Consider the following 101113-nt stretch of genomic DNA (forward strand, 5'->3'; position numbering starts at 1 on the left):
CTAAGCCATTTTCTCTAAGCCTCGTAGACTAATATGGAGTTAATAGGAGTAGATATAGGCGGATCTCATATCTCCGCAGCCAAAATTTACCTGGGATCAAATTCAGCTGAATTTCAAGATTTTCATGAAGCAGATGTAGATACATTCGGCTCTAAGGAATCTATCATTTCAGCTTGGTCAGAAATAATAAAAAAAGCAGCTGGAAATGCCACTGATATTGAAATTGGTATAGCAATGCCTGGACCATATGATTATGGCAAAGGAATATCTTTAATTAAAGACCAAGGCAAGATGGCATCATTGTATCAGCTTTCAGTGAAAAATTTGCTAGCCGAGAGCCTAGGAATTATATCTTCTCGTATCTCATTCACCAATGATGCTGAAGCGTTTTTATTGGGAGAAAGCTTTGCCGGTGCAGGTAGAGATTTCGGTAATTCCATTGGCATTACATTGGGAACTGGGTTGGGTTCAGCAATCAAAACACAGGATATTGTAAAGGATGCAAAACTGTGGACTGCACCATTCAGGGAAGGAATATCAGAGGATTACTTGGGTACGGCTTGGTTTAAAAAGTATGTTGCACAAAATTATGGGCTTGAAATCTCTGGTGTAAAGGATCTTCTGAATAAGGAGTTTGATATTGAGATTTCCAGGAGGGTTTTTGAGACGTTTGGAAGTACACTTGGAGAATTCCTATTTCCCTATTTGGTCGAAAACAAGGCTGAAGGAGTTGTTCTTGGAGGCAAGATAAGCTTGGCTTGTGAATATTTCCTACCCGCTACTCAATCCTACTTAGAAAATATGGGCTATCCAGTACCGATTAATATCTCTGAGCTGGGAGAAAGGTCCGCCTTGATCGGGGCTAGTTTGTAGCTCCTGGGTGTATTTAAGGCTTATTTATTGACCTTTGTCCAAATCATATCACCAATCTTTTCCCCTTGGGCTAAGCCATTTTCTATGGCATCACGAAAATGAATTCCGCCGTAAAGTCTTGAAATGGCAGCTTCCTCGGAGGCATACAGGAAAGAAGGGAAAGGTCTTTCAGGAAGTCCAAAATACGTTTCAGAACTATCTATAAAATCAAAGTTGTCACCAAAGTATCCTGTTAGTATTACAGCGGATGCACGGCTGATTACCGAGTGTCCTGAAGTATACTCTGGAAACGGGGGTGTCTGCAGCAACGGTCTCCAGCGCTGATCTACCTTCTGATTGATGACAGTCTCAGGTCTGATTCTGTCGGTGTCATATTTAGCTTTCCAGCAGGATATAAATGCATCGTGAAGAGTCATGGCTACCAGCGCGTGAATGTATGAAGTTTCGGCAAATGAAAGTTTGGCTTTCTGAGTTGCTATTCCGGTGATTCCCATCCAATGTCCACCTGGTGAGATTTTTTTGACTCCTATAGCCATATGACCGGAAAACTTCACTTTGAATGGATTACAATCCCAAAAGTTAGCAATCAGTTTACGCTCATCATTTAGTTCATTTGTAGTGGTGTACACCTCCATCAGCTGATTATGGAAGGGACTTCCTTCAGTCATGTCAAATAGTGCCATAGGGGCAGGAGCATAAGCTTCAAGATCTTTAATAAAGAATGGTCGTATTGTTTGCCATTCTGGTTCTATCGCAGCTATGTACGCAGGTGGAGTAGGGTACCAAAATCCTTCACCTTTTTGCGGAGTATATCTTGTTAGTGCAGAGAGTTGGAGATACCCATCTTTTTTGGCTACAGCCATTACACTAGCGGCCACGGATTCTGCATAGGCCACATGCATTTGGATTTCCTTTTTAGAAAGAATTTTTCCTTTTATGGCGATATCAATCCATTCTTGTTGTCTTTCTTTCAGCAAATAGCCAGAAGGCATGATGGATTCACCCACTTTAAGCATGGCATAAATTGCTGCAAACTCTGATGAGCTGAGCTCTGAATCAGGGAGATCCCAATTGTAATCTGTCAAATAAGTCTGACCTAAAATATCACTGTTTTCAAATCCTTTTCCGGATTCTTTAGCTATCAAGTAGGCTGCAAGATTGGAATAGGCATATATTCTAGCAGCCACTGGAGGACTGGCTACATCGGTTACCATTACTTCTGTAATGTGAAAAAGCTGTTCGCTGTAATGTTTAGGCCAATTAACAGGTTTTGGCTTTGCTAAAGACACGTAAATGATTGAGCAAAAAAGAAGACATAAAATACAGATTGATTTAAAATATTGGCTCATCTCACAGTATAACTTTCCAGGGGTTTTTGATTGATTCCAAAAAGCAGTTGAATACCTGATTTAGTATAAAGTGGCAAAATGGATTTGATATCTCCTTTGATGGCCAAACCTGATTCTGAAGGACTGAGTGGAGAAAAATCACCTTTACCATCTCCTATTAGGACGAGACCTAACCCTGCATCCATTAGCCCTATTCTGATTCGTGTATGGGATTGATTTCCTCCCAGGATCAAATCCATATTTCCATCCTTATTAAGATCTATTGGTAAGATGCTATAGACAGGGAATGACTGAGCCAATCTAGGAAGAGATCTGACTTGAAAGCCATTTCCTGTATTTTCCAAAAGAATTGATTCCAGAGTATTCGCTTCTAATACCTGTGCATTTTCAAGTTCCTGTTCTGTAAAAAGGTTTGTCAACTGAGCCTTCGAGTAGGAAGCATAATCTGTAAATCGACTACGCATACTTGCCATCTGATCCAGTAATTCGTCTCTGCTAGGATATGGATACATTTTATCTCCTACGAAACATTCCAAAATTGGATCGATTGATCCATTTTGGTCAAAATCCGCTCCGTAAAGGCGAAGTTTTTTATTGTCGCTTGCTTCAAATTGGGAATTAAGACCAAAGTTTCCTGCGATCAAATCCATATCGCCATCATTGTCTATATCGACACTTTGAAGCACATTCCACCAGCCGGAAAGTGTGGAATTTAAATAAGCAGAAGTTTTATCTTCGAATGTAGAACCTGAATTTATTAGTATTGTGATAGGCATATATTCACCAGCCAGCACAATATCCATCTTGCCATCATTATTGATATCCATAGATGAAGAAGAGGTGACTAATCCAAGTTTACCTGAATCTGGAAGATAGTCTGATGTTTGATCGCTGAAATTTCCCTTACCATCATTAACTAACAATTTGCTTTCAGGGATGATAGGATATCGCCCAGGTATCAATCTGGCGCCTATAAATAGATCCAGGTTTCCATCTCCATTTACATCAATAGCGATGGCTGTTCCAGTGCTAAATTTGTAATCGGGAAAGTTTGTTTGTCTGGTTAGACGGCCTGTGCCATCATTTATGTAAAGCCTGTCTTGAAGCGCTTCATCAGACCCCAAATAATCGTGGTAACCACCACTTCCAATATATAGATCTTGATGCCCATCACCGTTGAAATCCTCGAAGATAGCCACTGCATCTGTAAACTCTGGAGATGACCTAAAACTAGGATAGTCCTTCCATCCTTCATCTGTATAACTCATGATTTTCCCCGCTTGACCTTGTGAACCACCAATAAATACCTCTGGATTTCCATCTCCATTTAAGTCAGCCTGAGATAAGATAGGACTGATATAGCTTGGCATGGTAAGCATTAGGGGCTGTCGCTTGAAGTCATTGAACTCATTTGCCTGCGATGAGTAATTCGGAGCAAAATCGCTTTTACCTAAAAGCGCTGAAGTTCTAGAAGAAATTACTGAGCCCGGGGAGCCATCTTTTTTCACAGTGATGTGCTGGTTGGCCGAGATGTTTTCAAGAATTTGCCGTGAGTTGTCAGGCCATGTGATTTTTATAGAATCGACGGTATCTATATTATCCAAGCCAAAATGAAGTCTGGGACTTACAGATGATTGGAAGCCTCTCACTGGTTGAACCTCCAGGATTTGATTTTCCTCGCCTGTGAAGACTTCTACTTTTGCTCCTAAAGCAAACGTGTTTTCCGAATTATCATGAAGGGATATTTGAAGCCAATTCTTTTTTGGACTTATGTTATGATAGAGAGAGGGCTGTTCATTTAGGTTATTGACTATTAAGTCCAAATCTCCGTCATTATCCAGATCTGCATATGCTGAGCCACTGCTAAAACCCTTTTCTTCAAAACCCCAGTCAAATGATCTGTCTTCAAAATTTAGATAACCTGTGTTTTCAAATATATAATTATGAATAGGGGTGGAGGTCATGCTGGTTACTAATTGAAGTGTATCAGCTTTCTCATTTACGATAGCCTGCTTGAAATAGTAGTCACCTTTGTACTTTAGGAAGTCGCGATTGGTGTAGTCGCGGTAATAACCATTTGTGATAAATAGGTCTTTCTTTCCATTATTTGTTGCATCAAAAAACAATGCTGACCAACTCCAGTCGCTATTGGAAATATTGGAAAGTTGACCTACTTCAGAGAAAATACCGTCGCCTTGATTTAGCTGGAGCATATTCCTCATACTTTGATGGTAGAATCCTTCCTGTATCATCAAGGCATACTGCTCGTAATTCTCTGGGCCATAAAGAAGCTTTTGTCTTTCATTATCCTCTGGAAGCATATCTAACGTGTAAATATCCAGCTTGCCATCGTTATTTATGTCGGATATGTCTGCCCCCATGGAAAAGTGTGAAATATGGCTAAAATATTCATTCATACGGTCTGTGAATGTGCCATCTCCATTGTTGATATACAGGTAATGAGGTTCTATGTAATCATTAGTTACCAAAATATCAGGCCATCCGTCCTGATTTACATCAGCTGATACAATCCCCAGTCCGAAGCCCAAAGCTGAGCCTTTTATCCCTGCCTGCTCACTGATATCTAAAAATTTCCCTTCATCATTTCTGTAAAGCTTATCACCGGCATAGGGATGACGGATATTTTTCACATCACTGAACTCCAGCTCATTGATGGCCTCTATATGATGATTTAATAAGTAGAGATCCAAGTCCCCATCCTTGTCAAAGTCAAAAAACAATCCTTGGGTACTGTTGGAAGGATCCGCTATACCATATTTTTTTGCTTCGTCCACAAAAGTGAAATTCCCTTGATTGATCCAGAGTTCGTTTTCTCTAAGTTCAGGATTTTCCTTGCCGGAGTAGCATACATAAATATCCAGTAATCCATCACCGTTTACGTCAGCCATACTTACCCCTGTGGTCCAGATATTCTTCCCAGCAACTCCGGCAGATTTTGTTTTATCCTCAAATTTCAAATCCCCAAGGTTTTTGTAAACTCTGTTGGAAACCATATTCCCCGTGAAAAAAATATCCTCCAGACCATCGTTATCCAAATCGCCTACAGCAACACCTCCTCCATTATAGAAATATTCATATCGAAGAATATTATTTTTCGAATCTTCTTTCAACTGATTTTTGAATGCAATCCCGGATTTTTTTAATGAGATTTTTTCAAAATTCGAAGAAGACTGAGCTAGTATGCCTTCCCCACTTAGTAAAATCAGAAGGATTATAACACTCAGATAAAGAGGAGACTTGGACTTGATGGGGAAATGCATGAATATTTACAATGCTGGCCATTTGTCAGACCAATTAGTTAATTACATCTTCGAACAATTTTTCATTTACCACTGCGACTCCACCTAATAATCCTACATCTTCCCCTAATTTGTAGAGGGCAATCGTCGACTTTTCACGTGATTTTGCCATACTGTAAATGTTCAATGCCTGCTGAATGGGGGTGATTAAGTATTGATTTGCTTCTGCAACCGAGCCACCGATAATGATTAATTCTGGATTTAACACTTGGATTAGCATAGATATCCCCCGCCCAAGATCCAAACCAGCTTCTGATAAGATAGTAATTGCCCTTTGGTCACCCGATAAGGCTGCATCTACTACAAGATTTGGCATAATATCGCCTTCATGGTTTCTGGCCATTCTGGACAATATGCTGTCTTTATCCAGTTTGATAGCTTCCTCAGCCATTTTTACTATTGCTGTACCTGAAGCTACTGCTTCTAAACATCCTTTTTTTCCACAAATGCATGTGACATCTCGGGATTCAAAGATGGGAGAGTGACTAAATTCTCCTGCAAAGCCGGATGCACCTTGGTATAATTTACCATCGATGATGATTCCTAATCCAATTCCCCATCCAATAAATAATCCAAGGACATTTTTATTGCTATGATCAGTAGCAAATTTATACTCAGCTAAGGTCATAGCCCGAGCATCATTTTCCAAGAATATTTTTTTTGAAAATCTGCTTTCTAAGTTTTCCAGAAGAGTTTTTTCACCAAACCTTAGATAGGTGTAATTCACACCCCCAATTGAATCTGTCAAACCAGGCATGGAAAATCCCATTGCGATTACTTTGTGTGACTCAATTCCAGTCTTTAATAGATATGATTCTATGAGTTCACAGATTTTTTCAAATGTCTCTTTTTCATTGTCAAGGCTGATTCTATGGCTTTCTTTTGGAGTGACAATTGTATGATTGCAGGAATATAGTGCAAGATTCATATTGTACTTAGAGAGATCTACTGAGAGTACATAAAACGCATCCGGAGCTAATCGATATAAGTCAGGTTTTCTGCCTCCTTGGGATTCTGCACGTCCTTGCTTGATCACTTCCCCACTTGAAATCAAATCCCCAAGTAGTGAATTAACAGTCGGTAGCGAAATTCCTACTTCAGTGCAAATCTCGCTGGCTGTATTAGCGCCTTTTATATATAAGTTCTTTATAATTTTAATTTTGTTGAGGTAGCTTTTAATTTCCACTACTCCATCCATTTTTTCAATTAACTCTTGAGGGTTTATTAGGTTCATAGGTTTAAGATTTGCCTGAATTACGGTAATATTTGATTTTCAAAAAAGTACTTTACTAAAAAAATAAGTTAACATCGGCTGGTAAATCACAATATCATAGAATTCTTTGGATGAGGATCGCTGTTTTTTGTAAAAGATTTTGAATGTGTGATTGTAGTTGAAAAATTCTTTTTTCCAATGAATTAAGTAATTTTGGAAAACATATTTTTAACGACAGATATGAATTTAATAGACATTACTGCTAATCTCAGCAAAGAGGAAGTGTTCCGTAAGGTGGAAGACTTTTTGATTGAAAAAGGATTTAGAATCTCCAAAGTGGATCAGACGAGACCGTGGGGAGGTTTTTTTGTGCTTGATGAAAGCCAAATCCGTGAATTTAGAGCTATGTTTTTCGAGGATGTAGATCTTTCTGAAGAGCAACTACAGCAAAAACTAAGCCCAAAATTTTTACTTGTAGCACCTAAAGCCAGACTTTCCTGGCAATATCATTTCCGTAGAGCGGAGCTTTGGAAGTTAATCAATGGAGAATCAGGGATTGTACGCAGTGCTACAGATGAGCTAAACGATTTGGAAACGATGGTTTTGGGGGAAACTGTTTCTTTGGAGCAAGGCGAACGACATAGACTAGTGGGTCTAGATAATTGGGGGATAGTTGCTGAAATATGGATGCATGTGGATCCGGAAAACCCTTCCAATGAAGAGGATATTGTGCGAGTAGAAGACGACTACTCTCGAAAATAAAAAAAGCCCGGGGGTTATATCCCGGGCTAAAAAGCTTAAAATATTCGTCCGTAGCTCAATCACCCTTAAATAAACTATTTAGTTAAAAAAAATCCTACAGGACAGTTAAAAGAGTGATTGAATTTAATTTCAAAAAATTGAAATTCAAAATTTTGGGTTTAAAAACCATTTATTAAAGTGAAAAAATCATAGTAAATCTATTTTTTTGGCTATTTCTTCAGCTTCTGAAGCAAGTTTGTCCGCTTCTTTTCTATTGATTTGAGAAACTTTATGTACTTCTTCAAGCTTTTTAGCATATGCTTCCTGAAGTTTTTCTTTCTCTGACTTCTTGTTGAATAGTCCCATTTTATTGATTTATAGATTATCCGTAATTAGGACAGATTCAATGGTCTTTTTGCCCTATAGAAGAACTAAGACGGCTGACCGAATTGTCCTAAAATTAGAGTTGAAACCATTTAGTATGCTCAGCTTACCTTACTGATTAAATTACGGATGTCGATTGATTTTAAATGAAACCTACATCTCGGTAAATGGTTTTTGATTAATTAAAATTAAGAAGGCTTGAAATAGATTCTTCTTCAATTTCATCATTTTTATAATTGATCAAATCTTCCAATCGCCCGGCAGGATTGTAATATCTCCATGGGCCTTCCTTTCGGCCATCCTTCATCTGGCCTTCTGAAGCTTTTCTGCCATTTTCATGGTAAAAAATCCAAGTTCCATCAGCCTTTCCTCCGGTGTAGTTCCCTTCAGATTCTTTTTTGCCATTTACATAATAAGTGATTCTTGTTCCATTGCCATCTTTAAGCGAGCCTTTATCCAAAGTTTCAATTCCGTCATAAGATTTATAATCACTCACATTTAGAAGACGGCCATTATCCCAGAATTCTTCCTGGGTAAGTTGCTTATTGTCATAGAAAAGTCCCCAAATTCCATCTTCAAATCCGATGTTATAGCTACCGACTGATTTTAATTGTCCGCCATCGTAATAGTAAACCCATTGACCATTTTCTAATCCAAGACTATATTCTCCTTCTGCGACAAGAATTCCGATTTTATTGAAATACTTCCAAAGTCCTGTTTTCAGATCATTCCTATATTCTCCGATTGAATAAATTTCTCCATCCGGGAAAAAGTTTTTCCAAATGCCTGTTTTCATTCCGTTTTGATACTGACCTGACACAGACACCTGCCCAGAACTGTGGTATTCAATATATTCACCTACTGGAACTCCAAGCTCATATGTTTTGCGTTTTGCAACAGATTTGTTGGGAAAATACTCTTCCCAAGTGCCTACGGCAATACCATTCTCATACTTTTCAATTCTAGCTAACCTTTGATTCTCATAGAAATATCTCCAAGTACCTACACGCTTGCCATTATCATCGTAGAATTCCTCAGATTCTTTGGATTTTGTACCTGGAAAATAGCGAGTCCATTCGCCGATTTTATTTCCGTCTTTATAATTACCTTCTTCGACAATTAGATTGGGATAAGTTAGCCTTTTGAATTCCCCATCAAGTTCTCCTCCTTTATAAAGAGCCTCTGTAATCAATACTCCTTCCTGGTCATATTCTAAAAAAGGCCCCTCTCTAAGTCCATTCACATAGAACTCCCTCAATGCCACTTCTCCGAATTCGTAATACTGAACCCATTGCCCAGATTTTTTACTGTTCTCATATTGCCCTTCCAACAATACTTGTTTTGGATCCACATAGTCGGGTACTCCAGTTCTTCCGAAATACTCAACATATTTACCAACCATCGTAGAATCCTGAAATATCATTTCACGTTTTAAAGCGCCGTCGGCATCATATACTTTAGACGTTCCAAACAGAATTCCTTCTCTATAATCAGCAACCATTTTTCTTTTTCCATCAGGATAAAAACTACTCCATGTGCCTTCCCTGATTCCATTTTTAAATGTTCCTTCAGTAAGTAGGGTATTTGTTTTGGGGTTGAAGTATTTCCATAATCCTTCTCTCACACCATTGGTAAGAATACCGGTAGCCATCAAGGTGGAATCAGAATTATACTGACGGACCATTGTGCTTTCTTGTGCGAAAAGTGGAGTGGTTAGAAGAATAAGGACGATAAGGATATATTTCATATAGTTGTTAATTCGAAATGATTCAAAGGGTATCTGAATCTGTCAAAAGAAGAATCTGAATAGTGTACGAATGAACTTGATTCCTGTTTAAAAATAAGTTAATTCCAGCTTTATCCCATTTTTTAGCTCAATAAGAACGTAAGAATTTTTAGTTCATCCCTAATCTTCGTTTCAACAGCGGTTATATCTCCTGAAATATGAATTGATTTATGCCACTGAAAATATTTAGCATCCTCGAATGTTTGGGTGCTTGGAGAATCTGTGAAAGAGTTATCTAAAAGTATGTCAGGATAGTCCCAGGGAGTGGAAGCTTGATCAAATACCCATTGATGTTTATTAAGTTGTTTAATGGGTGCTTTAGGGTGGTTTTTACCAATTAATACAAAAAGATAAATACCATGTCCAAACCAGTTTAACACCCGGATATTAAGGCCATCAGTGGGATTAAAGTCTCTCACAAGATCCAAAACTTGGTAGGGATATCCCAAAAGATCATTTCCTTTAGAAAGCTTTGTCCCTCGGCTTGCAGGGTGAATTTTAAGTAATAATTCTGGATCAATGCGATTACCTACTTCTCCAAGTATTTTCCAAAATTTAGCTTTTAGCTTATTCTGTCTCAGGACTATCTCCTGGTCAAGCCAAAGATCTAAATCTAAGTCTGGTTTTTCTTCCATTTACCACTGAAGTAAAGCAGATGCCCATGTAAAGCCAGCTCCGAATGCAGCCAGGCAAATCAAATCACCTTCCTTGATTTTGCCTTGTTCCCAGGCTTCGCTTAGTGCAATCGGGATGGTAGCAGCTGTGGTATTTCCCTTGGTCATGATATTGTTGAATACTTTTTCGTCAGGAAATCCTAGTTGTTTTTGGATGTATTGACTGATTCTGAGATTAGCTTGATGGGTAACCAATAGATCAATAGCAGATTGATCCAATTGATTTGCTTTCAACGCTTCTCCGATCACTTCCATAAATCTTACTACGGCATGCTTAAAGACTGCATTTCCATTCATTTTTAAGAAGAAACTTCCAGAATCAAATAATTCTTGCGAAATTCTTACCTCTCGACTACTTCCTGGATCTCTGCAAAACAGTTCTTCTGCATACTCCCCTTGAGAATGGAGATGTGTAGACAGAATGCCTGGCTGATCAGGATTTACAGCGCCGAGAATAAGTGCGCCAGCTCCATCAGCAAAAATTACTGAACTTGATCTTCCTTCATCACTTTTGTCTAAGGCAGAGGATTGAATTTCAGCACCTACAACGAGTATTTTTTTGTACATGCCAGTTTTAATAAACTGGTCGGCCACAGAAAGAGCATAAAGAAATCCAGAACAGGCATTCCGTACATCCAGTGCACCAATAGTCCCTATTCCCAATTCCCTTTGGAGCAAAACTCCATTTCCAGGCATGAAATAGTCAGGCGTAATTGTAGCAAAAACAATGAAATCAATTTCACCTGCCTCAATTCCCGCTCGCTCCAAAGCCATTTCAGAAGCTTTTTTTGACATGCTAGTCACTGTATCCACTCCTGGTGTGAACCAATGTCTGGACTGAATTCCGGTTCTTTCGACGATCCACTCGTTACTGGTATTCATCATCTGAGAAAGCTCCTGGTTGGTGACCATTCGCTCGGGCACATAATGTCCTACCCCTAAAATCCTGGATTTTTTCATGTCAATTTGGGTTATACTAAAATTGGATTCCAATATCGCTAGTTCAATTTAATCTAGCAAAAAACGATTTTGGGTAGCAGAATGAATTAGCCGAATAGCGTGTAATTACCATGCTGGTCCATAGGCGAAGTCTTGCGAATTACTGCTGGGCTATCATTTTGTACTGAATTCACCAGAGGTGAAACTGTAAAGCCTAGCATGGAATCAGCTGGGTAGGGTTTTAGTAAAGTCAAAAGTTCTTCCTCATTTGTGTAGTTGTCCAGCCATTTTTTTTCTGCATTCCTATCCAAGATCACAGGCATTCTGTCATGGACGTCCGATACTACTTCATTAGGAGTAGTGGTAATAATTAAAAAAGTATGTTGCGACTCACCGTTGACACTTTCGTATTCTTCCCATATTCCCGCAAAAGAAAACAACTCATCATCCCTTAAAGTGAATCTGTAGGGCACGGAAGTTTTCTTGCCCAGTCTTTTCCATTCGTAGAAGCCATCTGTTGGAATAATGCATCTACGCTGCCTGAAAGCTGTTTTAAAAGAAATTTTCTCATTCAATGTTTCTGCTCTGGCATTGATGAGCTTTTGAGCAACAGGTCTGTTTTTTCCAAATTCCGGAGTAATGCCCCAATAGAAATAAGAAAATCCTTTAGGACTCTGTGAGGTGATGACAGGTACAAGCTGCGTTGGAGCAATATTATATCTTGGTTTGAGGTCAGCCAGCATTTCTGCTTGAAAGCGTTTTTCAAGTTCTTCTTTACTTTTGCTAAGGGAATATCGTCCAGGCATAATTATTATAGCTGTAATTGGCAGGAAGTTAGATAACAGCGCTTATAAATTCAACTGCCCGTTGTTCTGAATAATAAGGTTTTTCGGAATTAGCAGGGCTAAAACCTACGTGACCTCCGTGTTTTGGAAATTCAAAATAGACTAGATCCAGCTTTTTTCCTAAGGCCGAAGGAAAGCATTTTTCACTGAGAAATGGGTCATTTTGTGCATTTAAGATCAATGTTGGCACTTTTATCTGGTCCAAAAAATAAAGCGAGGAATTGACCTCGTAATATTCTTCAGCATCTGCAAAGCCGTGAAGAGGTCCGGTAAAAAAATCATCAAAATCCGCCAAAGTTTTAATGTTTCTTAGAGTTTCCACTGGAATTTGACCCGGATGAGAAGCGGATTTATCGATGACTTTCTTTTTTAGGGTTCGCAAAAATCGTTTAGAGTATAAGGTGTTTTCGGTTTCAGAGATTTTTTTGGAAGAGCTCCCCAAGTGTAATGGAACTGAAATCGCTACTCCCCGATGAATCTTTGACAGATTATTTCCCTTTTCCCCTAGATATTTCAAAGTCAGATTTCCCCCCAAGCTAAAACCTACCAGATTTATTTCTTCATAAGAGTCATAGGCATGCATCACCACCAAGTCTAAATCATAGGTTGCGCCAGAGTGATAAAATATCACTTGCTTATTCATCTCAGAACTACAGCTTCTAAAGTTCCAAGTGAGTACATCGTATCCACTTTTTATAAAAGAGTTCGCCATCCCAAGCATGTAGGACCGACTGCTGTTTCCTTCCAGTCCATGACTGATGATAACCAATTTCGACTGTTTTTGCTTGTACCAGTCCAGATCTAGGAAATCTCCATCGATAGTAATTATCCTCTCATGGATTGGACTTGGAACGGTTACTTTCCGGAAAAGTGAGGGATAAATTGTTTCTAAGTGTCGGTTAAACAGCCACTTGGGTCTGATGTAGTGCGAGTCGTCTAATAATGGCATATCAGAGGGGGAAAGTTTGTTGGCTGAAATGCTTGGGGAAATTACTAGTTTTAAATTTGAATAAAGTCATTATAAAAACTATTTTTGAACACTTTAAAAAACGAATTAGCGCGCAATAACTCATGGCCGAAATAATAAGAATGCCTAAAATGAGCGACACCATGGAAGAAGGTGTGATCGCTGCATGGTTGAAAAAAGTTGGAGATTCTGTGAAACCGGGTGATATCCTGGCTGAAGTGGAGACTGACAAAGCAACTATGGAGCTTGAATCCTACGACGAGGGTGTGCTTTTATATATTGGAGTAAAAGAAAAAGATGCTGTACCAGTTAATGGCGTAATCGCGGTTATCGGAGAGGAAGGTGAGGATTATCAGCACCTACTTGACGGAGGTGATGCTCCTGCGGAAAAGAAAACCGAAGAAGCTCCTAAGGCTGAAGAGAAAAAGGGTGAAGAGAAAAAAGCTGAACCTGCTAAATCTGAGGCTCCGGCAGAGAAAATTGATGTTTCTAACATCAATGCGACTGTCATCACTATGCCAAAGATGTCTGATACCATGCAAGAGGGAACGATTGCATCTTGGTTGAAGAAGGTTGGCGACGATGTGAAGTCCGGTGAGATCATCGCTGAGGTAGAAACGGATAAAGCTACGATGGAACTGGAGTCCTATGACGACGGGACTTTGCTTTATATTGGGGTGGAAGCTGGAGACTCTGTTGCTGTTGATGGTGTAATTGCTGTTATAGGTGAAAAAGGAGCAGATTTTGAGACACTTTTGAAAGCTCAAAAATCTGAATCTTCTGAAGCACCGGAAGAAGCTAAGGCTGAACCGGCTGCTGAACCTAAAAAGGAAGATGCTCCGAAGGCTTCTGCCGCACCAGCTGCAAGCAGTGCTCCTTCTACAACTGCTGATGGTGATCGATTGAAAGCATCTCCCTTGGCGAAGAAAATGGCCGAGGATAAAGGAATTGATATACGGACCGTAAGTGGTTCTGGAGAAGGTGGAAGAGTAATCAAGAGAGACGTGGAGAACTTTGTTCCTGCTGCTGCTCCTCAGGGAGGCGAAGCGGTAGGCACTGCAGCTCCTGGACTTGGTGTAGAAAGCTTCAAGGAAGAGAAAGTTTCTCAGATGAGAAAAGTGATCGCTAAGAGACTTGCAGAAAGCAAGTTCGGCGCACCACACTTCTACGTGACCATGGAAATCAACATGGACAAAGCGATAGAAGCTAGAAAAAGCATGAATGAAATCGCTCCAGTGAAAATTTCCTTTAATGATATGGTGATCAAGGCAACTGCGGCTGCTTTGCGTCAGCATCCTAAAGTGAACTCTAGCTGGCTAGGAGATAAGATCAGATATAATGACCATATCCATATCGGAATGGCAGTAGCTGTGGAAGAAGGTCTTCTGGTTCCGGTGATCAGATTTGCTGATAGCCTTTCTCTTTCTCAGATTTCTACTCAGGCGAAAAGCCTTGGTGGAAAAGCTAAGAATAAAGAGCTCCAGCCTAAAGATTGGGAAGGAAATACCTTCACGATTTCAAACTTAGGAATGTTCGGAGTGGATGAATTCACTGCGATCATCAACCCGCCTGATGCTTGTATCCTAGCAGTTGGAGGCATCAAGGAAACGGTAGTAGTAAAAGACGGCCAGATGCAAGTGGGTAATGTAATGAAGGTAACTTTGTCCTGTGACCACAGAGTCGTAGATGGTTCTGTTGGAGCTGCATTCCTTATTACTTTGAAAAGCTTACTCGAAGATCCAGTCAGAATTCTGGTTTAAGAATAAATTAACTGCCAAAAAGTCCTGATTTCAGGACTTTTTGCTTTTTGTACGTTTATTGGTAAGTATAGCATCACACAATAACCAAGCACATGACAAAAATTAAATCAACGACCGTAGTTGCGATTAGGCACAATGGAGAAGTAGTGATAGGAGCGGATGGTCAGGCAACTTTAGGAAATACTGTAGCGAAAAGCAGCGTAAAGAAATTGAGAGTTTTGCAAGGCGGTAAGATTGTTACCGGTTTTGCAGGTTCTACTGCAGATGCTTTTACACTTTTGGAAAAATTTGAAGAGAAGCTTGGAGCGTTTGGCAATAACATGAAACGCTCAGCTGTGGAACTTGCTAAAGAATGGAGGACAGATCGCATGCTTTCTAAATTGGAAGCGATGATGATCGTAGCGGATAAGGAAGATATTTTGATTATTTCCGGAAATGGAGACGTGATCGAGCCAGATATGGAAATTGCTACCATTGGATCAGGAAGTATGTATGCACAGTCTGCAGCTAGGGCAATGAAACAGTTTGCACCATCAATGACCGCTGAGGAAATGGTGAGAGAAAGCCTGAATATTGCTGCTGATATCTGCATTTACACCAATCATAATTTGGTAATTGAAAGAGTAACAGGCTAATCAGGGCAATATATTTAATACGAACCGAAGCTGACAACTTCGGTTTTTTTATGAGATTTTTTTTAAATACCGAGGGAATAAAGGTTTCGCAGAGGAATAAAGTTTTTAGACTTGCATATATGGCCTGTAAGCACAAAATATCACTTATTAGGTTGGAAGGTGAGCTAAGAAAAATTGAATGGATAATTGAGAACTGGAAAAGCTCGTAAAAACTTTTCACCATTTAGAAATTCTCCAACCTCACAAATGTTTTTCCTTATTTTCTAAACCTGTTGTGTCTCTTGTCTGTTACTGAGTAGTATAAAAGAAATACTATGGAATCTACTACTGTTAAAAAAACAACCAAGAAGGATTATAGAAAGCAGATTTTGGAAAGTTTTAAAATCCATGTACTTGAGCATGGAGAATTACCCAAGTCGGTTTTCAAGTTTGCCAAGGATATGAAATTGAAAGAGGAAGAGTTCTATACTTACTTCACCTCATTTGAAGCGATAAAATCTACAATACTAGTTGATATTTTTGAAGAGACTTTAGCCGACATTGAAAAGCAGGGAGTCTTTGAAGAGTATTCTGCCCGGGAGAAATTTTTAAGTTTTCTTTTCACTTGGATAGAAGTACTTAAAAAGAATAGGTCCTATCTGCTTAGTCTTTACGAAAGCAAAACAAAATCATTTGTCACCTTGCCAAAGGAGTCAGCGGAATTCAAAGAGAAGTTTAAAGCTTTTGCAAATGAAATAATATTAGAGGGGAAAGAGACAGAAGAGATCGCATCAAGACCTGTAATCTCTGATCGATATGATGAAGCACTCTGGATTCAGGTTGGCTTTGTGTTCAGGTATTGGCTGGATGATAGATCACCTCGATTTGAAAAAACAGATGCAGCAATAGAGAAATCAGTGAATCTGGCTTTTGACCTGATGGGTAAAAGTGCGCTGGACTCATTTCTGGACTTTGCAAAATTCATGTATCAGTCTAAATAAGCAATGACAGATAACTTAAACGAGCAGCAGGCAATCCCTGTCTCAAAAGTGCAGCGGGCTGCCAAATTCATCTCTACAGGAGCAAAAGTAGGTGGGAATTATGTAAAGCATTACGCGAAAAAAATGGTGAATCCCGGAATGGACAGGGAAGAACTCCACAAGAATAACGCATCGGATATTTACTCCTCGCTCAGTCAGCTAAAAGGCTCTGCCCTGAAAGTAGCGCAGATGATGTCCATGGATAAGAATCTCTTGCCTAGAGCTTATCAGGATAAATTCACCATGGCGCAGTATTCTGCTCCACCCTTGTCATATCCACTTGTCGTCAAGACTTTTCAGAAATATTTCAGTAAATCACCAGATCAGATTTTTGACACATTCACCCGCTCTGCGGTTAATGCCGCATCGATTGGGCAAGTGCATAAAGCAACATTGGGAGATAAAAATCTCGCAGTGAAAATTCAATATCCTGGAATTGCTGATTCAGTAAGTTCGGATTTGAAATTGGTAAGACCGTTTGCTTTACGGATTTTGAATATGAATGAAAAAGAACTGGATCACTATATGGCCGAAGTGGAGGAGAAACTTTTGGAGGAAACTGATTATGTACTTGAAGTACAGCGTTCCCGAGAGATTTCAGGAGAATGTGGGCATATTCCTAATCTTAAATTTCCTGTTTATTACGATGATCTAAGTGCAGAAAGGATCATCACGATGGACTGGATTAAAGGGGCACACATGAAAGAATGGTTGGCAACAAACCCCAGTCAGGAATCAAGAAATCAGATCGGTCAGGCGCTATGGGAGTTTTATCACCATCAGGTGCACAATCTGAAGCAGGTTCATGCAGATCCTCATCCCGGAAATTTCATAATTCAGGAAAATGATCAATTGGGAATTATAGACTTTGGATGCGTGAAAGTAATTCCAGAGGACTTCTACCAAGGTTATTTTGCATTGATCAAAAAGGACTTACTCATCAAAAACAGTGAACTTGATCAAGTGTTTTTTGATCTGGAATTTATTTCCGACAAGGACAGTCCTGAGGAGCAGGAGTATTTCAAATCAGTATTTAAGGAGATGATTTCTTTATTAGGGAAGCCTTTCCATGTAGATAAATTTGACTTCTCTGATGATAGTTTCTTTGAGAAAATCTTTGCGTTGGGAGATCGTGTTTCAAATGATAAGCTATTCAAAAAGTCTAATCAGGCTCGTGGTTCCAGACATGGTTTGTATGTGAACAGAACTTATTTTGGGCTATATAATTTGCTAAACCAGCTGCAAGCTGAAGTGGTAACCACGAAGCCGGCGTGGTTGGAGAATTAGAAAAAGGTTATCAAATAAGTGCCCCCAATAAGTATCTAACTTTTGGGGGCACTTTAGGAATTGCTTCCCTTGTCTTACTAACTATTTGGCAGAGTAAGTGACTCTGTAAATCACTCCTGCCATATCGTCGGAAATAAGAAGGCTTCCATCTTTCATTTCTTGGACGTCTACTGGTCGGCCCCAAGCTTCTTGAGTCCCTTCGTCTAGCCAGCCTGTAGCAAAATCCTGTTCACCAGAAGCATTTGATCCATCTATATTCAAAGAGGTGATAACGTACCCTGATTTCTTACTTCTGTTCCAAGAACCATGTTTGGCAATAATTACTTTGCTTTTATATTCTGCAGGAAACATACTTCCTTCATAGAATCTCATTCCTAGAGGAGCAACATGAGCGCCCATTTTAGCAGCCGGAGCTACATAATCACTTGCAGGACCTCCTTTGTCACCAAACTCTGGGTCTTTTACAGTTCCTTCGTGCCAATAAGGGTAGCCAAAATGCTGACCTGCTTCTGAAATATGATTCAATTCACAATTTGGAACATCATCTCCAAGCATGTCACGACCATTGTCAGTAAACCACATGTCTCCTGTTTTTGGATCCCAGTCAAAACCTACGGAATTTCTTACTCCATGCGCCACGATTTCTGGAGTTGGATTTGGCGAGTTTACATCCAATCTGGTGATGGATGCAAAGATTTCATCTTCTGATTCACAGATATTACAGGGAGCTCCTACAGGCACATATAGCAATCCATCCGGGCCGAAGGCTATAAACTTCCACCCATGATGGGTTTCAGTTGGGTATTTGTCATAAACGACCTCATATTTCGGTGCATTCAGATTATTTAATATGTCTTTAAAGCGAATGATTCTACTCACCTCTGCTACATAGAGATCGCCATCTTTTAAGGCTACCCCATTTGGCATTTCTAGATCTTCGGCTAATATGAATTTTGTATCAGCTTTCCCATCGCCATTCTCATCAATGACAGCATAAACATTTCCTTCTTGTCTGCTTCCTACGAAAACAATCCCTTCTTCAGAGATTGCCATCTCACGCGCGTTCGGTATGTCCGCTGCCCACACATCTATTTTAAAATTTGAAGGTAACGTGATCTTGTCAAGCTTCACCTCTGCGGAAGCATTGCTGATGTTTCGCTTATTTGCACTGTTTGGCGTTGTAAAATTTTGAGCTTCAGCTTTTTGATTTTGCTCACATCCAAATGAAAATAGGGTAATTCCTATTCCGAGGACAGTTGAAAATTTAGATAGATAGTTCATAATTGGGTGTTTCTTTGATGTAGTAAGTTAATAAACATTCAGAATGTTTGGGAATGAAAAGGTTATGAACGGGTTAATGGTTAATTTTGCGCCATGTTATCGATTTCCAATCTCTCTTACTTCATCGGTGGTCGTCCATTGTATGAAAATGCGAACTTACACATCAAGCCTAAGGACAAGATTGGCCTAGTAGGTCAAAACGGAACAGGTAAATCCACCTTATTGAAAATTATCAATGGGGATTATCAGCCAAGTTCCGGAGAAGTTCAGAAAGCCAAGGACTGTACTATCGGATTTTTAAATCAAGACTTGCTTTCTTACCAGTCAGACGATAGTATTTTGAATGTGGCGTTGGCTGCTTTCAAGGAAACTTTGGCACTTCAGGATGAGATCGATGAAATCCTGAAGAAAATGGAAACTGACTATTCGGATGAAATGATCAATAGATTGGCATTTCTTCAGGAAAGATTCGAAGCGCACGAAGGGTACACGATCAAAGCGAAGGCTGAGGAAGTACTTGAAGGTATTGGTTTCAAGTCTGCGGACTTGGAAAAGCCTTTGCGGACGTTTTCCGGGGGGTGGAGAATGCGTGTGATGCTCGCCAAGCTTTTGCTGGAAAAGCCATCCTTACTTATGCTCGATGAGCCAACCAACCACCTGGATCTTCCTTCCATCGAATGGGTCGAGAACTATATGAAAAATTACGAGGGAGCGGTTATCGTCGTTTCCCATGATCAGACCTTTTTGGATAATTGCATCAGCAGTACGGTGGAGGTCGCAAACCACACCTTGACGCTGTATGCTGGAAATTATTCCTTTTATAAAGCCGAGAAAGTGGAGCGTATGGAAATTCAGCAGAATGCGTATGAGAATCAGCAACAAATGATCAAGCAGACTGAGAAATTTATCGAGCGCTTCCGTGCCAAGGCGACTAAATCAAACCAAGTTCAATCCAGAATAAAAGCCCTGGACCGTCTCGACCGCGTGCATGAGGTAGTGAGCGATGAGGTTTCTGTTAATTTCAAGTTTAAATTTTCCAAGCAGTCCGGGCGGGATGTGATTACTCTTGATAATATATCAAAGGCTTACGGAGATAATGTGATTCTCAAAAATACGACTGCCAGAATTGAAAGAGGAGATAAAATTGCTTTGATTGGGGCAAACGGAAAAGGTAAATCCACTTTGCTCAGAATCATTGATGGGTCTGAAAAAAATGTATCTGGAAGAAGCGAAGGGTATAATGTTATCAAATCATTCTTTGCGCAGCATCAGCTGGAAGCGCTGACACTGGATAATGAAATCCTACAGGAAATGGCTCAGGCCGGAAGTGCCAAGTCTGAGATGGAGCTCCGTGGAGTTCTAGGATGTTTTTTGTTCACCAACGAGGATGTTTTTAAAAAAATCAAAGTATTATCTGGCGGTGAAAAATCTAGAGTAGCGTTAGCCAAGACGTTGATTTCAGAATCAAACTTTTTGCTTCTCGATGAGCCGACTAACCACTTGGATTTCCAGTCTGTAAATATCCTGATTCAAGCGCTTCAGCAATACGAGGGAACATTTGTGACCGTGTCCCACGATAGACATTTCATCAGAGGTGTCGCCAATAAAATTTGGTACATAGAGAATCATGAGATCAAAGAATATTTGGGGACTTATGCAGAATATGAGGCATGGCGTGAAAAGCAAGCACCTGTAGCTCAAGAGCAAGCAGTGCAGAAAGTCGATAAAAAAGAACAACCAAAACCTAAGGCTCCTGTAAATAATCCAGAAGTGCAGCAGGCAAAAAAAGACCTTCGTAAGCTAGAAGAGGAACTGGAGCGAGTAGAGAAGGAAGTGGAAAAGTTGGAAGAGAAAAAGCTAGAGTTAGAGCGAAAAATGGCGGATCCAGAACTATATTCCCGAGAAGATGAGGCTCAGGAAATCCAGGAAAACTATCAAGGAATTCAAGCCAAGTTGAAAGCATCAAATGAGCAATGGGAAGTATTGGTAGATAAAATTTCCAATCTGCAAGAGGTTCTTTCCTAGTAAAAACAGATTTGGTCTTCATTTTGCCTATTTTTCAGGATGAAGACCAAATCCCTTTTTTTAAGTTTTTTGCTGAGTCTTTCAGCTATTTTCCAGCTATTTGCCCAGCAACTGGAGGACAAAGTATACAAAGAGCATATTCAATCCGTACGATTGTTTCCCGCTGGAGCAACCTTTGATGCGTCGATAGATGCGCCGGTGGTTCCTTTGAGATCTGGAAAGCCATTGGTTCTGCTGTTCGATGACTTGGCCTATGATCCTGAGTTGTACACTGCCAAATTGATTCATTGTGATGCAGATTGGCAGAAGTCTCAATTGAAAGACAATGATTTTTCCCTGGCATACAACGAATACAATATCCAGAACTATGACTATTCGGTCAATACCCGGATACCATATATCCATTACCGGTTTGAACTGCCTCAAGTAACAAAGTCAGGAAATTATATAGTGAAAGTTTACCGGCAACGCGATGAATCAGATGTAATTTTGACTAAGAGATTTATGGTTTATGAGGAGATTTTTAAGGTAGGGGCGGAGGTAGTTCCTGCTTCACAGACGGCTGAGAGAAGAACATCCCAGCAGATAAATGTTGTAGTAAATTACTCAGCTGGTGAAGTGACAAACCCAGAAGGACAGATAAAGATTTTTATGCGCCAAAATCAGAGATGGGATAACGCAAAGTATTTGGCCAAACCTACTTTTATGAATGAGAGCTCCAAAATCCTGCGGTACGAGTCATTTGATGGTGGGAATACATTTGATGCTGGAAATGAATTTCGATTTGTTGACTTGAGATTTATCAGAGCAAATGGAGTCAACATAGCGAATATGAGAGTGGAGCCAGATGTTATTTTCGCTGATGGAGTTATTGATAAGCCCAAACCGGAAACAGCTTATTCGCAATATTTAGACTTAAACGGTCAGTACCTAATTGAAACTAAGGACCGTCCTGGAGGAGATCCGGAAATAGAAAGTGAGTATATGTTAATGACCTTTAGGGTAGCTATTGAGCAAAGTACTAATCCTGTTTACCTTTTAGGATCATTGACAAATTCGGGAAAGGCGGCAGAATCTAAAATGGAATGGGATTCTAAAATGGGCGTGTACACAACCTCCATTTTAGCAAAGCAGGGCTGGTATGATTATCAATATGCCTATTTAATCAACGGTGAATTTAAACCTGAATCTTTTGAGGGGAGTTATTTCGAAACGGAGAACGAATATGAGGTCTTGGTTTACTTCCGGAATTTAGGCTCACGCTATGATCAGCTTGTAGGTTATGTTTACCTACATCCAAATCGAAGACGTCTTTAGATAAAGCGTCTTTAATCGACTAAAAGAAAAAATCCCTTCCATTTTTCGGAAGGGATTTTTTTATGATTCTTCAGAAGAAGGATCCGTTTCCTCATCAGCGGCTGGGGCGACGTTTTCACGTGTACGCTCATTGCTTGGCTTATAAGGAACAAATCCTTCTCTTTTAAATTTATATGTAGTAGTTCTTGGGCCAGTCGGGTGATTAGCCAAATCCAGCATACCAAACCCTTTGTGGGTGAAAGCACCCAATCCACACTTGAATACAAAGTCCTGTACTTCAGGCGCAGCATATAATGTGATGGGAAGTGTGTAGCCTCTCACTTCGTACTTGACATCCATGTCGTAAACGGCATAAATTCGGGCAAATTTCTTCTGAGCTTCTTTAAGCTTATTTACATAAACCATGTCAGGAACCACTTGAAACTTATAGAAAGTTTCCATTTGCTCCGCAGTATACCAACCTGATCGCTCCATTCGTGTGAGCGTAGATTCATAAAGCAAATCCGAAAATTCGTCGCTATCCGGGCTAATGAATCGTTTACCGGCTTCCTCGTTGAATGCAGGAGTTATTAATACTAAAGGTGAAATACAAACAAATTTGTTTGAAGTCTCCAACACTGGTTCTACTTCGATTTCAGTGTATTCAGGAACCATAATTAGGTTGCCAAGCTCGATTTTTGGGGTGGCAAAAACCTGCTCTAGCAGATAGTCCATGAAGTCTTCACTTTGTGAAGATAATACTAGGGTAACTAAACTGGAATAGTAATGCAATCCACTTCTACTCACTTTAGTCTGGCCTTTCAAACCAGAAAAATTGAAGTAGTTATAATTGTAAAACTCTTCTCTTCCACCTTTCACAATAAGTCCTTTAAGAAATTGTGCCAGTATATACTGGTGATGAAATGGTAAATAGGAACCCTTGTTTTTTAGGGAAAATATTAGTCTAACTCTCACGGTAAATTAAAAATAAAATGAGACAATAAATAAGATAAAATTGTAACGTTCGGGGTGAATAAGCAATTACAAAATTACCATTTTTTTTTAGAAACTGTTATACATTAAATCTAAAATGCATAATGTCACCGTCCTGAACTACGTATTCTTTGCCTTCGATAGCTATTTTTCCGTTCTCTCGGCAAGCGGCTTCAGTTTTGAATTTCTGATAGTCAGCGAGTTTGATTACTTCAGCTTTGATAAAGCCTCTTTCAAAATCAGTGTGAATAACTCCAGCTGCTGCCGGTGCTTTCCAACCTTTTTTGATCGTCCAAGCTCTAACTTCCTGGGGGCCTGCGGTGAAATAGGTAATCAGGTCTAGTAGTGAATACGCACCTCTGATTAATTTGTTTAATCCACTTTCTTCCAATCCATATTCACCAAGGAACATTTCTTTCTCTTCAGGGTCATCAAATTCAGCAATTTGCTCCTCTATAGCAGCACAAAGGACGATTACTTCAGCATTTTCATCTTTTACTTCCTCCTTTAACTTGTCTACATATTTATTGCCAGTTTGCAGACTGTTTTCATCCACATTGGCAACATAGATTACAGGCTTGATAGTTAATAGGTGAAGATCATATACTGCAAGTAATTCTTCTTTATCTACATCGACAGATCTTGCATTCTTACCACTGGTCAGTGCATCTTTGAATTGCAATAGGGTCTCCAGTTCCTTTTTGGCTTTTGCATCACCAGCTTTGGCGATTTTCTCCGTCTTCTGGATTTTTTTCTCTACCGATTCCAAATCCTTTAACTGAAGCTCTGTGTCGATAACTTCTTTATCGAAAATTGGGTCAACTCCACCTGCTACATGTACGATGTTTTCATCGTCAAAACATCGTATCACGTGAATAACAGCATCAACCTCTCGAATGTTTGCAAGAAATTTATTCCCCAAGCCTTCACCTTTGCTTGCGCCTTTTACTAAGCCGGCAATATCTACAAATTCAATTACTGTAGGTAGAACTCTATTTGGATTAGCAAGGTCTTGAAGTATCTGAAGTCTCTTGTCCGGTACGGTAACAACACCCACGTTAGGTTCAATAGTGCAAAAAGGGAAATTAGCTGCCTCAGCTTTCGCACTTGATAGGGCGTTAAACAGAGTGGATTTCCCTACGTTTGGAAGTCCTACAATGCCACATTGTAATGCCATTAATTTTTTATTTTATTTTAAATATTCTATAAGATTTATACCCTGTGTAGAACTCCAAAATGAATACTCTAAAAATGGTATAAACTGGTATAGCAAAAATCATCCCGACTACTCCGCCAATTTTTGCCCCGGCAAAGATAACAACAAAAATTTCAAGAGGATGCGCTTTCACAGATTTAGAGAAAATCAAAGGTTGCAAAAATAAATTATCGGTAATCTGGACAAGACCAAAGACTGAAAGAATCTTAACTATGAGGTAATTTAATTCGGAATTGGTTTCAAAAGTCCCTGAAGAAATCCCAACAATAATTCCGAAAGTAGCACCAAGAAGTGGACCTGCGTAGGGTATTAAATTTGCTACTGCAGCAAACAGGGCTATAGTCAAAGCATAATCCACTCCCATAATGGTGAGTCCAAAACTAGCTAAGGAAAATATAGCAAGCATCTGGAGCAAAAGCCCCGAAAGATAATTGGATAATAATTTTTCTACTTTGGTGAATGTAGCTACCGAAAGCTCAAAATAGGGATTGGGAATAAGGTTGAGCAGGTTTCTGCGGAGCAACCCATTTTCCAAAAGCAGGAAAAAGCTAATAAAAGCAATTGCCATAGTACCTATAAAAAGGCTGCTTGTGGTATTGATCACTCCACTGATAAAGGTGGTGAAATCAAACTCTTTGATCATCTCGATCATGCTATTTTTCAGGCTACCAAATAAATGTCCTGGTTTGCCTTCCAATAATTCATGTCTCAAGAGAAAACCTTCCACTCTACTCACAGGAAGTTGTACCTGTTCATATATTCCGTTTAGATCCAGCTCACTTAGGATGATTATTTGATTATTGATAAGTGGGAAAAAAAGGAAACTTAGTAATACAAGCAGCAGAATAATAGCGGAGAATGAAAGAAGTATTGCTAGCCATCGGGGAATATGCTGTCCTAAAAGGTGGAAATCATTGAGATGATTTGTAAGGGGACGCAGCAATGCTGCCAATATTAAAGAAATGACTAGGTAGAGTGTGATATTGGAGAAATACCAACCGAAAAGCAGAAATCCTGCAATAAATAAAATAAGGTAAATGAAAAAGCGCTGCATATTCTGAAATAATAAAAGGAGACATTTCTGCCTCCTCTAATATACTATTTCTCTATTTTGAAACTATAATTTCGATAAATCGAAGCGGATTATTCCCACTTTAGTTCATCGTTGTATTCTGTTTCTTCTTTTTCATATTGTTCAAAATCAACGTCAGGTAGAAGCTCATTTTTCACATGATCAACTGCCTCGTTCAATGCTTCAGAAAACTTGAAGAAATCCTCTTTGTAAAGGAAGATTTTATGCTTTTCGTAAGTGAAGTTCTCACCGTTAACTTTTCTCTTACTTTCAGTAATAGTCAGATAGTAGTCGTTTGAGCGAGTTGATTTGACATCAAAAAAATAAGTTCTCTTACCTGCTTTTACTTTTTTAGAGAAAATCTCTTCTCTGTCATAGCCTCTTTGATCGTCCACAATTCTATTTTTTTATAAGTATAAGGTTGGTTAAAATACGACCCAAGATAAAACAATTAGATTCTAGAATTCAAATCTGAATACTAATTATTTTACAAAATAGGTCTTTTTAGATACTTAAATACTCCGAATAAAGGATTAGTCCTAGCTTTTAGTAAGTAAAATAGCCTTATTCTCCGTGCATCATGGCTTTTTTAGCCAACAACTCTTCTTCAGTTTCCCTGTGATCAGGGTCATCTACACAGCAATCTACAGGACAAACAGCCGCACACTGCGGCTCCTCATGGAATCCATTACATTCTGTGCACTTATCCGTAACGATATAGTAGAATTCGTCTGATACTGGATCTTGTTTCTCATTTCCATCGACCACAGTACCGTCTTCTAAAGTAACTTCATTCAAACTAGTACCGCCACCCCAAGTCCACTCTACACCACCTTCATAGATGGCAGTGTTTGGGCATTCTGGTTCGCATGCACCACAATTGATGCATTCGTCGGTAATCATTATAGCCATAACTTCAATTATTTAAAGATCAAAAGTAACAACCTTAAAACTGTGAGGCAATAAAAAAGTTGTCATACTAACTAATTTAATTCAATTCTAAGGACGCTTCTTTTCAAAAAAGCTAAATTTGCGCCACTAATCCAAAATTATGAACCTATCCGAACGTATAGCTGCCTTTGTCGCTCTTGGAAGAGCAATCACAGATCTTAGCTTTGAGGAAAGAGAAGAATTACTGTGGAGAGCTGAGAACAATAACAATTGGTTTACCAAAGACTCAGTATCATCAGCACTTGCGGGAATTTCTTTTATGCTGTCACCTAAAAAGTTGGATGATTGGCTTTCAAGATACGATATAAAAGAAGTGAAAAGTTCAAGATCTGTAGGATTGATGCTGGCAGGAAATATCCCAGGAGTAGGTTTTCATGATTTGATGTGTGTGATACTGTCTGGACACCAAGCTGTAATCAAGCTTAGTTCTTCCGATGAGATTTTGATCAAGTGGATTATTAAAAAACTCTTGGAAATCGAGCCTAGATTGGAATCTCAGATTAGAATGAAGGAAATGCTCAAAGGTATGGATGCATACATCGCTACAGGAAGTGATAATTCATCCCGATATTTCAATTATTATTTTGGGAAATATCCACATGTAATCCGACAAAATAGAACTTCTGTGGCAGTATTGGATGGAAATGAAACAGCTGAAGATTACATTAATCTAGGTAAAGATATTTTTCAATATTATGGATTGGGATGTAGAAATGTCTCAAAGATCTTTGTGAAATCAGAAGATCAACTTCAAGAATTATTAGGCGCATTGGAGATCTATGCACCGATAGGGTCCCATCATAAGTATCGCAATAACTATGACTATAATAAATCCATTTATCTAGTGAATCTTGAGAAGCATCTGGATAATGGATTTTTGCTATTAAGGGAAAGTGAGAGTTTGGTATCGCCTATCTCTGTATTATTCTATGAAGTATATGATTCTGCAGAATCGTTAAATGAAAAATTAAATCATCAGGCTTCCAAAATACAGTGTATTGTAGGTAGAGGAGGGGATAGAGTGCCATTTGGGACAGCACAAAGTCCTGAGCCTTGGGAATATGCTGATGGAGTGGATACGATGGATTTTCTGCTTAAATTATCCTAGGTTTTTAATAGTCCCGCCTTTAATAAGTTTGACGCAAAATTTGCTTCCTTTTCCTTCTTGAGAGGTAATTTCCAGTTCTCCATTATTTTTCTGGATGTAGTCTTTGACTAACACAAGTCCAAGTCCTGTACCTGATTCATTATTCTGCCCTGAGGTAGTAAAGGAAATCCCACGCTGAATTTTACTCAGATTCTCCTCTGAAATTCCTTTGCCGAAGTCTTCAATGCAAATCTTTATGTATTTAGATTCTTCATGTATTGATATTTTGATTGGATGCTTCTTTTGGGAAAACTTAATAGCATTGTTAATCAGATTTCTTACCACTAGTTCGATCATGTTTTTGTCAGCCAAGACAAAGGTCTTGGGACAGTGATCTATCTGTATTTCAATTCTCTTTTCGTTAGCTATTCTTTCAAGTATGCCTTTCTGTTGAATTAGTATTTCATAAATATCAAATTCCTGCATGTTAATTGTTTCTCCACCTCTCAGCTGTGTACTAGACCAGGCTAAAAGATTTTCCAACAGAAGGGCTACTTGCTCCATGTTTTTAGAAACTGCAGGAAGCATCTCCATAAATTCATCCTTGGACACCAATCCGGTATAGGTAAGATAGATCAGTTCTTTGATTCCAAAAATTGGACCCTTTAGGTCATGGGAAATAATGCTGAAATACTTGTCTTTTAGATTGTTTAATTGCTGTAATTCAATCGCTTGTGTTTTTAGGGTCTCATTTTGAAGTTTTTGTTTTGTGATATCTTCAAATAATAAGATGAGCCCATTGTAGCTTGATTTTTTGTCTATCAGAGGGATTGTTTCAATTTGATAGACTTTTTCATATTCTTTATATGAAAAGTTACTTTCGATGACCTTAGCTTCCTTGCTTGCAATCAAATGAAGCATGTGTGGAAAATTATTAAATGTTTTTTCTGCCCGAGATCCTATTTTTAATTTTTTGGACGAAATATTAAAGTTCAGAAAAGCGGGATTGAAATCTACAATCTTCGATTGAGCATCAAGTACTAAGACTCCTCTTGTCATAGCTTCCATTACTTTATTTCTAGCAATTGGCTTGATGTTAAAGAGTTGGTACTTGAGGATAGCAAATCCCAAAATCAAGTATGTTAGCAGAAATGCAAAAGGAGTCAGATCAATTGATTCAAATGGCCTAAAAATATGGGTTTTATAAAAAAGGTTGAAAACCAAAGGAATTAAGCCTGCGGATAGCATGAGTCTGGTCTGAGTCATAAACAATTGGCCAGAAGAGCGAAATCTAATCCAGATGATCAAGTTGCCAAGTAAGAACACAAAATATGTGTATAGCAAGTTTACATAATACCATGGTCCTATTTCGATCTTCGCAGTTGGAAATGGACCTGAATTGGAGACATTGAATGATTTGTAAAACAAATGATGATAATCATTGGAAAGCACCAAAAGATAGGTAGTGAAAGGGATCACTAAAATACTGGTTAGTAGTAACCCATAATTTTTTGATTTGTGGCTAGTATATTTTAGGCTAAAAATCAACCAGAATGCCCCAATCAATGAAATACCAATGTATTCCAACTTGATGAAAAACATTATTGCCTCACTGGTGGATACACTAAGCTCCATTCCATAGAAAAATCCCCAAATGGCAGCGCAAAGCATGGTAAGTGCAATCCACCTAGTTGCTTCTTCGACTTTAAAAATGATGTTTATAGAAATTCCTCCTACGAGTAAGCCAGAGAATATAAGTATAATTGAAAATGGATTAAAGATGAATTCCATTTAAGAGAACTTCAGTAGGTGGGTAGAAACCGCAATTTAACTATTCCAGACTATAATTATAGATGACGATTCATGTCAACTATTATTTTGCCAAATAATTGAAAGATTTAGGGGCTGATTGTATAGCTCGGTTAGACTTTATTTCCAGCTATCCCAAATGTGGAATAAACAAAGGAAAGTAAAATGGTTTTAAATAAGGGAAAGCTTACTCCTCGTTGATGAAATGGTTACCTATTATTGGGCTAACTTCCTATATTTGCGGTCGATAAAACTCGAAACTTTTACCCAAAAAAAAAATCCCTATACAATGGCTTTTGATATTGAAATGATCAAAAAAGTGTATGCCAGATACCCAGAACGTATCGAAGCGGCCCGTAAGGCTGTAGGGCGTCCACTTACTTTGACTGAAAAGATTCTTTACGCACACTTAAGTGAAGGTGCTGCTTCACAGGCATATGGCAGAGGCGTTTCTTACGTAGATTTTCAACCAGACAGAGTTGCTATGCAAGATGCCACTGCACAAATGGCTTTGCTTCAATTTATGCAGGCTGGCAGAAGTCAAGTAGCAGTACCATCCACTGTTCACTGCGATCACTTGATTCAGGCTGAGGTAGGAGCGGACCAGGATTTGATTAAAGCAAAAGATAAAAACAGAGAAGTTTATGATTTCCTAGCTTCTGTTTCCAATAAATATGGACTTGGTTTTTGGAAGCCAGGTGCGGGTATTATTCACCAAGTAGTGCTTGAGAACTATGCGTTTCCAGGTGGAATGATGATCGGTACTGATTCCCATACGCCTAATGCAGGTGGGCTTGGAATGGTTGCCATTGGGGTAGGAGGAGCTGATGCATGTGATGTTATGGCTGGTCTACCATGGGAACTAAAATTTCCAAAGTTGATAGGTGTGAAGCTTACTGGAAAACTTTCTGGTTGGACTTCTGCTAAAGATGTAATTTTGAAAGTAGCTGGAATTCTGACCGTGAAAGGTGGAACTGGCGCTATAGTTGAATATTTCGGTGAAGGAGCAAAATCCCTTTCCGCTACAGGAAAAGGCACTATCTGTAACATGGGTGCTGAGATCGGAGCTACTACTTCAATCTTCGGATACGATGAGAAATCTGCTGCCTATTTGGCATCTACAGAGAGAGCTGATGTGGCCGAATTAGCTAACGGAATCGCTGAGCACCTGACTGGTGATGATGAGGTTTATGCAAGTCCAGCTACCTATTTCGATGAAGTAATCGAAATCAATCTCTCCAAATTGGAACCACATGTGAATGGACCTTTCACTCCTGATTTGGCTTGGCCAATATCTAAATTTGCCGCTGCAGTAAAAGAAAATGGCTGGCCGGCAAAATTAGAAGTTGGATTGATCGGATCTTGTACCAACTCTTCGTATGAAGACATTTCCCGAGCAGCTTCACTTGCTCAGCAAGCTGTAGATAAAAAGCTTGTTGCAAAATCTGAATATACTATCACTCCTGGATCTGAGCAGGTTAGGTTTACTGTTGACAGAGATGGCTTTTTGGATACCTTCGGCCAAATGGGCGGTGTAGTCCTAGCAAATGCTTGTGGACCTTGTATTGGTCAGTGGGCACGCCATGGAGCAGAAAAGCAGGAGAAAAACTCCATCATCACCTCATTCAACAGAAACTTTGCGAAGCGTGCCGATGGAAATCCAAACACGCACTCATTCGTGGCTTCGCCAGAGATCGTAACTGCATTGGCTATTGCAGGTGATTTGACATTCAATCCGATGACAGATAGCTTAATCAACGAAGATGGTGTTTCTGTGAAATTGGATGAACCAAATGGACTTGAGTTGCCTACCAAAGGATTTGCTGTTGAAGATGCCGGATATCAGAAGCCAGCAGAAGATGGCTCAAATGTTAGTGTGGCAGTGAGCCCAACTTCAGACCGTCTTCAATTATTGGATTCATTTAAGCCATGGGAAGGTACTGATCTTAAGGGTCTAAAGCTTTTAATCAAAGCGAAAGGTAAGTGTACAACTGATCACATCTCTATGGCTGGACCATGGTTGAGATTTAGAGGTCACTTGGACAACATTTCCAACAATATGCTAATCGGTGCAGTGAATGCTTATACTGATGCGACTAACTCTGTGAAAAATCAGTTGACTGGTGCATATGGAGAAGTGCCTGCTACCCAGCGAGATTACAAAGCAAACGGAATAGGTTCTATCGTCGTAGGAGATGAAAACTACGGAGAAGGATCTTCAAGAGAACATGCAGCCATGGAGCCTAGATTCCTTGGAGTACGAGCTATTTTGGTTAAGTCTTTTGCCAGAATTCATGAAACTAACCTGAAAAAACAAGGTATGCTTGGGTTGACTTTTGCTAACCCTGCTGATTACGATTTAGTGCAGGAAGATGACTCAATTGATATCGTTGGCTTGACTACATTTGCACCTGGCAAACAATTGCAAGTGGTATTAAATCATGCAGATGGATCAGTAGATACTATCCAAGTGAATCATACCTACAATGAGGGACAAATAGAATGGTTTAAAGCTGGATCAGCACTTAACTTGATCAAAGCGAAAGCCTAATAAGTCAAAACTTATGTTAAGCCGTAACGATTTCGTTACGGCTTTTTTTTTCGCAAATTTTTTAACAATAGAATGGCTAATCAGAATAGTTTTTAAACAGTTGAATTGACCTTTTTTGGGAACGTTGAAATTTTAGCAACATATTCAAAAGCGGATAGGTATTCACATATTCAGCAGGATAGTTTTGGTTTTTGTATCTTAACTTGATAACCAAATGGAAAAAAAATATTATTTATAAATCAAAATTATTGATGTAAAATACAAAATTTCGTATGTTTATGTTTTTTACAGGCAGTTGTTGAATTTTTAATTTCCTCAACATCCTAATCTAATTAACACTAACATTATTCTGATGCAGGATCAAGGAATCAACAGCATTTTTGAGAAGCTTATTAGCGAGTCGTCTGAGATGGTTTTCTTCGCTGAAAACACTTTTCCCTATCCTATTTTTTACTCAAACAAATCTTTTGAAGATCAGATAGGAGAGCATTTGATTGATCGAAGCTTAGTAGGTTTAGGGCTCGACATCAGTAGTTTTTTATTTAAAGAAGAATTGAGCTTTAGCAAAGAAGGAAACGAGTATCATTTTCATTTGGAACTTCCTGAAAATAACTCAAACAACTATTTTTTATTTTATAAGGGGAAAACAGTGCGGAATCAAAGTCATATTCCAACTAAACAAGAACTCCTTAAATTTTTCGAAGAGTCCACTGATGCTCAACTAATATTGAAGCCAAGTGGAGAAATTTTTCTCTGCACTAACGAAACTTTAAATCTTTTTGGATTTTCTGAAAATCAAAAGTTGGATAACATAATCCAATTAGAGCAATTTTTTAGTGACCCTCATGATTGTCAAAACTGGATTGATACTGCTAAATCTGTACCTATCACACACCAGTTTTCATCTAATCTTTTAAGAAATAACGGTCATCAAATTTCCCTTGAAATTTCATCCAAGCAGGTTGTAGTGAATGATATTCAGTATATTATGCTATCATTTAATGATATCTCTGATAAGATCACGCTGGAGAAGGACTTGGAAGACAGTAGCAAGTTCCTGATGAATCTGACAGATCAAATCCCAGGAGGATTATATCAACTTGTGTTGAACAATTACGGGGAATTGAGTTTTTCCTTTCTATCTAAAGGCATGGCTCAGGTGTTAGGCTTGAAGCCAGAGGAACTTGCGAATTTTACAGATATATCGATGGCTATTTCCCTTGTACATCCGATGGATTTACCGCAGGTGATCATGAGTTCAATTGCTTCTGCTAAAAAGATCGAGCCGTGGACTTGTCAGTTCCGCGTAAAGTCAGGCCAGAATTCCGAGGAATATCGTTGGGTTTTAGGAGCGGCCAGACCTGAATCACTTGATAACGGCAACATTGCATGGTACGGATATTTAACTGATATAAGCCAGCAAAAGGAATTTGAAATAACCCTGGACGAATCGAGGAAGGCAGCTGAGAAAGCTAATAAGATTAAGTCCGACTTTCTGTCGATGATTAGCCATGAGCTCCGCACACCGCTAAATGCAATTTCTGGATCTACCTATAGCTTAATGCACGATCATCCTCAGGCCCATCAGAAGCCTGAACTGGATACAATCAATTTCGCAGTGGATAATTTGATCATTATGATCAATGACTTACTTGATTTTCAGAAAATTGAAGCTGGTAAATTGACAATCGAAAATGAGCCTTTCCAGTTAAGTTCTTTTGTAAATCAAATTGTAAAAGGATTGTCATTCCATGCTCGAGATACTAAAAACAAGCTTGAATTAATACAATCTGAAGGATTGGATGTTACTGTATCAGGAGACAAAACTAGACTTTCTCAAGTCTTAAATAACCTTATCACTAATGCACTCAAATTTACTAATGAAGGGGAGGTAAAATTAAAGGTTGAGTTAGTAGAAAGTGCTAATGGTAAAGTCAAGGTTTATTTTGCAGTGTGTGATAATGGTATAGGTATCGCCAAACAGCATCAGGAGAAAATCTTCGGAGATTTCGATCAAGTAAGACCAACATTTAGTAAGAAATACGGAGGAACTGGTCTTGGGCTTTCCATTACTAAAAGGCTATTGAATCTAATGGGCGGGGAAATTAGACTGTACTCTAAGCTTAATGAAGGAAGTAAATTTTATTTTGAGCTGGAATTCGATACGGTAACACTGCCGTCGACAGAACCTGTTCCTATCCATAGATATTCCAATCATAATTCTTCCCTTCACCTTCTCCTGGCTGAAGATAATGATGTAAATGCCCTTGTCTTGGGAAAAATCATTAAGAAATGGGGTTTTACTTACGAACGTGTTTTTAATGGTTTGGAAGCTGTAAAAGCAGTGAAGAAAACCAATTTTGATTGCATCCTGATGGATATTCAGATGCCGGAAATGGATGGTTTTGATGCTACTTTAGCTATTAAAAAAATATGTGGATCACCAGTGATTGCACTTACGGCAGCAGCAAAACTAGAAATCAAAGAAAGGTTAATTGAATGTGACTTTGATGGTTTTGTGTCAAAACCAATTGACGCTTTTGAGTTGCAGAAAACTATCCAGAAACTCACCTACGAGAGAAATCAGAGTGCCTGAGCCTTTTCTAGATACTCTTGGACCAAATCCATGTCTGGATAATTTTGATTTAATTCTACCAAATATTGCAAAGCGGAAGTTTTATCTCCTTGCATTACGTAGTAAATTCCTTTATTTCTTAGCGCATAAGGGTTTTTAGAATCCATCTTGATACTTTGATTGATAAGATCAAGTCCCTCTTCCTGTCTATTTAGAAAAAGGAGGTACAATCCTTTGTTGTTATAAAAATATGCTTGGCTCTTATCTAGCGATATAGCTTTCTCTACAGCGTACAAAGCGTCGGAATAATTTTGCTCATCGAAATAAATCATTGAGCGGAGATTATGCAAGTTTGGCTCCATAGCGTTAATGCTAATTGCTTCGTCAAGAAGTTTTTTAGCACCTTCATAATCTTTCTGGTAGAAGAGTACGGTGGCTTGATTAACCAGCAGATCTGAGTTTTCCGGATTAAGATCCGATGCTTTTCCAAATGCTTCATAAGCTTTGGAGAAGTTCTTTAATTTCTCTTCAACCAGGCCGGTCAAAAAATAACTTTTCCAATTCTGATCATCCAGCTCTATAAGTTTCAATGCATCTTCTTTGGCATTATAAAACTCCCCATTATCCAAATAATTTAAACCTCTCTGGAAAATAGCATCATAGTAATCGGGCTTGTGTCTAATTGCAAGGCCAAGATCTTGAATGCTTTCTCCAAGCTGATTTAATTGTAAATGGGCAAGTGCTTTGTTATAGTAGGCATCTGAATAGGTTGAGTCCAATTCAAGCGCTTCGGTGTAAAATTGCATTGCACTTTTTGGATCATTTTCCTCCATTTTCTCATTCCCCTTTAGGAGAAATCTACCCTTTTTGTTCTCATCATTGTCGCAGCCAAAAGCTATGATCACAAAAAGTACTAACATCACATTACTTATTCTTTTCATCTTCTATCTCTTCTGCTTCTTCTTCTTTTGCAACTTCCTTTTCTTGCTCTTTTTCCTCACCGAGCAAGAGTGCATATGGTCTGGTAGAATCACTCAGATCAAATATCTCACGAAGAATAGCCATCATTGGTATAACGAGAATCATCCCAGCTACTCCCCAGATAGTGCCGCCTATTATCAACCCCAAAAACGTAATAAAAGCATTGAGATTTACATTGCCGCCTACTATTTTCGGGGTAAGAAAATTACCTTCAATCATCTGGATGATTTGATAACTTACTAAAACTCCTGCAGGATAGAATAAGCTGTCTTTGGTGAGGAAGGAATAAATCATCGGTAACATGGCGCCGAAAAAGGGGCCCACGTAAGGTATAATGTTCAGTATAGCCCCCAGAGTCCCGAAAAACACAGCATGTTTGATTCCCAATAAGGAGAATGCTGTGATATTGAGTACTGCTAAAATCCCCATCACCTTTACTACGCCCCCTATATAGTTGAGGATGACTTTTCTCAGACTTACGATCCGGATTTTTACCAGTTCAGGATCCTTCTCTTTGTAAATGTGAATAATCACATTGGTAAGGTGATTTCGATAGAGGAGAAAAAAGAACATAAATACTGGAATTAGTACAAGCCCTGTCATAGAGCCTACCGTTCTCAAGGCAAAGTCTCCTATGCTTGAACTGTTTTGGGTAAGCAGATTCTTCAGGTAATCGGTATTGGCCTTTTCAGCAATCGCCGCATCATATGAAAATTTCTCCATCACCCAATCATCTATATCCTCAGCATAGGATGTCAGCCTTCCGGAAACGTCGTCAAAATCCTTCGTAAAACTCGCTACGTTCCCGATAACAAAGGTTAAAAGACCGCCCACCAATGCGGTCATCAACAAAAGCGATATAATACAGGATAGAATTCTTGGGACTTTTTTGGACTCTAACCACATTGACAGTGGAGTAAATAAGATTGCAAAAAAACCTCCCATGAATAAGGGTACGAGTAGACTTTTCCCTATGATAAGAAAAAACACTAACACAATAATGAAGATCATTACTGAGAGAGCCCGCAGGTAAGCAGGAAGTTTGAAAGCTGGATTTTCCATCAAGGACGTTGGTTTATGTCTAAGCGTATCTGCCGCTTACACGCAGTAAAGAAAGCGAATTATTCTGAAACCAATCCAGCCCGCTTTAGCAAAGCCTCCTGCTTAGGCTCCCTGCCTCGAAATCTTTTATAAAGAATTTCAGGATGCTCACTTCCGCCAGCTGAGAGTATATTTTGCACAAAAGATTCCGCTGTGGATTTATCAAACACGCCTTTTTCCTGGAACAATTCAAATGCATCCGCATCCAATACTTCTGCCCACTTGTAGCTATAATATCCTGAGGAATATCCTCCTTGGAAAATATGGGAAAAGGATGTACTCATCAATGTTCCCGGCACTTTTGGCAGTAAATCAGTAGGGTGCATCACTTCTTCTTCAAATTCGAAAATGCTTGAAATCGCGCTTGGATCCTGACTGTGATAGGCCATATCCAAAAGACCAAAACTAATCTGCCTTACAGTCTGATAGCCTTGCTGGAAATTTGAGGCTTTTTTGATCTTGTCGATCAGCTCTTCCGGTATTTTTTCACCCGTTTCATAGTGCTTGGCAAAAAGATCCAGGCACTCCTTCTCGTAGCACCAGTTTTCAAAAATCTGTGAAGGTAATTCTACGAAATCCCAGAAAACACTAGTTCCTGAAAGAGATTCATAATTTCCTTTCGCCATCATTCCATGGAGAGCGTGACCAAATTCATGAAACAAAGTGGTGACCTCATTGAAAGTCAATAGGCTAGGCTTGGACTTCGTAGGTTTGGTGAAATTGCATACAATAGAAACATGTGGACGTATGTCCTGACCGTTATTGATACTTTGCCCTTTATAGCTGGTCATCCAGGCACCGTTTCTTTTACCAGGTCTTGGGAAAAAATCTGCATAAAATATGGATAGGTAGTTTCCATCCTGATCTTTGACTTCGTAAGCCGTTACATCTTTATGATAAACGGGGATGTCTGACTGAGGTACGAAGGTAATCCCAAAGAGTTTTTCGGCAGTTTGGAATACGCCATCAATTACTTTTTCTAATTGAAAATAAGGTCTCAACAATTCATCATCGAGCGCATATTTTTCTTTTTTGAGTAGTTCGGAATAATAGGCAAAATCCCACTTTTCCAGAGCTTTCAGTCCATCAATCTCGTTGGCAAAAGCTTCTAATTCTTTAATCTCTTCAAGTCCCTTCGGTTTGGCTTTTTGCAGCAATGAAGCCAGGAAGGATTGAACCTGGTCGGGGCTTTTTGCCATTCTCTCTTCGAGTACGAAGTCTGCATGGCTTTTATAGCCAAGAAGGACGGCACGATCATGTCGAAATTTAAGGATATCCTTGATGTTTTGCTGGTTGTCTAGCTCATCACCTTTGGCGCATTTGGTACCGTTAGCCAGAAAAAGAGTCTCTCGTAATTCTCTATTTTTTGAATAGGTCATCGCCGGAATATAACTAGGGTAGTCCAGAGTAAATGCCCACTTTCCAACTTCTCCCTTTTCTTCGGCGATTTGAGCGGCTGCTTCTTTTATTCCCTCAGGAAGTCCTTCCAGGTCGGATTCATTATCTATAAAGTGCACAAATTTATTTGTCTCAGCTAGTACATTTTCACCAAACTTTAGAGAGGTCTGGGCAAGTTGCTGATCTATTTTTCTAAGTACATCAGTTTTGTCTTCAGAGAGTTTGGCTCCATTTCGGACAAAGGATTTATAGGTTTTTTCAAGCAAAGTATTTTGCTCTGCGGTCAAATCCAGCTTATCTTTTTGCTCAAAGACCTGCGAAACCCGCTGAAAAAGTATCTGATCAAGTAAAATGTCATTTCCGTGTTCAGTCAAGAGTGGCGATATTTCTCTTGCTAAAGATTGGATTTCTTCATTAGTTTCTGCGGAGTTCAAATTGAAAAAAATTCCTGCAATGATGCCCAGCTTCTTTCCGGCTCCGTCGAGTGCTTCAATGGTATTTTCAAATGTAGGAAGAGTCTCTGCCTTAATGATAGATATATCTTCTTTGGCTTCAGCTATGGCCGCCTTGATGGCTGGTAGAAAATGGTCTGGAGTAATCTGATCAAATGGGGCTGTATCAAAAGGAGTGGCAAAATCTGCCAATAATGGGTTATTCATAAATATTAAAATCGTTTGGCTAACTAAACAGGGGCTTTCCAGGAAGGTTCCATCAAGTGACCTACTTCGGTCAATTCGGTTGCTAATTTATCAATTTGCTCAGTAAAGCTTTCCCACATCCATAGTGGATGAGGAATATTTTTAGCAAACTCCATGAATTTATTGAATTCCTCAAATTTTCCCAGTCCAAAATTGGCTTCAGCGCGGTTTACGGAGATCCAAAATTTTTGGGCATTGTAGTATTCCTGTAATTCCTGCCCGTCTTTTGTCCCGTCGCTTAACCTAGATACGTCATTTTTCTCTTTCTCTAAAACTATAGGCCAATCTCGATCACATAGATACAAAACCCTCTTCCAAGTTCTTTTTGCCATGACAAGATCAGCTATTCTATCCGCATCATTTGTGTCAAGTCCAGAATTTGCCTGATACACATAAGCTAATGCAAGGTTGATTCCGTTGTATCTATTATTTAGTGTGTAATAGCTTCTCAAGAAAAATAGGAGCGCTGCCTCCAAATGACTGTCACCCTCTCCACACTCATAAAGTTTTTTCTCTATAGCACCAGCCATTGATACTGTTTCCGGATCGTTTGTGTGGTCCAGATTAATTTTTTTAAGTAAACGCATGGATTCGTAAAGTGAATCGATGAGGGTAGGCTTAGCTGTTTTGTAGGTTGTGAAGGCTAATCTATGAGTCAGATACGTGTCTGGTTGAGCGGAGCTCATACCCGCCAATATGATTGCAGTCTCGAAAAGAGTTTTTGCCTTTTCGAATTCCTTTTGCTCTATAAAATCTTCGGCATCCTGGATGATTTTGGAAAGTGCATCTCCTGTTTCTTTTGGGGCTATCACAGCATCAGCCACTTTTTCTACTACAGCATCTAGCTCTTTTTGAATTTGTGGTGGAATAAGGGAATTCAGATAAGTATATACAGGACTGTCTGATTCTTCTTTGTTTATAACGGCTTCGATTTGTTGACCCAATCCTTGTTTGAACCTCTCTGCTTCTTCTATGTCAATAGCATCCCCAAGATGATTGTATTTGCTGATGACGATATGATTGAGATCAAATGGATAAACTAGCTTATCCTCGGATATGACGATGGTGGTGAATGGTCTTAAAGCATGTCTGACTCCAAGTTCGTAAATGGCATTACAGTTAGACGTAGAGAGATCGGCAATTACTAAGTCTGCCTGTAGAAGTTCTCTATACATTTGAACATCGATGGACCCTGAATGTAAAATTTCATCTGCACGTATACATTCCAGACCTTTTGACTCCACTACAGGTTTGATCAGATATTTGTAGGATTTATTTAGGTCGAGCTTTCTGCCACTTACATAATCTGTTTTGGTACCAAAACCCATTACAACAAAACATCTCTTTTTTGAATCTCCCATAAAAATATATGTCTTTAAAAAATCTAATATAACCTTTATCCGATTGGGTATCAATAGCTATAAACAAGAAAGCCTGCGCGAGCAGGCTTTCAATACACAAATATATTTCTTCATTAATAATCATATTCACAGCTCATAATGTCCATCCCAATAGGGGAGCCATCTGGAGCTTTTAAGGGTTCTTGAGAAACAAGTTCTTCAGGAAGATCTAAAAATGCCTTGATTTTTTCTCCTAAATAAACCCGGTGTTGTGCTGCAGCATTCATTCCAGAGCTTTCCAAACCTTTCGTGGTAGCAATGTTGCGAAGTCTTCCTCTTGAGATGGCTCTTATTGTATTTGAAACATCTGCGTTTTTTGATAAGGCAATCAGATGATCCACATATTTTGCCTGAGTCATCAAGGTTACTTCCAGATTTAGATCGTCTTTAGTATAGTTTGAAAATAACTGCTTTTCAACACTTGAAAGCATATCGTTTAATCCTAGAAGTGAGTTATTCTTTAAATGTTGTAGATACACTCGGTTTACTCTTGCTCCATCTAGCATGAAATCGAAAGTAAGATCCACGATAGTTTCAGCTGGTGCAATTGGGTCAAAAATCGGGCTGACTCTCGATACAAACGTTTCTCTATTACTACCGTAGCCAAAAGGTCTAGGGGGAATTAACTTGAGAATACTTTCAGGTACTAGAAGTTGCTTTGGAGAGATGGTTAGAAGCAATGCTTCCAAGGCAGCTTGTTGTTGCTCGTTTGACACCCAGTCATGATCTATTTGATTGTCACCTTTTATTTTATATCTATAATCAACGCCACCTAACAATTTACTTGTCGCCTCAATTTGATATCTATGCATCAAATAAAGTGGAACAAAAACTTCCTCCAGGAGTGCCTGTGGTTGGCCAGTAGGAATGGCATTCAGGCCAAAAGTCTTCATTCGATTCTCTCTCAATTTTAGCATTCTTGTCAATTCTTCCGAAGCACTTTTTCCGTTGTCCCAAAGGTGAGATGTGGGATGTGCTCCACTGGCATCTCTGGAGTCAGAGTCAGTAATGAATTGGTGCCCGGCATCATAGGTGTCCTCAAGTACTTTATTTATAAATTCATCTTCTTCTACTCCTGAAGTAGGGACACCATAGCCGTAAGTAATTGCCCACTTGTCCCAGTCCCCGATTTTATCATCATAGGCATTACTCAAATCAAGTTCTCCGGAAGATGTTTCGGAAATCAAAGGATAGGGATAATCCATCACGGATGATCTTCCATCAGCTGAAGTGGCATAGCTGTGTGCCAAGCCTAAAGTATGGCCAATTTCATGTGCGGAAAGTTGCTTCAGTCTGGCCACTGCCAGTTCGAGCATTTTAGGATCGGCAGGAACTCCCTCTTCGAATGGCTGCAAAAGGCCCTGTGCAATCAGGAAATCTTGTCTCACTCTCAATGAACCAAGAGATACATGACCTTTCAAAATCTCACCTGTTCTTGGATCGCGTAAGCTTGCTCCGTATGACCACCCTCTAGTAGAGCGATGAACCCACTGAATAACGTTATACCTTACATCCATAAGATCCATTCCTTCCGGGGCAAGCTCCACTCGGTAAGCATTTTTAAACCCGGCTGCTTCGAAGGCTTGATTCCACCAGTTTCCACCTTCAATTAAAGCTGAAGCTACGGGCTCAGGAGTTCCGCGATCTAAGTAATAAACAATCGGCTCCACTACTTCTGAAACTGCTGCAGTTGGATCTTTCTTGATTAATCTATGTCTAGCAATAAACCGTTTCATAATCGGCTCCGAGATCGGAGTAGTGAAATCCATATAGGAAATACTTCCAAATCCTCCTCTTGGATCAAATTCTCTTGGTTCATATTGATCATCCGGAAGTTGGATAAAAGAATGTCTCTGTCGTACAGTAACCGCGTCCGGGGTAGGAGTGACGGATCTCAGGTAAGCGCCTGTTGCCTGTCCAGTTAGTGTAATAGTGGCTTCTACTTCCGTATTTTCAGGGAAGTTTTTTGTCATAGGAAGATAAAGCCCTGATCTGCTTGCATCTGCTCTGAAAGTCCCCTGACGTCCTCTGGTAAGTCTATCTGCTACTCCATGGGCATCTTGAAGATAAAAATTGGTTGCATCTACAATTAGTTTGTCACCATCTTTTTGGGCAATTTCAAATCCCCATAAAATGGATTCAGCAAAGGCATCTTTGATTGATTGTACTTCCGCAGGATTATCTGAGTATGCTCTGAAATCATAGTTTTTATGAACCAGAAAAAGCTTATTACCCGATTTTCTGAATTCAACAATTCTAGTGTCCCCTAGCTGACCTCTATCTAATCCAATATCGTTAGATCCCACTCCGGCTGTCAGGGAATTTACATAGAGAAACTCCCATTCCAGCTTGTCAATTTCCAGGTATATTTTACCTTTTTCCTCATCCAGATAGAAAGGAATAAATCCATCTTGCTTACTCATTTTGGATAAATCCAGGCTTTGAGAAAATCCGATATTTAGAGAAAGTAAAGAGATTAGAATTAGTAGTAGTTGTTTTTTCATACAGTTTGGTGGTTTGGGTAACAAATTATCAAAAAAGCGGGCTTGCACTTGTACCATTGATGGAAATTTACCGATGAAGCATATATCGGAGAAGCAAAGTAGTTTCTGTTTGCCTATCCCCTTCGATCTCCTGCAATCCTGAGCTAATCGTTTCCCGATCGGTATAGGAAGTTCTTGAGAAGCGGAAATATGCCGTCAGCTGCGAATTCACCTGATACTGCCCAAGCAGATAGTATCTCATTCCCTGACCCGCAAATGCCGGGATGGAAAATGTCCATAGTACATTGTTTTCAAACGCATAAAGTCTAGTGTCATAGTCGTCGCTGTCGAAAAGTGCTATTCTACCAGTTATCCTGAACTTACTAAAACTATATTGTGCGTCCTGAAGTATCATAAATCCAGTGGACTTTTTATCATTGTAATCGACACGGCTGAAGAGAATTCTCGATCGGAAAAAGAATTCCTTACTGACCTGATATTCCAAGCTAACGAGTCCATTTATTTTGTTCAGGGGCCTTATTTGATAGGCGAGAGAGGGTTCTCCTGAATCGGATAGATTTCTGTCTTTTTGTTCTTCCCTGATTTGAAAAAAAGCTGTTAAGTTTCTTGCTGGCTGAAAAGTAATTCTTGCTAGCCACTCATAGCCTTTGGATGGAGCATAAAGTCTGTAGCGTAGCCACGGAAATCTAAAAAAATCATAGTAAGCATTAATCTTCCATTTGGGAATTGGCTTGATTTGAATGCCCAGATAAACTCCCTGCTCATTGGCTGGTCTTGTGCTTTCTGCAAATGCACTGGCGTAAAAACTGTGAAATTCTTTATCGTATTTTCTCCATAAAAGTGAGAAATCGATTTGCTTACTCAAGCTGGAGACAAACCCAATAAGATTTCCTTTGCCACCTGACTGGGACACGGCCGACTCTCCAAAGAGAAAGAAATTTTTCCAGTTGTAATTCATATAAACACTTCCGACATGATTGCTTTGTCCAGCAAAATCAAATTGATTGTAAAGTGTAGCTTCCTTTATCCAAGCATGATTAAATCGAGTGAATAGATAATTGCTTCCTATTTGGAGTTTTCCGGATTTGGGAGAAAACTGAACATTTCCTCCAAGGCTTAATTCACGAAACTGGTTTTTTGTACTTAGCTCACTTTCGGTACGATGTAGACCACTTTGATTGAATGAATTAATTGTCAAATCTTCTGTATTGAGAGTATCCAAGCTGTTCGAAGCACGCCCGTCTCTGGGAGCATAAGAAGCTATCAGACTGCTTTGCCAGCTCCCACTTTGGTACGTGAGACCAGCTCCACGAAAAAAACCGAATTCCATTGCAGCTGTATAAGGTAGAATTCCTATACTACTCTTTCTCACAGTTGGAACGGTTTCGGATCCCTTTCCTAGAGAATATCCTGCTCCGAAAACCAATCCTTGACCAAACTGCACTTGATAATCTCCCAAAGCAATGGTTTTCCATTTTCCTGTATAGTATTTAGCGAAGTGGAAGGAGAAGAAATTAAATCCATATCTAGCTGATTTACTATCCCAGGTAAATTGTTCGCCTGGATCCTTATCCAGTGTAAATCCTAGGCTGAAATCCCGCGCATGCTGTATTCTAAAGCGGAGATAAAACTCATTTGGATCACCCAAATATCTGCTTGAAATCTTACCTGTAGAACTGGTGTCGGGTAGAGTGAAGCCCTTTCTTGTTTCCCATGTTCGGCGATGACGCATAAGAAAATAAGCTTGCTCTTCAGAAGTAACACGATTCCAGAATGATTGCGTTTGATTTGAACCACCTGTTCCAAGTGTTAAAAAGGGCTGAATTTGTTCTATTGTAGTTAAGTTAAAACCAGGAATTGCTTGCAGTTCATATAAGGAAATCAAAAAGCCAAACTTAGCTCTGTAGGCGAGCAGGTTATTAATTTGAGATGGATCTAGAAGGTAACTTGCGGACAAAGTTTCTGCATTGGCGCGGTTAATATCCATCGGATTCAGATACAGCTGAAGTAGCACTTCATAAATGGATTCATAATCCAAATCCTCCTCCTGTATAGGAAAAAGCCGTTCCATAAATGATTCTAAATCTATTTCTTTCTTTGGAGGCTCCTGAGCTTTTACATAAGAAACCGAAAAACAAAAAGTCAGAACGATGAGGGTGCAAGTTTTCATTTTTCAAAAAATGAAAATCCTAAACTCACATGATTTGTGCTTCCCAAAGACTGATTTTGCCCGTGAGAATAATCGAGCGTAAAGTGTTTCGACTTTAGGCCTATTCCGAAAAACATTCTGCTTGGATTGCTGTTTATTCCAGTTCTGAGGAATATCCAGTCTCTGATTCCATATTCTAATCCGGCTTTTACAACAGGTTTTATTTGGATGTCTTTTTCTATCTCGAGATGGAATTGAAGTTGATCATTAGGGGAATAAAATATGCCTAAGCTTACACCGGTAGGTAGCCTGGTTTCAGAGTCTTTGGAAATTTTTGAGCGATTAAGATTGGATATGCTTGCTCCTATGGAGAAAGTCTGGCTAAGTTCTGCCATTCCTCCAAGGCTAAAAATAAGGCTGCCTCCGGTTCCAAATCCTTCTATTTGAGTTTGAAACCATTCGAGCTTTCCTCCAACACTCACTATTCCCAATTGATTTGCGAAGGCTACACCGAGAGCTTGCTGATTGAATAACGTTCCTCCATAGTGTGTAATACCAAAGCCCAAGGTTCCAGCTTTTATTTTCCATGCTCCGACAAGATCAACGGTGCTTAATTCCTTTATCCCAAATCTATTATCATATCCTACTGAAATCGCTGAGTTTTCGAGTTTCGCAAGCCCGCCCGGGTTATTGAAATAACTCCAGCTATCCATTCCATGTACGCGAAGATTGCCCATGCCCTGACTTCGGGCTCCATGAACCTGAGTGAGTGGGTCTGTTTGTGCTTTTGCAATAAAAAATGTGCAGAGCAGGAAGCAGAAAAAAATCAATTGCTTCATAATGAATTGGAAAAAGTCTTAACTAATTTAGTTAAAAACTTGAAGTTCAATTCATTTAACTATCTTTTTTTCAGAAGATTAATTAGAAAGGTGCTGAAAAGTTAAAGAAGAAGTTACCTTCTTTACTGTTATTCATGGAGTATTCAAACCGTAGTACCGCATCGTAAAATCCCACCAGATCTATTCCTGTGCCATATCCCATTAAGTATTTATTGGCAAGTCTGGAATTTTCAGGGATATTATTTCTATCCTTTACATAGCCATGATCAAAATTTGCACTTAGGTAAAGGCGAATAGGTATAGTGTTGAATTGTTCCATATGTATCAAATTGGAAATATCTATTTTCCAATCCACGAATTTCCACCTAAAGCTATTTTTATGTACATATAGCTGTTGCCCTTCTACCACATTCAATTCATAGCCCCTCACGAAATTTGGACTATATCCAATACCCCTGACTAAGGTATATGGTTGACTTGCACTTAAGAACCAATTGGCGGTAAGACCAGTATTGAAGTGGAATTTATCAGAGATCTTAAAATATTTATTTGCTGTGAGGTTCACTTCGACTTCATCCAATTCGTCTGTATAAATTATACCATATTTAGTCACTGATAGCTGGAGAAGTTCCCCATCTGTAGCATACGAGACATTGTCTCTTCTATCATGTCTGAATGTATAAGTAGCAAAGGCAAATCGTAGCTTATTTCCCCCATGTTGGAAATATTCCGGGTTTTCCGTAAGCACATCATCCGCAACCCAAGTAGAGCTATAACCTAAAGTAAGGAAATGATAGTTGTAGTAGCTTCTACGGTAAGTGTAACGCAATGCTGCAGCAAAGTTTTTCCTAATTATATCTTCCTGTTCGTTGGAATAGAATACCTGTTTATTGTATTCTGACTTAATTGGAATTGTCTTATTTTCCTTGTAAGTAAGCTGTGCAGCAAGACCGTGTTTCTGTTTTTTATCTATATAAGGCTTACTGTATTGTAAATCCAATGCTTTGGTAAAGCCTAATTGCCCGGCGAATTTTAATTTGTCGTTTCTCCCGCCTACGTTACTATGACTGAGTCTTAGTCCGTAATTTACCCGTGAGAAATCACGGTTTTGATTAGTCCACCATTCTGAGAAATTTCTATCGGCAAGTTCGAAAATGATCTGTGGTACTATATACCACCGTTCCTTGACAGTGATCAGGATCTCCACTTGATCCTCTGCTGTGATTAGCGGAGTGATTTCCACTGAGGTAAAAAGCCGTAGGTTATAAATTTTTTTCTGGTCAGCTATCAGTATTTCCAAAAAGGTATTCCAATCGTATAAATAATTGGTAGTAAAATCCAGCTCTCTCAGAATGACACTTTTCTTTGTCTTTTCATTTCCTACGATAAATATATTATTGACCCTCACACTATCAGGAGTAGTATCACTTGCTGAAGGCAAGGAAATATCACCTTGAGCATAAGCAGTATTCTTCCCTGACCCTATTAGTAGAGTAAAGAATATTAAAGAGAAGTAAAGGAAATTTGTTTTCTTGAGGATCAAGAGGGAATTCTGAAAGTTTATTATTGGTTAATTACGTAGTGACCACAATTATAGGTCTTATTCATGGCAAAATCCATTCTTCGAAAGATAGCTATATTTCCAGTATTGGTTTATCAATACACCATTTCTCCCTTATTACCCTCTAGTTGCAGATTCACACCTACATGTAGCCATTACATGAAGGACGCTATTTTAAAGCATGGGGTTTTGAAAGGAGGATGGATGGGGCTGAAACGCATAGCCCGCTGCAACCCTTGGGGAGGCCACGGGCATGATCCAGTTCCTTAATCTTGAATTGGCTTTAGGCCATTTTTCAGTGCTCTTATTACTAATATAATTCCGGCGATCACAAGCGGTATACTAAGTAATTGTCCCATATTAAAGGCCATGGAATCTTCAAAGTCAACTTGACTTTCCTTGAAAAACTCCCAAATAAACCGCATCCCAAATACCGTGATCAAGAATATTCCGAGAAGAATTCCTTCAGGTAATCTTTGTTTATACTTGTTCCAAAGCCCGTAAAGAACCAAGAAAATCACAAAGTAAGAGAGCGACTCGTAAACCTGAGTAGGATGCTTTGTCCTTCCAAAAGTCCGCACAGTCACCAGATAATGATCTCCTTTGTCAGCTAAAGACATATCCAACGGACTTTCTACCGGTTCTGCTAAGTAATCCTGGCTGGACTTGAACTGGGTCAAGGCATATTTAATATCTCTTCTCAGCGTACTTTCTAATTCTTCCAGAGAATATGTCCCTTTATTGATCTTAATATCTATGTTCATCGGAACAATTCCATTCCCAACCAATTCATTTTGCCTATCGTCTGGTTTGTATGGGTCGATAGACTCAATCGGAACTTTCAAAGTAGATAGCAATTCTTCCGTATCCCAAGCGTAAACTATCCCATAGTCAGATCCAGTGTCCTTTCCTCCAATCTCCGAATTCATTAAATTTCCAAAACGAATTAATGCACCCGTCATTGCAGTCACAATCACTATTCTGTCTACTACCCAAAGGTAGCTTTGGCCTGGGGTTCTTTTGGAATATAACCACAGCGCGAAAAGTATGGCAATAGCTGCTCCATGACTTGCCAATCCGCCTTCCCACACTTTTAGAATCTCTATTGGATTGCTCAGGTATTTTGCTGGCTCATAGAAAAGGACATGACCAAGCCTTGCCCCAACTATCGTAGCAACAACCATATAGATGGTCAACTTGTCAACTAATTCAGGATTTTGGCCTTCTTTCTTAAAAAAGTGAACCATGAATTGCTGGGAAATAACAAAACCAGCTGCAAAAAGGATACTATACCATGGCGGTCTTTCCCAGCCAGGAATGACGGATGGGCTAGGATCCCAAATGATATAGTTCATGATTAATTCAAGCATATTCTATAATTTATAATTGATCTAATTGAGCGAGTTCCTCGGAGAAGCCTCCAGACAAAATCGGAAATCTATACCAGGTTTTTGGATCCACATTGAATTCATCCAGATGAAAAGAGGGAGCAAGTCTTTCCCGTTTCCATTGATTGCGAGACCAAAGTTGGAAGAATTTTTTGATATAGCCTTTCAAAACGGCAGTTTCCAATTCCAATTCATCCGAAAGGATTAGATATATATCCATCGGAGAACGCCTATCCCGTATGGCAAGTTTTTCTATTTCCAGGATTACCGTGTATGGCATCAGATCCTTTTCGTCCGTCTGTGTTCTTTCCAATGGCCGAAGTTCTGCTGTCGGCTGAAGGGAATTGACTTTCGCAAGTCCAGCATGGTTTAGATTCTTTTCAGCCCACCTAAGCCAATTGAGAATAAAGAATTTGTCTACAGCTGCAATAGGGGAAATACTTCCGGATGTATCGCCATCCATGGTAGCGTAGCCCACATCCCCTTCACTTCGGTTGGAAGTAGAAAGCAGCAAAGCATTATTAATATTCGCCAGCATCCAGATGATAGGAGAGCGACTTCTTGCTTGGATGTTTTGAAGAGTAATATCGTCCTGTTCCCAAGTCAGTTTTCTGCCAATGGCATTCTCTATTTTGGAAGTGTAGGATTTTACTTCCTCATCTATTTCCCAGTGATAGAAGGTTGCACCTATACTTTCAGCGAGAGTTTGAGCTGAGGAAAAGGTGTCATCAGATGAGTTTTTGGTTCCTTGATAAGCTGTAGTTAGAATTTGCCTCATCAGTTCCTTTTCAGGATTTTTCGAGGTCGGTAAAGTTTTAATCCCTGCTTTTTTGCAAAACCCTTCAAGTCCCAATTCATTTATTCCGCGCTTGACCATCTCTGCTACAAGAATGGTTATGGAGGATGAATCCGCTCCTCCGGAAAGAGAAAGTACAAACCCTGAACTTTTACTTTTCCTCATGTAGTCAAAAAGTGCCAAAGCCGAAGCTTGGGTAAATTCTTCATTTTTTGGATTGACAGGAGCGACGCCTTGAGTTTTAGGATCGAGATAAAAACTGTTCACCTGAAAATCATCAAAGGAAAGAAGTCTGTTTCTTGAGAGGATTTCTCCTGATTTTGCCAGCATGATTTCACCGTCGAAGATCATTCGACCGGCTTCATTTCCTAGCAAATTTGCATAGCAATAGTAGCAATCAAAAAGTTTTGAGCTTTCTTCGAGTAGTTCTGTCCGAAGCTGTGATTTTCCCATAGCGAAATGACTTGCGCTGGGATTAAATATCAAATCTACGTTCCGTTCGCAAAGTCTGTAACCAGGTCTGAGCTTACCCCGCCATGCATCCTCACAGATCTCGAATCCATAGTGAATGTCTTTGTGATAAAAAGTAAGATCACCAAGAGGAACCATCTGATCCAAAAATTCAATTTCAATCACCTCATTGGCTTTCCAGGGAGTAAACCAGCGGAATTCATAATGAACTCCATCGATGGCTAGGTATTGCTTTGCTACAAATCCCTTGACGGTCCCATTTTCAATAATGGCAACTGTGTTATATACTTTGTCCTGTATCCTGACTGGTAAACCGACGATTACAGTTATGTCTTTGCAATGAGGGACTAACAGCTCAAGTTGTGCCAGTGCTTTTTTTGGGTACCAATAGCTTAAAAACAAATCTTCGGATCCATATCCCGTAATAGCCAATTCGGGTAGGCAAAGAATTTCTACGTTTTGCCTTTTTGCTTCTTCAATAGCAAGAATGATTCTGTTCAGATTGCCTGACCAGTCCAGCGGTGTTTGATTGACAGTTGCTCCGGCGATTTTGATTGAAGACATGAATGGATTAATTGATCCTAAAATTACTCAGCTAAGTTGCAATTTTTAGTGTTTCGCAGGCATTTTTGGAAGCTTCCTGTTCTGCTTTCTTTTTTGTGCTTCCTTTTCCTTGAGCTATTTCTTCTCCACCTACCTGCAAAGCAACCTTGAACTCTTTGAATCTCTGGTTTCCGCTAACACTAACCACTACAAATTCAACCTGTTTATTTTCTCTTTGAGACCACTCGATAATCTTACTTTTGTAGTTTGTTGTGGTGGCAATCATACCTTCCACATCAAAATGAAGTAGAATTCTTCGGATGATAAATTTTTTGGTAAAATGATAGCCTTTGTCCAAGTAAATGGCTCCAAGAAAAGCTTCCAGCATATCTCCGTACAGAGATTTATTACCGGTGAAGTTTCGGTCACCGATCTCCATATCCAAGGCTTTCCGCAGCCCTATTTTTATTCCAATGTCGTTTAGAGTTTCTCTATTTACGAGTTTGGACCTCGTTTCCGTTAGAAACCCCTCATCCCTATAAGGGTATTTTTGAAATAGAAACTCTGCAATTACAGCTCCTAAGACAGCATCTCCCAAAAACTCCAAGCGCTCGTTGGAGATTCTAAACCCCTGTGAGGTCTCTTCCCCGAGACTTGAAGGAGTCAGTGCAAGTTTGTAAAGGGATAAATTAAAAGGCCTGCTCCCCGTCATCAACCTGATGGAGGAAGCAAGCCTTTTGTCTTTTAAACTTAAGAAGAGATTTTTAAACCCGAGCCTTTGAAATAATTTCAAAATCCAGATTAATTATATTTTTTGAAAATTACTGAACAATTATGTCCACCAAATCCAAACGTATTACTCAACGCATAATTTATTTCTCTCTCTTGCGCTTTGTTGAAAGTCAAATTTAACTTTGGATCGAATGCTTCATCATCTGTGAAGTGATTGATCGTAGGGGGTACAATGCCTTTATTCATGGCAAAGATACATGCGATCGCTTCGATAGCTCCTGCAGCTCCCAATAAATGACCTGTCATGGATTTAGTGCTGCTAATGTTTAGCTTATAAGCATGCTCTCCAAAGACTTGTTGAATTGCTTTTGTCTCACCTACATCACCCAGTGGCGTAGATGTTCCGTGAACATTGATGTAATCGATGTCCTCCGGCTTAAGATTAGCGTCTTCCAAAGCAATTCTCATTACACTGCTTGCTCCCAAACCGTCTGGGTGAGGAGCAGTGATATGATATGCGTCAGCAGTCATTCCGCCACCTACAAGTTCTGCATAGATTTTGGCTCCACGTGCCTTTGCGTGCTCGTATTCTTCTAGGATCAGTGCTCCAGCTCCTTCGCCTAAAACGAACCCGTCCCTGTCTTTATCAAACGGCCTAGAGGCTGTTTCAGGAGATTCATTTCTTTGGGAAAGGGCTTTCATCGCATTGAATCCACCAACACCCGCTTCAGTGACTGCCGCTTCTGATCCACCGCTGATAAAAATATCAGCTTTTCCCATTCTGATGTAAGTGAATGCATCAATTAGGGCATTGGTACCGGAAGCACATGCGGAGACTGTTACAAAGTTTGGACCGCGAAAACCATATTTAATAGATAGAAAGCCAGCGCTGATATCAGCGATCATTTTGGGAATGAAGAATGGATTGAAACGAGGTGCTCCGTCTCCGGTGGAGAAAGAAGTTACTTCATCCTGGAAAGTTCTTAACCCTCCGATTCCTGATCCCCAGATTACTCCGGCTCTTGATTTATCGATTTTTTCTAGATCCAATCCTGAGTCAGTCATGGCTTCTTCTACAGAAATCATGGCATACTGAGTAAAAGGATCCATTTTTCGAGCTTCTTTTCTGTCGATAAATTGCTCTACGTCCAGATTTTTTACCTCGCAGGCAAATTGCGTCTTGAAAAGTGAAGCATCGAATTTGGTAATCGGCGCAGCACCGCTCACACCATTAGACAGACCGTGCCAGAATTCTTCTGCGGTATTGCCTATTGGTGTGAGGGCACCTATACCTGTTACAACAACTCTTTTTAAATTCATAGAATGAATTTAGGAATTATTATTTTACGTTAGCTTCCAAATAGGTAACTGCTTGTCCAACAGTACCGATTTGCTCTGCCTGATCATCAGGGATAGAGATATTGAATTCTTTTTCGAATTCCATAATTAATTCTACAGTATCAAGAGAATCAGCACCAAGATCGTTGGTAAAGCTCGCCTCCAAAGTAACTTCAGACTCTTCTACGCCAAGTTTGTCAACGATGATGGCTTTTACTTTTTGTGCAATTTCAGACATTTTGTGATCAGTTTAGTTAATAACACTTCGCAAAGAAATATATTTAATGCCTAATTGACAAAGAAAAGATTCAAGTAAATTTTTATGCAAATTGTCTCGCCATGAAGTTGGATTAAATTTTCTAACTTTGTTTCGATTCATTTTTTCCCCGCATGAAGAAGGCGAAATTACTAATAGAACATACATATGATTTTGACCTTATTGGGCTTGTATCGCCCGTTAAGGACTATAAAATGGCTTGGATGATCAATAGGGATTTGGATCTGAATCTTGTTATGTGGGAGGATATTGTGTTAGACTTTGTGACCTCACCTGCTCTGAAAATCTCCCAATATTTCCTTTCTTTACCCCACGGTTTTATTCAGCTATTAAGAAATAAAGCTTTAAACTCGACAAATCAAGTGTCTTATCTGATACCGGAATTAAAATCAATGGATTATTTCCTTTTGGTACAAGACCGTACCTTTCAAATAAGTATTAATACATTTGCTGACCAGCTGGTGAAAAATCCCGAGATTCAAAATGTGATGAAGCTGGACGTGACTAAACTTAAATCAAAAGAAAACCTGTTAACTTATTAATCCCCTAATGAGCCATTTCAATAAAACAAAGATTCTAGCAACTATAGGCCCTGCTTCCAATAACTACGAAACCATCAAGAGTCTGGCAGTTGCCGGAGCAAATGTTTTTCGTTTAAATTTTTCGCATGGTACTCACGATATTCATGCTGAAGTAGCGAAAATAATCAGACAGATTAACAAGGACGAAGGTCTTAACCTTGGTATTCTGCAGGATCTTCAAGGTCCTAAAATCCGTGTTGGCGAAGTAGAGAATAACGGAGTGGAAATTAAGGCCGGAGAGAAAATAACTATTACTAACGATCCCGTAATCGGAACAAGCCATCTGGTAAGTACTGTCTATCAGAATCTTCCAAATGATGTAGTGACAGGAGACAGAATTCTCATCGACGATGGCAACCTAGAAGTTTTGGTAATTGATACCGACGGTAAAAATGTGAATTGTACAGTGATTCACGGTGGCATACTGAAATCTAGAAAAGGTATTAACCTTCCTAACACTAAAGTTAGTGCTCCATCACTTACAGAGAAAGATATCGAGGATCTAGCTTTCGGGCTAGAGCAAGAAGTGGACTGGATAGCACTTTCATTTGTGCGATCTGCAGAAGATATCATCGATCTTAGAGAAAGAATTGAAGCAAAAGGCAAAGTTTGTAAGATAGTTGCGAAAATAGAGAAGCCTGAAGCATTGGAGAATATTGATGCGATCATTGCGGCGACAGATGCAATCATGGTGGCTCGTGGTGACCTGGGAGTGGAAGTTCCTATGGAGATAGTACCTCTTTGGCAGAAAAGAATTGTAGAGAAATGTAAGCTTGCCTGTAAGCCTGTGATTATCGCTACCCAGATGATGGAAAGCATGATCGTAAATCCTCGTCCTACTCGTGCTGAAACTAACGATGTCGCAAATGCGGTATTGGATGGAGCGGATGCAGTAATGCTTTCGGCAGAAACAGCTTCTGGCAAATATCCTGTGAATGCTGTAAAAGCAATGAGCAGCATCATTAGCTATTTGGAAAAAAATGCGGAAATCTATCACAACCTCTACAAAATCCCTGAGGATGATGCCACTTTCCTAAGCAACAACTTGATTTTGATGGCATCCAGACTTTCCCGAAATGTGAAAGCAAAAGCAATTGTTGGAATTACTTCCTCTGGTTTTACTGGATTTAGAATTGCTTCCCATAGACCTTCAGCAAATATTTTTGTATTCACCAGAAATAAACCATTGATTACTCAAATGAGTCTAGTTTGGGGTGTGCGTGCATATTTCTATGAGAATCAAGTGTCAACTGATGCTACATTTACTGATATTGAGAATACACTTAAAGAGGACGGTCATGTAAATTCCGGTGATATTATAGTAAACACTGGAAGTATGCCTCTAAAAGCTAATGGCAAAACCAATATGCTGAAAGTTCATATAGTGGAGTAAGCTACTTCTAAAAATTACAAAAAGAGTCCCGGGTAAATTCGGGACTCTTTTTTATGCTTCTTTAGTTCACCCGAACACGTACCATTTGTGAAGCCGAAGTTCCGTTTTAATTAGCTTTTGGATTTTTTAAGCTAAACTTAAAAAAGGAAGGAGCGAACATTGCTTTTCAAAAGGCAAAAGTTTGAAAACTTTGTCCAATTTAATTTTCAGTATCTCGAAGGTCAAAATCGCAGACTGCGAATGGTGACTGTTTATCGTTTAATTTCCCTTTCCAAAAATTTCCTCTGGCCCTCTAGGAACAATCATTAATACTTTTTCCTTTTCTACAATTACTGAACCAGCTGGGGAACCTTTAACTTTTCTCACATATTTTGCTTCGGTATGGATCACTGGAGCGAGAGATTCATTTTTATTTTTAGAATAGAACGCAGCTAAGGATGCGGCAGTCTCTAAAACGGACAGGGGTATGCTTTTAAGCCCTGATGTCTTTATGAGTACATGAGAGCCAGGAACCATGCGTGCGTGCAGCCAGATGTCGTCTTTCTTGGTGTAGCCGCGGAGCATGTCATCGTTTGCCTGAGCTGACTTACCCACCCAGATCGGGAATCCCTCAAATTCAAAAGTCTTAAATGGTAAAACTAGCGCATCCTTCTGCAGAGCTTTGTCCTCACCATGGGTTTTCTTATAATTCTTTAAGCCTCTGAAATCTTCAATCAGCATTAGCTCATTTATCTTGGATTCAATCGAAATTGCCTGATTGATTTTTGCAGCTATTGTTTTATCCAGTTGCTCCCATTCTAATTTTCTGTTTTTGCTTTTTCTATACAAAGAAGCCGCGTGATCCTGCGGTTTCTGATTTGGTTTGATCTTGACTTGAATCATTTCTCCTGAATAAAAATCCAGTAATTCCGCTTCCAATTTTCCGTTTTGGAATTCATGCAGATTTGCCATGATTACATCTGCCAGCTGAGAAGGAGGTGGTGAATTTCGTAGTTCTTCCAGTTTGAGTGCCGACTTTTCAATATATGAATTCGTGCGCTTGAGCTGCTCCTGGTATTTTTTTAGCAAAGTGTTTTTATCCTTTTCAAAATTCCCCCTTACCAAAGCCAAGTAGAAAAGCTCATTGACTGATTCGATTGGATCAGAAAAAATTTTAACTGGATTATCTTCCGGTAAGAGGCTCAGGAGGATTTCTCCATTTTTTTCAACCAAAGAAAACAGAGGAGTTTCCAGCATGTCCAAAAGTTGCTGGATAAGCTCCCATTTAGTTGGGATGTCTGCTTCCGGGTAGCCTCTCTCTTTTAGCCAGTTTCTGGGGATTGATCCTAAAGTAGGTAGGAATCTGGAAGCATTGCCCTCCAGTTCCTCAAAGCGTTTCCTGGTCAGCTCGTAAGATTTATTTAATGAGTTCCAGTCTAAATCCCGGTCTTCTGTAATGCCATTTCTAAATAACTTTAACGGTTGCTCAGCATTTTTCTCGTAGAGCAGGACATTACTTCTGTTCGCATGTAATTTGAAAAGGATAATTTTCCCGGAATTTAAAAGAAAGTAAAACGCACGTTCGAAGCTCAGAATGTTGCATTCAATAATTTTATCTCCGATCAGTTCTTTGAATAAATCGATACTATTTCTTTTCGCCCGCTGGAATTTTTCGGGGAAAGAAATATAAATCTGTGGAGGAAGTAGGTGTGCCCTAATAAATCTTGATTCTTCAGCATCCTCGGTCTCGATGATCAACTCATCTTTGTTTTGGGAGAAACAGGCAATAATTTCTTTCCCATGAAATGCTTTTTCAAGCTCAGGGCAGAGGTACTTCAGGAAATGGTAATTTAAATGCATTAGTCCAAAGTTAGCTGAAGCCCGTCATAGGCCAAGGCTATTCCTTCAGGTAATTCATCTTCCACCACCTTGTGAAGGTCGAGCTTGTGAGACGCGTGAGTGAAATAAGTTTGTTTTGCGCCGATTTTTTGGGCCATTGCTACGGCTTCATCCAAAGTAAAGTGGGAAATATGAGTTTCTCTTTGAAGGGCATTCAGCACTAGAATTTCTGTCCCCTCGATTAGCCTCAGAGATTCCTCTGGGATAACTTTTGCGTCTGTAATGTAGGTGAAGTTTCCTATGCGAAAGCCTAAAATCGGAAGCTTATAGTGCATTACTGGTATTGGGATGATCGTAATTCCGTCTATGGAAAATGGCGTGTCACCAATAGCAATAGTTTCTACCAAAGGTACTCCCGGATATCTGTTAGCACTAAATATATATGAGAATTCACTTTTGATTTGGTCGATCACTTGTGGCTTCCCGAAGATTGGCATATCCTTTTGCTGCATAAAATTAAATGGGCGAATATCATCCAAGCCAGCAGTATGGTCTTTGTGCTCATGGGTGAAGACAACAGCGTCGAGCTTGGTGATTCCTTCCCTGAGAATCTGTGTGCGAAAGTCCGGTCCTGTATCGATTACAAGGCTCACATTGCCTATCTGCACATGTAAAGAAGATCTTAATCGCTTATCTCTGAAATCAAGGGAAGTGCATACAGGACAGGAGCATCCGATCACTGGTACACCTTGAGAAGTGCCGGTTCCTAAAAAAGTTACTTTCAAAATTTTAACTGGGTTTGCCTCAGCTCAGTGAGGAAGTCATGGTTTGCTTTTTCTTTAAAATCTGCCGGGTCTAAATTCAATTCAATTAGAATGTCTATAAGGGCATTTATTTTTCCTTCCAGGGGAAAGTATTTATTTACAATTACGATTTTCGAATCGTTCAATACACAATAGCCGGATTTAAAATTTCCTTTCTCGTATCGCAACACATAATCTGACGAGGCAAATAGATTTTCAAGTTTATCCAAAAAATGCTTTGTGTATTTTACTGCCATATCAAATCAGATATTTTTTAACTGTTGCAAGTAATCTGTCGTAGTCCAGAGGCTTCTGGACAAAATCATCAAATCCCAACTTCCGGAACTCATCCATGGTGTAGTTATTCATATTGCCTGTTATTGCAATGATCGGTAGCTTTGATTTACTACTGTCGGCCAGTTCCCGAATCATCCTCGTACAACTAGCACCATCCAGGACAGGCATATTTAGATCCATCAGGATCAGGTCGAAATTCTCTTTTTCCAGCATTTCCAATACCTGCTTGCCATTTCTGGCTGATTTCATTTGAAATTGTTCAAACGCTAGGGTGCTTTTAGTCAAGTTTTGTATGACGGAAGAGTCTTCCCCGAAAAGGATTTTTTTTGGGCTATTCATGGATTCAAAGTAGTTTCATCTTTGAGATAATTCTCAAATATAGTACGCTCATTCTTAAGTTTTTTTAATGTGATTTGTAAAGATTTCCAATCCTCTGATCGGGCCGATTTATCTGCATCGGTAGACAATGAAAAAATGACATTTGCACCCATTGTTCCTGAATTTCCTTTCATAATATGAAGATTTTCGATCAGGAGCTGCTGGTTTTTTTCTTCAAATGCTGCATCTATTGAAGACATCAATTGGTCAAATTCATTAAGAAAATCAATATACAAAGACCTAAGTGTTTTTGAAGAATTATATTTGGATAGCTGCAGAAATACTTGTTTGTCTAAAGGTGCAGGTTCCTCAAGTGCAGGCGAACCCGCATCCCTTTTGGATTGGAAATAATCACCTAACGTACTTAATAATTCCTTGGGCCTTACAGGCTTGGAGATTAGATCTAGAAAACCCATTTCCAAAAAACAATTCTTGGCAGAATCCGCAGAATATGGGGACATAGCAACAATTGGGCATTGAAAGGGTGATTTCCTCCAAATTGTCTTCGCGGCGGTAATTCCATCCATATAAGGCATTTGAATATCCATCAGGATCATGTCAAATTTTATTTTGGACGCCTTATCCACTGCATCTATTCCATTTACTGCTGATTTAAAGTTGTAGAATTCTCCGATTAAGTTTTCTAGTAACCTTCGATTCAAATCATTGTTATCAACAATCAACACCTCTTTGCTTTTCATAACAATACTTTGGATTTTTGATGCTCAGCTTTATCGTATTTCCATTTTGTCTATACAAAATTATTTAATCCTTGTAGTAGGACCTACCGCAGTCGGCAAGACTGATTTATGTCTAAATCTAGCCAAAAAATTCAAGACTGAAATTGTATCCTGTGACAGCAGGCAATTTTATCGGGAAATGAACCTGGGCACAGCTAAGCCAACTGCAGATGATCTAAAGCAGGTTCCGCATCATTTTATAAATAGCTTGTCCATAGACCAGGATTATGACGTTCGCAAATTTGAACAAGATGCTTTGAAAACTCTCGAGGAGTTATTTGAAAATCATAAGGTGGTAATTATGACTGGTGGATCGGGATTGTTCGCAGATGCTGTCGAAAATGGGTTAGATGAAATGCCGGAAGTAGCGCCTGAAATAAGGCAAGGGATCATCCGTGAATATGAAAATAAAGGCTTAGAGTTTTTACAGAAAGAAGTGGCTGCCTATGATCCTATATATTTTGAAAAGGTAGATCAAAAAAATCCCCAGCGACTTATGCGAGCGTTGGAAATATGGAGAGGGACCGGAAAGAAATTCAGTTCCTTTCGGATAAAGTCAAAAAAGGAGAGGCCATTTAAAGTAATCAAAGTAGGACTGGAGCGAAATAGGGAAGAACTTTATTCCAGAATTGACTTGCGAATGGATCAAATGATCGCGGAAGGATTGTTTGATGAGGCAGAGGTTTTATTTGCAAAAAGACATTTAAATGCCCTTCAGACAGTGGGTTATTCTGAGATATTCGGATTCATGGAAGGCAAATACGACAAGGAAGAAGCTGTCAGGTTACTCAAAAGAAACTCGAGGCGCTATGCTAAGCGCCAAATGACATGGTTCAAAAGAGATGAAACTGTCAAATGGTTTTCTCCACATGAAAAAGACCAAATCCTAGACTATATTCAAAATCAAATCTCCTGAAAGCGGGCTATTTTTCCCACCCAGTTATAAGGAGGTTTTTTCAGAAGTGAGTTATACTGAATGCGGTTTACTTTTAGATCCCGGATGATTTTCAGAGCCTTTTGAGCAATGTTCTTTTCGATTTGAATTTCCTTGAGAGCAGCGATCAGAAGATCCGGATCAGAAGAGTCTTCCACTAAAATTCCCAATTCAGGATTAAGGGAATTCAGTTTGAACAGCAACTCTTTCTGCTGATTGAGTTTTCGCTGCAATGCATTTTTTACAGTAAGAAAAAACAGGAGGCATCCGCCTCCCAGCATGATAAACAGTGGAATAAACCCCATCTTATATACTCAAGATTTTCATTAATTTAAGATGATCGTCGATCAAAGATTTTGTCTTGCCAATACAATCTGCAAAAGGAGTAAATACCACATTTTGATTCACTACACCTGCCATGTGGAACTGATATCCTGCTAGTAAGCCTTCTACGGCAGACATTCCGCATCGACTGGCTAATACACGGTCTCTTGCAGTTGGATTTCCTCCGCGCTGAATATGACCAAGGGTAGTCACTTTAAAATCTTTTGTAGGATCATTAACTTTATTTTTCACCTTTTCCATGATGGTTTGTGCATTTCCGGCTTCATCACCTTCAGCCACCACCACAATACTTGAAAATCTGTTTTTCCTGTTATTTTTCAAGGATTTTACTACATCATTCAAGTCAGTCTGAGTCTCCGGAACCATCACAAATTCTGCTCCTCCACCGATTCCGGACTCGATGGCAATAAATCCTGCATCTCTTCCCATTACTTCTATGAAAAATATTCTATCATGAGCTGCTGCTGTATCGCGGATTTTATCGATGGCTTCCAAAGCCGTATTCACAGCAGTGTCAAACCCAATCGTATAATCTGTACCGAATAAGTCATTGTCAATTGTGCCAGGACATCCTATCGTGGGAATGCCATATTCCTCGAAAAATATTTTGGCTCCTGTGAATGTGCCGTCCCCGCCAATAGCCACTAATCCTTCAATGCCATGCGCAAGAAGGTTTTCGTAAGCCTGCTTTCTGCCTTCTGGGGTTTTGAATTCCATAGATCGGGCAGACTTAAGCACCGTGCCGCCACGCTGCACAATATTACTGACAGAATGCGATTGCATGCGTTTTATCTCACCATCGATCATGCCTTCGTATCCACGATATATACCATATACTTCCAGTCCTTTGAAAATAGCTGTACGTACTACCGCTCTTACGCAAGCGTTCATGCCAGGACTATCCCCTCCAGATGTAAAAACTGCTATTTTTTTCATAGTCATTAATTATTTTTCAAATACCCTCCCGTCCCAATACTTATCGGGAGATATCACAAGGGATCCTGTACGGCAAAAATTTAGCTTACTGTCTGTCATTTGAGACATACTCGATTTAATGCTCTTAGGTTTAAAGTTCAAAAATAGGGATTAAAGAAAGAATGATTTCAGTTTCTTAAATTATTAAACTTTTAATAAATGCTAATGTTAAAAAGAGCTTGAATTCTAGGACTAAAAAACTGAATTTGGGCTATGCAAAAGATTAAAATACCAGCTTTAGAATTCGCCATCAGTCCAATTGGAATAGGGTGTATGTCTTTGAAAGGCAATATAAAGGAAGATCAAAAAATAATTGACGCCGCTATTTCTGGAGGAATTGATTTTTTTGATACAGCAGATTTGTATCAAAATGGATTGAATGAGGAAATTGTCGGAGCTACGTTAAAGAATAGAAGAAAAGATGTGGTTTTGGCCACTAAAGTCGGAAATCAGATGCGGGAAGACGGTAGCGGTTGGGACTGGAACCCCAAGAAAGAATACATTCTGAAGGCGGTGGAAGAGAGTTTGGAAAGATTGCAGACGGATTACATTGACATTTACCAGTTGCATGGAGGCACGCTGGAGGATCCTTGGGATGAAACACTGGAAGCTTTTGAAATCCTGAAAACTCAAGGGAAAATCCGGGCTTTTGGGATTTCATCCATTCGTCCTAATGTGATTCGAAAAGTTTTAAAGATGGGCAAACCAGCTACCATCATGATGCAATATAGTCCTTTGGATCGTCGGCCGGAAGAAGAAGCGTTTTCATTAATTGCGGAGTCTGACACAAGAGTTTTGGTGCGGGGTGCCTTCGCAAAAGGACTATTAATTGATAAGTCCGCACAAGCATTTTTGGATTATTCAGCAGCTGAGGTAAAAGAAATCCGGGATTTGATTTCAGATTCAGGTTTGCTTCCAGAGGCTTTTTTGATCCGGTTTGGATTGATGCAACCTGCTGTTGGTTCCCTGATAATCGGAGCCAGTTCAGTGCAGCAAGTGGAAAAAATGATTTTTGCCTATCAGCAGGCAGAAGAAATCCCGGATGATCGGATTACAGAAATTGCAGCTAAAATACCACTAAACAGATACACGCAGCATAGGTAAAATTCTAATTGCCTATAGCCTGCAAATATTCTATTTTGGAAGGATTCATATAAATCTGCCCTCATAATTACCCATACATGAAATATAGACTGTTACTTTTTCTATTACCGGTTGTAATCTGGTCCTGCGAACCCAAGGAGCTAACTGAGGCTGAACGCTGGGAAGACACGGCCAGTAGAGTGGAGATTATTAGGGATGATTATGGGGTTCCTCATATTTATGGAAAGAGCGATGCAGATGCAGTTTTCGGCTTGCTCTATGCACAATGCGAGGATGATTTCAGAAGAGTTGAGCGAAATTACGTTTGGGCTACCGGACATTTAGCTGAGCTGGAAGGTCAGGAGGCGATCTACAGTGATTTGAGAGCAAATATGTATATGACCGAGGCTGAAGCAAAGGCAGCTTATGAGACAGCTCCGAATTGGTTGAAAGAGCTTTGCGTAGCATTTGCCGATGGCATAAATTACTATCTGGCAACTCATCCTGATGTGACACCCCAAGTGATTACGCATTACGAACCTTGGATGCCAATGTTCTTCAGTGAAGGGTCTATCGGTGGAGATATTGAGCAGATTCCAACTCGAAGAATTCAGGCTTTTTATGCTGAAAAAGAGCCAGACGTAATGGCTTTATATGAAGAGGAATTTTCCAGAGAGGCTTTATTAGACGAACCAAAAGGTTCCAATGGTATCGCGGTGAACGGTAAGATGACGGCTTCAGGAAATGCTATTTTGCTGATCAATCCTCACACCTCATTTTATTTCAGACCGGAAGTGCATGTGGTAAGTGAAGAGGGACTGAATGCCTATGGGGCAGTTACCTGGGGACAGTTTTTTGTTTATCAGGGATTCAATGAAAAAACTGGCTGGATGCATACTTCTACCAAAGTTGATTTTATCGATGAGTTTGTAGAAGAGGTGACAGAGAAAGATGGAAAATATGAATACCAATATGGAGAGGAGAGCCTTGCGGTGGAGGAGTTTCAGGTTTCATTGAAATATAAGTCAGGAGCGGAATTAAAGGAGAAACCTTTCACGTTTTACCGAACTCACCATGGCCCGATCACACATAAGATTGGAGAGAAGTGGGTGGCGACTAAGATCAATTGGGATCCTGTTAATGCTTTGATCCAAAGCTTCACGAGGACAAAGCTGAGCAACCATACCGAGTTTAAGAAGATGATGGACATTCGTACCAACTCTTCAAACAATACGGTTTTTGCAGATGCAGATGGAAACATAGCCTATTTCCATGGGAATTTCATTCCTAAGAGAAATGAAGGATTTGACTTTTCAGAGCCTGTGGATGGTTCTGATCCGGCTTCGGATTGGCAGGGCCTGCATACGGTGGATGAAAGTATCATGGTCTTAAATCCGGGAACAGGTTGGATTCAAAACTGCAATTCAACTCCCTTTACTGCGGCTGCAGAATTCAGTCCAAAGAAGGAAGATTATCCATTCTACATGGCTCCAGATCAGGAGAATTTCCGTGGGATCCATGCAGTAAATGTGCTAAAAGAAGCTTCGGGATTAACTCTAGAGAGTATGATTGAATTGGCATATGATCCTTATTTGCCAGCTTTTGAGCATTTGATTCCTACTCTACTTCAGGCTTATGAAAAGCGTGGTGTGGCAGATCCTCAATTCATGGAGCCAATTAAGATTTTGGAAGCTTGGGATTACCGCACATCCAAAGAATCTGTAGCGATGTCATTGGCGCATTTTTTTGGGATGAATTTAATGAAGAATCACGGCAACATCAATGATTTTATTCCATTTAATATCGATGAAAACACCAATGTTCCTAATCCTTCCCCTACAGAGTTGCTTGCCACTTTTACGCAGACTTTGGATCAGATGAATGCCGATTTTGGAACATGGAATACACCTTGGTCAGAGATTAATAGATTTCAGCGATTGACAGGGGAAATAGATTTGCCCTTTGATGATGAGAAAGAATTTACGCCGGTAGGTTTAGCTTCTGGAACCTGGGGTGCTTTGGCTGCTTTCGGAGCGAGAACGTACCCTGGAACGAAAAGATTGTATGGTTACCGAGGAAATAGCTTTGTAGCAGTAGTGGAATTTGGAGAGAAAGTAAAAGCTAAATCCATTCTTGCCGGTGGTCAGAGTTCAGATCCTAATTCTCCGCATTTCTACGATCAGACTCAGGACTATGTCGATGGTAATTTCAAGGATGTTGCTTTTTACAGAGAAGATGTGGAAGCTAGGATGGAAGAGAAGTATGTGCCGGGGAAAAGGGAATAGCCAGTGATCAGTCGCAGTATTCAGTTTGTTAACCTTTGTGGTTTCTAAAACCTCGAGGTATATATATATAGTATAAATTGTACCAGTAAAAATTAAAATAAATTTATAGTCAGCTTATCAATTCCATGCTTCGGATATACCCATTGTTTGTCGGAGGAAAGGATTTTTTGCTGAGTTTCCCAACTTGAAAAAAACCCACCTTTACTTATGAAAAAAATACTCTTTTTCATGCTCCTGAGCAGTTCGGGTGCTTTTGCGCAGCAAGAAACCAAACCACTGCGATCATCTATAGAAACAGATACACGTGCTATCAGGCAGGATGTCCCGATGACGAATTCTATTCGCAAAGCTTTCGAGGAAGGCTCAAGAAACTTCTCCGGAAAACCAGGCGAAAATTACTGGCAACTTGAAACTGATTTTACGATCAAGGCTAGCTTGGATCAAAGTACGCAGACCATCACAGGTTCTGAGAAGATTTTGGTGCATAACAACAGCAAGGAAGATATGACCTCCATCGTACTTCGATTGGATCATAATATTTTCCGGGGAGACGTACCAAGAGGAACTTCAGTACCTGCTGAAAACACAGAAGGAATGATCGTGACTTCTATAATGGTGGCAGGAGATTCAGTTGATTTAAATCCTCCTCCCGTTCAAAGAACAAGAAATGAGACACCAACACCTCCCAAATTAAGTGTAAGAGGTTTGCAGAGTACAGTTGCTGTTATTACGTTGGTGAATCCTATCAAAGCAGGAACTACCGCTGAAGTAGAGATAGACTGGCATACCAAATTGCCGGGTGGTGATAATGGCCGAGGTCATAGAATGACGCAGCGATTTGACAGCACCTTATTTCAGCCAACTCAATGGTTCCCGAGATTGGCAAAGTATGATGATCTGAGAGGGTGGGAAACCAGCCTTTACCTAGGTCCAGCTGAGTTTCATAACAATTTTGGAAAATTCGATGTGTCTATCACTGTTCCAGCTGGATGGATAGTAAGTGGTACTGGTGTATTGCAAAATCCAACAGAGGTTTTGACTCCGACTGTAGCAGAGAGGTTTACTAATGTTCTAAAATCGGATGGGGAAGTGACCCTAGTAGGTGAGGATGAAAAAGGTCCTGGAAAAGCAACTAAAGCAGGGGATAAATTGACTTGGCATTTTGTGGCAGATAAAGTCAATGATTTTGCCTGGGCGACTTCAGATAGATTTATCTGGAAAGCAACCAAAGCCGATATTCCCGGCAAAGGACCTGTTCCGATTTACATGGTTTACATTCCAGAAAGAGCTCAATTTTTCGAAAAGGCCGGTGAAAACACCAAGCATGCTTTGGAGTTTTATTCCAAGCTTTGGGCACCTTATCCTTTTCCACAGCTTACCCTCCAAGACGGTCCAAGTGCCGGTATGGAGTACCCAATGGTAATTAATTCCAATCAGGGAGCAGCAGATCATGAGGCAGCACACCAGTGGTGGCCGATGATGGTAGGAACGAATGAGACCCGCTACGGATGGATGGATGAAGGTTTTAACCAATACATGAATATTCTTTCCGGTGCAGATAGCCGAGGAGTCGATTATAATTTGGATGGATTGGGACAAAGCTACGGTCGTGTAAGCGGATATGAAGATGAAGCACCAATGATGTGGAGTGCGAATGACGCCGGGAATATGTATGGTTTCCAGACTTATTCGAAGACGCCATTGATGTTATCCATGCTTGGTGGAATCGTAGGTGATGAAGCGGTGATCAATGCTATGAAAAAATATACAACAACTTGGGCATTCAAGCATCCTTCGCCTTGGGATTACATGTTCTTCATGAATAATGAATTGAGACAAAATCTGGAGTGGTTCTGGTATTATTGGTTGTTTACCACGGAATCTGTGGAAGGATCTATCCAAAATGTAACTACTTCAAATGGTAAAACGACCGTGACGGTACATCAGGCAGGGCAAATGCCTTCTCCAGTTGTGCTTCAAGTTGAGTTTGAAGGGACGGCGAATGTAAAGATGCCAAACGCTAAAAAGATCAATGATACTACTGTTGAATTGACCTGGCCAGTTTCGGTTTGGTTTGATGGAAGCAAAACTTTTGATGCTGTGATGGACTTCGGTGATTCGAAAATCAAGAAAATTACCTTAGATCCTCATGGACGATTCCCGGATAAAGTTACGGCTGACAATGTTTGGCCAAGATGATTTGAATGAAAATGAGGCTCCAAAGAGCCTCATTTTTTTGTCGTTTTTTACCGCAGTGGGCGCGGATGATTACGCAGAGGTCGCAATTTAAAGTTGTCCTGCTTCTCCAGAAGCTGGACTTGGTATCCAGTTTTTATTTCCGTTTGGGAGACAAGAATGGTGGTGTGATTTTTTTACCGCGGAGGTCACGGAGGATAGCGCAGAGGTTACAATTTAGAGTTGTCTTGCGTGTTTAGAAGCTGGCCTTAGTAACAATTTTTTATTGCCGTTCGTGAGACACGAACGGTGGCGGAAGAAGTATAAATCAGAATAAGGGCTGAAAGTCCTGTATAACAAAGCCCAGCTTGATAGGGCTGGGCGAAGGAAGTTGAAGTATAAGAAATTCAAAGAAAATGGCTGGAAGTTCAAAACTCCCAGCCTTTCAACTTTAGTGATTTCAGGATTTTTATTCAAAAAGGAAGATCAGCTTCTTCAGGGACGTTTGCTTTTCTTTCACCCATTAGTAGAATGCTTTGTACCACTACCTCAGAAATATAGCGCTTGACACCTTCTTTGTCTTCGTAAGAGCGGTTGCTTAGTTTGCCTTCTATGGCGATTTCCGATCCTTTGTCGGTGTATTTGTCAAGTAATTCGGCTTGCTTGCCCCAGGCCACGATGTTGTGCCAGGTAGTTTCTTCTACGCGTTCACCTTTTTGGTTTTTGTAATACTCGTTAGTAGCGAGAGATACTTTACCTAAGGTCTTGCCGCCTTCAAGGTTTTTGATTTCTACTTTGGATCCTAGACGTCCAATTAGCTGTACTTTGTTTCTTAGCGTGCTCATAATGTTTGTTGTTTTGGTTAGAAAATTTGTTTGTCGTTTTCGCCAGAGGAAAAACTTATGATCCAAAGTTGGGGGATCGGTCAGCGCTAAGTCGGTAGCTAGTCGTTTGTATTCGATAGTATCCGTTTGTTGTCGGATAAAGTATGTTTATTGGTCTTAAGAGGTGGTTAGGTTTTTAGAAAAGTTTAGTAGGTTTAGAAAGAAAAATGCGCAGTTACGTATATACAAGTGTTGTATGGCATTGCAGAAATGAAGAAAGTTATTTACATAGGAATTTCAACTGCCACTTTTGTAGCACTATTTTATGTGGTTCCTCTCTTCTATATCGGACTGGAATTCTTACTGCTTCCTTTTATGTTGATCGTGTTAACAGCTGGAATTGTGGGTGTTGTAACAATTCCATTAACTGCATACAAGGTTTACAAGAGCCAACGAATTAGTAATTGGCTGAACTGGTTAAACGGTCTTGCAATAGGTGCATATTTTGGATACTTAATCACAATCCCGATACTTGACTGGGACGAAGAACAGCGAAACTTAAGCGGAATATTGGTTTCTGAACATTTGGAAGAATACCGAAATAAAAACGGAACGTACCCAACTGAACTTTCGGATTTACAAGTTGCACAGTTGAACAAAAAACTTCCGAACACATACCAACTTGACAGGTTTAGCTACTTTGTTAAGGAGAACGAGTATGCCCTTGACATTCCAATTCCAATAACCGACAGGTGGCACTGGAACAGGGAAGAACAAAAATGGGAATATGAATAGGCGCCATACAACATATGCTATGAATGAATGGGGTTTCATCAGTCAGGAAATTATGGTAAGGATTGGAAAATCCGCCACAATGAATAAATTTAAAAAAAGGCGTGGCTATGTGCGAGACGAGAGATTAGTTCTTTCTAATCCCCACTCATCATAGCTGGTCGTTGGCGGTAATGCAATGACAAAAACAATCAAACATATATTAATTTGTCTTCTGACATTTTGGATAACTGAAATTTTGGCGAGTCCACAGATGCCAGACTATGTGGTTTTTGGAAAAGACACAATAGCCACTTACAACCTGATTATTGAACAATATTTGCAACGGCAAGACTCAGCAGAAGCAGAACAACTTTTTGGACTCACGTTTCGAGAAGGAGCATCTTTTAATTGTTGGCGGGGTTATCAGGCAATCTACCAGCTTGAGGATAACAGTTTGTTCTTGATTGACATAATCAATTGTGGCGAACTAAGAAATGGAAAAATAGATAAAAGCCAATCCAATGAAAAAATGAAATCCATTTTTGGTGAAAAGTTGAAAAATGGAAAAGTTTTTATTGATTGGTTTGACGGACACCTCAATTTTCCTTTGAACGATGAAGTCATAAGATGGGACGGAGTTTTCTACACAATATTTTCAAGAGAAAAAGTTTTAACTATTAAAAATGGACTTGTTGAAAGAGAAGAAGTTTTCGACAATTATATCGATGACCCGAAAAGAATCGATAGGCGAGACAAGAGTAAAATATCCGACTTGCTATTTAAGAAGCTGAAAAAAGCGAAATGGAAAAATCCCGATGAATTCGACTGTTCTGAATCATATTTTGTAACAATTGATGAAAATGGTGTTGTTTCGAAGGTCAGGATGAATTTGTCTGATGAAGAAATTGATGAATATTACGAGCGAGATGAATTCAACTTTTGCATAGACAAGATGATGACAGCCTTAAGAGATTTCAAATTCGACATTATCTTGAATAAAGGAAAGCCAATATCTGAAGAAATCTATATCGAAATTTGGGTTGAAGGCAACGGTAAAATTAAAAATTGGACAAATTAAAAAAGCACATACCGCCAACATCGGCTATAGCAAATGCGGGCTGATTGCTTAAAAATGAAGATTTCACAACTAAATAACAATCGGTCTGGTGGGCAAACATTCGGTTTCTAATCCCGCACTTGCCATCGCCACGGCCGTTGTAAAACATTTAAGAAAAACACGAAACCTGAATTGAAAATAAAGACTTTAAAAATAATTTCGAGTATACTAATCATACTTTCCTTTTGGCTCGGAATGAAACTTGAGCGTGAATTAGCAGGTTGGGACGAAATCGGAAAACCATCATTTGAAAAGGAACAGCTTTACTTCCCGAATAAAAAAACATCTCTTTATTTGAAAAGCAAAAATTGGGGATTGACTGCTGACCATCAAATTTCTGTCATTTCAACAAAACCAGACTTTGAATTCCAACCTGACTCAATATCTGAATACATTTTTCACGGATTTGGAGGAATAATTTACAAAGCCGAAAATGACACCCTCAAGATTTACTCAACACAAAAACCTAAAGTTCCTCCGAAGTTTGAATCAGAAATAAAAGTGGAAATAATAGAAATTATGGATAATCTGGAATGGATTAAACTGAATGATAAAATAAAAAAAGGCTATCAAAAATTTGAATGAAGAACATTTTACAACACAGCATATAGCTTATGGCGGGTGAACGGCTCCCCGAAAGATTTTCTTTTTATAGTGAGCTTTGGTTTCGGTGGACAGATACGTTTTCAAAACCGCCACTGGCTGTAGCCGAGCGTTGTAGCACATTAAAATGAACCGCAATCTGAAAATAGCAACAGTACTAATTTCATTGGGACTTTTAGCGACTTTGATTTACAAGTGACAGAAGTTCCAGACGGGATGATTTTATCAGGACTATTTCTAGGTGGAATGGTAATCGCTTTGATTTTGATTGGCGGACTAATTTTGGCTTGGTTGACCAAACTGAAGGCAAAAAGGCTTCCTTTTTGGACGGTTTATTTCATTTTGACAGCTATATCTTTTGCTGTTTTCCATTCCCAGCTCTACTCACCGACTTTGAAAATAGTCGTACCCGAAAATTATACTGGACAAGTCAGTCTTATATAATCGAATGTGACAGAAAACATTTTAACATTGGACTCAAATGGATTCGGATACTTGGACGAATGGACATTCAAAAAAACTTATTCAAAACCAGTCGTAGTGGACGTGAACGGCAAGAACTTGGAAAAACAATTGAGATTTCACAGACCGAGTTGATAAAGAAGAACTTTTTGAAATTGAGAATACCTGAAATGAAATAATGAGTGAGACTAAAAAATACTATTGTCCTTGTTGTGGGTACGATGCATTAATCGAAGAGCCACCTGGAACATACAATATTTGCAAAATATGCTTTTGGGAAGATGACCCAATCCAATTTGACGAACCGACTTATGAAGGTGGAGCAAATAGAGTATCACTAATCCAAGGACAGAAGAACTTCGAAAAGTATGGTGCTTGCGAAAAAGATATGGTTAAAAGCGTAACTCGCCCTACTAAGAATGACAAGAGAAACCCTGAATGGAAAAAATATAAATAAAAAACGCCCTACCACAGGTATAGTGCATGCCCTGCGGGACACGCACCATACCCAAAACGTCACCCCTTCAAAAAAAACGTGAATTCAAAGAAAAATGGACTATTCCGAAGTAAGTAGATTATCTCGACTAACAGCGATTTTGGTCCAATTTCAGACTAAGCGAATAATTACAGCTACTGAATTATCCGAAAAATTCCAGGTCAGTAAACGAACAATTTACAGAGATGTAAAAGCATTGGAGAATGCGGGTATTCCTATTTTGACAGATGAAGGAAAAGGTTACACGCTGATGGAAGGTTATAATTTGCCTCCGGTCATGTTCTCCGAAAAGCAGGCAAATGCCTTAATCCTTGCAGAACAGTTAGTGCTTAATAGCAAGGATGCCTCATTTGTAAAGGATTATTCGGAAGCCATTGATAAAATAAAATCAATTTTAAGGTTTTCCATCAAAGACAAAGCAAATCTACTTGCAGATCGGACTCGATATAACCAAGTCATAAATCAAGAAAGGAACAGTAACAATCTTTCTGATTTACAAAACGCACTTACCAATTATAACCTTGTCAAAATAGAATATATCAACAAGGAAAATTCTATAACAACACGATTAATTGAGCCATTTGCAATATTGAATTCCGAAAATTGGTACTTAGTTGCATGGTGTCGTTTACGAAAAGAATTTCGGTTTTTTCGACCAGACAGAATTCAAAAAATGGAGATCTTATCAGAAAAATTTGAGCCCCATAACATGACCTTACAGGAGTATTTTGACAAATACCATTAATTCTTTTTGACCCTTGACAGAGGGCTGTCACTGACCAGATTTACGTTTGTATCAACTTATTTGATAACCAATAAAAAAATGACAAACGTAAGTAACATAAAGTTTAATCCATCCGATTTCCCAAAGCCAAGAATGATTTCGGTAAATGGTATTGAGTTGGAAGTATTTGAAGCAGGTCAACAAAATGCCAGAAAACCTATTGTGCTCTGCCACGGATTTCCTGAGCATGCATTTTCTTGGCGCCATCAGATACCAGCCCTTGTCAAATCTGGCTACCATGTCATCGTACCAAATCAGCGTGGTTATGGCAATTCGTCTCGTCCAGCCGAAGTGACTGATTATGACATTGAACACCTTACTGGGGATCTGGTAGCACTTCTTGATCACTACGGTTATGCCGACGCCACCTTTATAGGTCATGATTGGGGAGCAAATGTCGTCTGGAATCTAGCTCTTTTGCATCCGAAGCGGGTAAATGGCGTGATAAACTTGGCTTTGCCGTATCAGGAGAGAGGTGAAAAACCCTGGATTGAGTGGATGGAAGAAATGTTTGGAGGGGACTTCTATTTTGTGCACTTCAATCGACAGCCGGGGGTAGCAGATTCAATTTTGGAAGAAAACACTTCTAGGTTTCTTGGAAATATATTTCGAAAAAATCTCCCTCTTTTACCGCCAGAACCAGGAATGCTGATGATTAATCTAGCTAGAGCGGAACAAACTTTGGGTGAACCAATAATGAGCGATGACGAACTAGCGGTTTATGTTTCCTCTTTCGAAGCATCAGGCTTCACTGGAAGTATAAATTGGTATAGAAACCTTGACCGCAATTGGCATATATTGGCAAATGTTAATCCAATTGTCCACCAACCTGCACTTATGATTTATGGCGACCGTGATATGATTCCTAAATTTGAAAGGCTACCAGAGTTCGTGCCTAATGTAGATGTGGTCAGTTTGGATTGCGGTCATTGTATTCAGCAAGAGCTTCCGGAAGAAACTAATCAGGAGATTTTAAATTGGTTAGAAATGCATAATGCCTAACAAGGAACCAAAAACATATTGCCCTACAAACCGAACAGATTGGCGTGAATGGTTGATGAAAAATCATCAGTCACAGCAGTCTGTTTGGCTTGTATATTATAAAGCATCATCAGAAGTTACTACCCTCAGTTGGAGCGAGGCAGTTGATGAGGCACTTTGCTTTGGTTGGATTGATAGCACCAGAAGGCCAATTGACAGTGAGAAATTCATGCAGTATTTCAGCAAGCGAAAAGCAAAAAGTAATTGGTCCAGGATAAATAAGGATAAAGTGAAAGCTTTAATTGATCAAGGACGTATGACGGAAGCAGGCTATAAAAGTATTGAAGTTGCCAAAGAAAACGGGTCTTGGGAAATTTTGGATGAAATTGAAGCTTTGGTAATTCCGGAAGATTTAAAGAAAGAACTAGCGAATCACAAAGGTGCCTTTGAGTACTTTGATAGTCTGAGTAAATCCAATAAGAAGATATTGCTGCATTGGGTACTCTCTGCCAAAAGACCAGAAACGAGGCAAAAGAGAATTTTGGAAATAGCGGAAAGTGCAAGTGATAATCTGAGACCAAAACAGTTTCGGTGAGATAGCAGATTAAAATGTCTTCAATTGAAGCTTCTCACATTTCATTGGTGGAGCTCATTAGTGACAAAGTGAGTTTAAAAACATTTTTTTAAAGTGGCGAGCGGAATGTTTTTCCTGACCCAAAAAAAGTACACGGTCAAAATTGACGAAGGAACTCGAATTTTGACCGAAGAGAAAAATATAAATAAACACGAAGGAAGTATTATATCGATACCAACTCAATCCTTTAATAAGCCAGAATTCTTGAATCTAAACTCATTAAAATCGTCATCTTTTCAAACAATTTTTATCTGTATTGCTTTATCAAGTGTAATGAATAACCTTCAGGAGATTTTTAATGAATCCTGAAATCTTTTGATACTGATTGATAAATAAATGACAGAACGGGAAGTAGATCGAATCATAGAGATGGCCTGGGAGGACCGCACTCCCTTTGAAGCAATCAAAAATCAATTTGACGTTTCAGAATCTGAAGTGATCAGATTGATGCGGAGGGAACTTAAAAACAGTTCCTTCAAAATGTGGCGAAAGAGAGTTACCAGTGGTGTCAGCCAAAAGCATTTGAAAAAAAGAAGTGAGGAAATTTCCCGTTTCAAATGCAGCAGACAAAGAAGTATTTCCAACAATAAGATTAGCTAGTGCAACTTTTTCCAACAGATATCCTGTCCATAGAGAAAAGGATTCAGGCAATTGATCCTGTGCGCTATGCATCATCCAGAAACTTTAAAAATGGTGCTGTCACCCGGCTATCTCCATACATTTCCCGCGGAGTCATTTCTACCAAACAGGTTTTTCAATTTATAAAGACTCTTAATTTACCTTGGTCAGCTTGCGAAAAGCTGGTTCAGGAACTTGCCTGGAGGGACTATTGGCAGCAGGTTTGGTTGGCAAAAGGAGACGATATTTTCGATGATTTAAAACATAAGCAAACTCCCGTTCGGAATCATGAGATTCCTACAGCTGTGCTTCAATGCAATACTGGGATTGAAGCGGTGGATCAGGCTATCAAACTTCTATATGAGACTGGCTATATGCACAATCATATGCGCATGTACGTTGCGTCGATTTGCTGTAATATTGGGAATTCTCATTGGCTTAACCCTGCCAAATGGATGTACAGCCATTTACTCGATGGAGATCTTGCTAGCAACCACTTAAGCTGGCAATGGGTGGCAGGAGCTTTTTCCAGTAAAAAGTACTTTGCCAACCAGTCTAACATCAATAAATACTTTCAGAGCAATCAGCAAGGGACATTTTTGGATGTGGAGTATGAGGATTTCGCTTCACTTGAAATTCCGGAATCTTTGCTGGATACCAGGGTTTTTACAGAAGAGACATTTCTCCCAAATGTCAGCATACCCGATTTTGAAAAATCTAAAACTACCCTGATCTATAATTATTATAACCTGGATCCTTATTGGCATCAAGGCAAAGACCTGCAAAGAATCCTACTCCTCGAGCCTTCCGTTTTTGAAAAGTTTCCTGTAAGTCAGAAATGCATTGAATTCGCTTTGGCACTGTCCAAAAATATCCCGGGAATGAAGGTTTTTGTCGGTGAATTCTCAGAATTATTTTTACACCTAGATTCTAAAGATCTGATTTTTAAAGAGCATCCGCTGAATCGACACTACCGTGGTAATGAAGAGTCTAGAGAATGGCTAAGCAGTGTGCAGGGATATTTTCCTTCCTTCTTTGCTTTTTATAAGAAGTGCAAAAAAGAAATCAGTTATGAATAAAGTAGTGGGCCGAAGCTTAGAAAATTAGAAAATGCAGTTACAAAAAGAAGAAATAGAACAGCTGGAAAAGAAGTATAGATTGAATTTGATCAATTCAATTTCCGGAATCAAACCTGCCAATCTGATTGGTACCAAATCTCTAAATCATCAGGAAAATGTTGCCATATTTTCTTCGGTAGTTCATTTAGGGTCAAATCCTGCACAGTTAGGATTTATCATGAGGCCGCAGACTGAAGTTCCCAGGGATACTTACCCAAACATTTTGGAAACTGGTTTTTATACGATCAATCACGTTTCCCAATCATTTATCAAAAAGGCTCATTTTACTTCTGCCAAATTGGAAAAAGGTGTCTCTGAATTTGAAAGGATGAGGATAGAACAGGAATACATCGCGGATTTCTTTGCCCCTTTTGTCAAGGAAAGTGTAGTGAAAATCGGAATGAAACATCAGGAAAGCATCCCTTTACCCAATGGATGCATTTTTGTAATAGGTTCGGTAGAAATGCTGGTCATTCCAGATCATGTTGTTAACGGACTTGGTCAGATAGATCTGGAAGGATGCTCCGGAGTCGGGATTTCAGGTCTGAATAGCTACTATGCTTTAAATAAGCTGGATAGTTTCCCTTATGTCCGGGAAGATGAAATCCCTGATTTTGAATGAAGAAATCTGAATTGCCCACAAAAATATGCCCCGTCTGCAAAAGGCCGTTTTCCTGGAGAAAGAAATGGGAGAAGAATTGGTCTAAAGTGAAATATTGCAGCGAAAAATGTAGGAGAAACAAGCCGAACGAAATACGGCATAACTAAGAGCGATGCATAGAATGAAATTTTTAATACAAGCAAAATTCCCGGATCTAGTAGGTGAGGGGCTGTCTGGACTCTGAAATCAAAAACAAAAAGATGAAAAAAGCCATTAATCTAATTTTCCCCAATCAGCTTTTTGCTGAAAGTCCTTTGTTGGAAAATGGACATGAGGTCTACCTTATCGAGGAATTCTTATTTTTTAAGCAATACGCTGTCCATCAGCAGAAGATTGCCTTCCACCGTGCAAGCATGAAAGCATACCAGCAACACCTAGAAAAGTTGGACATCAAAGTGAATTACATAGAATCTGGGGATAAGCATTCAGATATCCGAAATTTTGGAAAAGTACTAAAGGAGGAAAAGGTAGAGACAATAAATTGTATCGATCCTGTGGACGAATGGCTGGAAAAGAGAATAGGGAAAATCTCAAAAAATTATCAACTCAAAATCTTCGAAAATCCGTCATTTTTAAATTCGAAGAAAGAGCTCAACACTTTTTTTAAGTCGGATAAAAAATCTTTTTTCCAAACCACTTTCTACAAACAACAGCGGAAAAAGAGAAGGATTCTAATTGATCAAAATAAGGAGCCTGCTGGCGGGAATTGGTCGTATGATTCCGAGAATCGAAAGAAATTCCCAAAAGGTAAAACACCTCCTTCCATACAGTTTCCTGATTCTACGGAGTTTTGGACTGAAGCGTGCGAGTACACCAAAAAGCATTTTGGAGATAATCCGGGTAAACTGACCAAGGACCCAATTTATTCAATCAACCATTCGCAGGCCGAGGAATGGTTTGAGCAATTTTTAGAGCATCGTTTTCAAGATTTCGGTAAGTATGAAGATGCGATTGTGAAACAGGAATCGTATTTAAATCACAGCCTGCTCTCTCCTTTGATCAATGTGGGTCTGTTGCTTCCTGAATATGTGGTGGATAGAAGTCTGGACTATGCAAAGCAGAATAAAATTCCCATCAACTCCACAGAAGGTTTTATAAGGCAGATAATCGGTTGGCGAGAATTTATCAGAGGAATGTATATCTGCAAAGGGAGTTATTCCCGGACCAAGAATTTTTGGGGATTTAAAAGGAAAATTCCAAAGAGCTTTTACGATGGAAGTACAGGAATAGAGCCTGTGGACCAAACGATCAAAAAGGTACTAAAAACCGGATACTGCCATCATATCGAGAGGCTTATGATTTTAGGTAATTTCATGCTGCTTTGTGAGTTTGATCCCGATGAAGTTTACAGGTGGTTTATGGAGTTGTTTATTGACGCTTACGATTGGGTGATGGTGCCTAATGTCTATGGCATGAGTCAATTTGCCGATGGTGGTCTTTTTGCTACCAAGCCTTATCTCTCAGGATCGAATTATCTTAAGAAAATGAGTGATTACAAGAAAGGAGATTGGGAAGAGAATTGGGATGGACTTTTCTGGAGATTTATTGATAAGCATCAGGATTTTTTCAAGTCAAATCAACGGCTATCGATGATGGTGAATACCTGGCATAAAATGGATCAGAAGAAGAAAGAAGAACATTTGAGGATAGCCGAAAAGTTTTTGAGAGAATTGGGAAAATAAAATAGCAAAAGCTGATGATAACTTTTATCAATCCGGATAATCCGTGATAAACTTATCTTTCAATTAATTTGCTTCAGGCAATTCCACAGGATCACAGCATTTCCAAACATTACTGAAATTTACCCATTTGAAGAAAAGTTGTTAATGGGAGACATTCGCAATTTAGCTGCACAAAATAAATTTTAGGCACTTTAGCTTGGATTGCACAAAAAATTATTCGCCACTAGTAAGACTCGGTCCTCATTAGGGTATCGATTTTTTAGACGCAAAAAATAATTTTTACAGGCAAAAAGCTTAAAAAGAGAAGCATTAGATGACCATCTCTTTCTCAAAATATTGTAGCAAGAATACAAATTCTCAACTGACAATTAGCTTAAAAACATCTCAGGCTTTTATGCTGTAGATTTCTTTTTTGCACCCGCATTTTTGGCAAATATTCATATTGGGTTTTTTAAATGAGGCACTTCTCAAAGCTTCTAACGCTGAATTAAATGCTCCAAGATAATCCCGGTCGTATGTAGATGGAATATTTGGACAGTCCCTATCATGAACGATAAATTGTCCTTCCAAATTTGGATTGGACGCTAAATAAAAGAATTTCATATACCTCAAATTGTTTTTGTAAGTTTTCACTAAAAGACAATTTCGTGACCAATAATATGAATGGCCTTTAAAGGTTGATCCGGCGAGGTGCTCCTTCATCATGCCAAAAAACGTTACAATTCCATATACGAAATGGGGAAACTGAACCTCAAAATGCCGTTAAACTAAAATTGTGCCTGATTTAAACTGTAAGTTATAAATGTTTAAATTTTATAAATAAAAGTTTGGTTCATTGAAAAAAGTAATCAAACCATTGATTTAATTATCAATTGCAATTCTTTAATTCCTATATTTTTCTGTTTCAGAAATGGAGAGCTAATGTGAAGAGTTGCTACTTGTGAGATTTCTTGATTGATTTATTTAAATTTTACTATCAGAAAATATTACGCTGATTGGAGGATAAAAGAGATTGGATTTATATGCTTCAAACCTCTCTGTATCAGCGTTCAGTCTTATTCAACACTATAAATTCAGTATAATTTGCTCATTAATATATTAGTCGCATTATTTATCGCGCTTATATTGTATTTATTGTTTCGTCCCAAAGGAATAAAAAGTGGATTTGAGGTGCCGCAGGATTTTCCTAAAAACTGGCGGCGTTTCCTGCTCAAAAAAGTCAATTTCTACGCTTCACTCTCCAACCAAAATAAAATATTATTCGAAAACAAAGTGCTACGTTTTCTGAAGCGGGTGAGGATTACTGGCATTCAGACTACGGTGGATGACGAAGATCGATTACTGGTGGCAAGCAGTGCCATTATACCTGTCTTTGCATTTACAGACTGGGAATATAGCAGTTTGCATGAAGTACTGTTATATCCTGATTTGTTTACTGAGAAATATGACTTCAGCGAGCGTGATCGGAATATATCCGGCATGGTAGGAAGTGGAGGCGTAATGCACCACGTGGTGATTTTTTCCAAACCTGCCTTGCATCAGGGCTTTGAAAATGCCAGTGATAAAATGAATGTGGGAATACACGAATTTGTGCATTTGTTTGATAAGCAGGATGGGGAGATAGATGGTATTCCACATGTAATTATGAAGAATCAGGCAGTTTTGCCTTGGCTGAATTTAATCAGTGAAAACACGAAGGAAATGCTAGCTGGAAAAAGTGATATCAATATTTATGGAGCGACAAACAAGCAGGAGTTTTTAGCGGTAGTCAGTGAGTATTTTTTTGAGCGGCCAAAGCTTTTGAAGGAAAAACATCCTGAATTGTACGATGTTCTATCTGAAGTTTTTCAAACAGATTTAGCAAATAGTCAGAATGGTGATAAAACCTTGAAAAGAACGCTCGGGAGAAATGAACCTTGTCCTTGCGGCAGTGGAAAGAGGTTTAAGGACTGTTGCATGAGCCATGATTAATTATCTTAGTTGGGTAAAACTGAAATCCATGAAAAAACTTGTATTAATTATATCGCTTATGCTTTGCTTCGATTGCTTTTCACAGGAAGTAGAAAATCCGGAAGTAGCAGCTGTAACCGCTGTGGTTAACCAGTTCTTTGAGGTTCTGGAAAACCAGGATACCGTATTGCTGAAGCAAGTTGCTTTTATGCAAGGGCAAATCTGGACGGTAAATACAACCGTAAATCCTTCAAGACATAGCATGAGGTTTTTTAAAGATGATTTAAAATCTCTTATTTCGAAGAATTCTTACCTTGAAACTGCCAAATCAATTGAAGTTAAGATCAATGAAGAAATGGCTATGGCTTGGGTTCCGTATGAGTTCAGACTGAATGGCGAATTTTCCCACTGCGGAGTAGATGCCTTTACTCTGATCAAGGATGAAGGTCTTTGGAAGATTATTAATCTTTCTTATACCATCAAGAAAGATGAATGTGTTGAATGAAGTCTACATTGATAATTATAAACCCAGAAGTATTTCTTTAGTTTTTCAATTCATACCATTCGATTCCGCTCAAAGGAATTCTTCTTCCTTGGGGATCTTCAGGCGCATAGTTTTTGGCCAAGTAATCAAGAATTACAGATTCACTTTCCCCCAATTCCCACAACCCTTGAGTCTCCTGCATCCACACGATTTTTTCATGCCAGCCTTCCCTGGTAAATCTGTTTTGAATGATCAGTGCGCTGGAATGGCAATTGGTGCAATTAGCTTTTACAAGTTCCAACCCATTTGATACAATGAGACCAGTTTCTTCGTCTTTCCCATCGACGATCTGCTCGTCAGTCCCATTACTTTCCCTGATTTGCTCTGCATTAGGATTTTCATTTCTTGCATTATCAGGTCTCGAGAAATCAGGATAAAAAATCAACAGTAAAATAAGGCTTACCAAGACTATTAGAATCGCTACTATTCTGGCCAAAGATTTACTCACTCCTGAGAACAGGCTATTTTTTTTAGGATCAGAAGAGGAGGGTTGACTAGGGGTTTTCTTCATCTGCTCAACTTACTTTAACTGCGATTCGGTGGCAAGCATTGTTCAGGTAGCCTTTTGGATTCCAGGCAGGCATGACCATAGGTTGGGAGATCCCTTGATCATCGGTGGCTTTTGCCCAGATCTCATAATAGCCTTCCTGAGGAAATTCCAATTCTACGGACCATTGCTGCCAAGCCAGGCGATTTGCAGGTTTCTTCAATGTGCATTTTTTCCAAGTAGCTCCAAAATCAATTGTGACATGCATTTCGCTTACTTCATTTTCCCCAGCCCAGGCGTGTCCCTGTACATTCAGCTTTTTGGAAATGCCAAACATTGCACCAGTCTTCGGTGAGGTTATTATTGATTTTACCGGCATGGATTCTATGATTTTCATATCCTCGTCAGGGACTTTTTCTCCAGGAGCTACAGGGTATTTTGGGACACGGTAGGAGTCACCCATCATTTTCTCGCCATCATGCACCTTATTCCTAACTACTATTTTGTTTACCCACTTCCCGGAAACTGAAGCTGGCCAGCCTCCACAAACCAATCGAAGCGGATAGCCATGTTGTAAGGGAATATCGTTTCCATTCAGTTTCCAGGCTAATAAAGTTTCATCCTGCATAGCTTTTGCCATGGGGGCACCACGGGAAATCACCACCTTATTTGGATCTCCGTTTAGATGGGTGTCTTTACCATAGTATCCGATATACACTGCATCCGATTTGACACCAACATCCGCCAATACATCTTTTAATCTCACTCCTGTCCACTCAGAGCAATACACAGCGCCTTCTTCCCATTGATTTCCTGATGCCGGAGGATAAAAGCCAGCGCGGCCATTTCCCCCACACTCTAAGGTAAGCTGGTAGGTGTAAGCTTTGAATTTCTTTTTAAGCTCGTCGAGTGTATATATTTTTTCCTTAACCACCGACTCTCCACCTATAGTAAGCGTCCAGTTTGCTGCGTCAACATTCTCTGGAATCAAACCGTTATTTCTGATGAAAATACTGGCAAAAGGAGTTACGGCATCATTCAAAAGATGCGGGGCAGGCTCTACATTCCACGGCTTCTCATTTCGGATAATCATTCCCTCACTTTTGCCTTTCATGGGATCAAACTCCGCTTCTAATGCCACTGGGATATAATTCTCAGGCATAGAAGCTGCGTGGACTATTGTGCTGCCAAGTAGCGCTGAGAGTGTTGCCAGCGTACTTTTCTGTAAAAATTCCCGTCTATCTTGGGTAAGATTGTTTTTTTTCTTCGGGGTGTTTTTGTCAGTTTTTGACATGGCTAGAGTCTATTGAAAAGTGATAGAAAGTAAAATTAAAAATCTTCAGGACTAATGCCTTATTGAAAGCTGGTCAATTGAATAATTTAGAAATTGTAACAAGTGGAAACCTATATTACATTGGCTAAGAATAGGAGGAGGAAGCAAATATTGCGTCAAGGTACTTTGCCCACCAGCGGACGATTTTGTTCGATTGATTCATTGGGGAATGGCTGGAAATGTTGCAATTAGGATCCTATAGCCATTTTTTGACTGGCAAGTGATTTGAAAGTTAAAGCACGGCCATTCAAAACTCTCTTGAATCATGTGGAAAAACTATCTTAAAATAGCTTGGAGAAATGTAAATATAACCGCATTGGCGAATCCGGAATCCATTAAAAGTGAGTAAGATAAAAAGTAAGTGATCAAAAATCCGAACGCAAAAAATTCTAAACCTCTTTAACCATGTTCAAGAATTATTTTAAAATCGCGCTCCGTAACCTCTTGAAAAACAAGTTGCATACCGGGATCAATTTGATCGGGCTGTCCTTAGGTCTGGGAGTAGGAATCCTCATTTTCTTTTTTGTACAGTTTGAAAGTAGTTTCGATAGTTTTCATCAGGAGAGTTCGCAGATTTTTAGAATAGAGCGACACCAAATTGAAGAGGGGGAGAAATCTTCATCATTTTCCACACCTATTATTACCGCCCCAACTTTTGAAAATGAGTTTTTCCAGGTTAAATATTCGACCAGGATGATCAGTGGATCTGCCCAGGCTTACCTTGATGAGGAGACTACCCAGAATCAACCTTATCTATTAGTAGGGCCGGACTTCCTTGAGGTTTTTAGTTTTCCTTTGCTTCAGGGCCAGAAAGAGCAGGTCTTGAAGGATAAATTTGGTGTGGTGATCACGGAAGAAGTTGCCAAGAAATACTTCGGGGATACCAATCCAATCGGCAAGCCTATTCGAATAAGAATGGGTGATAACTACGAGGAATATCAGGTGACAGGGTTGTTAAAGGACCTTCCAGCAAACTCCAGTATTAAATTTGAAATGCTGATGAATGACAAGAACTTGGACTTCAGTGTAGCTGAAAAAAATCAAAATTCCTGGTTCAATGTATATGGGGATACCTACGTCAAATTGAATAATCCAGAAGACAAAGCTGCAGTGGAAGCTGGAGTAGAGTCCATGATGAAGAAGGTGCTGGGTGAGGAATACAAGGAAGGGACATACTCGTTTACCCTTCAGCCAATTGCTGATATTCATCTTTCTGAAAATCCAGATTCTGGTATGGCAGAAGCTACCCGTCCCACCTTACTTTGGATCTTAGCTGGTATTGCTTTCTTGATTTTACTTATTGCCTGTATCAATTTCACTACCATGGCGATAGGGCGCTCTACTACCCGGGCCAAAGAAGTTGGTGTCCGGAAGACCATGGGGGCAGACTTTGGTCAATTGGTTATTCAGTTTCTTATGGAAGCTTTTTTGACTACCATTACTGCACTGATAGGTGGATTGATACTAGCGGAAGCGCTATTGCCCACATTTAATAATCTTTTTGAAAAAGAATTGACTTTAGTTTATGGTCCTGTCCAAATGATGATTTTGGTAGGATTGGTGATTTTAATCACTGCTATGGCGGGGGCATATCCAGCATTTTTTATGTCAAGTTTAAGACCTATCAAAGTTCTTAAAGGTAACCTATCCATACGTTTTGGAAAGCAAGCCCTCAGAAAAGGCTTGGTAGCATTCCAATTTTTCATTTCTTTCTTACTGATCGCATCTACTTTGATTATGGTAAACCAAATGAAAGCGATTCGCAACTTTGACCTTGGTTTTGATCAGGAGATGGTAGTCATAGTCGATGTACCTGACGTTCCCAGTACCAATTTTAGAAAATCTATTAATGAGGGTTTTCGGCAAGCCGAGCTGTACAGACAAGCTTTGCTAGGCAGATCTGAAGTGCAATCCGCTGGCTTGACAATATCTACTTATGGCGACAATGCTTTTTGGGATGCGGGATTTCCTATGGAAGGGGGTGAGCAGTTTAATTTTAGAGTGAACTTTGTAGGTGGAGATTATATAAAAGCAATGGGGCTTGAAATGGCTGAAGGTAGGGATTTTAATTCGGCACCAGGGGCTGATAGTAGCGCGTTCATTATCAATGAGACATTTGCCGCTGCAATGAAATGGGATGACCCCCTGGGAGAAATGATGCCTAATACAAAGTTCAAACCACACGAGATAATAGGGGTGGTCAAGGATTTTCACCACAACTCCTTATATAACGAAATTCAACCTGTGCTTTTGGCGAGAAGCCCTGATACCTTTTTCTCTGGTATCAACACCTTGATGATTGGTTCGGCTACCAACCCGAAGGTGATTGTAAAAGGAAACGGCTCCGACTTTGAATCTTTCAAGGCAATGCTGGAAAGCGAATGGGAGCGGGTTTTTCCTTTGGAGGCATTCAGCTTTAGCTTCTTGGATGAGACTGTCCAAAAACAATATAAAGCCGATGAGCGACTGGGAACCATGGTGTTTTTGGCAGCTTGTATCGCGATTCTGATTGCAGCGATGGGCTTATTTGCAATGGCAGCTTTAAGTATTGCCGGACGCACCAAGGAGATAGGAATCCGAAAAGTATTGGGAGCTTCCAGCTGGAGCATTTCCTGGATGTTTAACAAGGAATTTCTCCTGATTACAGTTGCTGGAGTTTTGGTGGCTTTGCCATTGAGTCTATATTTTATGAAAAGTTGGATAGCGCAATTTGCTGTGAAAACGTGGCCATCCTGGATCAACTTCGGGATTTTAGGAGTTGCTGGGATTGCATTTACACTGATGATTGTATCTGCCCAATCCTTTCGTGCTACTCAAATGAATCCCGTGAAGACGCTAAAGGATGAGTGATGTTGGAGGCAGGATGTTGGATGAGCGATGTTAGGTCCTTGCACGTAACGAAGTATTCTCTTTTAAGCAGCAGATTGCTTCGGTCATTCCAATGATGGATAAATATTAAAGTACAACAACTCCTAATTCAACGGAAAACTTTACAACTTTTCAACCTTTAACATTTAAACCTTATGCTAAAAAACTACTTCAAAATCGCCTGGAGAAATCTTCGAAGAAATAAACTAAGAACAGGAATCCATATTCTTGGTTTGTCTATAGGGATTGCAATCTGCTTTTTGATTTTCAATGTGGTGACGCATTCCTATAGCTTTGACGATTTCCATCCCGATGGTGATAGGATTTACCGCGTGAATACCCTTACAGATTGGGGTGAAGGTGGAAGTTTTCCTAATTCCGGAACGCCGGGGCCGCTTGGTGAAGTGATAGCAGATGAGATCTCCGGATTGGAAGAAAAAGGCAGGCTATATACCATGTACAATACTTTGGTGGCCTTGCCAAATACTGGGAAAGTATTTAGGAGATCCGATGAGATCACCTTTGCTGATCCTGGATTTTTTAAAATTTTTCCAAGGGAATGGATAGCTGGAAATCCTGAAAGTGCTTTGCTTAAACCCGAATCCGTGGTAATCTCGGAAGCTAGTATGCATAAGTATTTTCCAGGGTCGGAAGCTTCAGATGTGTTGGGGCAGGAACTGATGTATGTGGATTCGGATTCCATCTATGCAAAAGTGACAGGAGTTGTAGCGGGGTATCAAGAAAATACAGACTTTATTTTCAATGACTTTATTTCCCTGAGTACGATCAGCACACAGGAACAAATCGAGTGGTATGGTCTTCACGACTGGACTTCGGTGAATTCGAGTAGCCAGCTTTTCATCAAACTTGCTCAGGGAGTAACTCCAGAATCTGTAGATGAAGCTTTCAAACCTTTGATTGCTAAAAACATGGAGTCGGAAGAAAATGGTGAATATAATACGAGTTTTTTCACTGAACCTCTGGCGGCCATGCATTTTGGGCAAACGTACGCAGGAAATGGTGTTTCCAAAACATTTTTAAAAGGATTGATTTTCATAGGCTTGATCATTCTAGTCTTAGCAGTGTTGAATTTTGTGAATCTTGAAACAGCTCAAGCTATCAGCAGATCTAAAGAAGTTGGAATTAGAAAAACGATAGGGGGAACCCGATTACAATTGATTACTCAGTTCCTGGCTGAGACATTATTGATTCTTTTATTTAGTACAATCCTGGCTATGGCTTTTGTGGAAGGGATTAAAATGCTTTTTTCAAGTTATCTGCCAAAGAATTTTGCCATAGATTATTTCTCAGTTTATAACATCCTTTTCTATGTTAGTTTCCCTATTTTGATCTCTATTGTTACGGGGATTTATCCTGCTCTTATTCTTTCAAATTACGATCCTCAGAGAGCATTGAAGGGGGAAATGATCAGAAGTGGAAAGTTTTCTGTGGGAGTATTTCTGAGAAAGAATCTTACAGTTATTCAGCTTTCTTCTTCTATCGCATTTATCATTCTGGTGTTAGTATTGAACTTTCAGCTCAAATATGTAACCAGTCAGCCGATGGGATTTGATAAGGAAGCTGTCATGTATGCTTCCCTTCCATTTATGTCGGATCCGGATAAGATGTTACTTCTTCAGGACAGGTTTAATCAGGAATCCATAGTGCAGAGTGCTAGTCTGAGTGGAAGTCTGGTGTCTTCCACAAGTCTTTGGACCTCAGATGTTAAAATACCAGTTGATACGACGGAAAAGCAGATGTACATACAGGTGATGAATGTGGACTCTGCTTTTGTGAAGGTGAATGGTATTCCATTACTGGCAGGTTCTGATGGAATTGACCGAGCCGATGAGATATTAGTTAATGAGCAGTTTGTGAAGGAAGCAGGTTTTTCAGCGGAGGAAGCAATTGGTTTAGAGGTTACTTACAGTGAAAAACAGGTGAAAATTATTGGTGTGATTAAGGACTTTCATTCGCGAACGCTCCGGGAGAAAATCCGCCCATTGTTATTTACCTATAATCCTGAATATTTTCATACCGTGAATGTGAAGCTGAATTCTGATTTAAATTTGGCTGCATCAAAGGAAAGGTTGGAGCAAATTTACCTCAGCATTTATCCTTATGAAACTGCTTCATTCAACTTTCTGGATACTCAAATTGACAGATTCTATCAGGAGGATGTGAAAATCAAAAATGTGCTAAGCTTCGCTTGCGGGTTGGCAATTTTGATTTCCTGCCTTGGACTATTTGGTCTTTCCAGTTTCACGATAGCTCAGCGCACCAAGGAGATCAGCATCCGGAAAGTTTTGGGAGCCACTTTGCATCAGATCTTATTTCTGATATCCAAAGAATATATGATTTTGGTTGGAGTCTCATTTTTGATTGCGGTTTTCCCGGCGTACTATTTCCTTAATGACTGGCTAAATGGCTTCAATACACGTGTGGATATGCCTTACTTAATCTTTGTTGCAGCTGGGTTGGGAGTGATGGCTATTTGTTTGCTAATTGTTGGAATTCACTCTTATGTTGCTTCGCAAACGAATCCTGCGAAAGTGTTAAAAAGTGAGTGATGTGATTTAAATGATTATGGTTATTTGCCATGATGCAAGTGCTTTAGATTTCTTGCTTATGGGCTCTGAAGACCGAAGTTTCCTCAATTATAAACTTAGACATATCTTAGTTTGCTTTTCCTCTTTCCTAGCAGACAAGTGGATAATCATAGAAAGGATTTTATGGTGTGCTAGTCAAAAATCCTATCTGTAAACTGTTTACTAAAACTCTTACATTTCCTTGCTGGCATTGAGAACAACATGCGTAATGTTTATTTAAAGGATTTGAAGTTTGGTCTATGCTATAAACTTTTACTTTCCACTTTTTAATTCTCATCCATATAATACCAATAGCTAAGGTGGAATGAATGAGTCACGATAAAATAAAAAAAAGGATAGCTGTTTAGCTATCCATTTATATAGGTTTGAATTGAGCTTAATTATTTCCTCTGGACTTTGACGTGCTTCTAGAAGATGAGCTACTATTTGTTCTACTAGTACTTTTCGTAGGACTAGAGGATCTTGACGGAGCACTTTTCACCTGCGGTGTAGATCTACTCGAAGACGGCTGTATTCTAGACTGTGTGGATCTAGTAGGAGCGCTTTTTACTGCTGGAGACTGAGATCTAGAAGGAGCAGGCTGAGTTCTCGGTTGAGTAGAACGTTGTGCTGGAGCTGACTGAGTTCTAGACTGAGTGGATCTCTGCGCAGGTGCGGAGCTCTGGGTTCTTGTCTGAGCAGGAGAAGCTTGAGGGTTTCTGCTGGATTCAGATCTAGTCACTGGAGCCGAAGTTCTTGACTCACTACTTCTCGAGTTACTCGGAGCAGTAGTTCGGGTCTGATTTCCTGAGTAAGGCTTCGTTTCCATTGTACTGCTTTTCGAAGGTGAGTTCGATCTTGTAGTATTTCCTGATCTGCTAGGTGCTGTAGCAGGTTGAGCTGATCTGGAATTCCCAGCCGGAGTGGTTGCTGATCTACCTGACACAGACTCTGATCTACTGTTTGTTCTTGAAGGAACTGCGGCAGGTTGTGTTCTGGCTTCTCCCGAAGATAAAACTCTGGAAGGTCTAGCTGATGCAGTAGTTCCTCTTGCAGTCTGCAGATCGGGTCTGTAAGCACTTACAGCATTTCTTGAAGCAACGGTTCTTCCAGGAGATCTGCTGTTTTCTATTCGGCGCTCAGGATAGGGTTTTTTGGTCACCCTTTCGATTTCTCTTCGTGCCGGCCCACCATAATACCTATTGTTGTTATACACTACCGTATTATTAATAATGGTTGTGTTGTTATAGATATTCACTCGTCTGGCTCTTGGTACACAATAGCTATAGACATTGTGGTACACGAATCTATTTTGAGGGACGAATACCCAATAGAAAGAAGGCATGTTCACTCGTACGTTTACAGTGAAGCCAGGTCCCATTGGTGCCCAACCATAGTATCCGCCACCAGTTCTCCAGTCTACCCATGCTGGCCCCCAGTCGTAATCTGGTATCCATGCCCAACTCTGGTAGTTGTCATCAAAATACCATCTGCCGTAGTGGAATGCTGCCCATCCCCAATCGTAATCAGACACCCAGGTATTACCATAATTAGTCATTACCCAATGTCCGTTGGACCCATAAGGGTGGAAATCATTTTGTACGGCAGGAAGCCATACATAGCCATATCGGGCATCTTTAACCCAATCCCCATAAGGCATCAATTCATCATAGAAGACTTGAAACGAGACACCGCTCATCTCATCGGCTGAGGCTTGTGATGGGCTTAGCCAAAGCAAAGCGACGAAGCCCATCATCAAGTTTCTCATCCATTGTGGTACTTGTAGCGTTTTCATAATATGTGGTTTTAGTGATCAAATAATTGGTTCGGTAATTCTTCTAATCTTGTTGGCTTTCTAAGGCTTCCTATTTAGGTAGATGCAATTTTCTATATAAAGGATGCATGCATACTAAAACCAAAATCACGCCAACTTTCTAAGACTTATATCAAAAGAAGTAGTCAATGATTTGTTTTTACGTAAAAAAATAAGTCAATGGTTGCTTAAAAACTTAAGATTGTCTTAATAATGAACAATAAATTTTATAATTATATAAAAAAATTAATTAATTGCTTTTGAGCTTTTAAATATTTTATTGGATAGATAGGTGCTTTTGCCAGAAAAATCATTGCACATGCCCTCTTTATCTTAGTTAAAAAACAATATTTTTTCTCAAACCATTTTAAACTTGATTTGAATTTTTAAATGTTTTGATCTGAAGTTTCTTTAAGTGCTTACAAATTCACCCAATGATTAGCTATGCTTATAAAGTATAGAATCGTAAATGGAGATTTTTAGAAATGCTACGACTCCGAATTAACCTCAATTAATAGGCTTTTAAATTTCTATCACTTATGGATTGTAAAAATCATCGAACCATACATACCGAAGCAGCCAAATATATTAAATCGGAGGGCGAATTTTGATCTATTTTCAATACCAAATCGCTTCTCTTTTCTGGATTTATTAAAGAGGCTTTTAGCTCCGTATCCGGTATTTCCAAGTTTCAGCAAATTGATTCAGCCCGTTCTCAAAATCTTCTCCATCTTTTTGCCTTTGGCTAATTCATCGACCAACTTATCCAAATACCTTACTTGTTGGGTCAAGGGTGTTTCGATATCTTCTACACGATACCCACAAATCACCCCAGTGATCAGATTTGCATTCCTGTTTAGCTTGGCTTCATAGAAAAAAGTAGCAAAGGTGACTTTATATGCGATCAACTCCTGGATTTTTTTCTCATCAAATCCAGTCAGCCACTCAATGACCTGATGCAATTCCTCTTTGGTTCTACCTTTCTTCTCAACTTTGGTGACATAGTGCGGATACACAGAAGAAAAAGTCATTTTGGCTATTCGCTCGTCGTGTTCTGGTGTCGTGATCATAGGGTATTTTTTACTTTGATTAACTATTTGAGCCTCTCCAGAAGCCCTTTTCTTTTTACAATATTTTTATAGTCCCATTGAATATCCCGTGATTTTCTTAGCCAATTTCTTAATTCTCCCACCTCAATTTCTTCCACGGAATTATAAAAAATTGAAGCATCCTTGAATTTCCCCGTGCTGGATATCAGCTTCTCTTCACCAAAATCTGCTCCACTCCAAAACATTAACCGAATCCCAGCTTTCTGTCTGCTGTATCCCGCAACAGGGTTTCCGTCCAAAAACCAAACGGGATGTGCATGCCAAATCTTGCTTTCGGCTTCAGTCAGCTCCTCATCCAGAATTTTCGCCAAAAGGTCACAGATCTTCTGATCTTCAGAGGAAAGCTTTCGGTGATATTCTTGAATGCCAGTATTCATCTTATTGGGAAGCAAAATCGAAATGGGCGATCTAATAGGTTATTAGCAAGCAGATTCCGGATGTTTCTGAAGATAGGCAATAGTGCCTTTGCAAAGCTTCTCCAGCGTGCTCAAGTTTATATCGGAAAGTTTGTTCACGTAAATACAGGCTTTGCCCATCTTAAACTTGCCTAGCTCACCCAAAAGAGATTTACTTCCTTCATTGTCAGAATAGACATATAAGGAGAAGGCGGCTTTGCGTGGTGAAAATGCAATCAATGGCATGTCTCCTTCATGCCCGCTAGCATACTTGTAGTGATGGGTTCCGAAACCGATGATGGTCGGCCCCCATAGTTTAGCATCGTATCCAGACCATTCCTGCATCAATTCCATGAGCTTAAAGCTGTCTGTTTTCTTTTGCTCGCTGTCAACGAATGATGCGATAAAATCGTTTACACTGACTTCTGTTTCGGTAGTTTTGTTCTTTGTTGCCATTCTGTGATACCTATTTTTCAAGGATTTTCTTAAGGTTTTCCAAACTCATCAATAGGTCCTTGCCTAGCATTTTTTGAAAGAATCCTTTGAAAAGACTCATCGGAAATTTGGTAGGACCTCTGAAATCCCAAATCACTAGAGTTTGTCTTTCATTGATTTCAGAAAGGATAAATTTGGATGTGCCCGTATTTTTCATTGGCCTTTCAAAATTCATCTCGTATTCTATCCGCGCACCATCGACTAGATTCGTGATTTGCTGTGTACCAGCTCCTACACTTTTATCCTTACTATCCCATTTATACAGAAAGCCAACTGTCCCATCGGTGCCCGTATACTCAACCTTTTTATTGGGGTCTTTCATGTTCCAGACACTGTAGTGATCCATGTTTTTGGAAAACTTCAAATAATCGTAAATAACCTCTCTGGGTTGGTTAATCACTACGGATTTCTCAACAATCATCTCACTTGCCATAACATGTTAATTAGGTTTTTCCTTTGTGACAAAAGCTCTTCAAAAATCAAGAAACAGACTTCCTTGCATCCAGTGAATGAAAGCTTACTAATTTATAAAAAATCAATGAATTAGAAATGTGTGGATTTAAATCTAATTCAGGTAAATGCTGGTCTTATTTCCTTTTCAGTCTGTATCTCAAGTGCGTGGTCAGGTCGGAAGGGATTACTTCAGTGATTTCGATATCATAGATGTCAGGATTCATTGCCTCAAATAAGCGGATGCCTTTTCCTAAAAATACCGGGGCAATATGAATGAAAAACTCATCTACAAGTGCTGCATTGAGAAACTGCTGTATGGTTTCTGCGCCACCTTGTATCCGGATATCTTTTCCGTTGGCGGATTGTCTAGCTTTTTCCAGCGCACTTTCTATTCCATCATTGATAAAATAGAATCTGGTGGAGCCATTCTGAATCCAAGGTTCCCGCTTCTCATGTGTCAGTACATACACATCCGCTTCGTACAGATCCTCTTCCCAGACGACCTCACCTTCCTCAAACATCCTCTTCCCCATAATGTATGCGCCCGTGCGGGCAAATACGGAGTCAATCAGATTACCATCCTCGCCGGATTCTGTTCCGCCCTTCATTTTGATATGTTTCCAGAATGCTTTTTGCTTAAACATCCAACCATGAATTTTCGGAGAGACTCCGCCCATAGGATTGCTTGGGCCTCTGTGTTCGCCCGCAAAAAAGCCATCCAGTGAAATTGCACTGTCAAAGAATATTTTGCTCATACTGTTTAATGTTGCTGGTCAAAATGCTTGATTTAAGTTTTCCATGTGCTAGACTCGATAATTATCGCTCTATTACAATGCCCTCATACTCTCCAAGTTTTTCTACCTCAAATGAAGTGTATCCATCCTCGTAACTATAGGCAATGTCATTCCCATCAGTCATACTCCATATCCTACTGGGTTCAAAGCTGGTTTTAATCTTAAAGTTTGTCTTGTGTATGGGAAGAGGGCTGAAGTACGTATTTCCGCTGAATCCTGTCAGATTGACCAAATGAAGAATCATCCCTTCGGTGCCTTCGCTGGTATAATTTCCCGGGATATTCCGCGCAAACTCCTGCAATATCACTTCTACTCGCGGATGTACGTCGGTGATGATCAAGTCGTTTACCTCAGGATAAGTATAATCAATAAGATCCAGAAGAATGTTTTTATGCTGCTCATAGCCATGTAGGTAATACAGTTTGCCTAGGTTGATAGGCAAGAGAATCGCACTGCTTTTGGTGTGTTTCTTTATGCCAACTGCATGATAGCCTGTGGGCTCATGTCCCCCAATTTTTTCTGGTGGACCAGGTCTTCCTGGCGTATAGATCGGCAGTTTTTCTTCATCCGCCGATTCAAAGTCATATAGTCCCAGATTAAATTTCCAGAAGAGCAGTTGCTGCTGTTCAAATCTGCCGAAGAGCTTTTTATCCTGTGGATTGAGATAATAACCACTTCCTTCATGATCAAGTTGCTTGATTTTGGCTCCAAACAATTGCTCCAGCGCTTCTGGATGTGCTGACAATGAGCGATTGGTGGCGATTAGATTGGTACCGGATTCATTGATTCTATAAAGTGTTTCCAATGATTCCGCATCTAAATTGGTGATTTCGGGCAGGATCAACACCTTGTAGGATTTGAGTTTGTCTTCCAGATGCGCAATCTGGCTTTTCTCTACAATATCAAACTGGATGTGGGATTCTTTGAGCATCAGCTGAATGCCACGATACTCCTGGGCGGCATCACCAGATGGCCAGGATCCTGGAGCTATTACAGCTATCTGAGCCGGAGAAGTGTAGTTGCCAAAATATGGCTCATACTTCTTGTGTAGAGCGTACACCCTTTGGTAGGTTTCAAAATTGCGCTCATCCTCATAATCGCGGAAATCACCCATAATGCTCATATCCAATCCTGAGCCATTGGCGATATTTTCATACAACCGGATTGCCACTTCTTCCGGCTCTACGGCATTGTATCGGGACTGAAAGGAAATCTGCTGAATGCTGGCATTGCTGACTATGTGATCTGGATAGGAATGAATGATATTGCTCACATTGTCCGAAGCATTGTATGGCCAGTAAGGGAGGGAATTGGTCTGGGACTCATGACGGATGATATCCACATATTTCTCAGAGTAGGTACAGATAGCGATTTGCTCGTTTTTGGATTTGACTAGCTCATGGACGCGGCGTATCAGGTCGTCAGAGGTGTATTGCTTGAATTCCTGATATTTTATAAACACAGGATCGTTGTAGTCTTCCTTCACAGGAAGCTTCATTCCATTGCTGTATTCCGAAAAGCGTTTCAAATCGTAGGGATTCTGATCTATTCCATGATATTCGCCGGTATAGGCATTTTTTGTGGCGTATCCCGGCATGTTGATGAAAATACCATCGATAGGGTAGAGGTCAATTACTTCATCAACGATGTTAAATAACTGCTCCTGTTCATAAGGCGCATTGATAGAAATCACGTACATATCGTCATTCACGATCCTTTTCCCTTCAGGAGATAGGTAAAACCAATCGGGTTGCTTATCAAAAATACTTTTATGTGCCCTGCTGAAATCGAATCTTACAATCACCTTAATTCCATTCTCATGGCATTTGGCGATGACATCGCCAAGCATGTTATCCTTCATATAGGGATTGGTGTACTGATATTCCAGTTGGGTAGGGTAGAAAGCCATAATTCCACCTGCATTGATAATAAGCGTATTTGCAGAGAGGGATTTAAGATCAGCAATCAAGGAATCCGCATCAAGATTTTCAGCTTCATATGCAGGCAGATTGGTCTGAATCACCCGCAGGTTATTTGCCTTCCACCAAGGAATACTATCAGGCCAGGAAGTGGATTGGGCTAGGGAGGTAAAGGGAATCAGCAGAAAAATCGATCCGTAAATCAAGTCTTTGCAGACTGGGCGCATTGAAAAAATTGAAATCCGTTTCATTCAGTAGGTTAGTTATAGGGTTGATTACAATATAATAGGCTATGGATTAAATCTACCGTTTTGGTGGGGTCTTTTTTATGTCTAGGCTGGGTGAGTTTGAGACTTCAATCTAATATCCTTTTCAATTTGTAATTGATAAGGATAGGAATGTAGAATCGAAAGTTTAAAACAGCTTTGGAAAAGCTGTTTAGCGAGAGGCTATTTAGCTCACCTCGGTCTGTGTCTTCACAGACCGGAATTGAAGTGGTCTGTGAAGACACAGACTACGGTGTGGATTCTAGTACTCATTTGCCAATTGAAAATTGGATTGGATATAAAGGTGTAATTACAAATTACACCTAGCTAAACGCCTAGACTACGCTCAGAGAGGGAATCTACACGTGGTGATCTCAACGCATAATCTGAGCTCAATGAGGGTTTTATTGTCTGAATAAATATTTTATAGTCCATATAAAATTACCGCCACTGAGTTTTTCAATAAGAGTATGAAACTGTCTGTGAGTTTGTACAGCTCTTGCTCTTTTCATTTCAACTTCAATGATAGCCTCGGTTGCGAGGGATTTTAATAAACCACATTCTTGAAAGTGCTTTATTTCGTCTTCTGGTTTTATTTTTTCGTCCTCTATATGCTGCCTTACTTTAATATGATATTTCTCCCAAAGTTCTAAAGGCATATAGTCTCTTAAGAAGTCAATACTGAATGTGATGTCAAGAATAGTTATGTAATTATTTGTGGAAAATGTTGTTCGTCTTAATTCATCTTGTGAAAAACTTTTAAAAATTGCGCTTGTGAAAGTCGGCATAGCGTCAACTGCATAATTGCTATTCTGGATCTCATTTATTTCTTCTTGTTTAATAGCATTGATATATTTTTTTATAAATTCTAGGTCTTGAATATATATATGTGATTTGTCAAGTCCAATATGTGTTGAATAGTCAAGCAATACTTTTCTTTGTCGATTTAGTTTCAAAGCAGTGGATACTCTATCAAGTAGTGTTTTTAAAGAAAGTCCTATAAGTGACCCAATCAAAATACCTTCAATATTTATATTAGATAAGTCCATTTGTTTGCGTCCTTTATTAGGGTTTTTTAAATGAGAAGGAATAATTCTTTATTTACTAATACTACTTTGTTGGAGCTGTAGGGTTTTTCCTTTATAAATTTATCAAGTATAAGCTTAATGAGAGTGTATTAAGTTAGGTTTAGTTTTTCAAATAAAACTCTATTTCGTTCATTAGAATCTTTAAGTATTTTATCAAAACTCATTATTTCAACGTACATATTGTAATTGTCGTTAAAAAAGAAATAGCCGTCTCCACTCGGTAAAAGTTTGTAGCCTGCATCAGATGCACTCGCTTTAAGTTTTGTGGTTAAGTCACAAACGATGTAAGCATAAATTGGTGTGTTCTGCCTTATATCAAATTCTCTTTTGTTTTTGTCTTTTGCAATTCCATTAATTACTTCTCTTGCATATCGATTTACTTGTGTGATAGGGTTTTCTTTATCCGAATAATCATCTCTCATTGGTCTTTTAAATTCAACGATTACAATAGATTCGTAAGGTTTTTCATCATTCGTAAATGCAAAAGGTTTATTAAAAATTAATAAATCTGGCCTTTCACTTGATTCTGATTCTATTTCTTTGATTTTTCTAAATTTTTTATCAGAAGCCAAATATTTATGATAGGAAAGCTTCTCATCAATCATCCAGAGGTTGTGGTCTTCAAAGCCTAATTCATCTGAAAGTGTTTGTAAAGGGAATATTAAATTATGTACTGCTTTTTCAGGTGCTTTTTCTTTTAGAAACTTACTGAATAAGTCTAGAACCAACTTCCGGTGAATTACATATTCTGATAATTTGGAGTTTCCAACTTCTATGATTTTAGCATATAGTTCTTGGTGCGATTTTGAAAAACTCTCTTTGTCTCCATCACTCTCTATAAATCGTAATATTTGTTTGGCTTCTTGTTTTACTTCTAATTCAAGTTCTTGTTGAATTTTAAAAAGTTCCAATTCCATTTTCTCTTCGTTTAGAGTCGATGGGATTTTTTTAATTTGATTGGGTTTATATTTTAAAAGTTGTTTATATCTAGGGTGTTGCGAAACAAATTCCTTGACTTTAGTAAATCGAGTCTGGGCCAGTTTTTCAATTTGGTCTTCAAATTCACTATAAATTGTTGAAGTTATTTCTTTACGTAGCTCTTCTTGCGAAGTTTCGTCAGGGAATTCTACTTCACCTTTTGCAAAAGTAATTGAAGTTCTCTCATCATTAACATTATTGTCTAAATAGGCTCCTTCTACGTATACTGAAATTGAAAATCTATTACCTTCTTTATCGTAAAGGAAATTATCTATTTCTGGGATGTCATTTGAAATTTTATCAAATGTTACTTCTCTTGTATTAGCGCAATAATGTATTTTATTGTCAGCTTTCCTGCTATAAAGCTTAACAAGGCTTAACGTAAAAGTGTTGTCTCTTACTTTTATTTTATTGGTTTTAACTTGTCCTTTAGTAAATAATTTAAAAAGGTCATTGACAACGATGGTTTTGCCTAAATCATTTATTAGTATTCTTGGGCAATTAGTGTTTAAAAAATAGACAAATGCGTGTTCAATTATTTTTAAGGCGATATCTTCTGGGTTATTATTACACCATTTCCGATAATCTGATTTTAATCCTCTCAAAGCCACTGTGGTGTATCTTTCCTCTGTAGAATTTACTTGAGTTAAACTATGGCTCTCTATTCCTTTTTTGGTGGGTTCAAATTTGAACTTCCTTAAATTCCACTGTCCATTTTGTTTATAACGACTTTCAATTTCAGCTTTACCATATGCTCTTAACCATGTAAACCGACCAATGCCTTTACCTCCTTTTTGATATTTGTATGTTGAATGGGCATAATTAAATGAATCGAAGTTTTTTTCATTGAATCCAATTCCATTGTCTTTTATTACAAAATCAATTATTTCTGGTAAATCTTCATTTTCCCTTATCTCTATTTTTTTTTGAGTTGAGCGTACAATATCAATTTCAATAATACCTGTAATTGTTGAACTATCTTCTTCTATAGCTTGAATAGAATTAACAATTGCTTCAAATAAGGGAAGTAGCGTATTGCTATACGCTAGTTTCTTTTCGTTAATTTTTCCTTTAATATCTATTTGCATTTTGTTCAGTTTGGCAGGGTGTTTTTGGAATATGAAAGCCATTCCCATTCATCCTCTTTAAAAAGCTCTTCAAAATACATCAGCTTGTATTCTCCCACAAGGTTTAGTTTTCTAACAGAAGGAAATTGTCTTAAAAAGTTATTGTAAAGCATTTACCCCTTTTGCAATAAATCAAACTCCACCTTGCCATGACCATCTGGAGTAGTGTAAAATGGGCGCTGTTCGATTTCGTAGTTTGTTTCTGGAGCTATGCCTAAGGCATGATAAACCGTTTGATGAATGCTATCGATTTTGATTGGGTTTTCTATGCTTTTACAAGGTCGCTCATCAGCTGTTTTTCCATAGACATGACCCTTTTTGATCCCTCCGCCAAACATTAGCATGGAGCATCCATCGGTGAAATGCCTATGCATCCCGTAGTTTTTCATGTCTTCTATGATATCAGGCACTTCCACCTGATCCAGCACTTTCAGACCCGGTCTTCCTTCTGTCATCATATCCCGACTGAATTCTGAGGCGACGATCACTAGGGTTCTGTCCAGTCTTCCACTTTCATCCAGATCAGAGATAAGTTGGGCTATAGGGGAGTCTATCATCTTCTTCATGTCCTTCAGACGGGTATGTCCGTTGTCATGCGTATCCCAACCCTTAAATGGCTCGTATTCGGAAGTGACCGTGATGTATCTGGCGCCCTGATCTACGAGTCTTCTTGCCAAGAGGCAGCCCAATCCAAACTTGCCATTGTTGTACTTATCATAGCTCGCCTTCGGTTCAAGACTAAGATCAAAGGCTTTGGCTTCAGGGGAATTCAGCAGGATATACGCCTGCTCCATAGATTGCTTGAGTGATTCTTTTTGATAGTCTGAGCCATATTCACCCATCGCTCCGGCAGAAATCAGGTCTTGGTAAAGTTGGTTTCTGGATTCAAAACGCTGCGTGGACATGCCGATAGGAGGACGTACGCTATCTAAACCCGCAGAAGGATCGGGAATCAAAAATGGGCCATGCTCAGACCCCAGGAAACCTGCACTGTGAAAAGCCTTCAGTTCCTCGCCTTCACCCACGGAGAAGTTTTGCCCAATGTTTATAAAGGAAGGAATTACGGGATTCAGCGGGCCAAGTTCTTTAGAAATCCATGACCCCAAATGTGGCACGACCACGGATTGTGGAGGTTCGTAGCAGGTATGAAAATGGTACTGGTGACGTGTGTGAAGGATGTGTCCCAGATCTGCTGCCACGTAGGAGCGGATCAGCGTTCCCTTGTCCATGATTTTGGCGATGGATTCCAGACCTTCGGAAAAGTGGATTTCATCCAAAGCTGTCGGAATAGAAGGGAAGGTGCTGAGCACTTCCTTGGACTCCATTCCCTTGCGAAATGGGGTATATTTCTTTGGGTCGAAGGTTTCGGTGTGCGCCATTCCCCCAGCCATGAAAAGCAAGATCACCGAATCTGCCGTTGCCGGGATTTTGTTTGTACCGCAGGAAGATAACAGCCCAGCCATTGGTGCGCCCATTGCCATGGTTGCTATGGCAGCAGCAGAGGTTTTTTTTATAAAGTCTCGACGGTTAAGTTGTGTTTTCATGGTTTTTGTCTCTTTTGATTCTCATTCAGATCCACACTTTTCTTCTCTTTGATTTGCCAGACCGAAGACTGGAGACGGAAGACCGAAGCAGCCTTAATCTAAGTGTGGAGCATTCTATATGATGTTTTAGACCTTTAAGTTTCAATAAAGAAGATATTTTATAATAATCTACCTAGGTGACGTTCAACTTTAGCGCTTGTGAATCTCCAGTCTTCTAAAATACATATTGCACCCTTCTCAATGACGGATTATGTTTTCATCTAAAATCGTGTCAGTCCGAGCGAAGTCGAGGACAATAATTTTACTCACATTAAAATTGGGCTTCGACTTCGCTCAGCCTGACACAATCATCACCCTTTTGTAAATTCTAATTTTTTCTTATTAAGGCTGACGCTACTCCCGTCTTCCGTCTTCTGTCTTTTTCACTCCACCATCTGAAACTCCGGTAGCAATATCACCGCCCAGAATAAATCCTGGATTTTACCTGCGTCTGGTTTTGTGCCTAAAGCCGTCGTTGCGATCGCCAGTTCTTTCTCGTTTGGCTTTCGGTTAAGTGCCTTCAGGTATAATTCCTCCGTGATTTGAACAGGATCGCTGAGTTGAGTATTCCACTTTTCTGCTCCTTTCTGCAAAGCAGAATTCAAGCGCTCTCCGTTTGTAAGTTCCAGTGCCTGCAACAAACTCCCTTGCGCATCCCTGCTCGTCGATACAATCTCACGATTTGGTCTGCCCAAAGCTGTGAGGAAAGGATTATTTGCGACAAGGGATGCTCGCGCAAATGATGGAGTTGCCAATTCAGGTTGCTGAAGCTGAAAGGGATTGTATTTGATTTCCTCTTCCGTGAAAAGGGGATAGACAATCTCACTGACCGCATCAGAAAACTGTTCGGCTGTCATTCGTTTACGCACCATCCCGTTGAATCTGTAGTCATCGGCCATTACCTCATCGTAGGATTCGTATCCTATGGATTGGGATTGGTAGATTTTCGAACTTGCAATCTGGTAAATCAACTCTTTCAGGTCATAGCCATTTTCAACGAAATCTGAAGCTAGCCAGTCCAGCAAATCCTGACTCCAAGGTTCGTTGTCCATTTCATCGACGGGCTCTACGATTCCACGTCCCATCAGCTGCTTCCAAACCCGATTTACAATCGTCCGGTACATTCTTCCATTTGCAGGCTGCACCAATCGATCAGCAAGCTGTCTTAGCTTTTCTGTCCTGCTGGCAGCGCTATCAATATCTCCCAGTTCTTCCCAGAGGATTTTGGTCTTAGCCATTTTCCCAGTAGGAACTTCACAGCGACTGACTTCGAGGGTGGAGTCTGCGAAAATATTCGCGAAAGCATAAGACTCTTCCAGTTTCCAGTCAGAGATAAAGCTATCGTGGCAGGAAGCACATTTCAAGTTCAATCCTAGAATCACCTGCCCAACATTTTGCGCGGCCTGCATTTCGGTTCGCTGACTTGCATTTACAGTTCCTCTCCATTTAATTCCCTCGATAAAGCCCTTAGACTTTTCAGTTGGATTGAGCAATTCCTTGACGAACTGATCGTATGGTTTGTTGTCTTTGAGTGAGGTGTAAAGCCAGTCGCTTATATTATATCGGCCTCCCGTGATGTATCCCGTCCCCGTATAGTCATTTCGGAGGACATCGTTCCAGAAAGTGAGCCAATGAGTGGCATAATCATCCGATTGACTCAATAATTCCTGAAGCCAGATTCCTCGTTTGTCAGGCCTCGGGTCCTTTCTGAAATCATCCAGTTCTTGTGGGCTTGGAATCATTCCGGTGATGTCCAGATAGATCCTGCGGAGATAAGTCTTGTCGTCCACGGCATCTTTCCATTCCAGTTTGTTTTCCTGAAAATATTGATCCACCCAGAGATCAATCGGGTTTTCCAATCCAGTTTTGTAAGCAGGCAGAGTAGGATTTCTAGGAGCCAGTTCCGCAACACGATACACGGACTGCTGGGCAGCTCCA

The 101113-nt window shown here is 39.6% G+C and carries 86 protein-coding genes (1 of these 86 running past the window's edge); 36 read left to right on the forward strand and 50 right to left on the reverse strand.

The genetic code is table 11. From position 1 onward, the window contains the following. Positions 1–32, forward strand: partial view of a GH92 family glycosyl hydrolase gene (locus tag AACZ73_RS09535; protein WP_339877328.1) — the end only. 2269 nt of this gene lie to the left of the window's left edge; 32 of the gene's 2301 nt are visible here — the last part of the coding sequence; its start codon lies off the left edge, out of view; the stop codon is at positions 30–32. Between the two features lies 1 nt (position 33). Next, entirely contained in the window at positions 34–873 is an 840-nt protein-coding gene (locus AACZ73_RS09540) for an ROK family protein (RefSeq protein WP_339877329.1), read from the forward strand. A 20-nt stretch (positions 874–893) separates the two neighbouring features. Here AACZ73_RS09540 and AACZ73_RS09545 read toward each other — a convergent pair whose 3' ends face one another. Genes AACZ73_RS09545 through AACZ73_RS09555 form a run of 3 tightly spaced genes read right to left on the reverse strand, consistent with a single transcriptional unit; the run spans position 894 to position 6776 of the window. Next, the gene (locus AACZ73_RS09545) at positions 894–2162 is read right to left on the reverse strand and encodes a vanadium-dependent haloperoxidase (RefSeq protein WP_339877330.1); all 1269 of its coding nucleotides are present in this window, start codon (positions 2160–2162) and stop codon (positions 894–896) included. Between the two features lie 56 nt (positions 2163–2218). Beyond that, positions 2219–5503 (reverse strand): VCBS repeat-containing protein, encoded by a 3285-nt coding sequence (locus AACZ73_RS09550; protein WP_339877331.1) that lies wholly within the window; start codon positions 5501–5503, stop codon positions 2219–2221. A 34-nt stretch (positions 5504–5537) separates the two neighbouring features. Then, complete coding sequence (locus AACZ73_RS09555; RefSeq protein WP_339877332.1) at positions 5538–6776, reverse strand: ROK family protein; 1239 nt, start codon at positions 6774–6776, stop codon at positions 5538–5540. A gap of 219 nt (positions 6777–6995) precedes the next feature. Here AACZ73_RS09555 and AACZ73_RS09560 point away from each other — a divergent pair, with 219 nt between their 5' ends. Then, positions 6996–7517: a phosphoheptose isomerase gene (locus tag AACZ73_RS09560; RefSeq protein WP_339877333.1), complete on the forward strand. Its 522-nt coding sequence runs from the start codon at positions 6996–6998 to the stop codon at positions 7515–7517. A gap of 186 nt (positions 7518–7703) precedes the next feature. Here the strand turns inward: AACZ73_RS09560 and AACZ73_RS09565 are convergent, their stop codons facing one another. From AACZ73_RS09565 to AACZ73_RS09590, 6 genes are all read right to left on the reverse strand, one after another. Then, a complete protein-coding gene (locus AACZ73_RS09565; protein WP_339877334.1) occupies positions 7704–7862 on the reverse strand; it encodes a Lacal_2735 family protein in 159 nt (52 codons plus the stop codon). Positions 7863–8058: 196 nt separating this feature from the next. Continuing rightward, the gene (locus AACZ73_RS09570) at positions 8059–9627 is read right to left on the reverse strand and encodes a hypothetical protein (protein WP_339877335.1); all 1569 of its coding nucleotides are present in this window, start codon (positions 9625–9627) and stop codon (positions 8059–8061) included. Between the two features lie 122 nt (positions 9628–9749). After that, the gene (locus AACZ73_RS09575) at positions 9750–10301 is read right to left on the reverse strand and encodes a hypothetical protein (protein WP_339877336.1); all 552 of its coding nucleotides are present in this window, start codon (positions 10299–10301) and stop codon (positions 9750–9752) included. Further along, on the reverse strand, positions 10302–11300 hold the full coding sequence (locus AACZ73_RS09580; RefSeq protein ID WP_339877337.1) for a beta-ketoacyl-ACP synthase III: 999 nt from the start codon (positions 11298–11300) through the stop codon (positions 10302–10304). A gap of 86 nt (positions 11301–11386) precedes the next feature. Next, positions 11387–12085, reverse strand: a complete 699-nt coding sequence (locus AACZ73_RS09585) for an SOS response-associated peptidase (protein WP_339877338.1) — start codon at positions 12083–12085, stop codon at positions 11387–11389. Positions 12086–12113: 28 nt separating this feature from the next. Beyond that, positions 12114–13073, reverse strand: a complete 960-nt coding sequence (locus tag AACZ73_RS09590; protein ID WP_339877339.1) for an alpha/beta fold hydrolase — start codon at positions 13071–13073, stop codon at positions 12114–12116. A 122-nt stretch (positions 13074–13195) separates the two neighbouring features. On the opposite strand from AACZ73_RS09590, the gene AACZ73_RS09595 reads away from it, so the two are divergent. From AACZ73_RS09595 to AACZ73_RS09610, 4 genes are all read left to right on the forward strand, one after another. Beyond that, a complete protein-coding gene (locus tag AACZ73_RS09595) occupies positions 13196–14851 on the forward strand; it encodes a pyruvate dehydrogenase complex dihydrolipoamide acetyltransferase (protein ID WP_339877340.1) in 1656 nt (551 codons plus the stop codon). Positions 14852–14943: 92 nt separating this feature from the next. After that, on the forward strand, positions 14944–15486 hold the full coding sequence (hslV, locus tag AACZ73_RS09600; protein WP_339877341.1) for an ATP-dependent protease subunit HslV: 543 nt from the start codon (positions 14944–14946) through the stop codon (positions 15484–15486). A gap of 314 nt (positions 15487–15800) precedes the next feature. Then, positions 15801–16466, forward strand: coding sequence for a TetR family transcriptional regulator C-terminal domain-containing protein (locus AACZ73_RS09605; protein ID WP_339877342.1), 666 nt, complete (start codon positions 15801–15803; stop codon positions 16464–16466). A 3-nt stretch (positions 16467–16469) separates the two neighbouring features. Further along, the gene (locus AACZ73_RS09610; protein ID WP_339877343.1) at positions 16470–17792 is read left to right on the forward strand and encodes an AarF/ABC1/UbiB kinase family protein; all 1323 of its coding nucleotides are present in this window, start codon (positions 16470–16472) and stop codon (positions 17790–17792) included. An 81-nt stretch (positions 17793–17873) separates the two neighbouring features. Here AACZ73_RS09610 and AACZ73_RS09615 read toward each other — a convergent pair whose 3' ends face one another. Next, the gene (locus tag AACZ73_RS09615; RefSeq protein ID WP_339877344.1) at positions 17874–19073 is read right to left on the reverse strand and encodes a PQQ-dependent sugar dehydrogenase; all 1200 of its coding nucleotides are present in this window, start codon (positions 19071–19073) and stop codon (positions 17874–17876) included. A gap of 93 nt (positions 19074–19166) precedes the next feature. Here AACZ73_RS09615 and AACZ73_RS09620 point away from each other — a divergent pair, with 93 nt between their 5' ends. Beyond that, the gene (locus AACZ73_RS09620) at positions 19167–21098 is read left to right on the forward strand and encodes an ABC-F family ATP-binding cassette domain-containing protein (RefSeq protein WP_339877345.1); all 1932 of its coding nucleotides are present in this window, start codon (positions 19167–19169) and stop codon (positions 21096–21098) included. A 39-nt stretch (positions 21099–21137) separates the two neighbouring features. After that, positions 21138–22415, forward strand: a complete 1278-nt coding sequence (locus AACZ73_RS09625) for a type IX secretion system plug protein domain-containing protein (RefSeq protein ID WP_339877346.1) — start codon at positions 21138–21140, stop codon at positions 22413–22415. Positions 22416–22475: 60 nt separating this feature from the next. Here AACZ73_RS09625 and cas6 read toward each other — a convergent pair whose 3' ends face one another. The 5 genes from cas6 to AACZ73_RS09650 form a co-directional block, all read right to left on the reverse strand. Next, positions 22476–23369 carry a CRISPR-associated endoribonuclease Cas6 gene (cas6, locus tag AACZ73_RS09630; RefSeq protein ID WP_339877347.1) on the reverse strand — a complete coding sequence of 298 codons (894 nt, stop codon included), beginning with the start codon at positions 23367–23369 and terminating at the stop codon, positions 22476–22478. 97 nt (positions 23370–23466) lie between these two features. Continuing rightward, complete coding sequence (gene ychF / locus AACZ73_RS09635) at positions 23467–24564, reverse strand: redox-regulated ATPase YchF (protein WP_339877348.1); 1098 nt, start codon at positions 24562–24564, stop codon at positions 23467–23469. Positions 24565–24571: 7 nt separating this feature from the next. Then, positions 24572–25657 (reverse strand): AI-2E family transporter, encoded by a 1086-nt coding sequence (locus tag AACZ73_RS09640; protein ID WP_339877349.1) that lies wholly within the window; start codon positions 25655–25657, stop codon positions 24572–24574. Positions 25658–25746: 89 nt separating this feature from the next. Beyond that, positions 25747–26070 carry a DUF3276 family protein gene (locus tag AACZ73_RS09645; RefSeq protein ID WP_339877350.1) on the reverse strand — a complete coding sequence of 108 codons (324 nt, stop codon included), beginning with the start codon at positions 26068–26070 and terminating at the stop codon, positions 25747–25749. Positions 26071–26239: 169 nt separating this feature from the next. Continuing rightward, positions 26240–26587, reverse strand: a complete 348-nt coding sequence (locus tag AACZ73_RS09650) for a 4Fe-4S binding protein (protein WP_320897401.1) — start codon at positions 26585–26587, stop codon at positions 26240–26242. Between the two features lie 139 nt (positions 26588–26726). On the opposite strand from AACZ73_RS09650, the gene AACZ73_RS09655 reads away from it, so the two are divergent. Further along, positions 26727–27734 (forward strand): acyl-CoA reductase, encoded by a 1008-nt coding sequence (locus AACZ73_RS09655; RefSeq protein ID WP_339877353.1) that lies wholly within the window; start codon positions 26727–26729, stop codon positions 27732–27734. Here AACZ73_RS09655 and AACZ73_RS09660 read toward each other — a convergent pair. After that, positions 27726–29504 (reverse strand): histidine kinase N-terminal 7TM domain-containing protein, encoded by a 1779-nt coding sequence (locus tag AACZ73_RS09660; RefSeq protein ID WP_339877355.1) that lies wholly within the window; start codon positions 29502–29504, stop codon positions 27726–27728. The genes AACZ73_RS09655 and AACZ73_RS09660 overlap by 9 nt on opposite strands. Positions 29505–29811: 307 nt before the next feature. On the opposite strand from AACZ73_RS09660, the gene AACZ73_RS09665 reads away from it, so the two are divergent. After that, a complete protein-coding gene (locus AACZ73_RS09665; RefSeq protein ID WP_339877356.1) occupies positions 29812–32073 on the forward strand; it encodes an aconitate hydratase in 2262 nt (753 codons plus the stop codon). A 352-nt stretch (positions 32074–32425) separates the two neighbouring features. Next, positions 32426–34669, forward strand: a complete 2244-nt coding sequence (locus AACZ73_RS09670) for an ATP-binding protein (protein WP_339877357.1) — start codon at positions 32426–32428, stop codon at positions 34667–34669. Here the strand turns inward: AACZ73_RS09670 and AACZ73_RS09675 are convergent. From AACZ73_RS09675 to AACZ73_RS09710, 8 genes are all read right to left on the reverse strand, one after another. Then, positions 34657–35589 (reverse strand): tetratricopeptide repeat protein, encoded by a 933-nt coding sequence (locus tag AACZ73_RS09675; protein ID WP_339877358.1) that lies wholly within the window; start codon positions 35587–35589, stop codon positions 34657–34659. The two genes, AACZ73_RS09670 and AACZ73_RS09675, sit on opposite strands and share 13 nt — an antisense overlap. Next, entirely contained in the window at positions 35573–36691 is a 1119-nt protein-coding gene (locus AACZ73_RS09680) for an AI-2E family transporter (RefSeq protein ID WP_339877360.1), read from the reverse strand. The genes AACZ73_RS09675 and AACZ73_RS09680 overlap by 17 nt, the downstream gene beginning before the upstream one ends. 59 nt (positions 36692–36750) lie before the next feature. Further along, positions 36751–38787 carry a M3 family metallopeptidase gene (locus tag AACZ73_RS09685; RefSeq protein WP_339877362.1) on the reverse strand — a complete coding sequence of 679 codons (2037 nt, stop codon included), beginning with the start codon at positions 38785–38787 and terminating at the stop codon, positions 36751–36753. A gap of 23 nt (positions 38788–38810) precedes the next feature. Then, positions 38811–40187: a tetratricopeptide repeat-containing protein gene (locus AACZ73_RS09690; RefSeq protein WP_339877364.1), complete on the reverse strand. Its 1377-nt coding sequence runs from the start codon at positions 40185–40187 to the stop codon at positions 38811–38813. Positions 40188–40300: 113 nt separating this feature from the next. Then, the gene (locus AACZ73_RS09695) at positions 40301–42730 is read right to left on the reverse strand and encodes a zinc-dependent metalloprotease (RefSeq protein WP_339877366.1); all 2430 of its coding nucleotides are present in this window, start codon (positions 42728–42730) and stop codon (positions 40301–40303) included. 67 nt (positions 42731–42797) lie between these two features. Beyond that, on the reverse strand, positions 42798–44900 hold the full coding sequence (locus tag AACZ73_RS09700) for a helix-hairpin-helix domain-containing protein (RefSeq protein WP_339877368.1): 2103 nt from the start codon (positions 44898–44900) through the stop codon (positions 42798–42800). Next, positions 44897–45718 (reverse strand): hypothetical protein, encoded by an 822-nt coding sequence (locus tag AACZ73_RS09705; RefSeq protein WP_339877370.1) that lies wholly within the window; start codon positions 45716–45718, stop codon positions 44897–44899. The genes AACZ73_RS09700 and AACZ73_RS09705 overlap by 4 nt, the downstream gene beginning before the upstream one ends. An 82-nt stretch (positions 45719–45800) precedes the next feature. Next, the gene (locus AACZ73_RS09710; RefSeq protein WP_339877372.1) at positions 45801–47261 is read right to left on the reverse strand and encodes a POTRA domain-containing protein; all 1461 of its coding nucleotides are present in this window, start codon (positions 47259–47261) and stop codon (positions 45801–45803) included. Positions 47262–47324: 63 nt separating this feature from the next. On the opposite strand from AACZ73_RS09710, the gene yidD reads away from it, so the two are divergent. Then, the gene (gene yidD / locus AACZ73_RS09715; protein WP_339877374.1) at positions 47325–47549 is read left to right on the forward strand and encodes a membrane protein insertion efficiency factor YidD; all 225 of its coding nucleotides are present in this window, start codon (positions 47325–47327) and stop codon (positions 47547–47549) included. Here the strand turns inward: yidD and AACZ73_RS09720 are convergent. Genes AACZ73_RS09720 through AACZ73_RS09740 form a run of 5 tightly spaced genes read right to left on the reverse strand, consistent with a single transcriptional unit; the run spans position 47546 to position 52785 of the window. After that, a complete protein-coding gene (locus AACZ73_RS09720) occupies positions 47546–48649 on the reverse strand; it encodes a prolipoprotein diacylglyceryl transferase (RefSeq protein ID WP_339877376.1) in 1104 nt (367 codons plus the stop codon). The two genes, yidD and AACZ73_RS09720, sit on opposite strands and share 4 nt — an antisense overlap. 10 nt (positions 48650–48659) lie before the next feature. Next, positions 48660–50498, reverse strand: a complete 1839-nt coding sequence (gene nadE, locus AACZ73_RS09725; RefSeq protein WP_339877378.1) for an NAD(+) synthase — start codon at positions 50496–50498, stop codon at positions 48660–48662. A 31-nt stretch (positions 50499–50529) separates the two neighbouring features. Beyond that, complete coding sequence (gene rnc / locus AACZ73_RS09730) at positions 50530–51270, reverse strand: ribonuclease III (protein ID WP_339877380.1); 741 nt, start codon at positions 51268–51270, stop codon at positions 50530–50532. An 8-nt stretch (positions 51271–51278) separates the two neighbouring features. After that, entirely contained in the window at positions 51279–52529 is a 1251-nt protein-coding gene (gene fabF / locus AACZ73_RS09735; protein ID WP_339877382.1) for a beta-ketoacyl-ACP synthase II, read from the reverse strand. Positions 52530–52548: 19 nt separating this feature from the next. Further along, on the reverse strand, positions 52549–52785 hold the full coding sequence (locus tag AACZ73_RS09740; protein WP_057940051.1) for an acyl carrier protein: 237 nt from the start codon (positions 52783–52785) through the stop codon (positions 52549–52551). Between the two features lie 152 nt (positions 52786–52937). Here AACZ73_RS09740 and AACZ73_RS09745 point away from each other — a divergent pair, with 152 nt between their 5' ends. Beyond that, positions 52938–53366 (forward strand): IPExxxVDY family protein, encoded by a 429-nt coding sequence (locus tag AACZ73_RS09745; RefSeq protein WP_339877384.1) that lies wholly within the window; start codon positions 52938–52940, stop codon positions 53364–53366. A gap of 7 nt (positions 53367–53373) precedes the next feature. Further along, on the forward strand, positions 53374–54798 hold the full coding sequence (gene pyk / locus AACZ73_RS09750; protein WP_339877385.1) for a pyruvate kinase: 1425 nt from the start codon (positions 53374–53376) through the stop codon (positions 54796–54798). Between the two features lie 258 nt (positions 54799–55056). Here pyk and AACZ73_RS09755 read toward each other — a convergent pair whose 3' ends face one another. The 5 genes from AACZ73_RS09755 to AACZ73_RS09775 are packed head-to-tail and all read right to left on the reverse strand — an operon-like array spanning position 55057 to position 58795. Next, positions 55057–56637: an NFACT RNA binding domain-containing protein gene (locus tag AACZ73_RS09755; RefSeq protein WP_339877387.1), complete on the reverse strand. Its 1581-nt coding sequence runs from the start codon at positions 56635–56637 to the stop codon at positions 55057–55059. Then, positions 56637–57401, reverse strand: a complete 765-nt coding sequence (locus AACZ73_RS09760) for an MBL fold metallo-hydrolase (protein ID WP_339877389.1) — start codon at positions 57399–57401, stop codon at positions 56637–56639. The genes AACZ73_RS09755 and AACZ73_RS09760 overlap by 1 nt, the downstream gene beginning before the upstream one ends. Beyond that, complete coding sequence (locus AACZ73_RS09765; protein WP_339877390.1) at positions 57398–57676, reverse strand: hypothetical protein; 279 nt, start codon at positions 57674–57676, stop codon at positions 57398–57400. Before AACZ73_RS09765 ends, AACZ73_RS09760 begins: the two co-directional genes overlap by 4 nt. Position 57677: 1 nt before the next feature. Beyond that, a complete protein-coding gene (locus AACZ73_RS09770; RefSeq protein WP_339877391.1) occupies positions 57678–58055 on the reverse strand; it encodes a response regulator in 378 nt (125 codons plus the stop codon). Further along, positions 58052–58795, reverse strand: a complete 744-nt coding sequence (locus AACZ73_RS09775) for a response regulator (protein ID WP_339877393.1) — start codon at positions 58793–58795, stop codon at positions 58052–58054. Before AACZ73_RS09775 ends, AACZ73_RS09770 begins: the two co-directional genes overlap by 4 nt. A 46-nt stretch (positions 58796–58841) precedes the next feature. Here AACZ73_RS09775 and miaA point away from each other — a divergent pair, with 46 nt between their 5' ends. Then, positions 58842–59750, forward strand: coding sequence for a tRNA (adenosine(37)-N6)-dimethylallyltransferase MiaA (gene miaA / locus AACZ73_RS09780; RefSeq protein ID WP_339877460.1), 909 nt, complete (start codon positions 58842–58844; stop codon positions 59748–59750). On the opposite strand, the gene AACZ73_RS09785 is transcribed toward miaA, so the two are convergent. Then, a complete protein-coding gene (locus tag AACZ73_RS09785; protein WP_339877395.1) occupies positions 59738–60073 on the reverse strand; it encodes a hypothetical protein in 336 nt (111 codons plus the stop codon). The two genes, miaA and AACZ73_RS09785, sit on opposite strands and share 13 nt — an antisense overlap. 1 nt (position 60074) lies before the next feature. Next, on the reverse strand, positions 60075–61049 hold the full coding sequence (gene pfkA / locus AACZ73_RS09790; RefSeq protein ID WP_339877396.1) for a 6-phosphofructokinase: 975 nt from the start codon (positions 61047–61049) through the stop codon (positions 60075–60077). A 252-nt stretch (positions 61050–61301) separates the two neighbouring features. Between pfkA and AACZ73_RS09795 the strand changes: the two genes are divergently transcribed. The 3 genes from AACZ73_RS09795 to AACZ73_RS09805 all read left to right on the forward strand — a co-directional run bounded on the left by AACZ73_RS09795 (position 61302) and on the right by AACZ73_RS09805 (position 66655). Then, positions 61302–62192 carry an aldo/keto reductase gene (locus tag AACZ73_RS09795; protein ID WP_339877397.1) on the forward strand — a complete coding sequence of 297 codons (891 nt, stop codon included), beginning with the start codon at positions 61302–61304 and terminating at the stop codon, positions 62190–62192. A gap of 77 nt (positions 62193–62269) precedes the next feature. Next, positions 62270–64456, forward strand: coding sequence for an acylase (locus AACZ73_RS09800; protein ID WP_339877399.1), 2187 nt, complete (start codon positions 62270–62272; stop codon positions 64454–64456). 207 nt (positions 64457–64663) lie between these two features. Beyond that, positions 64664–66655 (forward strand): M1 family metallopeptidase, encoded by a 1992-nt coding sequence (locus AACZ73_RS09805; protein WP_339877401.1) that lies wholly within the window; start codon positions 64664–64666, stop codon positions 66653–66655. 449 nt (positions 66656–67104) lie between these two features. Here AACZ73_RS09805 and ssb read toward each other — a convergent pair whose 3' ends face one another. Beyond that, entirely contained in the window at positions 67105–67476 is a 372-nt protein-coding gene (ssb, locus tag AACZ73_RS09810) for a single-stranded DNA-binding protein (protein WP_339877402.1), read from the reverse strand. Positions 67477–67725: 249 nt separating this feature from the next. Between ssb and AACZ73_RS09815 the strand changes: the two genes are divergently transcribed. From AACZ73_RS09815 to AACZ73_RS09885, 15 genes are all read left to right on the forward strand, one after another. Further along, positions 67726–68250, forward strand: coding sequence for a hypothetical protein (locus AACZ73_RS09815; protein ID WP_339877403.1), 525 nt, complete (start codon positions 67726–67728; stop codon positions 68248–68250). 175 nt (positions 68251–68425) lie between these two features. Next, positions 68426–69307, forward strand: a complete 882-nt coding sequence (locus AACZ73_RS09820; protein WP_339877404.1) for a hypothetical protein — start codon at positions 68426–68428, stop codon at positions 69305–69307. Positions 69308–69478: 171 nt separating this feature from the next. Then, positions 69479–69931, forward strand: a complete 453-nt coding sequence (locus AACZ73_RS09825) for a hypothetical protein (protein ID WP_339877405.1) — start codon at positions 69479–69481, stop codon at positions 69929–69931. 213 nt (positions 69932–70144) lie between these two features. Then, positions 70145–70393 (forward strand): hypothetical protein, encoded by a 249-nt coding sequence (locus AACZ73_RS09830; protein WP_339877407.1) that lies wholly within the window; start codon positions 70145–70147, stop codon positions 70391–70393. Between the two features lie 196 nt (positions 70394–70589). Next, positions 70590–70868 carry a CPCC family cysteine-rich protein gene (locus AACZ73_RS09835; protein WP_339877409.1) on the forward strand — a complete coding sequence of 93 codons (279 nt, stop codon included), beginning with the start codon at positions 70590–70592 and terminating at the stop codon, positions 70866–70868. Between the two features lie 94 nt (positions 70869–70962). Then, the gene (locus AACZ73_RS09840; protein WP_339877411.1) at positions 70963–71652 is read left to right on the forward strand and encodes a YafY family protein; all 690 of its coding nucleotides are present in this window, start codon (positions 70963–70965) and stop codon (positions 71650–71652) included. A gap of 78 nt (positions 71653–71730) precedes the next feature. Beyond that, a complete protein-coding gene (locus AACZ73_RS09845; protein ID WP_339877412.1) occupies positions 71731–72693 on the forward strand; it encodes an alpha/beta hydrolase in 963 nt (320 codons plus the stop codon). Next, the gene (locus tag AACZ73_RS09850; protein ID WP_339877414.1) at positions 72686–73267 is read left to right on the forward strand and encodes a YdeI/OmpD-associated family protein; all 582 of its coding nucleotides are present in this window, start codon (positions 72686–72688) and stop codon (positions 73265–73267) included. The genes AACZ73_RS09845 and AACZ73_RS09850 overlap by 8 nt, the downstream gene beginning before the upstream one ends. 375 nt (positions 73268–73642) lie before the next feature. Next, a complete protein-coding gene (locus tag AACZ73_RS09855; protein ID WP_339877415.1) occupies positions 73643–73906 on the forward strand; it encodes a TIGR03643 family protein in 264 nt (87 codons plus the stop codon). Next, entirely contained in the window at positions 73906–75003 is a 1098-nt protein-coding gene (locus tag AACZ73_RS09860; protein ID WP_339877416.1) for an FAD-binding domain-containing protein, read from the forward strand. Before AACZ73_RS09855 ends, AACZ73_RS09860 begins: the two co-directional genes overlap by 1 nt. A gap of 31 nt (positions 75004–75034) precedes the next feature. Next, a complete protein-coding gene (locus tag AACZ73_RS09865) occupies positions 75035–75664 on the forward strand; it encodes a flavin reductase (protein ID WP_339877418.1) in 630 nt (209 codons plus the stop codon). Continuing rightward, positions 75661–75810: a DUF2256 domain-containing protein gene (locus tag AACZ73_RS09870; RefSeq protein WP_339877420.1), complete on the forward strand. Its 150-nt coding sequence runs from the start codon at positions 75661–75663 to the stop codon at positions 75808–75810. Before AACZ73_RS09865 ends, AACZ73_RS09870 begins: the two co-directional genes overlap by 4 nt. Before the next feature lie 93 nt (positions 75811–75903). After that, complete coding sequence (locus AACZ73_RS09875; RefSeq protein ID WP_339877421.1) at positions 75904–77385, forward strand: cryptochrome/photolyase family protein; 1482 nt, start codon at positions 75904–75906, stop codon at positions 77383–77385. Between the two features lie 1083 nt (positions 77386–78468). Further along, positions 78469–79356 carry a zinc-dependent peptidase gene (locus tag AACZ73_RS09880; RefSeq protein WP_339877422.1) on the forward strand — a complete coding sequence of 296 codons (888 nt, stop codon included), beginning with the start codon at positions 78469–78471 and terminating at the stop codon, positions 79354–79356. 28 nt (positions 79357–79384) lie between these two features. Beyond that, positions 79385–79840, forward strand: a complete 456-nt coding sequence (locus tag AACZ73_RS09885; protein ID WP_339877424.1) for a nuclear transport factor 2 family protein — start codon at positions 79385–79387, stop codon at positions 79838–79840. A 37-nt stretch (positions 79841–79877) separates the two neighbouring features. Here AACZ73_RS09885 and AACZ73_RS09890 read toward each other — a convergent pair whose 3' ends face one another. Together AACZ73_RS09890 and AACZ73_RS09895 are read right to left on the reverse strand one after the other, a co-directional pair. After that, positions 79878–80390, reverse strand: a complete 513-nt coding sequence (locus tag AACZ73_RS09890) for a cytochrome C (RefSeq protein WP_339877426.1) — start codon at positions 80388–80390, stop codon at positions 79878–79880. A gap of 4 nt (positions 80391–80394) precedes the next feature. Further along, on the reverse strand, positions 80395–81660 hold the full coding sequence (locus tag AACZ73_RS09895; protein WP_339877428.1) for a sulfite oxidase: 1266 nt from the start codon (positions 81658–81660) through the stop codon (positions 80395–80397). Positions 81661–82104: 444 nt separating this feature from the next. Here AACZ73_RS09895 and AACZ73_RS09900 point away from each other — a divergent pair, with 444 nt between their 5' ends. Together AACZ73_RS09900 and AACZ73_RS09905 are read left to right on the forward strand one after the other, a co-directional pair. Continuing rightward, positions 82105–84549, forward strand: a complete 2445-nt coding sequence (locus AACZ73_RS09900) for an ABC transporter permease (protein ID WP_339877430.1) — start codon at positions 82105–82107, stop codon at positions 84547–84549. Positions 84550–84722: 173 nt separating this feature from the next. Next, the gene (locus AACZ73_RS09905) at positions 84723–87137 is read left to right on the forward strand and encodes an ABC transporter permease (protein ID WP_339877431.1); all 2415 of its coding nucleotides are present in this window, start codon (positions 84723–84725) and stop codon (positions 87135–87137) included. 415 nt (positions 87138–87552) lie between these two features. On the opposite strand, the gene AACZ73_RS09910 is transcribed toward AACZ73_RS09905, so the two are convergent. The 11 genes from AACZ73_RS09910 to AACZ73_RS09960 all read right to left on the reverse strand — a co-directional run. Beyond that, complete coding sequence (locus AACZ73_RS09910) at positions 87553–88950, reverse strand: DUF6600 domain-containing protein (RefSeq protein ID WP_339877433.1); 1398 nt, start codon at positions 88948–88950, stop codon at positions 87553–87555. Between the two features lie 722 nt (positions 88951–89672). Then, complete coding sequence (locus tag AACZ73_RS09915) at positions 89673–90038, reverse strand: DUF2200 domain-containing protein (RefSeq protein WP_339877435.1); 366 nt, start codon at positions 90036–90038, stop codon at positions 89673–89675. 23 nt (positions 90039–90061) lie between these two features. Beyond that, positions 90062–90454 carry a DUF1801 domain-containing protein gene (locus AACZ73_RS09920; RefSeq protein ID WP_339877437.1) on the reverse strand — a complete coding sequence of 131 codons (393 nt, stop codon included), beginning with the start codon at positions 90452–90454 and terminating at the stop codon, positions 90062–90064. A 42-nt stretch (positions 90455–90496) separates the two neighbouring features. After that, complete coding sequence (locus tag AACZ73_RS09925) at positions 90497–90928, reverse strand: DUF1801 domain-containing protein (RefSeq protein ID WP_339877439.1); 432 nt, start codon at positions 90926–90928, stop codon at positions 90497–90499. A gap of 10 nt (positions 90929–90938) precedes the next feature. Further along, on the reverse strand, positions 90939–91400 hold the full coding sequence (locus AACZ73_RS09930) for an SRPBCC family protein (protein ID WP_339877440.1): 462 nt from the start codon (positions 91398–91400) through the stop codon (positions 90939–90941). A 154-nt stretch (positions 91401–91554) separates the two neighbouring features. Further along, entirely contained in the window at positions 91555–92175 is a 621-nt protein-coding gene (locus tag AACZ73_RS09935) for a dihydrofolate reductase family protein (RefSeq protein ID WP_339877442.1), read from the reverse strand. 61 nt (positions 92176–92236) lie between these two features. Further along, a complete protein-coding gene (locus AACZ73_RS09940; RefSeq protein ID WP_339877443.1) occupies positions 92237–94360 on the reverse strand; it encodes an alpha-amylase family protein in 2124 nt (707 codons plus the stop codon). A gap of 443 nt (positions 94361–94803) precedes the next feature. Next, the gene (locus AACZ73_RS09945; protein WP_339877445.1) at positions 94804–95448 is read right to left on the reverse strand and encodes a hypothetical protein; all 645 of its coding nucleotides are present in this window, start codon (positions 95446–95448) and stop codon (positions 94804–94806) included. 128 nt (positions 95449–95576) lie between these two features. Further along, complete coding sequence (locus tag AACZ73_RS09950) at positions 95577–97553, reverse strand: ATP-binding protein (RefSeq protein WP_339877447.1); 1977 nt, start codon at positions 97551–97553, stop codon at positions 95577–95579. A 152-nt stretch (positions 97554–97705) separates the two neighbouring features. Next, positions 97706–99136, reverse strand: coding sequence for a DUF1501 domain-containing protein (locus AACZ73_RS09955; RefSeq protein WP_339877448.1), 1431 nt, complete (start codon positions 99134–99136; stop codon positions 97706–97708). A gap of 422 nt (positions 99137–99558) precedes the next feature. Beyond that, positions 99559–101113 (reverse strand): DUF1549 and DUF1553 domain-containing protein (locus AACZ73_RS09960; RefSeq protein ID WP_339877450.1); only part of this gene is annotated, 1555 nt, incomplete at its 5' end.

Origin of the sequence: uncultured Algoriphagus sp. (genome assembly GCF_963974835.1) — a bacterium.
GTDB lineage: Bacteria > Bacteroidota > Bacteroidia > Cytophagales > Cyclobacteriaceae > Algoriphagus.

Excerpts from the sequence above, each read along its gene's own strand:
- AACZ73_RS09540 (WP_339877329.1), top strand. The coding sequence starts at position 34 with ATGGAGTTAATAGGAGTAGATATAGGCGGATCTCATATCTCCGCAGCC.
- AACZ73_RS09550 (WP_339877331.1), bottom strand. The coding sequence starts at position 5,503 with ATGCATTTCCCCATCAAGTCCAAGTCTCCTCTTTATCTGAGTGTTATA.
- AACZ73_RS09555 (WP_339877332.1), bottom strand. The coding sequence starts at position 6,776 with ATGAACCTAATAAACCCTCAAGAGTTAATTGAAAAAATGGATGGAGTA.
- AACZ73_RS09560 (WP_339877333.1), top strand. The coding sequence starts at position 6,996 with ATGAATTTAATAGACATTACTGCTAATCTCAGCAAAGAGGAAGTGTTC.
- AACZ73_RS09565 (WP_339877334.1), bottom strand. The coding sequence starts at position 7,862 with ATGGGACTATTCAACAAGAAGTCAGAGAAAGAAAAACTTCAGGAAGCA.
- AACZ73_RS09570 (WP_339877335.1), bottom strand. The coding sequence starts at position 9,627 with ATGAAATATATCCTTATCGTCCTTATTCTTCTAACCACTCCACTTTTC.
- AACZ73_RS09575 (WP_339877336.1), bottom strand. The coding sequence starts at position 10,301 with ATGGAAGAAAAACCAGACTTAGATTTAGATCTTTGGCTTGACCAGGAG.
- AACZ73_RS09580 (WP_339877337.1), bottom strand. The coding sequence starts at position 11,300 with ATGAAAAAATCCAGGATTTTAGGGGTAGGACATTATGTGCCCGAGCGA.
- AACZ73_RS09585 (WP_339877338.1), bottom strand. The coding sequence starts at position 12,085 with ATGCCTGGACGATATTCCCTTAGCAAAAGTAAAGAAGAACTTGAAAAA.
- AACZ73_RS09590 (WP_339877339.1), bottom strand. The coding sequence starts at position 13,073 with ATGCCATTATTAGACGACTCGCACTACATCAGACCCAAGTGGCTGTTT.
- AACZ73_RS09595 (WP_339877340.1), top strand. The coding sequence starts at position 13,196 with ATGGCCGAAATAATAAGAATGCCTAAAATGAGCGACACCATGGAAGAA.
- hslV (WP_339877341.1), top strand. The coding sequence starts at position 14,944 with ATGACAAAAATTAAATCAACGACCGTAGTTGCGATTAGGCACAATGGA.
- AACZ73_RS09605 (WP_339877342.1), top strand. The coding sequence starts at position 15,801 with ATGGAATCTACTACTGTTAAAAAAACAACCAAGAAGGATTATAGAAAG.
- AACZ73_RS09610 (WP_339877343.1), top strand. The coding sequence starts at position 16,470 with ATGACAGATAACTTAAACGAGCAGCAGGCAATCCCTGTCTCAAAAGTG.
- AACZ73_RS09615 (WP_339877344.1), bottom strand. The coding sequence starts at position 19,073 with ATGAACTATCTATCTAAATTTTCAACTGTCCTCGGAATAGGAATTACC.
- AACZ73_RS09620 (WP_339877345.1), top strand. The coding sequence starts at position 19,167 with ATGTTATCGATTTCCAATCTCTCTTACTTCATCGGTGGTCGTCCATTG.
- AACZ73_RS09625 (WP_339877346.1), top strand. The coding sequence starts at position 21,138 with ATGAAGACCAAATCCCTTTTTTTAAGTTTTTTGCTGAGTCTTTCAGCT.
- ychF (WP_339877348.1), bottom strand. The coding sequence starts at position 24,564 with ATGGCATTACAATGTGGCATTGTAGGACTTCCAAACGTAGGGAAATCC.
- AACZ73_RS09640 (WP_339877349.1), bottom strand. The coding sequence starts at position 25,657 with ATGCAGCGCTTTTTCATTTACCTTATTTTATTTATTGCAGGATTTCTG.
- AACZ73_RS09650 (WP_320897401.1), bottom strand. The coding sequence starts at position 26,587 with ATGGCTATAATGATTACCGACGAATGCATCAATTGTGGTGCATGCGAA.
- AACZ73_RS09655 (WP_339877353.1), top strand. The coding sequence starts at position 26,727 with ATGAACCTATCCGAACGTATAGCTGCCTTTGTCGCTCTTGGAAGAGCA.
- AACZ73_RS09660 (WP_339877355.1), bottom strand. The coding sequence starts at position 29,504 with ATGGAATTCATCTTTAATCCATTTTCAATTATACTTATATTCTCTGGC.
- AACZ73_RS09665 (WP_339877356.1), top strand. The coding sequence starts at position 29,812 with ATGGCTTTTGATATTGAAATGATCAAAAAAGTGTATGCCAGATACCCA.
- AACZ73_RS09670 (WP_339877357.1), top strand. The coding sequence starts at position 32,426 with ATGCAGGATCAAGGAATCAACAGCATTTTTGAGAAGCTTATTAGCGAG.
- AACZ73_RS09675 (WP_339877358.1), bottom strand. The coding sequence starts at position 35,589 with ATGAAAAGAATAAGTAATGTGATGTTAGTACTTTTTGTGATCATAGCT.
- AACZ73_RS09680 (WP_339877360.1), bottom strand. The coding sequence starts at position 36,691 with ATGGAAAATCCAGCTTTCAAACTTCCTGCTTACCTGCGGGCTCTCTCA.
- AACZ73_RS09685 (WP_339877362.1), bottom strand. The coding sequence starts at position 38,787 with ATGAATAACCCATTATTGGCAGATTTTGCCACTCCTTTTGATACAGCC.
- AACZ73_RS09690 (WP_339877364.1), bottom strand. The coding sequence starts at position 40,187 with ATGGGAGATTCAAAAAAGAGATGTTTTGTTGTAATGGGTTTTGGTACC.
- AACZ73_RS09695 (WP_339877366.1), bottom strand. The coding sequence starts at position 42,730 with ATGAAAAAACAACTACTACTAATTCTAATCTCTTTACTTTCTCTAAAT.
- AACZ73_RS09700 (WP_339877368.1), bottom strand. The coding sequence starts at position 44,900 with ATGAAAACTTGCACCCTCATCGTTCTGACTTTTTGTTTTTCGGTTTCT.
- AACZ73_RS09705 (WP_339877370.1), bottom strand. The coding sequence starts at position 45,718 with ATGAAGCAATTGATTTTTTTCTGCTTCCTGCTCTGCACATTTTTTATT.
- yidD (WP_339877374.1), top strand. The coding sequence starts at position 47,325 with ATGGCAAAATCCATTCTTCGAAAGATAGCTATATTTCCAGTATTGGTT.
- AACZ73_RS09720 (WP_339877376.1), bottom strand. The coding sequence starts at position 48,649 with ATGCTTGAATTAATCATGAACTATATCATTTGGGATCCTAGCCCATCC.
- nadE (WP_339877378.1), bottom strand. The coding sequence starts at position 50,498 with ATGTCTTCAATCAAAATCGCCGGAGCAACTGTCAATCAAACACCGCTG.
- fabF (WP_339877382.1), bottom strand. The coding sequence starts at position 52,529 with ATGAATTTAAAAAGAGTTGTTGTAACAGGTATAGGTGCCCTCACACCA.
- AACZ73_RS09740 (WP_057940051.1), bottom strand. The coding sequence starts at position 52,785 with ATGTCTGAAATTGCACAAAAAGTAAAAGCCATCATCGTTGACAAACTT.
- AACZ73_RS09745 (WP_339877384.1), top strand. The coding sequence starts at position 52,938 with ATGAAGAAGGCGAAATTACTAATAGAACATACATATGATTTTGACCTT.
- pyk (WP_339877385.1), top strand. The coding sequence starts at position 53,374 with ATGAGCCATTTCAATAAAACAAAGATTCTAGCAACTATAGGCCCTGCT.
- AACZ73_RS09755 (WP_339877387.1), bottom strand. The coding sequence starts at position 56,637 with ATGCATTTAAATTACCATTTCCTGAAGTACCTCTGCCCTGAGCTTGAA.
- AACZ73_RS09765 (WP_339877390.1), bottom strand. The coding sequence starts at position 57,676 with ATGGCAGTAAAATACACAAAGCATTTTTTGGATAAACTTGAAAATCTA.
- AACZ73_RS09770 (WP_339877391.1), bottom strand. The coding sequence starts at position 58,055 with ATGAATAGCCCAAAAAAAATCCTTTTCGGGGAAGACTCTTCCGTCATA.
- AACZ73_RS09775 (WP_339877393.1), bottom strand. The coding sequence starts at position 58,795 with ATGAAAAGCAAAGAGGTGTTGATTGTTGATAACAATGATTTGAATCGA.
- AACZ73_RS09785 (WP_339877395.1), bottom strand. The coding sequence starts at position 60,073 with ATGGGGTTTATTCCACTGTTTATCATGCTGGGAGGCGGATGCCTCCTG.
- pfkA (WP_339877396.1), bottom strand. The coding sequence starts at position 61,049 with ATGAAAAAAATAGCAGTTTTTACATCTGGAGGGGATAGTCCTGGCATG.
- AACZ73_RS09795 (WP_339877397.1), top strand. The coding sequence starts at position 61,302 with ATGCAAAAGATTAAAATACCAGCTTTAGAATTCGCCATCAGTCCAATT.
- AACZ73_RS09800 (WP_339877399.1), top strand. The coding sequence starts at position 62,270 with ATGAAATATAGACTGTTACTTTTTCTATTACCGGTTGTAATCTGGTCC.
- AACZ73_RS09805 (WP_339877401.1), top strand. The coding sequence starts at position 64,664 with ATGAAAAAAATACTCTTTTTCATGCTCCTGAGCAGTTCGGGTGCTTTT.
- ssb (WP_339877402.1), bottom strand. The coding sequence starts at position 67,476 with ATGAGCACGCTAAGAAACAAAGTACAGCTAATTGGACGTCTAGGATCC.
- AACZ73_RS09815 (WP_339877403.1), top strand. The coding sequence starts at position 67,726 with ATGAAGAAAGTTATTTACATAGGAATTTCAACTGCCACTTTTGTAGCA.
- AACZ73_RS09820 (WP_339877404.1), top strand. The coding sequence starts at position 68,426 with ATGACAAAAACAATCAAACATATATTAATTTGTCTTCTGACATTTTGG.
- AACZ73_RS09835 (WP_339877409.1), top strand. The coding sequence starts at position 70,590 with ATGAGTGAGACTAAAAAATACTATTGTCCTTGTTGTGGGTACGATGCA.
- AACZ73_RS09840 (WP_339877411.1), top strand. The coding sequence starts at position 70,963 with ATGGACTATTCCGAAGTAAGTAGATTATCTCGACTAACAGCGATTTTG.
- AACZ73_RS09845 (WP_339877412.1), top strand. The coding sequence starts at position 71,731 with ATGACAAACGTAAGTAACATAAAGTTTAATCCATCCGATTTCCCAAAG.
- AACZ73_RS09850 (WP_339877414.1), top strand. The coding sequence starts at position 72,686 with ATGCCTAACAAGGAACCAAAAACATATTGCCCTACAAACCGAACAGAT.
- AACZ73_RS09855 (WP_339877415.1), top strand. The coding sequence starts at position 73,643 with ATGACAGAACGGGAAGTAGATCGAATCATAGAGATGGCCTGGGAGGAC.
- AACZ73_RS09865 (WP_339877418.1), top strand. The coding sequence starts at position 75,035 with ATGCAGTTACAAAAAGAAGAAATAGAACAGCTGGAAAAGAAGTATAGA.
- AACZ73_RS09870 (WP_339877420.1), top strand. The coding sequence starts at position 75,661 with ATGAAGAAATCTGAATTGCCCACAAAAATATGCCCCGTCTGCAAAAGG.
- AACZ73_RS09875 (WP_339877421.1), top strand. The coding sequence starts at position 75,904 with ATGAAAAAAGCCATTAATCTAATTTTCCCCAATCAGCTTTTTGCTGAA.
- AACZ73_RS09885 (WP_339877424.1), top strand. The coding sequence starts at position 79,385 with ATGAAAAAACTTGTATTAATTATATCGCTTATGCTTTGCTTCGATTGC.
- AACZ73_RS09890 (WP_339877426.1), bottom strand. The coding sequence starts at position 80,390 with ATGAAGAAAACCCCTAGTCAACCCTCCTCTTCTGATCCTAAAAAAAAT.
- AACZ73_RS09895 (WP_339877428.1), bottom strand. The coding sequence starts at position 81,660 with ATGTCAAAAACTGACAAAAACACCCCGAAGAAAAAAAACAATCTTACC.
- AACZ73_RS09900 (WP_339877430.1), top strand. The coding sequence starts at position 82,105 with ATGTTCAAGAATTATTTTAAAATCGCGCTCCGTAACCTCTTGAAAAAC.
- AACZ73_RS09905 (WP_339877431.1), top strand. The coding sequence starts at position 84,723 with ATGCTAAAAAACTACTTCAAAATCGCCTGGAGAAATCTTCGAAGAAAT.
- AACZ73_RS09910 (WP_339877433.1), bottom strand. The coding sequence starts at position 88,950 with ATGAAAACGCTACAAGTACCACAATGGATGAGAAACTTGATGATGGGC.
- AACZ73_RS09915 (WP_339877435.1), bottom strand. The coding sequence starts at position 90,038 with ATGATCACGACACCAGAACACGACGAGCGAATAGCCAAAATGACTTTT.
- AACZ73_RS09920 (WP_339877437.1), bottom strand. The coding sequence starts at position 90,454 with ATGAATACTGGCATTCAAGAATATCACCGAAAGCTTTCCTCTGAAGAT.
- AACZ73_RS09925 (WP_339877439.1), bottom strand. The coding sequence starts at position 90,928 with ATGGCAACAAAGAACAAAACTACCGAAACAGAAGTCAGTGTAAACGAT.
- AACZ73_RS09930 (WP_339877440.1), bottom strand. The coding sequence starts at position 91,400 with ATGGCAAGTGAGATGATTGTTGAGAAATCCGTAGTGATTAACCAACCC.
- AACZ73_RS09935 (WP_339877442.1), bottom strand. The coding sequence starts at position 92,175 with ATGAGCAAAATATTCTTTGACAGTGCAATTTCACTGGATGGCTTTTTT.
- AACZ73_RS09940 (WP_339877443.1), bottom strand. The coding sequence starts at position 94,360 with ATGCGCCCAGTCTGCAAAGACTTGATTTACGGATCGATTTTTCTGCTG.
- AACZ73_RS09945 (WP_339877445.1), bottom strand. The coding sequence starts at position 95,448 with ATGGACTTATCTAATATAAATATTGAAGGTATTTTGATTGGGTCACTT.
- AACZ73_RS09950 (WP_339877447.1), bottom strand. The coding sequence starts at position 97,553 with ATGCAAATAGATATTAAAGGAAAAATTAACGAAAAGAAACTAGCGTAT.
- AACZ73_RS09955 (WP_339877448.1), bottom strand. The coding sequence starts at position 99,136 with ATGAAAACACAACTTAACCGTCGAGACTTTATAAAAAAAACCTCTGCT.